The following is a 111,408-nucleotide window of genomic DNA, read 5'->3' on the forward strand; positions in this document are numbered from 1 at the left end:
TGAAAAAAAATACACCTTCATCGTTCATGTAACTGCTAACAAATCTCAAATAAAGAGAGCAGTAGAAGAAGTTTTCGGAGTAAAAGTAGAAGATGTAAAGACAATCAGAACGATGGGAAAAACTAAAAGAGTAGGCGTACATGTTGGAAAGAGACCAGATTATAAGAAAGCTATTGTTAAGTTAACAGCAGATAGTAAATCAATAGAGTTCTTTGAAGGAATGCAATAATAAAAGCCCGTATTGGTTCATAGGACCAGATAAGCTTAAAGAAGGAGGGAACACAAGTGGCAGTTAAAAAGTTTAACCCTACCACTCCATCAAGAAGACATATGACTGTTAATACTTTTGAAGAAGTAACAACAGATAAGCCAGAAAAATCTCTTCTTGTTGCCTTGAAAAAGTCAGGTGGTAGAAACACACAAGGTAAAATAACTGTAAGACACCATGGTGGTGGAGCAAAACAAAAATATAGAATAATAGATTTCAAGAGAAATAAGGATGGAATTCCAGCGAAAGTAGCTACTGTAGAATATGATCCAAATAGATCAGCATACATAGCATTAGTTGTTTATGCTGATGGAGATAAGAGATACATAATAGCACCAGTAGGACTAAAGGTTGGGGATGTTATAGTATCGGGTCCGGAAGCAGATATAAAACCAGGAAACGCACTTCCACTTAAGAATATGCCAGTAGGTACATTTGTACATAATGTTGAATTACAAGCTGGTAAAGGTGGCCAATTAGTAAGAGCTGCTGGAACATCTGCACAGTTAATGGCTAAAGAAGGCGGTTATGCAACATTAAGACTTCCAAGTGGAGAAATGAGATATGTTAGAATTGAGTGTAGAGCAACTATAGGAACTGTATCAAATCTAACACATGAAATCATCAACATAGGTAAAGCTGGAAGAAAGAGACATTTAGGATGGAGACCTACAGTTAGAGGTTCTGTAATGAACCCATGTGATCACCCACACGGTGGTGGAGAAGGTAAGTCACCAATTGGTAGACCAGGCCCAGTTACGCCATGGGGTAAACCAACTCTTGGATATAAGACTAGAAAGCATAAGAAATATTCAGATAGACTTATAATAAAGAGAAGAAAATAAGGTAGGATTGAAGAGAATTAGAAAATTCTCTTCACATCTACTAAAGTTTCGCGAAGGGAGGCAAATCTAGTGAGTAGATCAGTTAAAAAAGGACCTTTTGTACAAGAAGTTCTTTTACAAAGAATAAATGAAATGAATAAAGCAGGTGAAAAGAAAGTTATAAAGACCTGGTCAAGAAGTTCAACAATCTTCCCACAAATGATAGGTCATACAATAGCTGTTCATGATGGAAGAAAACATGTACCTGTATATGTATCAGAAGATATGGTTGGTCACAAACTTGGAGAGTTCGCTCTAACAAGAACTTACAAGGGACACGTTGACAACGAAAAATCATCAAAGGTAAGATAATAGCCTTAGAAAGGAGGATTCACAAAAATGGAAGCTAAAGCTATAGCTAAATACGTAAGAATGTCTTCAATGAAAGTTGGAGTGGTTTTAGATTTAATAAGAGGAAAAAATGTTAATGAGGCTTTTGCTATACTACAATACACTCCAAAGGATGCAGCTGAGGTTGTAAACAAAGTTTTAAAATCAGCTGTAGCAAATGCTGAAAATAACATGAATCTAGATCCTTCTAGATTGTTTGTTGCAGAAGCATATGCTTGCCCAGGACCAATATTAAAGAGATTTAGACCACATGCTCAAGGTAGGGCGTTTAGAATAAATAAAAGAACTAGCCATATAACAGTAGTTGTTAAGGAAAGAGCTTAAAAGGAGGGAAATAGAGTGGGTCAAAAAGTACATCCGCACGGCTTAAGAGTTGGCGTAATTAAAGATTGGAACGCTAAATGGTACGCTGACAAAAAGAATTTTTCAAACTACTTAGTAGAGGATAATCAAATAAGAGAGTATGTTAAAACAAAATTGTACTCTGCAGGAATATCCAAAATAGAGATTGAAAGAGCTGCTAAGAGAGTTAAATTAAACATATTTACTGCTAAACCTGGAGTTATCATTGGAAAAGGTGGATCAGGAATAGAAATTCTTAAAAAAGGTGTTGAGCAATTCGTTAAGGATAAAAACATCTTAATAAACATAGTAGAAGTTAAAAATACAGAAACAGATGCACAATTAATGGCAGAAAACATAGCTGCTCAATTAGAAAAGAGAATTTCTTTTAGAAGAGCTATGAAACAAGGAATACAAAGAGCTATGAAATCTGGGGTAAAAGGAGTTAAGACTTCTTGCTCAGGTAGATTAGGTGGAGCTGAAATAGCTAGAACAGAACATTACCATGAAGGAACAATTCCACTACAAACATTAAGAGCTGATATAGATTATGGATTTGCTGAAGCAGATACAACTTATGGAAAAATCGGAGTAAAAGTTTGGGTATATAAAGGAGAAGTTCTTCCAACAAAAAAAGTTGATAAGGAAGAAATTAATGCATAAGAAAGGAGGAATTCGAGATGTTAATGCCTAAGAGAGTAAAACATCGTAAGGTTCAAAAAGGTAGAATGCGTGGTAAAGCTACAAGAGGTAATTTCATCGCATACGGAGATTTCGCTATACAAGCAACTGAATGTGGTTGGATTACAAGCAACCAAATAGAGGCTGCCAGAATAGCTATAAATAGATATATAAGAAGAGGAGGAAAACTTTGGATAAAGATTTTCCCAGATAAGCCAATAACTAAGAAACCAGCTGAAACACGTATGGGTTCCGGAAAAGGTTCACCAGAATACTGGGTATCAGTTGTAAAACCAGGTAGAGTATTATTTGAGTTATCAGGTGTTTCAGAAGAAGTAGCAAGAGAAGCTATGAGACTTGCTTCACACAAACTTCCTGTAACTACTAAGTTCGTTACAAGAAGAGATTTTGAGGAAATGGGTGGTGAAGAATAATGAAGGCTAGAGAGTTAAAAGAATTAAGAAACAGTAATCCTCAAGATTTAGCAGTTAAATTAAATGATCTTAAAGCTGAGTTATTCAACTTAAGATTCCAATTAGCAACAGGACAATTAGAAAATCCTATGAGAATAAGAGAAGTAAAAAAATCTATAGCCCAAATAAAGACCATCATTAGAGAAGAAGAATTAAGGGCTTTTGAGCAGTAAAGCTGAAAGGAGGTTCACCCTGTGGAAAGAGGAAATAGAAAGACAAGAATCGGAAGAGTTGTTTCAGATAAAATGGATAAGACAATAGTGGTAGCTGTTGAGACTAAAGTTCGCCATCCTCTATATGGTAAAACAGTTAACAGAACTACTAAATTTAAAGCTCATGATGAAAATAATGAGGCTAAATTAAATGATAGAGTATTAATAATGGAAACTAGACCATTATCAAAGGATAAAAGATGGAGATTAGTGGAAATAGTTGAAAAGGCTAAGTAGTCTTTAAAGCTGAAAGGAGGGTATTTATATGATACAGCAACAAACCTTACTAAAAGTAGCAGATAATTCTGGTGCTAAGGAAATTATGTGCATAAGAGTATTAGGTGGTTCCAGAAGAAAGTATGGAAACATTGGAGATATAATAGTTGCTAGCGTTAAGAGTGCAACACCAGGCGGAGTTGTTAAAAAAGGGGACGTTGTTAAGGCTGTTATAGTTAGATCAGTAAAAGGTTTAGGAAGAGCAGACGGTTCTTACATCAGATTTGATGAGAATGCAGCGGTTATAATAAAAGAAGATAAAAACCCAAAAGGAACTCGTATCTTCGGACCAGTTGCAAGGGAGCTAAGAGATAAAGAATTTACTAAAATATTATCATTAGCACCTGAAGTACTATAAGATAGGGAGGTGGCTAAACAATGAAGGTTCACGTAAGAAAGAACGACACCGTAATGGTTATTTCAGGTAAAGATAAGGGCAAAACTGGCGAAGTTTTAGCTGTTATGCCAAAGAGTGGAAAAGTTCTTGTAAAAGGCGTTAATATAGTTACTAAGCATCAAAAACCAAGCAAGCAAAATATGCAAGGTGGAATAGTAAAGCAAGAAGCAGCTATATTTAGCTCAAAAGTTATGTTATACTGCTCAAAATGCAAGAATGTAACAAGAATAAGCCATAAGTTATTAGAAGACGGATCTAAAGTTAGAATATGCAAGAAGTGCGGAGAAACATTCTAACATTTGAAAGGAGGTACAAAACATTATGCCAAGACTACAAGAAAAATACGAAAAAGAAGTAGTTCCAGCTTTAATGGAAAAGTTTGCATATAAAAATATAATGGAAGTTCCAAAGCTAGAAAAGATAGTTATCAACATGGGAGTAGGAGAAGCTAAGGATAATCCAAAAGTATTAGAAGCTGCTGTAGCAGACCTTCAACTTATAACAGGACAAAAACCAATCTTAACAAGAGCTAAGAACTCAATTGCTAACTTTAAAATAAGAGAGAACATGGCAATTGGATGCAAAGTTACATTAAGAAAACATAAAATGTATGAATTTGCAGATAAATTAATGAGCATAGCTCTTCCAAGAGTTAGAGACTTCAGAGGAGTTTCAGATAAAGCTTTTGATGGTAGAGGAAACTATTCATTAGGAGTTAAAGAACAATTAATATTCCCAGAAGTAGAATATGATAAGATTGATAAAGTAAGAGGTATGGATATAATATTTGTAACTACTGCAAAGACAGACGAGGAAGCAAGAGAATTATTAAGATTCCTTGGAATGCCATTTGCTCAATAATAAGGAGGGGAAAACGTGGCACGTAAGGCTTTAATTGAAAAGTGGAACAAAACACCTAAATATTCAACAAGAGCTTATACAAGATGTAGAATATGTGGAAGACCACATGCGGTTTTAAGAAAGTTCGGAATATGTCGTATTTGCTTTAGAGAGCTTGCATATAAGGGAGAAATACCTGGATGCAAAAAAGCAAGCTGGTAATAAATTAGAAGTAGTGAAAGGAGGCACAATAAATGGTTATGACGGATCCTATCGCAGATTTGCTAACACGTATAAGAAATGCAAATTCTGTTAAACATGAAATAGTTGAAGTTCCTTCTTCAAACGTTAAGAAGGCTGTTGCAAATATATTACTTCAAGAAGGATATATAAAAGGTATAGAGGAGTACTCTGACGGAGTAGTACCAATGCTAAGAATAAGCTTAAAATATGGTGCTAATAAAGAAAGAGTAATCACTGGCTTAAAGAGAATTTCTAAACCAGGATTAAGAGTATACTGTAAGACAGATGAAATTCCAAAGGTATTAAACGGGTTAGGAGTTGCTGTTATATCAACTTCTAAAGGAATAGTAGCAGATAGAGAAGCAAGAAACTTAGGGTTAGGCGGAGAAGTTGTTTGCTACGTTTGGTAATTTTTTAATATAGAAATTTCTTCGTTAGAATTTAACATAAAATATATTTATTTATATTATGTTGGCAATTAGGAATATAGGAGGTGCGATTATGTCAAGAGTTGGTAGATTACCAGTAGCTATTCCTAATGGCGTAACTGTTACTGTAACACCAGAGAACGTTGTTACAGTAAAAGGACCAAAAGGCCAGTTAGAGAAAGCTATGCATAAAGACATTAATATAGCTGTAGTTGATAATACAGTAGTTGTAACTAGACCAAGCGATGTAAAAGAGCACAGAGCGCTACACGGATTAACAAGAGCACTAGTTAACAATATGGTTAAGGGTGTTTCAGAAGGATTCCAAAAAACATTGGAATTAATCGGTGTTGGTTATAGAGCACAATTACAAGGAAAGAAACTTGTAATGAACCTAGGATTTTCACATCCAGTTGAAATAGAGCCAGTTGAAGGTGTAACTTTTGAACTACCTGCAGCAAACAAAGTTGTTGTTAAAGGTATAGATAAAGAGTTGGTAGGAGATATGGCTGCCGATATAAGAGCATGGAGAAAACCTGAACCTTATAATGGAAAAGGAATTAAATTCGAAGGTGAAGTTATAAGACGTAAGGAAGGTAAAACTGGTAAGAAATAATAGAAAGGAGTGAACCTTATGTTCAAAAAGGAAGACAGACAGGAAAAAAGAAGAGTACGTCATCTAAGAGTACGTAAAAAAGTTTCTGGTACTGCTGAAAGACCAAGACTTTGCGTATATAGAAGTGAAAAGAATATATATGCTCAAATCATAGATGATGTAGCTGGAGTTACTATTGTTTCAGCTTCCAGTTTAGATAAGGATTTTGCTGGAAAGGCTGGTAGCAATAAAGAATCAGCTAAATTAGTTGGAGAATTAGTTGCTAAAAAGGCAATTGAAAAAGGAATAAAAAATGTTGTATTTGACAGAGGCGGATACATATATCACGGTAGAATACAAGAGCTTGCTGAAGGTGCAAGAGAAGCCGGCTTAGAATTCTAATATTAAGGAGGGAAATAAATGAGAATCGATCCTAGCACACTAGACCTTAAGGAAAAAGTTGTGTTCATAAATAGAGTTACTAAGGTTGTTAAGGGTGGTAGAAATTTCAGATTCAGCGCTCTAGTTGTAGTAGGAGATGAGAACGGACACGTAGGCGTTGGAATGGGTAAATCCGCTGAAATCCCTGATGCAATCAGAAAAGGAATAGAAGACGCTAAGAAGAACCTTGTAGAAGTTGCTATAGTTGGAACTACAGTTCCTCACGAGATTTATGGAAGATTTGGAACAGGAAAAGTTTTAATCATGCCAGCAACTGAAGGTACAGGAGTTATCGCTGGTGGTCCTGCAAGAGCAGTGCTTGAATTAGCAGGATTAAAGGACGTTAGAGCTAAGTCTCTAGGTTCAAACAACCCAAGAAATATGGTTAACGCTACTATTAACGGATTGGCCGAATTAAGAACAGCTGAGCAAATTGCTAAGCTAAGAGGCAAAACCGTTGAAGAGATTTTAGGTTAGGAGGGATTGCCTTGGCTAAACTAAAAGTTACATTGGTCAAGAGTTTAATAGGTAGAAAGAAAGATCACATAGCTACTGCAAATGCTCTTGGACTAAATAAAATAGGAAAGACTATTGAGCATGAGGATACTCCTCAAATAAAAGGTATGATAAACAAAGTAAATTATCTTCTAAAAGTTGAAGAAGTGTAAAAACGAGGAGGTGTAAGTAGCTATGAAACTTCATGAGTTAAAACCAGCAGCTGGTAGCAAAAAAGCTCCTAAAAGAGTTGGTAGAGGTACTGGTTCCGGTTTAGGTAGAAATGCTGGTAAAGGTGAAAAAGGACAGAATGCAAGAACTGGTGGTGGTGTAAGACCTGGATTTGAAGGAGGTCAAATGCCATTATACAGAAGATTACCAAAAAGAGGATTTACTAATATATTTGCTAAAGAATATATTGCTATAAATGTAGATAGATTAAATGTTTTTGAAAATGGAACAGTTGTTACACCAGAATTATTGCTAGAAATGAGAATTATAAGCAAGATAAAAGATGGAGTTAAGATTTTAGGTAATGGAGAAATAGAAAAAAGCTTAACTGTAAAAGCTACAAAATTCTCTAAAGCAGCAGCTGAAAAAATAGAAGCGGCTGGAGGAAAAGTTGAGGTGGTATAAAAATGCTATCAACCCTACGTAATGCCTGGAAGGTTCCGGAGTTAAGAAAAAGATTAATATTTACATTATTTATAGTAGCAATTTTCAGGATGGGAAACTATATTCCTGTTCCTGGAATTGATACAAGTGTACTTAAGCACATAAGTCAGTCAGACAGTTTGCTTGGATTTTATGATTTAATTTCCGGTGGAGCTTTTAGCAGCTTTAGTATATTTGCATTAGGAGTAGTTCCATACATTAACTCTTCAATCATAATGCAACTTCTTACTATAGCTATTCCTCAACTTGAACAGCTTTCTAAAGAAGGCGAAGACGGAAGAAGAAAGATACAAAATATAACAAGATATGCATCTATCGTTTTAGGAGTAATTCAAGCATATGGGGCTTATGTATTAATATACAACCAAGGAGCAATACTCAACCCATCATTAATAAATACGTTTCTTGTAATTTTAACTTTAGTTGCAGCTTCCACTTTCTTAATGTGGTTAGGTGATCAAGTAAGTGTTAAAGGAATAGGGAACGGAGTTTCATTGTATATATTTGTAAATATTATTTCAAGATTCCCTACAACTATTTATCAGATAGTTGGATTAAGAAAGACAGAAGCTGTAGGACCAGTTGAGGTTGTTATTTTTGTATTGGTGGCTCTTGCATTACTTATGGCTGTAATCATTATGTCACTTTCAGAGAAGAGAATCACTGTTCAATATGCTGGTAGAGCTGTTGGAAATAAGACCTTTAAAGGTCAGTCAACACATATTCCAATCAGTTTAAGCGGTACAGCGGTAATAGCAATAATTTTTGCTATGTCTGTTATGCAGTTTCCATATACAATAGGTCAATTTATGACAGAATCTTGGTTTAATAAGGTTATAGTAAATGGAGCGTATAGTCCATTTAAGAATAATACATGGCAATATGCAGTAGTGTATGCTGTACTTGTAATATTTTTCTCTTGGTTCTATGCTCAGGTTACCTTTAAACCAGAAGAAATGGCTGAGAATATGAATAAGTCTGCTGGATTTATACCAGGTATAAGACCAGGTCAGGCTACAGCTAAGCATATAGAGAGAATACTAGATAGAATTTCTATTATAGGAGGAACTTTTGCTGCAATTATTGCAGTATTCCCTATAATTTTACAAGGATATACACCATTTAAAGGTATCTCTTTTGGAGGTACTATGTTATTAATCTTAGTTGGTGCTTCCTTGGATACAATGAGGCAGTTGGACTCACAATTAGTAATGCGTCATTATCAAGGATTTCTTAAATAGAAAAGATTAACGGAGATGATGATGATGAGAATAATTTTATTAGGCCCTCCTGGCGCGGGTAAAGGTACTCAGGCAAAATCTATCTGCAATAGGTATTCCATACCACATATATCTACCGGTGATATTTTTAGAAAAAATATATCGGATAATACTCCTCTAGGAATAGAAGCGAAAAAACATATCGATAGAGGGCATCTAGTTCCTGATGAACTGACCATTGATATAGTTAAGGATCGTTTATTTCAAGAGGATTGTAGTAATGGATATCTGTTAGATGGTTTTCCAAGAACCGTTAAACAAGCAGAAGCATTAGAAGAATTTCTAATTTCCAGGGGAGAAAATCTAGCAACTGCACTTTTAATAAAGGTTCCAACAGAATTTATAATAGATAGAATGACTGGCAGAAGAGTTTGTCCAGCATGTGGAGCTAGTTATCATATAAAATATAATCCTCCTGTTAATGAAGGTAAATGTGATGTTTGTGGTAGTGATATAATCCAAAGAAAAGATGATACGGAAGCTACTGTAAGAGAAAGGCTTGAAGTTTATGATATGCAAACAGAGCCATTGATAGACTACTATGGAAAGAAAGATCTTTTATCCATAGTGGAGGGCACTAGAGCCATAAACGAAGTCTTCGAAAGTATCTGCAATATCCTAGGGAGCGATAAAAAATGATAATTATTAAAAATAGTCAAGAAATTGAGTATATGAGACAGGCGGGAAAGGTCGTAGGAGAAACCCTTCTAAGACTTGAAGAACTCATAAAGCCAGGTATAACTACTGCAGAGATAGACAAAGTGGCTGAAGAATTTATAACTAAGCAAGGAGCAAAGCCTTCATTTAAGGGATACGGTGGTTTCCCAGCTTCTTTATGCATATCAGTCAATGAAGAAGTTGTCCATGGAATACCAGGAAATAGAGTTCTGCAGGAAGGGGATATTGTTAGTGTTGATTGTGGTGCCATACTTAATGGTTATCAAGGTGATGCAGCAAGAACTTTTCCAGTAGGAAAAATTTCAGACGAAGCCATGAAACTAATTAATGTTACCAGAGAGAGCTTTTTTAAAGGTATTGAAAGAGCTTTAGTAGGTAATAGATTAACGGATATATCTCATGCAATACAACAATATGTTGAAGCAGAAGGATTTTCTGTAGTTAGAGATTATGTAGGTCATGGCATCGGGAAAGATCTACATGAAGATCCTGAAGTACCTAATTTCGGTAGACCTGGAAGAGGTCCTAAATTAGTCAGTGGTATGGTTCTAGCTATTGAACCTATGGTTAATATTGGAGGTTTTCATGTAAAAACTCAGTCTAATCAATGGACTGTAGTAACAATAGATGGAAGTCTATCTGCACATTATGAAAACACAGTGGCAATTTTGCCAGAAGGTCCGGAAATATTAACTTTAATAAGATAAAAGGTTAGTGCTGCTTAGTTATAAATTCACATAAGCCTGATAAAAGGCAATGTTAATTTATGACTAAGGTAATCATAGAGGTGAATATATTGCAGGACAATGACTTAGTAGGTAATGTTGTATATTCCAAGGCTGGCAGAGATGAAGGTAATTACTATATAATAGTAGGTGTTGTAGATAGTAATTATGTTTTGTTAGCGGATGGAAAATGCAAAAAGATACAAAAACCGAAAAAGAAAAAAATTAAACACTTACAATTGACTAATGAAGTCGCCTATGATATAAAAGAGTCTGTAGTTAATAAATCTTATGATTCAGACTCTAAAATAAGAAAGTTTTTAAAGCCTAAAGGCATTGTTAAGGAGGTTTGATTACCTTATGTCTAAAGATGATGTTATAGAAATGCAAGGTACAGTTTTAGAAGCTCTACCTAATGCTATGTTCCAGGTAGAACTTGAAAGTGGGCATAAAATATTAGCACATATTTCAGGTAAGTTAAGAATGAATTTTATAAGAATATTACCAGGTGATAAAGTTACAGTTGAACTTTCTCCATATGATTTAACTCGTGGAAGAATTACCTGGAGAGCAAAGTAATAAGGAGGGTTAGCTATGAAAGTAAGACCATCAGTTAAGCCTATTTGTGAAAAGTGCAAGATCATTAGAAGAAAAGGAAACGTAATGGTTATTTGCGAAAATCCAAAGCACAAACAAAAACAAGGCTAATTAACAATTAAATATTTACTATTAATATTACTAAGAATTAAACTTAGAATTAAGTTTAATAAAAATGTTAATAAATTTTAGGTGCGGCTGACAGTAGAGAAATTCTCTATTGACCTAAAATTTCCATATAAATCATAATACAAAATAATGCATTTCGAATACCAGGAGGTGTAAAGTTTAATGGCAAGAATACAAGGTATTGACCTACCAAAAGAAAAAAGAATTGAAATAGGTCTAACATATATATTTGGAATTGGATTACCAAGCTCACATAAAATATTAGCAGCTACAGGTATAAATCCAGATACAAGAGTTAAGGATTTAACTGAAGAAGAAGTTAACGCTATAAGAGATTATGTTAACAAAAACTTCAAAGTTGAAGGTGATTTAAGAAGAGATATAGCTCTAAACATAAAGAGATTAGTTGAAATCGGATGTTACAGAGGTATGAGACATAGAAGAGGACTTCCAGTAAGAGGTCAAAGAACTAAAACAAATGCTAGAACAAGAAAAGGTCCAAAGAAGACTATAGCTAACAAGAAAAAGTAGTAAGGAGGTAGTGGAATGGCAGCTCAGAAGGTTAAGAAAACCAGAAGAAGAAAAGAAAGAAAAAATATTGAGCACGGTGCTGCTCATATTCAATCAACATTCAATAACTCTATAGTTACATTAACTGATGCAGCTGGAAATGCTCTATCATGGGCAAGCGCAGGTGGATTAGGATTTAGAGGCTCAAGAAAGAGCACTCCATATGCAGCTCAAATGGCAGCAGAAACAGCAGCTAAAGCAGCTATGGAACATGGCTTAAAGAGTATTGAAGTATATGTAAAGGGACCTGGATCAGGTAGAGAAGCTGCAATAAGATCATTGCAAGCAGCAGGTTTAGAGATTACATTAATAAAGGACGTTACTCCAATACCACATAATGGATGTAGACCACCAAAAAGAAGAAGAGTTTAATACAGTAACAGGAGGTGTAATTAATGGCAAGATATACTGGAGCTACTTGCAGATTATGCAGAAGAGAAGGTATGAAACTATTCCTTAAAGGGGATAGATGCTATACAGATAAATGTGCATTTGCTAGAAGAGGCTATGCGCCAGGACAACACGGACAAAGCAAGAAGAAATTATCAAACTACGGAACTCAATTAAGAGAAAAACAAAAAGCTAAGAGAATATATGGTGTTTTAGAAAAACAATTCAGAACATACTATGAAAGAGCTGAAAGAATAAGAGGAATCTCTGGTGAGAACTTATTAAGACTTCTTGAAATGAGATTAGATAATGTAGTATTCAGACTAGGTTATGGTAACTCAAGAGCAGAAGCTAGACAATTAGTTACTCATGGACACTTCTTAGTAAATGGAAAGAAAGTAGATATTGCATCTTACAAATTATCTGTTAATGATGTAATAGCTGTAAGTGAAAAGAGCAGAGCTACTGAGAAGTTTAAAGTATTTGCAGAAAATCCAAAGACATTACCAAAATGGTTAAGTGCAAATCCAGAGAATTTTGAAGGAAAAGTAGTTGCTGACCCAGCGAGAGAAGATATAGATGTACCAGTAAATGAAACTCTTATCGTTGAGTTATACAGCAAGTAATATATAGATATTTGCTAAAGATAAGAAGAAAATTCTACTTTAGCAAATATAGAATCAGTTGCCCTCAAAATAAGGTTGCCATTAAAAAAAAAGGAGGGTTTGTGAATGTTAGAAATTGAAAAGCCAAAAATTGAGTGTATAGAAGTTAGCGAAGACGGAACTTATGGTAAGTTTGTTGTAGAGCCTTTGGAGAGAGGATATGGGATAACTCTAGGAAATGCCCTAAGAAGAATTTTATTATCTTCTTTACCAGGTGTTGCAGCTACTTCTGTTAAGATAGATGGAGTTTTACATGAATTCTCAACAGTACAAGGCTTGAAGGAAGATGTTACAGAGTTAATTCTTAACATTAAAGCGCTTGCCTTTAAGATGTCAGGAGAGGGTCCTAAGACTATATATATAGATGCAAAAGGGCCTTGCGAAGTAACTGGTGCAGATATAAGAACTGATGGAGATGTTGAGGTAGTAAACAAAGACTTACATATAGCTACTTTAGATGATGATGGTAAGCTATATATGGAGCTAACTGTAAATAGAGGAAGAGGATATGTTTCACAAACTAGAAACAAATCAGATGATCTTCCAATAGGAGCAATCCCAGTTGATTCTATATATACTCCAGTAAAAAGAGTTAATTTCGCTGTTGAAAATACAAGAGTTGGTCAAATAACTGACTATGATAAATTAACTCTAGAAATATGGACTAATGGCACTATTAAGACAGAAGAAGCTATAAGTCTTTCTGCTAAAATTCTTATAGAACATTTCAAGCTATTTATGACACTTACAGATCATGCAAATGATGTTGAAATAATGGTAGAAAAAGAAGAAGATAAAAAAGAAAAAGTCCTAGAAATGACTATCGAAGAGCTTGATTTATCAGTTAGAAGTTATAACTGCTTAAAGAGAGCTGGAATCAATACCGTTCAAGAGCTTGCACAAAGGTCTTTAGACGATATGATGAAGGTTAGAAATCTAGGAAAGAAATCCCTTGAGGAAGTTGAAAGAAAGCTTAAGGATCTAGGCTTAGGATTAAGATTAAGCGACGAGTAAGGAGGTAAAGTCATGGCAGTACAACGTAAGTTAGGTCTTCCAACAGACCAAAGAATAGCTATGCTAAGAAATCTTGTTACTAGTTTTTTAAAGCATGGTAAAATAGAAACTACAGTGACAAGAGCAAAAGAAACAAGAAGACTAGCAGAAAAAATGATTACTCTTGCAAAAAGAGGAGATTTACATGCTAGAAGACAAGTACTTTCTTTTGTAACTGAAGAAGAAGTAGTTAAAAACTTATTTGAAAATGTAGCTCCTAAATATGCTGAGAGAAACGGCGGATATACTAGAATGTATAAAGTAGGTCCAAGAAGAGGAGACGGAGCTGAAGTAGTTATACTTGAGTTAGTATAATTTTATTCACATCTAATAGGGGATTAAGTAAATACTTAGTCCCCATTTTAATATATTTACTGTATTTATTCTGTTATAAAAAAGTTTAAAGTTAGGCAAGTATAAGTTATAATATGTAAGTAGTAGAAAGTAGATATTTAAATCTAATTTCTAGTATTTATAATTTAGTTGTAGACTATCGGAGGAAGAGTAAATGAATAATGTTAACATGATACAATGTGATAATCTTACCTATAAGTATGTAAATTCTGAAGATAAGCTAGAAAAGTATGCGATAAATGGAGTAAACCTAGAAGTTAAAAAGGGAGAATTTTTAGTTATTTTAGGTCATAATGGATCAGGAAAATCTACCATGGCAAAGCATATGAACGCACTGTTATTGCCTAGCGGAGGAAAAGTATATGTGGATGGTATAGATTCCTCTGATTTATCTAAGACTTGGGAAATAAGAAGCAGAGCTGGTATGGTATTTCAGAATCCTGATAACCAGATAGTAGCTACCATTGTGGAAGAGGACGTAGCTTTTGGGCCTGAAAATTTAGGAGTTCCTCCAGAGGAAATAAGAAATAGGGTAGATGAGAGCCTGAAGAAGGTTGGAATGTATGAATATAGAAGGCATGCACCACATCTTTTGTCTGGTGGGCAAAAACAAAGGGTAGCTATTGCAGGAATACTTGCCATGAGACCTAAATGTATAATTTTAGATGAACCAACGGCAATGTTAGATCCTTCAGGAAGGAAAGAAGTAATAAGAACCATAAAGGATGTTAATAAGGAATATGGTATTACTATAATACTAATAACACACTACATGGAGGAAGCGGTAGAGGCAGACAGAATTGTAGTTATGGACGAAGGGAAAGTTAAGCTAGAAGGAACCCCTAAAGAAGTGTTTAGTAATGTTTCGCTAATGAAAAAGATAGGATTAGATGTGCCCCAAGTAACAGAATTAGCCTATGAGCTTAGAAACTGTGGAATTAATATTAAAAATGATATATTAACTATAAATGAGATGGTGGATGAATTATGTCGATTAAAATAGAAAATTTAACTCATATATATATGCCTAATACACCTTTTGAGAAAAGAGCCTTAGATGATGTTAGCATGGAATTAAATGATGGTGAATTTATAGCTTTAATTGGTCATACTGGATCAGGAAAGTCTACTTTAATTCAGCATATGAATGGATTATTAAAGCCTAATCAAGGTAAAATAATAATAGATGGAGTTAATATCGTTGAAAAAGGCGTAAAGCTAAGCCATATAAGAAAAAAAGTAGGACTTGTTTTTCAATATCCGGAATATCAGCTTTTCGAAGAAACTATAGAAAAAGATATACAATTTGGACCTAAGAACTTAGGATTAAGTGAAGGGGAAATAGATAAAAGAGTTAAGAGAGCCATGAAAATGGTTGGCTTAGACTATGAGGAATATAAGGATAAATCTCCTTTTGAACTTAGCGGTGGTCAGAAGAGAAGAGTGGCCATTGCTGGAGTTGTTGCCATGGAGCCAAAGGTATTGATACTAGATGAACCTACTGCGGGTTTAGATCCAAAGGGAAGAGATGAAATATTACATCAAATAAAGAACCTGCATAAGGAATATACTATGACCATCATATTAGTTTCACATAGCATGGAGGATGTAGCTAAGGTTGCTGATAGGGTAATCGTAATGAATAAGGGAAAAGCTATGCTAGATGGTACTCCAAATAAAGTGTTTAAAGAGATTGATCTATTAGAGCAAGTGGGTTTAGCAGCTCCGCAAGTAACTTATTTAGCTAATAAGCTATTGAATAGTGGATTTAATATATCAGAAGAAATTTTTACTGTAGACCAAGCTAAGAATGCAATTCTTAAAATGTTGAAAGAAAATTAATGTTCAGGAAGGCGGAGTTTTTAGATGATTAAAGATATTACTATTGGCCAATATGTTCCTGGAGATTCTTTTATACATAAGTTGGACCCAAGGACTAAAATATTAATATCCTTGTTATTTATAGTTCAATTATTTTTAATAAAAGGCTTTTTAGGATATATATTTGCTTTAGCCTTTATAGTATGTACAGTGGCTATAGCTAAATTATCACCTAGATATTTATATAAGGGCTTAAAGCCTGTATTTGCATTAATAACTATTACAGCTTTAATAAATCTTTTTATGATAGACGGAAAAGAGCTTATATGGGAGTGGGGATTTCTAAAGATATATAAGGAAGGACTTACCACAGCAGTTTTTATGGTATTAAGACTTATCTTTTTAATAATGGGAACATCCTTATTGACCTTAACTACCTCACCAATAGAACTAACAGATGGCATAGAGAAGCTATTAAATCCCTTTAAAAAGTTAGGATTACCAGCTCATGAATTAGCTATGATGATGACTATAGCTTTGAGATTCATACCTACTTTAATGGATGAGACAGATAAGATTATGAAGGCGCAAATGGCTAGAGGGGCAGATTTTGATAGTGGAAACCTCATTAATAAGGCAAAAAGCTTAATACCTTTACTAGTACCTCTATTTATAAGTTCCTTTAGAAGAGCTGATGAGTTAGCTATGGCTATGGAAGCTAGATGTTATAGAGGAGGAGAGGGAAGAACTAGGATGAAGCAATTAAAAATGCATTCTAGGGATAGTGTTGCTTTTATAACCTTTTTTATATTAGCAATAGCCTCTGTTATGATTAACTATATATAAAATTGGTGGTTAAATGAGGAATATTAAAATAGTCTTAGAGTATGATGGAACCAATTATTTTGGATGGCAAAGGCAAACCAATGGAATAACAATTCAAGAAACCTTAGAAAATACCATATCCAAGATAACAGAGGAGTCAATAGGTATAATAGGCTGCAGCAGGACAGATTCTGGAGTTCATGCTAAGGAGTATGTAGCTAATTTTAAAACAATGAGTGCTATTCCAGGGGATAAATTTAAATATGCCATTAACAGCAAGCTTCCTAAGGATATAGCAATACTTCATTCTGAAGAGGCAGACTTAGATTTTCATTCAAGATATAATTCTAAGGGAAAAACCTATTCCTATACCATATTAAATAGAAATATGCCAGTAGCTCTATATAGAAACTATGTTTATCATTTTAAGCATTCTTTAGATATAGAAGCTATGAAAGAAGCAGCTAGGTATTTTATAGGAGTACATGACTTTGAGGCTTTTAAAACAAAAGGGAGCTCTGTTAAGACTTCTATAAGGGATATAAAGGAGTTATGTATTTACAAAGAGCAGGATCAGATTAAACTTTATATAACAGCAGATGGTTTTTTGTATAATATGGTAAGGATAATTGTTGGAACCTTAATAGATATAGGTTTATATAAAAATAGGCCTGAATATATTAAAGAGATAATATTGTCCAAGGATAGAAATAAAGCTGGTAAAGTTGTGCCTGCTAATGGATTATGTCTAGAAAGAGTATACTACTAGTTTTTTTATGTAAATTGAAGAAATTTATTGACACACTAGGTAGATTGTATTATAATAAGTAATGTTTGTAACTATTAATTAATCGTGTATAAGATCCACTAGCCCCGGATCTTGACATAGAAGGAAAGCCTAGAAGGAAAACCGAATGTAAAGTTCAGGGAGGGAAAAAGATGAAATCATTCAATGCAAAACCACAAGAAGTTGAAAGAAAATGGTATGTTGTTGATGCTGAAGGACAAACTTTAGGAAGAATGGCAAGCCAAATCGCATCAATATTAAGAGGTAAACACAAACCAATATTTACACCAAATGTAGATACAGGAGATTTCGTAATAATAATCAATGCTGATAAGATTGTTTTAACAGGAAAGAAATTAGATCAAAAATTAATGAGACATCACTCATTATATCCAGGCGGATTAAAAGAAACTCCATACAGAACAGTATTAGAGAAGAAGCCAGAGTTTGTTGTTGAAGAAGCTGTAAGAAGAATGCTTCCAAAGGGAGTATTAGGAAGACAAATGTTAAAGAAACTTAAGGTTTACAGAGGAGCAGAGCATGATCATGCAGCTCAAAAACCAGAAGTTCTTGAACTAAAGTACTAATAGGAAGCTGGAAGGAGGAATAAAGAATGGCTAAGGTTCAATATATGGGAACTGGTAGAAGAAAGAAAGCTATAGCTAGAGTAAGACTTGTACCAGGTGAAGGTAAAATAACAATAAATAAAAGAGACATAGAAACATATTTCGGATTAGAAACATTAAGAGTTATTGTTAATCAACCACTAGTATTAACAGCAACAAAAGAAAAATTTGACGTAATTGTAAATGTACATGGTGGTGGATTTACAGGTCAAGCAGGAGCTGTAAGACACGGAATTTCTAGAGCTTTATTAAAAGCTGATGAAACTTTAAGACCAGAATTAAAGAAAGCTGGATTCTTAACAAGAGACCCAAGAATGAAGGAAAGAAAGAAATACGGTCTTAAAAAAGCAAGAAGAGCTTCACAATTCTCAAAGAGATAATTGTGTTTTTGGGAGAGAGGGAAACCTCTCTCTTTTGTTTTTCGAAAATATCTGAGAAATAGAAGAGTATACTCATAGGTAGAGGGAGTACTTAGAGAACTAAAGGCTATTTTATAAAAAATTGCAGTAATTAAAAGAATATTCAGCTAAAAACAATGAACTTAGAGCCTACCATTAGTGGAAAGCATATTATTTAAATAAATTATACCAAAAATTAGGACGTAATATTAAGATTAGGTTAAATTTATTAAGTTCATATTAACAAAAGTTAAGAAATGAGGTATTATTTTTAATGGTAATAATAAAAATATGATAATGGGGGAATTAGTTTGAACACATTTCAAATGGTAGTGGGTCTAATAGGCGGCTTAGGATTATTCCTATATGGTATGAAACTCATGGGAGATGGTCTTGAAAATGCCGCAGGAGAGAAATTAAAAGTTATATTAGAGAAGGTAACTTCTAATCCAGTGATGGGTGTGTTAGTAGGAACGGCTGTAACCGCTGTAATCCAGAGTAGTAGTGCAACTACAGTTATGGTGGTTGGGTTTGTTAATGCTGGGTTGATGAACTTAGCGCAAGCTGCGGGAGTTATTATGGGTGCTAATATAGGAACTACTATAACTGCACAAATGGTAGCTTTTAAGTTAGACCATGTGGCACCTATCTTTGTTGGAGTTGGCGCTGCTGTAGTTTTATTTTCAAAGGGAAAAAGAAGAAGAGAAATTGGAAATATTATTTTAGGCTTTGGTATATTGTTTATGGGTATGGGTATCATGGGTGATGCTATGAAACCTATAGCAAAGTCTCCACAATTTGCAGATTTTGTTGTTACTGTAGGGGATAATTGGATTATAGGCTTAATAAGTGGACTAGCTATGACTGCCGTAGTACAAAGTTCTTCAGCTACTACTGGTATATTGATAGCTTTAGCTAGTACAGGACTTATAAATATGCAAGTGGCACTTCCTATTATTTTTGGATGTAATATAGGTACTTGTGTTACAGCTTTATTAGCAAGTATTGGAACTTCTAAAACCGCTAGAAAAGCTGCACTTATACATTTAATCTTTAATATATTTGGAACTATTATATTCATTCCATTGATGAGACCACTTATAAATATTGTTGAAACTATAAGCTCGGATTCTGTTCAAAGGCAAATAGCAAATGCTCACACTATATTTAATATAACAAATACTTTAATAATGCTACCTTTAATAAAATACTTAATAGCTATAGTTAATAAGTTAATAAAGGGTGAAGATGAAGTAGAAAAAGTAGGAGCTAAGTACATAGATGATAGATTACTTGAAACTCCAGTAATAGCAGAGGGACAAGTTATAAAAGAAACTATTAGAATGGCAAACAAAGCTAAAGAAAATCTTGAGATATCTATGAAAGCCTTTAATGAAAATAATGATGATTTAGTTAAGAAGGTTTATGAAAATGAAAAGATAATAAATGCTTTAGAACAAGATATAACAGCTTATTTAGTTAAGCTTTCTAAGACTGAATTATCTGATGAACAATTAGGAGTAGTAGCGTCCACCTTCCATATTGTTAATGATATAGAGCGTATAGGTGACCATGCTGAAAATATAGCTGATTTAACTAGTGAAAAAATAGCTAAGAGTTTTGAGTATACTAACGATGCTATGGGCGAATTAAAACATATATATGATTATACCTTAAATGCACTTCAAATAGCTGTAGAAAGCTATGCTGCTCAAGATGTTAAAAAGGCAGAAAGCATTATGCCTGTGGAGCAAAGAATAGACGTGTTAGAAAAAGAGTTTAGATCAAATCATATAAAGAGACTTAACAATGGATTATGCAATGCTCATGCTGGTGCTGTATTTTTAGATATCATAAGCAACTTTGAAAGAATAGCAGACCATGCTACGAACATAGCAGAGAGCGTAATTAATAATGCAAAATAGGGAAAAAGCGACGGAAGTCGCTTTTTTTATGTAATAATTAAATATTATTAAGAAATATGAGAATACTAATAATAGTTTTTTAAATAACTATTGTTTCCTAGATTTAATAACAATGAACTGTTAAACTCTGTGGAAAACTTTTAATTAAGGAGGTGAAACTGTTAGTAAAACCTATAAAAGAAAAAATTATAAATTTTCATAGGTTCTATATAACGGTAGAATAATGAGAAAGAAGTGTAGAATAATTCTATTTACCTTACTTAGCATTTTATTTTTCAGTCCCCATATGAGCTTTGCCAAGACTATAGAGAATACTAAGGATAAGATTATATTAATAGACCCTGGACATGGAGGAATGGACGGTGGTGCTGTATCAAAGAATGGGACTTTAGAAAAGGATATAAGTTTACTTATAAGCTTAAAAGTAAAGGGTTCTCTAGAAAAAGCAGGCTATAAGGTTTTTATGACAAGGGATGAAGATAAAGGTCTTTATGAGAATAAGGGAACTGTAAGGAATAAAAAGAATCAAGATCTTACTAATAGATGTAAGATGAAGAAAGAGACAAATTGTGATATGTTTATAAGCATACATTTAAACATGTTTCCACAAAGTAAATATTCAGGGGCTCAGGTTTGGTATTCTAGAGAAGAGGAAAGTAAAACTTTAGCAAGAATTCTTCAAAAAAATATGATAGAAGATTTAGATCCGCAAAACAATAGAGTAGAAAAGCCAGCTTTAGATCAATATAAGATATTAAGGGATGGTTATGATAAGCCAGGAGTTATAATAGAATGTGGATTTTTGTCCAATGAACAGGAGGAAGCAAAGCTTAAAACTGAGGAATATCAACAAAAAATAGCGGAAACTATAACTAAGTCTGTAAAGGAATATTATGGTAGGTAATAATTTAGAAATTTATATACTATTTCCTCGGAAATAAAAGTTTATAAACTAAAAAGCAAAGTATATATCTAAGTTTTTAGACATACTTTGCTTTTACTTTTATAATCTTTCAATTTTTAGACATGCAATCTATAAAGAAACAAGAGACTAGGATTAGCACAACAATTATTATTTCAGTTTTTTAGCCCTGTAGTGGATAAAAAGTTTTTATTTATACACTACGGAACCGGGTTCTTTGAGCAATACCCACCAAGTATTTCCACGCATTAAAGACACAGGATTGCCTTCTTCATCAGTGATTTTTATAGGAGAGTTATGATTTTCCCAGTTTATATTTATGACTTTTCCACCGCAAAATAGTACACCTTTGCCATTGCCTTTAATTTCCTTTGATACATTTTCAACATCTTCTTGTATATATTGAATTATTATATTGGATATGATTACTGGTTTATCATTGGATGGATCCTTATCTTCTATTTCATTTTTAAAGTGCCTATAGGAGCCGTCTTTATATATAAAGTTTGAGGAATTATTTATAGTGTGATTTATAAATATATAATCTGCCTGATCAGTGTATTTAGATTGTATATCTACAATATCCTTAAAAGTAAATTTAGGAATGGATTTTAAGGATAATACATTCACTTGAGATACAGGATATTTTTCAATGGGCTGTTTTGTATAGAATATGGCTTTATAAATAGATCTGTCATCATTGCCTAAATACTCATATATTATATCCGCTTCACTTATGCCAGCAAGAAACTTGGCATTTTCCGTGGAACTATAAGTAACCTCTATGGGTGAGAGATTTTCAGAAAAAGTGCTTATTCTTTCACCAGTTATAGGAGACACATTAATGCTGTTTCTTGGAATGTACTCCATTCTATAATATATGGACTTTATAAAATTATAAATAATAAGAAAAATCAAAATTAGAGATAGCACAAATATAACAAAATCCCAAAGATTTAACGGTTTTCTTTTCAAAATTAACCTCCTAAGGCACTTGGTTTATTAAATTATATTATTAAGGCAGCAAAAATATGATTGTGAAGAATTTCGTAAAAATTTTGTCAAATCTCTTGAAAACGTATTGATTGGACTAGTCCATTGTGCTATTATATAATTAATGGATTAGTCCATTAATCCATTAATCTAACTTGGGAGGGTGATTAAAATAAATATAGTAATAAGCAAAAAGAGTGGAGTACCACTATATTTGCAGGTTAAGAAGCAAATAATGGATCAAGTAAGAGATGGCTCTCTCAAGGTAGGCTACAAGATGCCTACAGAAAGAGAATTATCGGAAACTTTAAAAGTGAGCAGAAATACAGTGAGTTCTGCCTACAAAGAGTTAGAAAAAGAGGGAGTAATAAGGTCCTATCAAGGTAAAGGAACCTTTGTAGCAGAAGAGGCCAAGCCTTGGAAGGCTCAAAATATTAAGGACAAAATAATGAAGTTTGTAGACTTGGGGCTAGAAGAAGCTATAGAAACAGGCATGGATGTAGAAGAGTTTCTTGAACTAGTGACAGATAGAGTAAGAGAAAAAATAGAACTAATGAACAGAGTGGTTGCAGTCTATGTAGAATGCAATGTAGAACAATCAAAGATGTTTAGTAAGCAGTTAAAGGATATAACAAACATGAATGTGATTCCTTTAACAATTGGTGATTTAAAGCATATGAATTCGGAAGTAGTAGATACCATAGAAAAGTCTCAAGTGGTAATAGCTACTTTTAACCATGTAAATGAAGTGTCCAGGCTTTTGAAGGATTTTGATAAAGAAATACTGGGTGTAGCTATAAATGCAGATTTAGAGACCATAGTAAGAATAGCAAGATATCCCGCTCATACAAAGTTTGGATTTTTGTGCATATCGGAAGAATTTATGTTTAAAATTCAAGATGCTTTAGAAAGTGCTGGACTAGGAGATATAGAAATAGAGTTTTCAAATACCCAGAATAATGAAGAAATAAAAAGAATTGTAGATAGCTCAGAAGTAATATTGGTTTCTCCAGGGAGATATAAGGAAGTAATAGACTTAAATAAGGATAACAAAGAAGTTATAAAGTTTTTGTATAGTCTAGATGAAGGCTCTGTAAAGGCTTTAAAATCTAAAATGGTGGAATTTAATTATAAGTCTCAATAAATGGATTTATACCTTATAAAACATAAGGTTTATATAAAAATAGATATTTTAAGTTATTTTAGGAGGCATATAAAATGGAAAAAAAGACTTTGGTACTTGGAGTTATAGGTTCAGACTGTCATGCGGTAGGTAACAAAATACTAGACTATGCTTTGACAGATGCAGGCTATGAGGTAATAAATATAGGAGTTTTATCACCACAAGAAGATTTTATAAATGCGGCAGTAGAAACTAATGCACATGCAATCCTAGTATCTTCATTATACGGACATGGAGAAATCGACTGCAGAGGTATGAGAGAAAAATGTGATGAGGCTGGCTTAAAAGGAGTTCTATTATATGTAGGTGGAAATATAGTTGTAGGAAAACAGAACTGGGAAGATGTATATCAAAGATTTAAGAATATGGGCTTTGACAGGGTATTTCCTCCAGGAACCACTGTAGACACTACTATAGAGTGCTTAAAAGAGGATTTAGGCTAAAAGATTTAAAAAATTAATTATTAATGGATGTGAGAAAATGAAGGCATATTTATTAATAGACTTTGGTAGTACCTATACAAAGCTAACAGCGGTAGATATTGAAAATGAAGAGATATTGGCCACTGCGAAAGACATAACTACCATACAAGATGATATAATGATAGGTTTTAACAAAGCCTATGAAAAATTAATGGACCAGTTAAAAGGAAGAGAAGTAAATTTTGTTAAGAAGCTAGCATGCTCTTCAGCGGCTGGCGGACTTAAAATGATCGCCATTGGTCTTGTACCGGAGCTTACAGCAGAGGCGGCTAAAAGAGCAGCCTTAGGAGCTGGTGCTAGGGTAATAAAAACCTACAGTTATGAGTTAACAGAGTTTGAAATTGAAGAGATTAAAAAATCTAATTTAGATATAATACTTTTAGCTGGTGGCACCGATGGAGGAAATAAGGACTGTATAATACATAATGCAAGAATGCTTGTAGAACACGGAGTAAAGCTTCCTGTAGTAGTAGCAGGTAATAAAGTAGCTAATGATGAGATAAATAGAATATTTAAAGACTCAGATATACTTTATTCTATTACAGAAAATGTAATGCCAAAGTTAAATGGGCTAAATGTAGAACCAGCAAGAGAAGAAATAAGAAAAATTTTCATGAGCAGAATAGTAGAAGCTAAAGGACTAAAAAATGCAGAAGACTTTGTAAATGGAATATTAATGCCTACTCCAGCAGCAGTGCTTAAGGCAGCTAGAGTTCTCAGTGAAGGCAGTGACAAGGAAGAGGGTATTGGCGATTTAGTAATAATAGATATAGGAGGAGCCACTACGGATGTTCACTCTATAGCTTCAGGAGAGCCCACAAAGGCAGGAGTAACCCTAAGGGGGTTAGAAGAGCCTTTCGCTAAGAGAACTGTAGAGGGAGATTTAGGTATGAGATATTCAGCCCTATCTCTATGGGAGGCCGCTGGTACTAGAACACTAAGGAAATACTTAAAAAATAAAGAAACAGATGTAGAAGCAAATTGTAGATGTAGAAGCGAAAATATAATGATGGTACCAAAGTCAGAAGAAGAAATTGAATTTGATGAAGCTATGGCCAAGGTAGCTACAGAACTATCCATGGAAAGACATTGTGGTTATGTAGAGTCAGCCTATTCGCCTTTAGGAGTAATATTTACCCAATATGGAAAAGACTTAATGGAAGTTAAATATATGATTGGTACTGGAGGAGTTCTTGTACATAGTGCTAATCCGGGAGACATATTAAAGGCAGGGTCTTTTTCAGCAGAAAATTTAACCTCTTTAAAACCTAGAAATCCAGAATTTTTATTAGATAAAACTTATATTTTATCAGCAATGGGATTGTTATGTGAAGATCTTCCAGATATAGCTGTTAGGATTATGAAAAAATATTTAATTACAATATAAATAAAAAGTTTTTAGTAATTTTAATTTTAAGAAGGGCGGTAAATTAAAGTGGATTTGAAAAATAAAAAGTGGACAGAGGAAGTATTTTTTAAAGAGAGAGAGGCCGTATTAAATCACTGGGCCACAGGTAAAGAAGTAGATTTAAAGGCTGCTATAGATTACTTAAAAAAGGTTCCAGACCATAAGAATTTTTCGAAAAAATTAAGAAAAGCAAAGGAAGAGGGAGTAACTCTAGCACAACCAAGAGCAGGGGTAGCATTGATTGATGAACATATAGAGCTACTAACTTTCCTTCAAAATGAGGGTGGAGCAGATTTATTACCATCTACAATAGATAGTTATACAAGACAAAATAGATATGATGAATGTGAAATAGGAATAAAAGAAAGTATAGCAGCAGGAAGATCACTTCTTAATGGATTTCCAGGAGTAAACCATGGAGTATCAGGCTGTAAAGCTGTACTTGAAGCAGTAGATTTACCGCTACAAGCTAGACACGGCACACCAGATGCTAGATTACTATCTGAGATAATCCACGCTGCAGGATGGACTTCAAATGAGGGTGGCGGAATATCCTACAATATTCCTTACGCTAAGAGTGTAAGCATAGAAAAGACTTTATTAGATTGGCAATATTGTGATAGATTAGTTGGCTTCTACGAAGAACAAGGAATTAACATAAACAGAGAGCCTTTTGGACCATTAACAGGTACTCTAGTGCCTCCAAGTACCTCTAATGCAGTGGCTATAGTAGAAGCACTACTTGCAGCAGAGCAAGGGGTTAAAAACATTACTGTAGGTTACGGACAATGTGGAAATTTAATTCAAGACGTAGCAGCTATAAGAGCTTTAGAAGAGCAAACTAACGAGTATTTAAAAGCTTATGGCTATAACGATGTATATGTTACTACTGTATTCCACCAATGGATGGGCGGTTTCCCAGCAGATGAAGCAAAGGCTTTTGGAGTAATATCCACAGGAGCAGCAGCTGCAGCCCTAGCTGGAGCTACAAAGGTTATAGTTAAGACTCCTCATGAAGCTATAGGAATACCAACAAAAGAAGCCAATGCCATGGGAATAAAAGCTACAAAGATGACTTTAAATCTATTAAGAGGTCAAAAGCTTCCTATGTCAAAAGAGCTAGAAACAGAAATTGCTATAATAAAAGCAGAAACAAAATGCATGGTAGATATGCTATTTGAACTTGGAAAAGGAGATTTAGCTATAGGAACTGTAAAAGGTTTTGAAGCTGGAATTATAGATATACCATTTGCTCCAAGTAGATTTAACTATGGTAAGATGATGCCTGCAAGAGATAATAACGGAGCTGTTAGATATCTTAAGTTTGGAAATATACCATTTACGAAAGAATTAAAAGATTTTAACATAAAAAAATTAGAAGATAGAGCTAAATTTGAAGGAAGAGAAATAGGCTTCCAAATGACAGTAGACGATATATTTGCTGTAGGTAAGGGAGTCCTTGTAGGAAGACCAGAGAAAAAATAATTATATAAACATAAATTTAAGAAAGAAGGTCAATATTATGAAAATCATAGACGTAGTTTGTTCATCTGGAAGAACAGGATTCTATTTTGACGATCAAAGAGCTATAAAAAACGGTGCTGCTCATGATGGTTTTACATATGTAGGAGAACCTGTAACAGAAGGCTTTAAGGCCGTTAGACAAGCAGGGGAATCCATATCCGTTATGTTTATTTTAGAAGATGGTCAAGTAGCTCATGGAGATTGCGCTGCAGTTCAATACTCTGGAGCCGGCGGAAGAGATCCCTTATTTTTAGCAGAAGATTTTATACCTGTTATTGAAAAAGAAATAGCTCCAAAGCTAATAGGAAGAGAGTTAACAAGCTTTAAGGCCTTAGCTGAAGAGTTTGACAAAATGGAGATAAACGGAAAAAGATTACATACTGCTATAAGATACGGAATCACACAAGCTATATTAGATGCAGTAGCTAAAGCTAGAAAAATAACTATGGCAGAAGTAGTTAAAGATGAATATAATACTGGAGTAGAAATAAAAAGAATTCCAATCTTCACTCAATCCGGTGATGACAGATACAATAACTCGGATAAGATGATAATAAAAGGCGCAGAGGTTATGCCTCATGCCTTAATAAACAATGTTAAGGAAAAGCTAGGAGAAAGAGGAGAAAAGCTATTAGAATACGTTAAATGGTTAAGTAACAGAGTATTACAATTAAGACGTTCAGAGAACTATAACCCAGTATTCCATATAGATGTTTATGGAACTATAGGAGTAGCCTTCAATTATGATATAAATGCTATGGCAGATTATTTAAAAGAACTAGAAGAAGCAGCAAAGCCATTCCATTTAAGAATAGAAGGACCAATGGACGTAGACCATAGAGAGAGACAAATGGAAGCTTTAAGAGATTTAACTTTAGAATTAGAAAAGAGAGATATAAACGTAGAACTTGTAGCAGATGAGTGGTGCAACACCTATGAAGACGTAGTGTTCTTTGCTGATAATAAATCAGGACATATGCTTCAAATAAAGACTCCTGACTTAGGTGGAGTAAATAATATTATAGAAGCTATACTTTACTGCAAGAAAAAAGGAGTAGGAGCATACTGCGGAGGTACTTGCAACGAAACTAACAGATCAGCAGAGGTATGTACAAATATAGCACTAGCTTGCGGAGCGGATCAATGCCTAGCTAAACCAGGTATGGGCGTGGACGAAGGATATATGATCGTTAACAATGAAATGAACAGAGTAATTGCCCTTGTTAACAGAAGAAATAAATAGGTATAATATATGAGAGGCAGTTTAATATAACTGCCTCTATTTTCAAAAATAAGAATAAAGGAGTGTTAATTATGAAAGAAATACAAGTATCTGAAATAATCAAGGCCGTAAGAGATTTATGCATAGATTCAAATTACTATTTATCAGAGGATATAAGAAGCAGACTTAAGGAAGCCTATGAAAAAGAAACTTGGGCTATAGCAAAGGATATATTAGATAAAATAATTATCAATGCTGATATTGCTAAGAATGAAAGAATGCCTATGTGCCAAGATACTGGAATGACCTGCGTATTTATAGAATTAGGTCAAGAAGTTCATGTAGTAGGTGGTTCTTTAGAAGAAGCTATAAATGAAGGTGTAAGACAGGGCTATGCAGAAGGCTATTTAAGAAAATCCGTGGTGAAGGATCCTCTAGACAGAGTAAACACAAAAGATAATACTCCAGCGGTTATATACTATGATATAGTTCCAGGAGATAAGCTAAAAATCACTGTGGCTCCTAAGGGCTTTGGTTCAGAAAACATGAGCCAGCTAAAGATGTTAAGACCAGCAGATGGAGTAGAAGGCATCAAGAATTTCGTGCTAGAAGTTGTAAAAAAAGCAGGTCCTAATCCTTGCCCTCCTATAGTTGTAGGTGTAGGTATTGGGGGAACCTTTGACAAGGCCGCTAATTTGGCTAAGAGAGCTTTAATAAGACCAACAGAGGAGAGAAATGCTAATCCTTACTATGCAGAATTAGAAAAAGAGCTATTACAAAAGATTAATGAATTAGGTATAGGACCTCAAGGATTTGGAGGAAGAAGTACTGCTTTATCTGTAAACATTGAAACCTATGCCACTCATATAGCAGGATTGCCTGTGGCTGTAAATATTAACTGTCATGCTACAAGACATGCGGAAATTGAATTATAGGAGGAAGAGATTATGGAAAAGAGAATTACTACTCCATTAACAGAAGATAAGGTAAAGAATTTAAAAGCAGGAGATAGCGTACTGATAACAGGTACTATATATACTGCAAGAGATGCAGCTCATAAAAGATTGGTGGAGCTGTTAGATAAAGGAGAAGAGCTACCTATAGATGTTAAAGATGCTATAATATATTATGTAGGACCAACTCCAGCAAAGCCTGGTATGGCTTTAGGTTCTGCTGGTCCAACTACTAGCTATAGAATGGATCCTTATTCAGCAAAATTATTAGATAGAGGCTTAAAGGGCATGATAGGCAAGGGCCTAAGAGGAGAAGAGGTAGTAGAATCCATCATTAAAAATAAAGCTGTGTATTTTGCAGCTATTGGTGGTGCTGCTGCTTTAATAGGAAAATCCATAGATCAAGCTGAATTAGTAGCTTATGAAGATTTAGGAGCAGAAGCTATAAGAAAGCTTGAGGTAGTGGATTTACCCGTAGTAGTAGTTATTGATAGTGAAGGAAATAATCTATATGAAATAGGTCAAAAGCAATATTTAGATAGTTTAAAATAACGAGGTGAGAAGTTTGAAAATAACTAAGGTAGCTAAAGCTGGAACTTTGGAATCTAATGATATTTTGATTATGGTGTATCCTAATGAAGAGGATAAAGTAAAAATAGAATTAGAGAGTATAGTTATGAAGCAGTTTGGTGATCAAATCATTGAGGTTATAGAAGATAAATTAAAAGAAATGGGAATAAAGGCTGTAACTCTAAAGGCTCAGGATAAAGGAGCTTTAGATTATACCATTGGAGCTAGAGTAGAAACTGCTATTAAGAGAGCGTTATAGTACAGAGGAGGTAACCCTTAAATGAAAGATTTAAGAAGAACTATGCTTTTTATGCCAGGAAATAATCCTGGCATGCTTCAAAATGCTGCTATTATGGGAGCAGATTCCATAATTCTTGATTTAGAGGATGCAGTAAGCTTAACGGAAAAGGATAGTGCTAGAATTTTAGTTAGAGAAGCTATAAAAAATATCGATTATTCAGAAGTAGAAGTAGTGGTTAGAATAAACCCTTTAGATACAGAGTTTGGTCCAGAGGACATAGATACCATAGCTAGAGTTAAACCGGATACCATAATGGTACCTAAGGCAGATGAATCAGAAATACGCCTTGCGGATGAAATACTATCAAAGGTGGAGAGAGAAGAAGGCTTTGAGGAAGGAAGCATAAAAATAATAGCCCTCATAGAGACTGCTTATGGCTTAGAAAATGTATATAATGTTATAAAGGCATCTTCGAGAGTATCAGGAGTGTTACTAGGAGGAGAAGACCTAACCGCAGATATGGGTATCAAAAGAACAAAGGAAGGGGAAGAGATATTCTATGCAAGGAATAGAGTAGCTACTGCTTGCAGAGCCAGCAGAATCCATGCTATTGATACCCCTTTTACAGATACCAATGACATGGAAGGATTAGAGAAGGATACCTTTAAAGCTAAAGGCTTAGGTATGACAGGTAAGTCAGCTATAAATCCAAGACAGATCGACGTGATCCATAGCGTTTTTGCTCCCACAGCAGCAGAGATAAAGCATGCTCAAAGAGTGCTTCAAGCTATGGAAGAGGCTAAAAAAGAAGGTAAGGGTGTGTTTTCCTTAGATGGAAAAATGGTGGATGCCCCCATTATAAATAGAGCCAAAACTACAGTTCAACTAGCTAAATTGCTAGGGCTAGTTTAGAATAGAGGTGAATATTATGAAAAATGCAGTAGGTAGAGAGATACCTGAGTATATAGAAGGATATGGAGAAGTGGTGCCTTTTCAAGGAGCTTTTGCTAATCCTAGAGTTAAGAAAAAAATAGGTGTGAAAGAAACCGCCGTGGACCCTTCAGAAGTAAAGGTTCTAAACTCCATTGATGAAGCTTTAGATAAAGTGAATATAAAAGATGGAATGACTCTTTCCTTTCATCACCATTTAAGAAATGGAGATTATGTGCTTAACATGGTGCTAGAGAGGGCGGCAGAGAGAGGAATTAAAGATTTGACTATAGCAGCAAGCTCCATATTCCCCACTCACGCTCCTTTAGTAGAGCATATAAAAAATGGTGTGGTAACAAAGGTAGTAGCTAGCTACATCTCTGGACCAGTGGCTAGAGCCATATCCAGTGGATTATTAAAGCACCCTGCAGTACTTCAAACTCATGGAGGAAGAGGAAGAGCTATTGAAAGTGGAGATTTACATATAGATATAGCCTTTGTGGCAGCACCTACCGCAGATACCTATGGAAACATAAACGGATTATATGGTAAATCTGCTTGTGGAGCTCTAGGCTATGCTGTGGCAGACTGCGAATATGCAGATAATGTAATAGCAATTACGGATAATTTAGTACCTTATCCAACCTGCCCTATAGAAATAAGCCAAATATATATAGATTATATAGTGAAGGTAGATTCCATTGGAAATCCTGAAGGCATTGTGTCAGGAACTACTCAAATAACTAAGGATCCAGTGGGACTTAGAATAGCTAAGATGGCTGCAGGAGTAATGAAGGCTTCTGGCTTAGTAAAAAGTGAAATGTCCTTCCAAACCGGAGCAGGTGGTATATCCCTAGCTGTAGCGCAGGAATTAAAAGAGATTATGGAGAAGGAAGATATACAAGGAAGCTTTGCTTCAGGAGGAATCACAGGATATATAGTAGATATGTTCAGAGAAGGACTCTTTAGATATCTATTTGATGTTCAATGCTTTGATTTAAAGGCTGTAGAATCCTATTCAGAAACTCATAAGCATCAAAGAATGTCAGCCTCTATGTATGGAAATCCTCATAACAAAGGTGCTGTAGTAAACAATCTAGATATAGTAATCCTAGGAGCTACAGAAATAGATACGGACTTTAATGTTAATGTAGCTACAGGATCTGATGGAATGATAATGGGAGGCTCAGGAGGGCATAGTGATACTGCTGCTGGAGCTAAGCTTACCATAATAGTTTCAAATTTGATGAAGGCTAGATTGCCAGTAATAAAGGATAAGGTTACTACCATAACCACACCAGGAGAGAGCATAGATGTTTTGGTTACTGAAAGAGGTATTGCCATAAATCCGAAAAGAACAGATTTAATAGAGAAGCTAAAAGAAACTAATTTACCTATAATGACCATAGAGGAATTAAAGGCTATCTCTGAAAAATTAACAGGAAAGCCTAGAGAAATAGAAACCACTGATGAAGTTGTAGCTGTAGTAGAATATAGAGATGGAACGGTTATTGATGTAATTAAAAAGATAAAAGGATAGGTGATTTACCAAATGTATGGATTGCAGATTGAAGAGGTTAATCTTTTTGATAAAGAAGAAGTAAAAAAGGTAGGCGAATTTTTAAAGGATTTTGAGCTAAACTATGAACAGGATATAGATTATACCTTAGTAGCAAAAAATGGAGAAGAGATTGTAGGAACCTGCTCCAAAGCAAAAAATATTTTAAAGTGCTTTGCCATAGCTCCTAAGCTAAGAGGCGAGGGATTAACTGCCACCTTGATTACCTCACTGATCAATAAGCTTTTTGAACAGGGGATATATCATAGCTTTATTTTTACTAAGCCTAGCAATAAGGATATATTTACATCCTTAAACTATAAGGTTTTATATGAGGCAGAAGAGGCTATACTCTTAGAAAGCGGCATATACGACATAAATAGTTACCTAGATAAGCTTATAAAAAAAGAGAATATTGATGTAAATACCTCTAAAGCAGCCCTAGTAATGAACTGCAATCCTTTTACAGAAGGTCATAAATATTTAATTGAGAAAGCTTCAGAAACTTCAGAGGAAGTGCTGGTTTTTATGGTAGAAGAGGATAAATCCCTATTCCCCTTTAATACCAGATATCAATTAGTTAAAGAAGGGGTAAAACACCTATCTAATGTAAAGGTAATAAGAGGGGGAGAATACATCATATCCTCTGCCACTTTCCCCTCTTACTTTTTAAGAAAAGAAGATGAAAGGCTAAGAGCCTATACTAAAATAGATGCGGGCATCTTTGGAAAATATTTTTGCTCTAAGTTAAATATTAAAAAGAGGTTAGTAGGAGAAGAACCTTATTGCAATGTCACTAATGCATATAATGAAGCGCTAAAAAAAGAATTGATAAAGTATGGTGTAGAACTTATAATTATAGAAAGAAAGATCAAGGATGAACTAGCCATTAGTGCATCCAGAGTTAGAAATCTTATAAAAGAAGGATCTTTGGATAAGATAAAGTTATTGGTTCCAAAGGTTACTTGGGATTTCCTAAACACCCCAGAAGGAAAGGAGATAGTGGAGAAGATAAAGCAAAGTAATTCTCCACATTGATAATGACATATACGCCCAAAGAAATATTAGAGGAAAGAGAAAAAAGAGTTCATTTTCAAAAGAAACTTATGGATAGGTTTGAAATGAGCTTGGTAAGCATAAGAGCTAACTATCCAGGAATTAATAAGGATAACTATATAACTAATGAAATTGTTCAAACCATGGATAAAATTGTTTCAGATATAATGTATACTTCTTTAGAGTTTAAGCTAAATAGAAGTACTGCTGAAGGACCCACAATTACTATGATGATTAACAAAGATCCTATTGAAATAAAAAAATTAATGATACAGGTGGAAGAAAAACATCCCTTAGGGAGGTTTGTAGATATAGATGTTTATAATCCTAAAGATTACAGCAGTATAGGAAGAGGAGAATTGGGATATGGGCCAAGACCCTGCTTTTTATGCGAGGAATCCGCTCAAATCTGTGCTAGAAGCAAGAAGCATTCTATACTGGAAATTATAGCTCATATTGAAAAAGCCTATAAAAATTATAAAGAGAAGAAATATTAAATATTATATGCATAGTAGATAAGAATTACGTAAACTTAATTTATACATGTTCCAAAATCACAGTTTTAAGTGGTTATGGTGCATGCATAAATTAGTAGTTGAAGTTGTTTATCTAATAATACAGGAGTGATAAGGTGGACAAAAATCTTAAAATTAAATTATACATATTTGGAGTGTTAGCTTTAGTTGGAATTTTTATAATTTCCTATACTGCTATAGAAAACAGAGAAAAAATTACTAAATTAGAAGCACAGCAAAATCAGCAGCTAAAAGAAAAGCAAAATGAGATGAAGCTGGAGCAAGATAAGGCTCAAAAGGAAGAGGAAGATAGAAAAAAGAGAGAGCAGGAACTAAAGGATAAATATGAAAGAAGCTTTGAGGCCTTTCATGGTAAAAAGTATAATTTAGCCATTCAGCTTTCAGATGAAATATTAGCAGTTGATCCTAACTATTATATGGCTCTTAACGTAAAGGGTATAGCCCTATGTTATTCAAAGAATTTCGAAGATGGTATGTCCTTTATAGATAAGGCCTTAGCTATAAAGCCCGACTATGGCTATGCTAGATTTAACAAAGCCCTAGCTTATGAGCTTTTTGGTAAATATGAAGAGTCTTTAACTTGGTATGATAAGGCTCTAGAGGTAGAGGATTATGTTTGGAGCTATTATGGAAAAGCCAGTATCTATGGCCGTAAGGGTGATATAACAAATACGGTAAAATATTTAAAGAAAGCCATAGAAATGAATCCAGAAGTAAAGAATATAGCTAAAACTGAGGAAGACTTTAATCCTGTAAGAAATTCTAAGGAGTTTAAAGCCTTGATGGAATAATAGTAAATCATGAGGAGATAAATAAATGGCAAAAAAGATTACCATGGCAGATGGTAGAACCATAGAAGTTGAATGCTTAAGCTGTGCTATTACTTCAGGTTTAATTGAACCTGCTGGTGGAACCATTATTGAAACTGAGAATTTTCATGCTCATCAGGATGTGGCCTATCCAGTGCCAGGTCTAGTCATTGTAGCTTCTAAAAGACATATACACTGCTTAGATGAATTAACCGAAAGTGAATTAATAGAATGTATAAACTTAGTTCAAGCCATTAGAAAAGCTCAAAGAGATGAGCTTGGCATTGAATATGTTTATTATTTTTATAATGAAGATACCACTCATCATTTTCATTTATGGATGGTTCCTAGATATGAATGGATGAATGAATTTGGCAGGTCCGTTGAATCTTTAAGGCCAGTACTGCTACACGCAAGAAATAAAATGAATAATAAAGAAAATTTAGATAAGGTCTTTAAGAATATAGATTTATTAAGAAATGCTTTAAAGAATTATAAAAGATAGAGTTCATGTATATTGTGAACTCTATTTTTTTATAGAATGAAAATGTAAGCATGTATACTTCTAAATAACATGCTTATCTTTCGGATACATAGCTAAAAGATTTTAAAATTACAAAAGCAATATATATTTAGCTATGTAAAATAATTGAAGTATGCTAGGGGATATTTTATAATAAAGTATAGGAATAATTGTATTAAAAAGCGAAACAAGGGAAGTCAGATGGTTTCCTTAAAAATTAATATATTTATAGCGCTATATATTAGCTGTATACCTTTGCTACGATTACATGAATAATTCTTTGAGGAGGTGAAGAATAAATGCTAATAAGAATTATATTGCGAAATAGTCTCGATCAAAGTTTATCCCATGCAGAGTAAGGTGTAGTAATACTATTTCTGTGTGGGAGTTATAGATTTACTATCTGCTGAACTCTGCAAATTGTTTATGAACTAATAAACAAGGAGTGGATATTATGAAATACTTAAATGCAGCAGAAGTATTACCCGAACATTTGCTAATGGAAATTCAAAAACATATAAAAGGTAAAGTTCTATATATACCAACTGGTGATGAGCGTATAGCATGGGGAGAAAAGAATGGTTCTAAAAGTTATTTCGAAGATAGAAATAAAGAAATCAAGCAGCAATATCAAGATGGTTATAGTCTAGAACAAATATCTCATAATTATGGATTAGCATATGATACGGTGCGTAAAATTATATATAAAAAATAAAAAGATGAGGGCTTGGATGTTTCAAGGCCCTTTTTCATTATGGGTACAGAATGATTATATATAAAATTGGAATATATACTATATTGATATAAGTATATAATGGTAGCAAAGGGGGCTATATTTATGTCAGTACAGTTTAGAAATTATACAAAACAAGCAGGCATTACAGAAGATTATCATAAGGTTAGGAATTTTTTTATAAGATTAGGATATGCAGAATTCACATATACAAGATGGGATTGGATGGCAACACATGGGTACTTAGACAAATCTGCTGTAGGTAGAATCGGTATATGGGAAGAGGATGAACAAATCGTAGGAGTAGCGACCTTTGATTGCCAATTAGGAGACGCATTTTGCTTAACTTTTCCAGAATATGCTTTCTTGAAAAAAGAGATGTTACTATATGCAAAAGATAATCTTTCTAAGGATGGAAAATTTGGTATTGTCATTGCAGATGCTGACTTAAAATTTCAAGATATTGCAGCAAACTTAGGGCTCATCGCTACTGATCAGAAAGAAAGTGATGCTATTTTTTATTTAGATAAGACATCTACAGAATACCGTTTGCCAGAGGGATTTCATATCACTACCATGGAGGAAACCTTTGATCCATACCAATATTTGCGCGTGCTATGGAAAGGATTTAACCACGAGTTGAATGGTGAAGGAGAATTTCAGTTTTCGAAAGAAAAGGAAGAGCTGTGCAAAGAAGAAATGATTCGTCCTAATGTTGACTTGAATTTAAAGGTAGCTGCCGTCGCTCCAGATGGAAATTTTGCTGCCTATTGTGGAATGTGGTATGACCCAGAAGCAGGTTATGCAGTGATAGAACCCGTAGCTACAGATCCTCAATATAGAAAAATGGGATTGGGGAAAGCTGTAGTTTTAGAAGGAATTAGACGTGTTGGAGAACTTGGAGCAAAGACGGCTTTAGTAGGCTCCTCGCAGCAGTTCTATTACAGTATTGGATTACGTCCGTTCAGTACTGCTACCATATGGAGAGAAAAATAAAAAGTAACAATAAGTATGAAAAGAGGAATTATTCTATTTAATTATATGAGAGGTAAAAAAATGCAGTCAATAGATTATATGAATATTAGTAGAGAAACCCAGAGGCTTATAATCCGCACAACGATGGAAGAGGATTTTGAGATAATCAGAGATGGTCTAAAGAGGCAGAAAGCAAAGCAAAACAAGTATGATGATGAAGAACTTGAACTCGCAGATGTTTTTACAGAAGATTTCTATAAAAGAACTGTAGATACTTTGATCCAACACGCAAAAAGCGATAAGGCTTATGAGTTTCGCGTCTTTAAAAAATCCGATGGAAGTTATATTGGCGGCGTTATAATAAAAACTATTTTGCGAAGGAACTTTCAGTGGGCGGAGGTTGGGTATTGGCTGCTCAATCAACATTGGGGTAATGGTTATGGAAGTGAGATGGCGAAGGGTGCAATTGATATAGCTTTTAATGAACTTTGCTTTCATCGTTTAGAGGCACATATCAATTTGGATAATGTTGCTTCTCAAAAGACAGCAGAGAGGGCAGGAATGAAGTTGGAGTGTATACGGAAAGGATTTATATTTGAATCTGATACATGGACAGATAACATGATTTATGTAATAAATAATGCAGATTTGTCAGCATTATAAACGGATTCAATAAGCGTATCTATTGTATATTATATTCGTCTATTAGACTTGTATAATTTCATAAGATATAATAGGCTTATTAAAGATGCTTCATACTTATAAATAAATTTAACATAAAGATTATTTATTTAGATAACAGGAGGTCGTAAAATGATTATCGCAATTAAGATAGCCTTCTAAAATAAGTCAACGAAACTTTTTAGGAGGCTAAAATTATGAAATTTAATTTAATTGATATTGAACATTGGAACAGAAAACCATATTTTGAACACTATTTGAATTCTGTTAGGTGCACTTATAGCATGACAGCAAATATAGAAATAACAAATTTATTGCATGATATTAAACTTAAAAAACTTAAACTGTATCCAACACTTATTTATATCATTGCAACTGTGGTTAATAATCATGAGGAATTCCGCACTTGTTTTTATGAAAACGGTAATTTAGGATACTGGGATAGTATGAGTCCAAGTTATACTATCTTTCATAAGGATAACGAAACATTTTCAGAAATCTGGTCAGAATATGACGAAAGTTTTTCATGTTTTTACAGTAAGTATCTTGATGATATTAAAAACTATGGAGATATTATGAGGTTTACTCCGAAATTGAATGAACCAGCCAATACATTTCCTATATCCTGCATACCTTGGGTGAGTTTTACTGGGTTTAATTTGAATGTATACAATGATGGAAGATATTTAGTTCCTATTTTTACTATTGGTAAATATTTTGAACAGAATAATAAAATATTTATTCCTATGTCCATACAGGTCCACCATGCAGTTTGTGATGGTTACCATACCAGCAGATTTATTAATGAGGTACAAGAATTAGCATTAAATTCTCAAACATGGTTAAGACATAAATAGGAATATTAGATAGTTGTGGTTAGATTGTATTATCCTTATAAATCGAAACAAGGGAAGTCAGATGGCTTCCCTTAAAAATTAACTATTAACACTAAAGAAGTTAAATAGTCATAAGTTTAGTTTACATTTTAAACCATATTAATGACTAATCCCATAACTCCAGAGGCTGCTACCACATAAAATATATTTACTTTATATTTCCACATGGCTATAAATCCCGCTATAGCAATGAGGATAGTCCAAGGGTCAATGAGAGCTTTGGGAACTAAGTTAAGTAAAGCTGCTAGTATACTGCCAATAACAGAGGCATTGACTCCTTTTAATAATCCCTTTATCCAAGGGATATTTTTTATTTTTTTGAGGTAAGGCGCGCTGCCAAGTATAAATATAAAAGATGGTAAAAATATGGCTAAGGCAGCTATGAAGGCTCCAAATATGTTTGCTATCTTATAGCCTATAAAGGCCGCAGTTATCACTACTGGCCCTGGGGTAATTTGTCCTAAGGCAATACCAGCTAAAAATTCTTCCTTTGTAAGCCAAGCAAGCTTTTCCACTACTTCTGCCTCTATAAAAGGTATAATAACTAGTCCACCACCATATATAAAGGCTCCTACCTTAAAGAAGAATAAGAAAAGAGGCAGCAGCAAAGAATTAAGTTTACTGCTGTTTTTCTGAAAGCCATAATATATGAATATGCCAGCTATGACTGATATAGTCATCACTAAGATCATATTTACTTTACCGAAATATATAGCAATAGCGCTTATTATAAAAATTATAAAAGCTGTACTGTCTTCTATAGATTTTTTACCCATTTTATAAAGGGATATACCTATTAAAGAGATAACCACAGCATTTATACCATAAAGCATACTTTTTAATTGAGGCAAGGTTCCATAAGAAAAATATAGAAAGCTAAGCAAGGTAATGATTATAAAGGAAGGAAGAACAAAGCCAATGCCAGCTAAAACACCGCCCATTAATCCTCCTCTTAAATATCCTATGTAAATACCTAACTGAGTAGAAGCAGGACCAGGGAGTATATTGCAAACGGCCAAGCCTTCTAAAAACTCCTCTTTAGAAACCCATTTTCTTTTCTCAACTAACTCCTCATCCATCATAGCTATATGAGCCATGGGCCCTCCAAAGCCCAAAAATCCGATCTTTAAAAAATAAGATAATATCTCTTTCATTATATTCACTTCCTTTCACTAAAAGATAAGGTCAAAATGTAATTAATCCTTAACCGTCCCCAAAGACAAAGCTAAAATGTGAAATTAGTTGTTAACCGTCCCCAAGGAGTAGTATAATATATTTAATATCGTAATTCGTTATCGTTATTCGTTATAGAAATTGTACATAAATAAATTTAAACTGTAAATACAAATTACATAGAATTAACATTGATTATCCTAGAGGAATTTAAAATTTAATTATTATAGGGATATTTTAGATTGAGTATATAGAGGAGGATTAACTATGTTTAATTTAGAAAATGTAAGCTATAAAAACATCCTAAAGGTGAATAAGCTAGAAATACCAAAAAATAAAACCACCTGTATAGTAGGAGAAAGCGGCAGCGGGAAAACCACATTGTTAAAATTATTGAATAGGATGATAAATCCAGAAGGGGGACGGTTAACATTTAAAGGAACAAATCTAAAGGACTTAAACCCCATAGAACTGCGAAGAGAGGTAGTTATGCTTCCTCAAACACCTATAATATATGAAGGAAGCATAAGAGATAATTTAATCAAGGGCATTATATTTAGTGAGAAGGACTTGCCTTCAGAGGAAAAGCTAAAATCTGTGATGGAATTTCTTAATATAAATAAGGATATTCATGAGGATTGCAGCAATTTGTCCGGTGGGGAAAAGCAGAGGATTGCTATTGGAAGAATTATATTGATGGAGCCAGAGGTGTTTTTACTAGATGAGCCTTCTTCAGCTTTAGATCAAGATAGTGAAACCAAGGTAATAGAATATATTAAAACCTATTGTAGAGACCATGGGAAAACCTTAATCATGGTAACTCATTCAAAGACTGTGGCTAATACTTTTGCTGATAATGTAATACATATTAAAAATGGGAGAGTAGTAGAAGAGGAGGGTAAGTAGCATGAATGGAGTTATAGATTTAGGTGTGTTTCAAATGGTGGCAGCCTATTTATTTGTAGTATTACTTTTATTCATTGTAAGAGTTAAAGGAATAAAAAGGGAAAAAGAAATAATAATATCTACCATAAGAATGACGTTACAACTGATTTTGACTGGCTATGTACTTATATATTTGTTCGACAATATAAATATGATTTATACCTTATTAGTTATAATTGTTATGGAGATATTTTCAATATATAATATATTTAAAAGAAGTAAGCTAATACTTACTAAATCACTAAAAAAGGTTATTGCATTATCCATGATCTCAGGTACCTTATTTAGTTTGATATATTTTATATTGGTAGTAGTGAATATAAGACCTTGGTATGATCCTAGGTATTTTATTCCTATTGCTGGAATGTTAATAGGTAACTCTATGACTGGCATATCTTTAGGGGCAACTAAACTAGTTGAAGGTTTTAAAGTTCAAAAGCCTATGATAGAAAATTCCTTGATGCTTGGGGCTACTCCAAAGGATGCCTGTAAGCACATAGTAGATAATGCCTTTGACTCTGCAATATTGCCTACAATAAACTCCATGGTAGGTATGGGTATAGTTTTTTTACCAGGCATGATGACAGGTCAAATACTTTCAGGTACATCACCCTTGTTAGCTATTCAGTATCAGATTGCTATAATGCTTGGAATATTAGGCAGCGTATCACTAACAGTTATTTTATTTGTACAGTTAGGATATAAATCATTTTTTAATAAGGAACAACAATTAAACATTTGAAAGTAGGAAGAACTAATGCAAGATAAAGTATTAAGAAAACTATTTTTAGGCTTTATGCAGATTCATATACTGCATCATGCAAAGAAAGAACCCTTTTTCGGCTCATGGATGATAGAAGAGTTAGGAGAGCATGGTTATAGTGTAAGCCCTGGAACTCTATATCCAATACTTCATAATTTAGAAGAGGATGGGTTATTGATAAAGGAAGATAGAGTAATAGAGGGCAAGGTTAGAAAATACTATTCTATTACAGATAATGGTATAGAGGTGCTGGAAGAAGCGAGAAAAAAGGCTTGGGAGCTATTTAAGGAGATAAAGTAATAAAGGTCAGCAGTAAAAATTGCTGGCCTTTGCTCATTTGTGATTTGATATGAGTGAATATGATTAATTTTTATGAAAACGTATTGACAATTGATTGAATTAGCTATAAAATTAAAACAAACAATCACAAATGATTGCATTCAATCATAAATGAGCAAATCAAATATAATGAGAAAGAGTGGGATTAATATGTTTGCTCAAGAGAGACAAGAAAAAATAGCGGAAATATTAAAAGAGAGAAGTAGTATAAAGGTAACAGAAATAGCTAATACTTTTAAAGTTTCAGAATCAACCATAAGACGGGACTTGCAGGAGATGGAGGAGATGAAGCTCTTGACCAGAACTCATGGGGGAGCTGTAGGAGTAAATAGAACTAGCTTTGAACCATCTTTTACTGATAAAAGAGAAGAGCATAGTAATGAAAAGGCTCATATCGCAGAAATAGCCAGCAGCATCATTGAAGATGGAGATACTATAATACTAGATTCAGGTACTACCACCTTAGAAATTGCTAGAAGGCTAAAGGCTAGAAACATAACGGTAATAACAAATTCTATAGATATAGCCTCTGAATTGTCTGAAAAGGAGTCCATAGAAACCATAGTAACAGGCGGAAGCTTAAGACTTACCACTAGGGCAATGGTGGGACACATAACTGAGGGAGTATTAAGAAATTTTAGAGTAGACAAGGCTTTTATAGGAGCCAATGGTATTTCTATAGAGGATGGAATAACTACTCCAAATCATGTAGAAGCACAAACTAAAAAGGCTATGATGAATTCTGCTAGCAAAGTCATAGTGGTAGCAGATAGTTCAAAGTTTAATAAGGTGTGTTTCTCAGTCATATGTCCTATAAGGGCGGTTACAGCCATAATAACTAGTAATGATTTAGAGGAAGATGTAATAAAATCCTACGAAGAAATCGGAGTAGATGTGATAACAAAACATAGATAAACAACTTCAACTATTAATTTATAAATGCACCATAATGGCTTAAAGATTTCCATTTTGGTACATTTATAAATTAAGTTTACGTAGTGTTTATCTATAGATAAGGTGGTGAAGGCATGGTAATAACAGTAACCTTGAATCCCGCTATGGACAAGACTTTGCTAATAGAAAATTTAACTCTAGGAACAGTTAATAGAGTAGATTCTCTTAGATATGATATAGGTGGAAAAGGCATCAATGTATCAAAGGTTCTAAAGAATTTTGGCATAGACTCTATATGCACTGGTTTTCTAGGCGGAATTTGGGAAGATATCTTTAAAAAAGAGCTAGATAAAAGAGGAATAAAGCACAATTTTATTTCTATAAAAGGGAATACTAGGACTAACACAAAAATTGTAGATATAGATAATAAGGTATACACGGATATAAATGAGCCAGGACCACACATAACCAAAGAAGAATTAAATGAGTTTATAAATATGTTTAGAGGTATGTGCCAGAAAGAGGATATAGTAATTCTCGCAGGAGGAGTAGGGCCTTCTATACCTAAGAATATATATGGTACATTAACTGCTATAGCAAAAGGTAATGGGGCTAGGGTTATACTAGATGCAGAAGGCGAGCTTCTGGAAGAGGGGATAAGGGAAAAGCCTCATGTTATAAAACCTAACGAGCATGAACTTAAAATGTTACTCAATATAGATATTAAGGATAAGAAAGATATATTAAAGGGCGCAAAATGCATAAGAGATTTAGGGATAGAAAGAGTTCTTGTATCTCTAGGAGAAAAAGGAGCTATGTACGTTACAGAAGAGGATGATTTGGAAGCTCAAGGGCTTAAAGTACCAGTAAAAGGTACTGTAGGGGCTGGAGATTCCATGGTGGCGGCTTTAGTTTACAGTATGGTTAACAAACTAAATGCAAAGGAAACTTTAGCTTTTGCACAAGCCTCTGGAGCAGCTTCAGTGATGCTAGAGGGTACAGAAGCCTGTACAATAGAACAGGTAAAATCACTGCTAAACCAAGCAGAATTAGGCATTAGGGAGGTAGTATGATGAATACTAAGGATATGTTCTCAAAAGAAAGAGTAAAATTCAATCTAACTTCTTCAAGCAAGATGGAAGTTATAGAGGAATTAATAGATATTTTAATTCAGGACGGAAAGATATTAGACAAAGAAGAGTTTAAAAGGGCAGTACTAAAAAGGGAAGAGGAGTTTTCAACAGGTATTGGAATGGGCATAGCAATACCTCATGGTAAGAGCAAGGCTGTAAAAGAAGCCTCCATAGCCTTTGGTAGAAGTACTGATGGAATAGAATATGAATCCATGGATGATAAACCAGCTCATCTGCTCTTTTTAATAGCAGTACCGGAAGAATCTAGCGATTTACATCTTAGAGCCTTAAGCGAAATATCAAGGAAGCTAATGCACGCAGACATAAGAGAGAACTTATTAAAATGCAATAACTTTGAAGAGTTTATAAAGATATTTGAATAAGCTTTATAAAGCAATAAAGTTTATAAGCTGTTTTATAATAAAGTAAGTTAACTCTAAATGAAACAGCTTAATATAAAAAATAAAGGGGAGGAAAGGATATGAAATTATTAGCTGTAACATCTTGCCCAACGGGCATTGCTCACACTTATATGGCGGCAGAAGCACTTCAAATGGCAGCTAAGGAAATGGGACATGAAATAAAGGTAGAGACTCAGGGATCTGTAGGGGCGGAAAACGTTTTAACTAGTGAAGATATAAAAGAAGCTCATGCAATAATTTTAGCGGTGGATACTAATGTGGATAAAAGCAGATTTGTAGGACTTACTGTGGTAGAAGCTTCAGTTAAAGATGCTATAAAAGACGCAAAATCCTTAATCAATAGAGCTTTGGAAGCAAAAAGTAAGTTAACTCTCACCGAAGAAGTGGCTAAATCAAAAGCAGAAGAAAAGGAAAGTAGAACAGGAGTATATAAGCACCTAATGACAGGAGTATCCTTCATGATTCCTTTTGTAGTGGCTGGTGGATTATTAATAGCCTTCTCCTTCGCTTTTGGAATTAAAGCCTTTGAACAAGAAGGAACCTTAGCAGCAGCGTTATTTAAGATGGGAGCTCAAGGGGCATTTAGCTTTATGGTTCCAATATTATCAGGATATATTGCATATTCTATAGCTGACAGACCAGGATTAGTGCCAGGTATGGTAGGCGGCTTCTTAGCAGGCAATTTAGGGGCAGGTTTCTTAGGTGGATTACTAGCAGGTTTTCTTGCGGGTTATACTGTTTATTATTTGAAGAAATATATAAAATTACCTAAATCTATGGAAGGGTTAATGCCAGTACTTGTATTGCCTGTTCTATCAACATTAATTGTAGGTCTTATAATGATTTATATTTTAGGGAGTCCAATAAAGGCAATAAACGATGGCTTAACTAGCTGGTTAAAAGGCTTAAGCGGAACTAATGCCGTCTTACTTGGAGCTATAATAGGTCTAATGATGGCTTTTGATATGGGAGGTCCAGTGAACAAAGCAGCTTATACCTTTGGAGCAGCCACCATTGCAGCAGGACAACCATCCACCATAATGGCCGCAGTTATGGCAGCAGGTATGGTACCACCTCTTGGTATCGCTCTCGCTACTGTAATAGCTAAAAACAAATTTACACCACAGGAAAGAGAAGCAGGTAAGGCAGCTTGGGCACTAGGAATTTCCTTTATAACAGAAGGAGCTATACCTTTTGCAGCTGCAGATCCATTAAGAGTTATACCATCCATAATGGTTGGTTCAGCAGTAACAGGAGCTTTGTCCATGCTATTTAAGTGTACCTTAGCAGTGCCTCATGGTGGAATATTTGTATTACCTATACCAAATGCAGTGGGAAATTTAGCAATGTATGTGGTAGCTATAATAGTAGGAACTGTAGTATCAGGATTCATGTTATCAGCTCTTAAGAAGAATGTAGAATAAAGTATAGTATTGACAAAAAACCTCTAAGGAAAATTTCCTTAGAGGTTTTTATACTTGCCAGTTAATACATTAGGCTATTAGGAATAAAGCATTTTGTAATGTCTTTGTGACTAATGAAAAAAAGTTTATTTTATGTTTATGCAAAATCTTTGTTACTATATATCTTAATAGAGGCATTAAGAGCAGCAAAGGTTATAAGTATAACTATTATTCCAAAGACTAACATAGACAGCATAGCATTATTATTTATCCATTGAAGAGTATTGAGAAAGGTATTTTGATCTATTGTTTTAGCAAGTTTAGTTATAATGTTAGGGATTAAGAATATTATAAAAAAACCTACGAGCTTAAACATATGCAAAAATTTTGTTCCATATTTATAATAAAGTGGATACTGTATTCCAAAGATTAAAAGGTTTATAAGCAATATTATGATCATAATTAAAAAGTCAAAAGCTTTTAAGGGAGAAGAAGTAAATAGATTTACTATAAAACAGCATAGGGAGAAGAACATATAATAGAAGATACTATAGCATACTATAGATAAGTATTTAGATATCACTACTATTGATTTTCCTACTGGTAAGCTGTTTATAAACATATAGGCCTTGTTTTTATCATCATAGCCGTTAGAATAGGTAAAACTGACGTAGGTCATAAAAATTGTATAAAAACCACTGAATCCTTGGCTAAAAAAGCCTACTTCTTCATTAAGATTCTGTATTACTGCTAGTAGGATAGCATAAGCTCCTCCCAAAATTAATACCTTCTTAATTAGCTTAAAGTCCTTCAAAACTAAATTAAACATAGCACCCTCCTATAAATCTCTTTGATCATATACCATAACAGAAATAATCATAGATAATAAATACACTAGTATTCCTATGGATAGCTTTATCAAAAGCATATTAAAGCTGGTATCTTTAAGTATTAAGAAAAGCTTACCTAAGGCTGCAAAATCTTTATCTTGAAATGCAGTTAGTATGAAAATCACAGGAAAAAACACCACGAAGTTTGCAATTCTTGCAGCCATATATCCGAAGCAGTAGGTCACACACATCACTATGCTGCTCATGATTAATACAGTGGTAATGGCCTCTAATAGCTTAGAAAGATTAAAAGCTCTAAAAGGAGAGTTAGGTATAGTACTTAGGAAGTAAAATAAAAGGCATAGTAGAGACATAAATAAGATGGAAATAAGTAGTGATCCCATGTATCTAGCATATACTGTAGTCTTTCTGTTAATAGGCAAGCTGTTTATAATTCTATAAGTTTTTGTTCTCTCCTCGACCTCCACTGCCATTACAAAAAAGGTAAAACCACACATTATGACTGAAACATAAGAGGCATTAATGGAGCCACCATTTAGTACAGAAATTAAAGGGAATACCAAGGCAAATATAAGCATGCTCTTAAAGTATCTCTTATTTACCAGAATATCCTTATATATTAGTTTAAACATATGTTAACCGTCCCTCCTATCTTTTCACTGAAAATACCATAATATCTTCAAGAGAGGCTCTTTCGATGACAACTTTATCTCTAAAGAGAGATTTAACTCTTTGAACATTATTGGTTAAGGCCTCAAAACCATAAGAGTTTTCTCTAACTTTTATAAATTCCTTTTTTGTGTCTCTATCTAGTAAGTCCTTAGAACCTTTTACTATGGAATACCTGTCCATAATAGAATCCTTCTCATCTGAAAATTCTATGGCACCGTTGTTTAGGAAAGTTATATAATCAGCTATTTTTTCTAAGTCTGTAGTTATGTGAGTGGAAAAGAATATGCTTATATTTTCATCTTGTATTAGAGAATATAAGATGTCTAGTATTTCGCTTCTAAACACGGGATCCAGACCTGAAGTTGGTTCGTCCATTATTATAAGCTCTGCCTTATGGCTTAGAGCTATGGCTAAGGAAAATTTCATCTTCATACCCTTAGATAGATCCTTGATTTTCTTATCCTTATTTAAACCAAATTGCTTGATATATTTTTCGAAGGTTTTTTCATTCCAGTTTTTATAGAAGGAAGCTATTATATTAGCCATGGATTTTATGTTTAGCTCTTCATAAAAGTAGTTTTCATCATAAACAAAGCCGATTTTCTCTTTAATTTGCTTCTCCTGTTTTACATTGTCCATTCCAAAGATATTTATTTCTCCAGAGTTCTTTTTAATTAAATTCATTATGAGCTTTATGGTAGTGCTTTTTCCTGCGCCATTAGGACCTATAAATCCCATAACAAAGCCCCTAGGCAAAGTAAAGCTTATATCCTTTAAGGTGAAATCTTTATATCCTTTTCTTAAATTTTTTATCTCTAATATATTTTCCATAATTAAAACCTCCCATAAATTTAACCTTGATTTTTTACATAAGTAAAAGTCACAAGTTTAATCAGCTAGCTTAATATGCTTCTATATTAATGCCTTTATCTATCATTGCTCTCTTCATAAAATATCGTTAGCATATCCTTAAGCTCTTCTAAACTTAAATCTAACAATCTGCTCTCTTCTATGGCTTCTTGAAGTTTTTCTTCTATTATTTTTATCCTTTTTTCCCTCAGCAGTTCTTTGTTTTGTCCTGAAACAAAGGAGCCTTTTCCGGGCATGGTATGTATGAAGCCTTCTCTCTCTAATTCTTCATAGGCCCTTTTAGTAGTTATAACACTGATTCTAAGTTCTTGGGCTAGATTTCTTATTGAAGGCAGAGAGGCTCCTTCTTCTAGAACCCCTGTAAGAATATGATTTTTTACCTGCTTTACTATTTGCTCATATATGGGTTCGCCGGAGGAGTTAGAAATAATTATGTTCAAGCGTTATCACCATCCTTAATGCTGTTATTACTGTATATATTGTTTATATACAGTATATTCTTTCTTTAAAACAATGTCAATATAGAATTTTCATGTAAATAGTTGTAAAATAAATAATCTATATAAATATTTTTATGATGGGGGAACTTTTTTCTATGGTAAATTATCTATCATATGTAATTAGAGATATCCCTAATATAACTTAAAAATAGTAAAATAAAAAAGAGGTGACGGAAGATTGGAGTTTAATAAAGCCATGGTTGAAAATCAAGATACTAGGTATATTACTTCTAAAGTTTCTAATAAGGATACTTTTGTAGAATTGATAAACGAAAATAAAGTTTCACTATACAGACTTTCTAAAAGCATATTAAAAAATGAGGCGGACGTAGAAGATGCTATAGGAGAGACTATCGTAAAGGCTTATAAAAATATGTATCAATTAAAAAACATAGATAGCTTTAAATCTTGGGTTATGAAAATACTTGTGAATGAATGTTATTCTATAATTCGAAATAGTAAAAGAGTTGAACTTACGGAGAATATAAAAGACTTTCAAGGAGTTTACGTGGAGAACAATGAAGATAGCCTCATGTGCCACATAAACAAATTAGAGGATAAATTTAAAGCAGTGGTATTTTTATTTTACTATGAGGATATGAGTATAAAGGATATCAGCAGGGTTTTAAATATTTCTGAAGGTACTGTAAAATCTAGGCTTAGCAGAGCCAAATCGAAGCTTAAGACTATGGTAAAAATAGATTAAGGGGGAGTTATTGTGGAGAGATTAGATGATTTTGATAGATTATTAAAGGAAAAAGCCAAAAAGGAAGTATTTCAATTGCCAGAGGAAGTGGATATGAAGATCAATAATATTATAAAAAGCTTACCCAATAAAAGTTCGCATAGAAAGGTTAGTATTAAGATTGCCTTAATAGCAGCAGCGGTGGCAACTCTATCTATAACTACGGTTTTTGCGTTAGACACAAGCTTTGGGAAAAATATAATTGGTCAAGTAATATCTTATTTTGATAATTCAAGCACAAAGTACTATGAAAACAAAGCAAGCTTTGAAAAATTTAATAGAGCTGTGGGGGTAGCAGCAGAAGATAAGGGAATCAAGCTTACCCTAGATAACTTGGCCATAGATGATAATTTTATGAATGTTTTCTTTACTGTTGAAAGTAATAAGCCTATAGATATGAAATTTACTAATGAATATTTATTTAAAGAAGTGTTATCAGTACCTTTACTGCATTTTAAGATTAATGGAAAAGAAATAAGATATAGTAATAATAATGATATGGATGCCTACTTTCAGGGAGAAAATACTCTAAAAGTAATGAGGAGAATTAATGTATCTCAAATTAAATTGCCTAAGAACTTTGATCTTGAAATGTATGCAGAAGAGATATTCAGGGTAAAAGGTAATTGGAGCATCGCTTCCACCATAGATAAGGCAGAGGTGGAAACTGAGAGCAAAACCGTTAAGCCTAATATAAAGGCTACTATTGATGTAGGAAACTTTAAACATAACATTACCATAGATAAAGTAAGTATATCTCCTTTTGGAAGCCAAATCATAATAAGTGAAAAGTCAAAGGATTCTAGGATATTTCGAAATTTTGTATTAATAGATGATAAAGGTATGGCCTTAGACCTGCTAAATACAGACTTACAAGGTTCAATTTTTGGGAAAGCAACAAATTCTTTTGAATTTATAAAAGGCAATGTAGATATGAAATACCTAAGGCTTATACCTATAAAAGCTCCAGATGATAGTAAGGAATTAGTGGATGAAAAATTCAGCATAAGCCAGCTTCCCATAACCTTTAAAAATTCTAATATAGGAAGCGTGGTAGTGGAAAAAGTAGAATTTAAGAGAGGAACCATAGAAGTCACTTACCACAACGAAGGAATTAATATAGGAGAGCCTCTCTTTAGGTTCTATGATAGTAATGGAAAACAGCTTCCTCTAGGGGAGTACGGTCTAAGCACATCCGTAGATAGAGAAAGTGGAAGATATGTTCAAAGGCTTAAATTCTCAAATAGTCAACTTGACTTTTCAAAAATTGCACAAATAGGAACTCCTGTAGGATATGATACAGAACTTATTAAAGATCAAGAGATAAAGATAAATTTAGAATAGATTGTAAAAAACATACTTAGGTTTTGCTTAAAAGCCTAAGTATGTTTTTTATTACTTCACTTTAGCCACGCCACTATTTATGGCGGCTTCCATTACTGCTTTAGCTACAGCCTTTTGTACAGAAATATCAAAGGCATTAGGGATTATGAAATCTTCATGAAGCTGTTCCTCACTCACAGAATTAGCTATAGCATATGCTGCAGCTACCTTCATTGCTTCGTTAATTTCTTTAGCTCTAGCATCTAGGGCCCCTCTAAATATTCCTGGGAAGGCTAGTACATTATTTATTTGGTTAGGGAAATCTGAACGGCCTGTACCTATGACTCTAGCTCCGGCTTCCTTGGCATCCTCAGGAAATATTTCTGGCACAGGATTTGCCATAGCAAATATCATGGAATCCTTGTTCATAGATTTAACCATATCTTTACTCATTACATTAGGAGCTGATACACCTATGAAAACATCAGAATTTTTAATAACTGTTTCTAAGGAACCTGCTTCCATGGATCTATTAGTTATTTTAGCTATATCTATTTTAGAGTGATCTAAACCCTCACGACCTTCATATATAGCTCCTTTTCTATCGCAGAGTATTATATTTTTTACTCCAGAGGAAAGCAATAATTTTGTTATAGCAACTCCAGCAGCTCCAGCACCATTGACTACAACTTTTAAATCTTCTAATTTTTTATTCACTATTTTTGATGCATTTATAAGAGCAGCTAAAGTTACTATAGCTGTACCATGCTGGTCATCATGGAATACTGGAATATCAAGGCTTTCCTTTAACCTTTTTTCAATTTCAAAACATCTTGGAGCAGATATATCCTCTAAATTGATGGCTCCTAGAGTTGGGGAGATTCTAATTATAGTTTCCACAATTTCATCTACATTTTTAGTGTTTAGCACTAAAGGAAAGGCATCCACATTTCCAAATTCCTTAAACAGTATAGATTTTCCCTCCATTACAGGTAGGGAAGCTTCAGGACCTATATCTCCAAGACCTAGAACGGCGGTACCGTCAGAAATAACAGCCACGGTATTCCATTTTCTTGTATATAGATAGGCCTTTTCCTTATCTTTATATATTTCTCTGCAAGGCTCTGCTACTCCTGGAGTATAAGCTAAGCTTAAGGCCTTTCTATCCTGAACACTTACTCTAGATTTTATTTCAAACTTACCTCTGTTCTCCTCGTGAAACTTTAGTGATTCTTCATATATATCCATAAAAAACACCTCTCTGCTTAATAGTTACGCAATATAAAAGAAATTATAGTACACTTATTTTGTAGATTATTTTAAATACCAGTAGTCTTTATTAGCTTCCATTAAATCATCTAATACTGCTTTAGCCTTAACTGGATTAACAATAGTACGGTTCAAGGTTAGAGCTTGTAGTGCTTTCTCGTAATTTGACTCCAAGCAAGCCTCAACGGTTAGCTTTTCGTAAGCGTATTGACATTCCATTAATCCCTTATAAAAGGTTCCAATCTCTCCAACCTTATAAGCTACCACTCCATACTTAGTTAATTCCCCAGCTACTTCTATCATGGCATCTTCTGGAAGGTTAGGTATTATGCCTTCATTTCTAGTCATAATAACAAATACCTTCTTTAAATCGTAGGCTATGGATTCAGCTACTTCTACCATCATATTTCCGTGAACTGCTCCAGTTAATAGAGGAATTCCTTCTAAAGAGTTTTGCTCCTTAACCTTCTTGCATAGCTCAAGAACTTCTCTTTCTCTGCCGTTTAAAGCTTCATCGGCCCTAGTGTAATTTGGATCGCTGTCCTTAACTATTTCATCCGGGAAGAAATAATATTGTAAATAAGTATTTGGAAGATACTCTGGGAAGAAGGACATAATCTTGTTTACATTTTTATAAGTCTTAAGCCAGGATGCTTCTCTTTGTTCTGCATTGTAAGGCTTAAATTCGTGTCCACTTAAGAAGCTTTTAAGCTTTGGTAATAGGTCTTCTCCAGTTGGTGTATAATATAGCTTTGTAAACCATCCGAAATGATTTAGTCCAAAGAATCTTGGTTCTATGTCATACATATCTACCTCTAATATCTTTGCAAAGGACTTAATCATGGAGTAAGGTTGATCGCATATATTTAATATTTTCTTGTCATCTGGGAAAGCTTTGTCCAAGGCAACTGCCACTATGGCTGCTGGATTAGTATAATTTAATATCCACGCTTCAGGGGCATATTCTCTAACCTTCTTAACCATGTCTATCATAGCTCCTATGGATCTCATTCCATAAGCGAAGCCTCCTGGTCCACAGGTTTCTTGACCCACTAAATCATACTTTAGTGGAATCTTCTCATCCAAGCCTCTCATTTCAAAGTTTCCAGCACGCATGTTGCAGAATACATAGTCTGTATCTATATAAGCTTCTTCATCCTTATCTGTAAATACTAGTTCTACCTCTGGGCAATATTTTTCCATGGTCAATCTTATATAATCTTGTAAAGCTTCAATACGTTTTATGTCAATATCAAAAAGTACTAGTTTTTTTAATGGAAATCTATCCTTATAGTTTATTAAGCTTCCTATTAGAGCCGGGATTCTTGTGCTGCCAGCCCCAACTATAGTTACTACCTGCTTTTTTCTTTCCATTTAAATTCATCCCTTTCTATAATGATCCGTTTTCATTTTAGCCTCTACAAAAGCTGCTAAAGCCTTTTAAGAGTACGGTTCTTATTATCAGTTTTTTTGATGAAAATTACAATAGAATTGGCTTCTTTACTACCCTAATAGGAATTCTTTATCTTGGTCACTTTTAGTGACTAAAGTAAGAGGGGGGATGTGGCAGAGGGGGGTTTCCTTTGCCACAATATAATAAGGAAGCATTACTTTCTTAAATAAAGAACTTGTAATGAGATAATAAAAAGCCTAAGTAGCTGGCAAAGGAAAATAGATAGAAGGGAAAATATAAATATTATGAGGTTTAAAATAATATTTATAGTTTTTTTCACACACCCCGAAAAGTAAGCTATAATAAAGTTAATAAACATTTTCTAGACTGAAAAACAAGGATGGTGTAAAAATGATTCGTTTTAATTCTGATTATACTGAAGGAGCGCATCCTAGAATATTAGAAAGATTAATGGAAACTAATTTGGAGCAGACTTCTGGCTATGGCATGGATCCTTATTGTGAAAAGGCAAGAGGGCTCATTAAGGAAAAATGTAAGAATGAAAATTTAGATGTACACTTTTTTGTAGGGGGCACTCAGACAAATTTAACTTTTATTTCTTCGGCTTTACGTCCCCATCAAGGAATTGTATCTGTGGATACAGGTCATATAAATACCCATGAAAGCGGGGCTATCGAGGCTACTGGGCATAAGGTTTTAGCTGTTAAGGGTGTAGATGGTAAAATAACTGCGGAGGAAGTGCAAAGGGTTTATGATGAGCATTATAACGATGAAGTAAGGGAACATACGGTACAGCCCAAGATGGTTTACATATCAAACCCTACAGAAATAGGAACTATCTACTCAAAGCAGGAATTAGCTGAAATCAGCGAAGTTTCTAGAAAGAATAATCTTATTTTATATATGGATGGAGCTCGTTTAGGTTATGGTTTATGTGCTGAAAATAATGATTTAGATCTGCCTACTATTGCTAAGCTTTGTGATGCTTTTTATATTGGAGGAACTAAGGTGGGAGCACTTTTTGGTGAAGCTTTGGTTATATCCAAGGAAGCGTTAAAAGAAGATTTTAGATACATATTAAAGCAAAAGGGTGGAATGCTTGCCAAAGGCAGATTGCTTGGATTACAATTTCTAACTTTATTTGAGAAGGATTTGTATTTTGAAATATCTGCCCATGCAAATAATATGGCTAGGTTAATAAAAGAGGCTTGCATAGAAAAAGGTTATCCATTTTTAACAGAGTCTACTACCAATCAGCAGTTTCCTATACTACCTAATAAAGTTCTAGAAAAATTAAAGGAAAACTTTGAATACTCCTTTTGGCAGAAAATTGATGAGGAGCACTGTGCAGTGCGTTTTTGCACTAGCTGGGCAACGGATATAAATGATGCTAATGCATTGGTTAAGGCGATAAAGGAATAGGATTTTTAGTTAAAACGTGAGTTTCGTAAATAGCCATGCTATTTATGAAACTCACGTTTCTTTATTGGTATTTTGTATATATTTCCACACCATCTCTAGCAATTTGTTTTTCTATGGGTTCATTAAGAGAGTCTAAAAACACAATATCACAGGAATATATTCCTATTAATTTATCGATTTCTTCTATGAGAGAAGCTCTATTTTCCCCAGAGAAATCTATGCAAAGATCGATGTCAGAATTTATTTTTTCAGTGCCTTTAGCTCTAGAACCAAATAATATGACTTTTTTTATATTAGTATTTTTATTAAAATAGTAAATTAAATTTTCATAGACATCTTTGTTTATTCCATACATAGTATCACATCACTTCGTCAGAAATTTTATTTAATAATTTTTCTATGGCTTTCACATATTCATTTACTATTTTGTCTTTTATTTTTTCGTAGTCTGCTTCATCATAAATATGTGCCGTGGAATTTCTTGATAGCAAAATATCATTCCAAATGTCTATATCTTCTATAAGTCCTTCCTTAAAGGCTTGCTTATAACAACCTCTAGGATTATTTATCTCTAGTCCATTAGATTTAAATATTTTTGATAGTAATTTCCAAGTTAAATCTTCCAGAGTTTCGTATTTTTTTATAATCGAGTCTCTATAAACTTCTTTTGTTAATTCATCAATATCTCTAAGTTTTTCTAAATTGATTATTATGTTTTTTAAATGGGATAACATTCTATAAGTATAATTATATGTTAAGGATATAGATTCATCATATTTATTTAATATTGACATGAAGTTGTATCAATCCTTTCTTTAAATCATATCTATATTATACACCAAAAGTTATTTATATAATTGTAAACCCTAAATTTTTCTATAGCTTCATTCCATCCTTAGTGGCAGCAGTATTTCAAAGGTAGTTCCCTGCCCTAGATTGCTATCCACAAAGATTTTACCTCCATGAGCTTCTACGAAGGATTTGGTTATAGTTAGTCCAAGACCAGAACCTCCTGTGCTTTTGTTTCTGGAGGTATCGCTTCTAAAGAACCTTTCAAATATGAAGGGCAGCTCTTCCTTTGTTATGCCTATGCCGCTATCTCTTATGGTTAGCATTAGGTTAGTGCCTTGCTTTATTAGGGTAAGTTCTACTGTGCCTTGAGGGTTTAAGTATTTTAAAGCATTAGAAAGTAAGTTATATATTATTTGCTTAAATTTATCTCTATCTATTAAAGTATATAGATTTTGCTCTATATTACTTTTTAGCTCATAATTTTCCTTTTGATATATGGGCTTGAAGGTATTTATAATCTTTTCTGTTTCCTGTGAGATATTAATTTTGCTTAGATTAAGATTAAGGTTTAGCTCTTCAAGCTTTGATAGGTTATAAAGATTATCTACCATGTGGGTTAGTCTTTGAATTTCTTCATAAAAAACCTGGAGTCTTTCTTTGGTTGGCTCCCATATATCATCGAGAAAGGCTTCTATGTGAGTTTTTAGTGTGGTTAAAGGGGTTCTAAGCTCATGAGCCATATCTGCAGTAAGCCTTTTTCTTAGCATTTCTTGGTTTCTTAAGGTTTCTGCTAAATAATTTACCGAGGCTGACAGGTCGTATATCTCTTTTGTTTTTGAGTTTTCTCCGCAGCGGATCTCTAAGTTTCCACTTCGCATTTTATTTGTGACCTCTGTGATTTTCATTAGAGGTTTTGATATTTGCTTTGATATTATTATGCTTATTATAAGTCCAAAGGCTAAGGCTATGATAGCAGAAAATATAAAGGATCGATTTAGTGTAGATATAAAGTTTATGGAACCGGAGCTTAAATAGGAGGTGCCAAAATAGCCTATGGTCACATAACCTATGGTGCCGCCATTAGCCTTTAAGGTATAGTCCTTTTCGGTATATTTTTTTGAATCCATCATAGTGCTTCTCTTTGGCATAGAATTCATCATCCTTCTCATATTATCTCTTCTGCCAAAATGGGAATTCCCTGAGGAATAGATTATCTTATTATTTAAGTCCCTAACCTCAATGGATAACTCTTGAAGCTCTGCATATCTGTTCAGTTCATCTATATTTATGCCTATGGTGTTATTTTTTGTATAAGAGTCTTGTAAAATGCTTATTACATTTTGAATCTTATCATTTTGTTCACCAATAAGATAATTATTAAATTCTTTATTGATGGAATAGTTAGATATTATGCTAGAAATTATAATAGAACCTAGTATCACTATGAGAAAGCTAAGAGCTAAGGTTTTATTTAAGGGTGTTTTTTTCATTTTCATGTTTTCCGCCTCCCATAGAGTTAGGAATTTTAAATTTATACCCCATACCATAAATAGTAATTATATATTCTGGATTTTTAGGGTTATCCTCTATTTTTTGACGTAGGTTTTTTATGTAAGTATCCATGGTTCTATCGAAGCCTTCGTAATCCATACCAAAGGCATATTCCACTAGTTTTTCTCTAGAAAAAACCTCTCCAGGTTTTTTGATTAAAGCAGATAAGACTTTGAATTCGTTAGTGGTTAGGTTTATTATATTATCTCTCTTTTTTACTATCATTTTCTTTATATCAATAGTTAAATCTCCTTGGTTAAAGGAGAATATGTCTGCTAAAGGGGAGAAATCTTTATAGGTTCTTCTAAGCAAGGCTCTTGTTCTGGCTACCAATTCCCTAACGCTAAAAGGCTTTACAAGGTAATCATCGGCACCTATATAAATGCCGTTTATCCTGTCTTCCTCTTCTATTTTTGCTGTAAGCATTATTATAGGCACTGAGGAAGTATTTCTTATTTTACTGCATACCTCTTCGCCAGAGATTTTAGGCAGCATAAGGTCTAATATAATAAGGTGAAGGGTTTCTTTATTGAAAATATTTAAGGCTTCTTCTCCGTTAACAGCAGTAATTACTTCAAAGCCTTCCTTTTCTAAATAGGCCTTTACTACATCTAATATGGCTTTTTCATCATCTACTACTAGGATGGTGTATTTTTCGTTTATGGTATTTATATAAGTCATAATTTATACATATCCTTTCTTCTTATAACCTAATATATAGGAGGATGTGAAAAACATAGGTGTTCTTTTTCACGGGCCGCTCGTGGAGCTCCACGCGCGGTGTAGGGAAACCTATAGAACACCTTTTTTCACAGCCTCCTATAGGTTACAAAAATCTAAATACATTTCTTTAGCTTCAAAATTCCTAGGGATTAACCTATTAAGTAGTGGAATTTTGCATCTAAGAAATGTAAGATTTTTATTGCAACATATATAGTTAAATTTGTTTCCTTGAAATTAATTTTAACAAATACAGTAGGAAGGAACAATTACTAATGAGAAAAGCTAGGGACTAAAATTATAGGGAAACAACTTCAACTATTACCTTATACATGCACCATAATAGCTAGAAGATGCCATTTTGGAACATGTATAAGGTAAGTTTTCGTATTGTTTCCCTATAATCCCTAGCTTCTTTTTGTTAAAAGCGCTCTTCTTTTTACAAACTCTTCTTCGCTTATTTCTCCACTGGCATACTTTTCATTAAGTATTTTTATAGCTGGATTAGAGTTATCTCTATAATATTTAAATATGTTATAAGCTACATATAGTATAGCTAGGAATATTAAAAATTTAATGCCAGCAGATACTAGATACATCCAGTTAAAACCTTGAGAACCTGTTTGGTATGCCATATGGCCCATTCCGCCGCCTCTAGGCATGAAATTTCCTCCGTTAAAACCTCCACGATACATTAATAATCTCTCCTTCCTGTTTTATTGTTTTATAATAATTTATTTCTATAGTTTTATTATAAGGTAAGATTGTGGGGCAATTATGGAGAATTATAGGTGCAGGCACCACTGGATTTATGAATGCAAAAACAATTATAAAAGTTATGTTTTTGTAATAAATGAAGATATTGTTATTATATATGTGGTTGAGATATACTAATAGTGAAGAGTTGGTAGGAGAGATTGAGATAAATAATAGATGGGGGGAAGAAAAATGAGTATAGAAACAATGTTTATTTGGTCAATTATTCTATTTGGTGTTATTTATTTTTCTGTAAGGTTGGCAATTAATCCATTGTTAAATAAACAAGAGGAGCTCATTAAAGATAATGAGGATTTTGGATTAGTTAAGTTAAGAGATATAGCGATATTGAGTGATGCTGAACTTGAAGAAGTAATAGGATTATATAAGAACAAAGGTGTTAAAGAAGAAGATTATACGCAGTATAAAAAATATGAAAAAGTTCTAAATGAGTTGAAGGAAATGGGATATTTTACTAAGGAACAGTATTCTGCTAAGGTAGACAAGCTTAAAAAATATTTTGAGGTTGATTAGTATTTAGTCAGCATTCATGTATTATTTGTCAATTGTAAATTTGAAGTATTTAGATAATAGTAAACTTATGCGAAGTAAGACTATTTATTTTTAGTATGAGAGGGGTATGATAATTTTGAGTAAAAATCCATATGAACAATTTCCACATATTGTAGCAGATGAAATAACGTTAAGAAAAATTGTAGCTTCTGACCTTGACAGCCTTTTTGAAATATATAGCAACGAAAAGCTTTTTCAATACTCTCCTGTAATGCTTAAAAAGAATAAAGATACTGTTGCGAATATGATAGGACACTTTGAAAGGGATTTTCATAAAAGAAAATACATATTTCTTGGAATCTGCTTAAATAGCGAACCTAACAATATTGTTGGTATAGCTGAGATATTTGACTACTCTCAGGATGTAAATATGATAACAATAGGTTACAGACTAAATGACAAATTTTGGGCTAAAGGAATCGCTACAAAAGCTGTTAAGGTAATGACAGATTACCTCTTTAATGATATTGGCATTAACCGCATACAAGCCTTTGTCATGCCAGAGAATATTAAATCGCAGAATGTATTGCAAAGAAATGGTTTTGTTAAAGAGGGAATAATTCGCCAAGGGTATGTTTGGAAAGGTAAGGGTGTTGTTGATTTGATATTATATTCTTTATTGAAATCTGACACTACAAAATAAGTTTTTTCAATATATTCTTATTACCCACTCCATTCGATAGGACTAATCTTATTTGGACAGAGAGTATAAATGCTGAGGATATTGTTAGGAGATATACTCAATGTATTATAGATTGCTCTCAACATAATATTCCTACAGTAGTAATTCATCTTACTAATGGAGACGACCCTCTCCCAGCAACTGCAGTATTGTTATAATATCAACATTATTATTTAATATAACCTAAAATTAAGAAAAGTAGAATGAAAGTGAGAGTTATCATGGAAATTGAAACGATTTTAGCTAATGAGGACACTGTAAATATAATTAGGAATATATATCCTTTGTATTTGCATGATTTATCCGAAATCAATGGCAATGTCCCTAATGAATATGGGATTTATGAGAATGAACCAATAAAAACTTTAGATAAACAATATGGTGTGCAAGATATATGGTTTCAAAAGCCAGGACTATTATTCCCTTTTATAATTTTTGTAGATAAAAAACCAGCAGGATTCGATTTAGTATCCACTGGAGGATATGCACCTAAAAGTACTGATTACTATGTGTACGAGTTTTTCTTACTTCGACCATATAGAGGAAAAAATATTGCTGAAATTGCTGCCAAACAAGTTTTTGATAAATTTCGAGGTAAATGGGAACTTTACACTAATCCTACAACTTTGAATCAAAGAGCTCAGTCATTTTGGTATAAAACTATAAATGATTATACTTCAGGGAATTTTCAAAAGTCATTGGGTACAACCTTTGATGGAGAAAAGTTAATATTTAGATTTAGTAATAAGACAGATTGATATAACGTAATCTTCTTATACTATTTATCAATTATAAATTTGCAATATTTAGATAATAGTAATAAATTACGAATTAAAACAATTCAAAAGCGAGGCTGATAGTATGCCAAATCAAATTATAACAAACACATTAAGAATATATAATCAAGGCATATATTTAAGAGATATGTTTATGGAGGATATCGATGATTATATTAATTGGAATACTAATGAAATAGAATGGCAGGATTGGGATGCACCTTGGGAAGATGAAGAAGTAAATGTTGAAGAGCTTAGAATAAGTTTACTACAAAGATTAAATAAAGAACTGCCTGAAGTACGAAAGCGATTTGAGATATGCACTATAGATGGACAACATATAGGCTGGCTTTCCTCTTATTATATTGATGAGGATAAAACAAAGCTTGCAGTAGGTATTGATATTCCTAATAATAAATTCAGAGGTAAAAAGATGGGGGAATCAGCCATTACTCTGTTCATTTCTTATTTGCTTAAGTCAGGAGTTGTGTCAGAGATATATACTCAGACTTGGTCTGGTAATCTAAGAATGGTAAGGCTTGCAGAAAAATGCGGGTTGTATGTTGAAAGCAGAGAAATTAATAATAGGGAAGTTAGAGGAAATATGTATGATGGACTAACCTTTAAACTAAATAAAGATTTATTCTGGGATAGATTTAGTCATTTAAAATAATAAATCTATGTATAAAAAGTAATTGGTATTTTGAAGTATTCTTAATAATTAAGAAAATGGAGGAATAAGTTATGCAGGAACTTACAAATATACAAAAGATAATATTTGATAATAAAGTGGAAAAAGGATTTAATACAACTAATATTGAATTAGAGTTTTGTTTAATTAATGGTGAACTTGCTGAAGCGTTTGAAGCATATAGAAAAAAATTACCCACCGTTGGTGAGGAGCTGGCAGATGTTGCTATTTATTTATATGGTGTAGCAGAAATTTTAGGTTTTGATTTGAACAAAGAAATTTTGAAAAAGGTAAACAGAAATAGAAAGCGCATATACAAGAATATTAATGGAGTAAACACTCGAATAGGTGAAGATCAATAGCTATGTACCTTTATATTGTTATTTACCAATTATAAAATTGAAATATATGTATAGTAGTGCTTAAAGTTGAAGTAGCTATGTTTTTAGAGTTGATGAAAACTCATAGCATATGACGTAATCATTGAATATACTTAAGTTTATGAAAAGGAAGAGTGTAGTTAAATGAAAATATTAATAACTGGTTCAAGGGGACAAGTAGGCTCACAGCTTATAAATATTTTAAATAAAGGAAAGTCAGAACTAGGTGAAATTCCAATTCAAATAAAAAATGCAGCGGTTATAGGAAAAGACTCGAAAGAACTAAATATAGCCAATTTTTATAATGTAAAAAAAGTACTTAAAGAAATAAAGCCAGATATTGTTATAAACGCAGCGGCTTATACTAATGTAGATGGATGTGAAACTAATAAGGAGTTAGCCTTTAACGTCAATGCATTTGGGGCTAAAAATTTAGCAATAGCTTGTGAAGATATTGGTGCAAAAATAGTTCATATATCTACAGATTATATTTTTAGTGGGGAAGGAAGCACACCATTTAAGGAGAGTGACGAGGCTTCACCACAGAGCATTTATGGTATAAGCAAAAATATGGGTGATAATTTTGTAAGAGAGTTCTCTTCAAAACATTTTATAGTAAGACCTTCATGGGTATATGGATATAACGGAAAAAACTTTGTTTATACTGTTATGAAAGTAGGAAAAGAGAGAGGTAGTTTAAAGGTTGTAAATGACCAAAGGGGTAATCCAACTAATGTAGAAGATTTATCACATCATATATTAAAACTTATTGCTACAGAGAGATATGGCGTTTATCATTGTTCAGGACATGGTGAATGTACCTGGTATGATTTTGCATGTAAAATAATTGAATTATCAAGAATTCCTTGCAAAGTAATTCCTTGTGCTACAGATGAATACCCTAGTGAAGCTAAAAGACCTACATATTCATCATTAGATAACCTAATGTTAAGAAATACAGTTGGTGATGAAATGAGGAGCTGGGAAGAAGCTTTAAGTACATTTATAGAAAATGTGGAGTAGAAGAATTGTTAAAATGAAAATTATACAATGATTGATATAACATTAATTTAAGACCTAATTCCTCTATTGGAAGAGAAAGGCTTTATTTACAGACCACGAACAGCTCGTTAAGAGCATATATTATTTGCTTGCAGAGATTTTACTAATGGCATGGATACGCATTATATTCATGTTGTTATTTATGGTAATACTGAGTGGAACAATAATATCAAATTTAGAGATATTCTTAATGAAAACGAAGATATTATGAAAGAGTATGAGGACTTAAAAATGCAGTTAGCCAACGAATATCCTAAAGACAGAGTTACATATACGAGTATGAAAGCTGGATTTATTCAAAGGATTATGAGCGGATATAAGCAAAATTATGTGAGCTTCGACTTGCAACCTTCTCATATTGAATACAATTTATTTTGTTATAAATAAAGCAAACACAATATTAACAGAATTGAAAAGAGTGCTTATTACTGAATGGGGGAGAGAAAAATGAGACCAATACGACGAAAATACCAAGATGGGGATGTTAGCAAAATCAGTGAGTTTTATGGAAAGCTAGCTAAGAATAATTGCCAGAGCAATAATTTAAAGTGTGCCTGGGAATGTTTTTCAAAGCATCCCTGTTTTCCAGAGTTTCGCCCGGAGGAGTTTGGAATTTGGGAAAATCATGGAGAAATAGTTGGAGTTGTGTGCTTAGAAAGCCCATGGGATGGAGCAGTATTTTTTGATCATTTTTCTCAGTACAAGGAGATTTGTGATGAAATGATACAGTATGCAGAAGAGCATTTTGCAGGTACAAGCAAAGATGGAGGAAAATATTTGAGAACTAATGTGCTTAGTTCAAATAAGGGATTACAAGAAGCACTAGCTTTGAGAGGATATGAAAAGTCTCCAGCAGTTTATGCTAATGCATATTCCCTTTATGATTCAATACCTAATGCACCGGTTCCAGAGGGATTCACAATAAAGTCATTAGAAGAAGTCTATGATTTTGATAAGCTTAATAGGCTTCTTTGGAAAGCATTTGAGTATGAAGGGGAGCCGCCTGCTTATGATTCCAATGTAAAGCTTTCTATCAAGCATGCATGGCTTGAATATAGACGTGATATTTGTTCAGTGGTCATAGCTCCAGATGGAAGCTATGCTTCCTTTTGTGGTATGTGGTTCGATGAGGAGAATCAGGAGGTTTACCTAGAACCTTTAGCAACCTCCAAGGAGTATCGTAATCTTGGATTGGCAAAAACCTGCGTTTATGCAGCACTCAAAAGCTGTAAAGAGCTTGGTGCAATATATGCATATGTAGATCCAGATGAAGAAGCCTATGAGTTTTATAAGAAAATTGGTTTTGTTACTGAAGTACGAGAAGGAAGTCAATGGAAGAAATACTTATAAGCTTTGAGAAAAAGTTATATTTAATTTAAAAGAGATTTATGAGGTGAATGATGAAAACTGTGGTAATAAGGGAATTGGGGAACCATGATCTAGAATCAATTTATGAATTAGATCTTACTAAAAACCAGATTAAAGACTGCTGTGGTTGTTGGAGTTGTTGGTTAAAAACTCCTGGTAGATGCATAAATAAAGATTTAGACCAATTTTATTTTAAATATTTAGAATCGGATAGGGTGATTATATTTTCTAAGGTTAAAAAAGGTTTTGTAAGTGGAAATTTAAAGAGTCTTTTTGATAGAATTATACCTTTGTTTCTACCTCAAATAGAACTAACAACAAGAGGATCAAGAGGAGAATTAAATCATATACCTAGGTATGAAAAATATCCAGATATAGAATTTTATTATGAAGGTAATTTTATAACTAAAGAAGGCAAGCAGATCTTTGAAGATTACATCTACCGTACATTTAATCAATTTGCTTCAAAAAATATTATAGTTAAAGCTTTAGAAGAATATAGAGGGTAATTTAATGGAGGGGTTTATGAGCACAATAATTCTTAATGGATCGCCTAAAGGGAAAAGTGGCAATTCTGAAATATTTATTCAGCAGTTTATAAAGGGGATGAAAACTCCCTGTGAAGTAAAATATATCTGCAAAGAAGAGCCTAGGACTCTTGCTGAATATGTTAGAGGCTTTGATACTATTATTTTCGTGCTTCCAATGTATATTCATAGCATGCCAGGTGTTACAATGCGTTTTATTGAGTGCTTAGAGCCTTCGGAGCCTTCAGAAAATAAATCCATGGGTTTTATTTTGCAAGGTGGTTTTCCAGAAGCCACTCAATATAAATATGCTGAAAAATACTTTGGTTCACTCTCAGAGGAGCTTAATAGAAATTATTTAGGAACAGTGATAAAAGGCAATTCAGCCACTGTGTATATGATGTCAAATTTCATGACAAGAAAGCTCTTTAGATCATTGAGACGATTAGGTGAAATATATGAGAAAACTCACACCTTTGATAAAGGCATTACTGAAGCACTAAAAGAACCACGTGAACTTACAGGATTTACTCTTAAAATGATGAAATTTGCTACCAAAACAGGGTTAATCAATGTCATGTGGGATAAGCCTTTAAAACAAAATGGTGTTTTTGATAAAAATCTAGATAGGCCGTTTATTTAGTAATTGATTGCAAAGATACAAGACCTAGTGTCTGATATATTTTCATGTTTATCTATATTTAGTGGGGTGAAATAATTATGAACAGAATTGAAATTTTAAGAAAGTATTTAGATGAAATCATCTTGAATATGAAAGATGTTGAAGAACGAAGATGTGCTTATGTGCATTTATATGGTGTAGCACAATTTTGCACATTAATTGCATTAAAGCGTGGAGAAAACGCTGAACTTGCAACAATGGCAGGGATGCTTCATGATATATATTCATATGCAAAAATGGACACAAAAGACCACGCACATAAAGGTGCTGCCTTGGCAAGAGAAATATTAACATTATTACAAATCACAAATGATGATGAAACTAAAATGATTTGTGATGCTATTTATAACCATAGTGAAAAAGAAGCCATACACTCTGATTTTAGTGAAGTTTTAAAAGATGCAGATGTATTTCAGCACTGTTTGTATAATCCTATGTTTGAAATCAAGGCTCATGAAAAAAATAGGTATGAAAAGCTTAAAGCTGAATTTGGTATTGCGTAGGATATAATGGTTAATTTTCAGTTTTTATATGGTTGATATATTTTGAGGAGATTGAATAATTCAGATGGCAAAATAATAAGGACATGCTTTATTTATTATCATTTAAAACGGATAAGAATGTCCTAATGCAGGTTAAAAATTTTCTGAATAATTTAGCTAACTAATTCGCATTTTTCTTATTAAGCTACGTTAGCTAAAAATTACGTTGCTTTTGTAGGAGAAAACGAATTAAAAGATTTTTTAGGGGTGGTATTATGGGAAAGGAATTTCAATTATGTGGAGCAAGTGTAATTGTGTATAAAGATAATAAAATTTTATTACAACAAAGAAAAGATAACAAATGTTGGGCATATCATGGTGGTTCGGTTGAGATGGGCGAAAAGGTTGAAGATGCTGCAAAGAGAGAATTATTAGAAGAAACAGGATTGATAGCAAATAGATTAGATTTATATGATGTGTTTTCTGGAAGTGAGCAATATCACGTGTATCCAGATGGTAATGAGGCATACATTATTGACATTGTTTACTTATGTAATGATTTTACAGGTGATATACGTGGACAAGAATCAGAGGTTTTAGAATTAAAATGGTTTGATTTTGATAAACTACCAGAAAGGTTAAGCCCACCAATAAAATCAGTATTAATAAAATTTTGTAATGAGAAATTATGAAAATACATGATTAGAAAAGGAGGATAGAGTAAGTACAATTAGTTCGGAATCTTCTTAATATCGAGAATTGTCAACAAAGATATTAGCATATTATACACAGAAAATAGCAAAAAAAGAAAAGAGGTGAGCTTTAGTGGGAGTTTGGTATTTATCATACACTCTCTCATTAAATACAATATATGTTAGTTGATGATAGTATAGCATTAAAATACTTAAGTGGTGAGAACATCGATAAGATCAGTAACCATTGGGTATTTCAAAATATTGAGAAAGGAAAGCATTTATTTGAAGTACCTGATGATGCAAAACGAGATGAAGTAAATAAAATTATGATTAGTATTAAAAAGATACTTTCGGACTTTATACCTCTAAATGAAGATATCTATTCAGCCCTGTATCCACATTGGAAGTCAATTATAGAAGATATGAATGTTCTGCTTTTAGTGGGGTGCCCCGATCCATATGATGCTATGGTAAGAGAATATGGTGGGAAAGAATATGTTATATTTGACTTGATTCGTTTCTGTGATTACAGTGAGCAGGGATTTAACATTGACATGTTAGTAAGACAATTAATTACCCATGAAACCGCACATCTATGCTTACATATGAAATATCCTATTCCAACTTCAGATGATTTTCTCGAACAATTAAAATATATTACTTTTGATGAAGGCTTTGCACATTTATTATCATTTAAGGATAATCTACAAGAGTTTGATTTTTCTACCATGATAAAGGAACACTACAATCAATCTTTTATAAAATTGCAAGAAGCGATGAAGGAAAACGATTGGCAAAAGCAAAGGATTTTACTTAATGAATGTAATAGCGGTTCTTATTGGGACAAGTTTGCATCTATAAGTGGAAAACTCTTCTTGGTAAGTAATTTGGAGAAAATTGAAGAGATTTATAATGGTGGGATTGATAATTTTATTGCATACATGGGATTATAATTCCTACTATTTAGGTGGTATATATCTTTCTTAATATTATTTATGAATTATGAATTTTCAATATTTAGATAATGGCGAGATAATACATTTTGAATAGTTGTGATTAATGTAAGGGGGAGCAAAACTATGAAGAAGATTATTATTATGCTTTTTCTATTATTAATAGTAGCCCTGGGTATTGGTGGAAGTAGCATAGAAGAAATAATGCGAATGCCCTCTGAGATGCCAAAAGATTTTAAGTTTATAATAGCTTATGGACATAATGCCAAAAACAAAATCGATACTTTTAAAAACGAGTATACTAAAGACCTTGTTACAGAGGGCTCAGCAACCTGTAAAATTACATTCACTGATGATGAAATAAAAAAGATATATAAGGAGATGCAAAGGATAAATATTGTTAACTATCCAAGGGATTTTAGACCACCCTATAAGGACAATCCTGAACCTAGAACAACAGTTCGTGCAACACCTTATTCTACATACTACTTTAAAGTACAAGTTAGCGATAAGGTGAAAGAAATAAGCTGGATCGATAGAAATATGTCACAAGCAAGTACTGCCAAACAATTGCATGGCTTAATTAGAACAATAATGGAAATTGTTGAGACAAAAGAGGAATATAAGAAGTTACCCGAGCCGAGAGGTGGGTATTTATAAGATTCAATACAATAGTTTTTTATTTGATAAACTAAATTTGAAATATATAGTATAATTTTGGTATTAATTAAATCGCACTCGTTATATTACAGGAAGAAAGTATTACTCATATTTTACCAGATATGCTATTATCATGTTTATTATGTAATAGTTTAATTAATCTTAAAATCAGGAGGGAGAATCTGATATGAAATTCGCTGATATTTGCATTATTACTAATAATGTTTTGGATGTAGCAGAGTTCTACGAAACCGTCTTTAGTACAAAAGCTGAGGGAGACAATATTCATTCTTTTATTAACGCAGCAGGATTGGGTATTGCCATCTATGACAAAAACGAAGCAGAAAAAGTTATGGGGTTTGATTTCTCAAATACTGGCACTGGCTTGATAACAATTAATTTTAATGTAGATGATATTGAGGCTGAATATGAACGGATTAAAGCACTCAACATTAACGGTACTACCGAGCCACATTTATGGCCTTGGGGAGCTAAGTCCTTTCGTTTTAAAGATATTGAAGGTAACATTATAGTTTTCCGCAGTTAGTTAAGAAATCCTAAGAGAGTGAGAATTTATGTTAATACCACACTTGCATCTTAATGGACACTGTAGAGAGGCCTTATCTTTCTATGAAAAGGCATTTTCTACAAAAATCGATTTAATTCAATATATTTCTGATACAGAACCAGAAAAGGGGGTTACTCATGCAGAAATACATATTCATGGGCAGCGAGTTATGCTTAATGATCGCGGCGGAAATAAAGACTTCTTAGTAGAATCAGCCATGCAAATGATTGTTGTTTTTGATAGTGTAAAGGAATTAAAAGATACTTATCAACTTATGAAATAGGATAGTGTGACGATTGATCCAATGCAAGAGACATTTTACAGCCCTTGCGTAGTCGGCTTTCTTGATAAATTTGGAGTTAGATGGGGTTTTATGGTATAGGTTTATTTATCCATCATAAGCTTTATTTTTGCCTGTTACTATTGCATGTTTCCTATTTAATGTAAGAATTTCAGCATATAACCAAGAGAAAGTTTTAATATATACTTTCATGATATAAAAATAAAGGTGGAGTTTTTATGAAAAATGTAAAATTGACAAATGTATGTCCAATTTTAGTTTCAGAAGATATAGTAAAGACGGTAAGCTTCTATGTTGAAAAACTTGGATTTAAGTATGCAGAACATTATGATAAAATTGATAACTTTGCAACTCTATACAGGGATTCTATTGAACTGGTAGTTGTGCAAGCAAAGTTTGGAAAAGTAGAGTCAAATGCAAAGAGATATGGTGCTGGATATGATATTTACATAGACCCAGATACTATTGAGGGTGTAGATGAGCTTTATCAGGAGTTTTTATCAAAAGGAGTTAGGGTGATAGAGGAGCCAAGAAAAACAGATTATGGTTCTTATGAATTTGTTGTTGAAGATATTGATGGAAGATTAATAGGAATAGGGCTTATTTTTAATAACAAAGTCTACTTTGAAAATTCAAATTTTATAGAAAATAAAAGGGTATAAAGTATGTCATCTTCTTAAATTGCCTAATTTAACTGGGAGTACATTATACTTTGAGTCGAAATTGCTTAGGAGTGATTAATTTGAGTTTAAATAGCTATAGAGACGAAGCGGGAGACTTTCTAAAAAAGATAGGTGCAGATAATTTAGGAATAGAGGAAAAAGTAAAATGGCTTAAAGAAGAGTTTAATATATTAAAAGCATCAATAAATGAGCCGAGTAAATTAAATCACCAAGTATATGATATGTTATTCTTACTTTTTGAGATAGCATCTGAATCTAATATGGATATTGATGAAGAATGGATCAATGGTCGGATACGTAAACAGAAAAAATATATTGAGAATCTTTAAATGATTTACAAAACACATTAGCAGTATATTCTGCTATGCAGAAGAATACATAAAATGCAATGAAAGAATAAAAGCATTTCTCTATAATATGTTCAGGGGGTGAAAAAATGGATTGGCAAAAGGGTATGAATAGTGCAATTGACTATATTGAGAGTAATTTAATGGGAACTGTTGATTTTAATGCTGCAGCGAGATTTGTTGGTTGCTCAACATGGGAATTTCAGCGTATATTTTCATTCTTAACACATGTGTCGCTAGGAGAGTATATTCGCAAAAGGAAGCTTACGCTTGCAGCGCAGGATATTCAAAGGAATGACTTAAAAATAATTGACATTGCGTTAAAATATGGTTATGAATCTCCAGCTGCTTTTTCCCGCGCTTTTAATAAGTTCTATGGAATAACACCTTCATCAGCACGTAATAGTGGTATTGACCTTAATGCTTATCCGAGAATTACCTTTGAATTTATTGAGAAAGAGAGGCTTGTAAAAATGAGCAAGTTTAGTGAAAGAGGTTATGTTGTAAGGGAGAATGGCCCCGTCTATTTTACAAAAGATATGGACAAAACTGTAAAGTGGTTTGAGGATGTCCTTGGCTGGTATGGGGATGTTGTTGCAAGGGATAGTGATGGCAATGGGGAATATGGTTGTGTTTTCGACTATCCCAGCGAAGTGGCAGTAGCTCATTTAACACCATTTAGAGGGTTTCATTTATTCACGGGAGAGCCAGTGAAAGGGGTAGGCGGATTCCTAATGATTGAAGGGCTTGATGCATTGCATAAGCTAGTAAAAGACAATGGCTGGAATCAAATTTCAGACATTGTATCACGACCATGGGGAGCTAGAGAGTGTAGCATCACAACTATTGATGGCTGTATATTGCGCTTTTTTGAGTCAATTCGTTAAGTTTCATTAATAATTAAAAGGTAAGGTTGAATTGCTTCACTGTCTTTCTAATTGACGTTACAACTGAAAAACAAATAATTTACTAAGGCACTGTATAATCCAAATCTGAATTATACGGTGTTCTTTAATTTATATGTTTTGTAACTATAGAATATATGGAAAATATGGTATAATTTTTATATTAGTTAAGTTGCTATAGTATTTATGGCGAATAAAAAATTTAATTAGTAAATGATAGAGGTGTTAAACTATGGCTTTTAATTATACATTAGGTATTCAATAATTGGATAAAGAAAAAGTAAATATGAATCATAGAGAAGCCGTAAGAGCAGTTATTTTGAAAGATAACAACATTCTTATGGTACACAATAATAAAGGTGATTATAAATTTTCAGGTGGTGGAGCAAATAAAGAAGAAAACCATGAACAGACATTAAAGCGAGAGGTTGAAGAAGAAACAGGATACATAATAAATAATGTAAAGGATATGCTGGGAGTTTTTACTGAAAGAAAGTTAGATGATTTTGAGGAAAATTCTATTTTTGAGATGCTCTCTTATTATTATATATGTGAACTATCTAATAATAAAACCATTCAAAAATTAGATGATTATGAGAATGAATTAGATTTTAAACCTGTGTGGATTGCCATAGATGAAGCAATTCGTTTAAATGAAGAAGTCATTAAAAAGGATAATGCAAATAAAAATAGCTGGATATATAGGGAGACCAAGGTTTTAAAGGCAATAAAAGAAGATTGTATTAATTTAATATAGCCCTTGTCATGATTCGTTACCATTATTATGGGAGGGGAATTGATGATAATATATTATGCTGGTTACTGGAGTAGATTAAAAAGGATATAAAATATAGTAATGATATAAATTAAAGGAGTAATAGTATGAAGGACAAGCTTTGTATTATACTAAGGAGAAGTTTATGGATTGGTACACTAATAACAATATTAAGTCCTTTTTTACCCATATATACAGTAAGAGAATTAGATCAATTTTTAAATTTAAAATTTGGATTTCCCTTTAGATTTGTGATACAACAATCTTCATTGACACCTTTTAAAGAAAATTTACCTATGAAGTTACATATTCAATCACCATATGAAAATCCAACAAAAATTATCTTTGAAAACTTTTTTCTTTCATTAATAACAACGATAGGGTTGGTATTTTTTGTTTATGTTTGCATAAGTTTACTTCAATATGAGTTTAAAAATAGTTAATACACACTATTCTTAAATTGAGTCATAATAATTTGTGATGAATTAATATCAGTTACATAAAATGGTTCATGTGTGTTTTGCCATATTTGAAAACAATATTAATAGAATAATTGGATGGTGTGGTCTGGATGGAAGAAATAATGAAAATATAATCCATATTTTTTACTTAATTGATAAAGATTTTAGAAGGTTAGGGTATGCAACAGAATGTGCAAAAAAGGTATTGGAGTATGGTTTTCTGAAGGTGGAAGTAGACAGAGTTGATGGAGGATGTGCTAAAGAGAATATTGGATCTCAAAAAATACTTGAAAAAATAGGGATGAAAAAATTGAAAATAATAAGGAAGACTCGCTTCACTATTATATAACTTCTAGAGACTACACAGATATATATTGTAGATAATTAATTCGCAATCTTCTTAAGTTGTGTGGCAGTCGTAATTTATTATTCATTAAGGGGGAGAGTTAATGAAACATATCTTGAATTTATCTCCATCAGAAGAGGATATATTGAAAATTCGTAGAAAACTACAGGATTATAATTCTCATTTTTTTGAAATAAAAGATGAGCCTAATTTTACTATTTCAGAAATAGACGAATATAATGAGTTAATAGGCGGAATTGTATGTACTATTGCTGGACAATGGTTAGAAATTGATTTTCTATGGGTTAAAGATGATCAACGTAGAAAAGGTCTAGGTAAGAAATTATTATTTGAAGCAGAAAAAATAGGCATAAAAAATAAGTGTACAAAAGCATTTTTAACTACTATGAATTTTCAAGCTAAGCCTTTTTATTTAAAGCATGGCTACGAAATAGTATATATACAAAAATGCTATCCATTAATAAATGAAAAGTATTTCATGGAAAAGACATTAAATGAAATATGAACTATGTAAAGTAAAACTGACGTTATCTGATTTCATAATGTCCTTAGATTATAAAATAGTAATTAATATTTTTCTTATTAAGCGGCATAAATTCATTTTAAGCCGCTTTTAAATTTTATGTCGCCATAATTAATTCAATGAGGTGTGAAGTGGAAATTAAATTATTTGAGAAAAAATACAGGGACGATATGATATTTATGATTTTGGAAGCAAAAAATGCATTAGGTAGAATACCACACTTAAACGAAGACTTGCTTGACATTGATGCTAATTATATTTCAACTGGGAATATGTTTTGGATAGCAATTTATAATAATGATAGGGTGATAGGTTGTATAGGAACTAAAATTGTTTTAAAAAATGATATGTGGTTAAAAAGGCTCTATGTTAAATCTACAATGAAAAGGCAAGGAATAGGTAAGGAACTTTATAAAAAGGCGGAGGAATTCGCTATATGGAAATGCATTGATACCATATATAAGAAATTTTCATCTGATTATGTTGAAGCACAAAAATTTTATCCATTAATTGCGTTTGTAGAAATCGTACCTTATGAAATGGTAAAGAGTTTAAAATGAACTTTTTCCATATTGAAGGAAAAGGAGTAGAGAGTATACAAATTGACCCTGTAAAAGTACCTATTATACTTATTTACAAAACTTAACATATGTGATATATTTATAACATAAAGTGATAATTATATCACATATGTAGGAGGGATAGTGATGATGAAAAATAAATTGGGATATTTAGGTTTCTTGGGGGTTATCGGCTTTTTAGGGCTATGGATGCGTAGTTTTTTCTTTAGTATATTTTTAATATTTTTCTTTTTCTTTACCTATGCAAAAGTAATTCCAGATGAATTATTTAAGGAAAATGTTAAAAAATCAGCACTGAATGCTTTCATAGTAAACATGATAATTAATGCTGTTATTGTGATAGTATGTTCTAGCATCACTAACTTTTATCAATTATCTACGATAAACAGTAGCATGGTGCTTTATGGCTTCGCTGCCTTTGTTTTAAACTTTGTAATTAGTATGTTAATATTTGTTTTGACCCTAATGATTTATGGTCATAAAGAAAAGGGTGTATTGGAATAGATATGGAATTAAAAACAAAAATCAAAGAATATCGTGCAAAATTTAATATAAAACAAGAAGAATTGGCAGGCTTTGTAGGAGTAAGGCGTGAAACTATTGGAAAATTAGAGAATGGTAAATATAATCCATCTTTAAAGTTAGCAATGGATATAGCAAAGGTATTTCATACAACAGTTGAGGAGTTATTTGAATTTCACGATTAACTACAAGTTATGAGCATTATTCCTAAAAGGGTATGCCTTATCTCAACTCATCTACTAGACACTGCGAAAACTAAATAATTCCTTTAAACACTGTATTATTCAGAAATGGATTTTACGGTGTTTTAAAATTTACAGGTTTTCTGTCTACCTACAAAAATATAGTGTAATTTTTATATTAATTAAGTGGCTATAGTAATTTTATGTGAGGTAAGGATTAGTTATATAATTTGTATAAAAAACGGTTTAATATAAGAGTTGCAACTGATAGTTGCCAAACTGAAAGTGCTATTTGGTAGTATGCAACCGTAAAAAATGTTAAACTTACTCCATAAAATAAGGAGGTGTTTCAATGACATTAGGTGAAAAAATTCAATCATGTAGGAAATCAAAGGGTTTATCGCAAGAGGAAATGGCTTCTGCTCTTGGGATATCCAGACAAGCCTTATCAAAATGGGAGCGCAATACTTCAATGCCTGATATTGATAAAATTGTTGAGCTAAGCAATTATTTTAGTGTTACCACGGACTATCTTTTAAAAGACGAATATATAGATGAAAATGTGGCCTTGAGTACGGAAAGAAAAAAGCAAAGTGAAAATACCCCTATTGCTATTTCTACTGCAATAATTGCAATAGGTCTTATTATATCATTAGCAATGGCTAATGATGGAACGCTATTTTTCTATTGGAAACTAAGTTCGGCTGCATTAGGTATAGGTGTCCAAATTATTGGAATATGCATTTTTGAGGTTTTGTATTTTAGTAAGCATTTTGAAATAAAAAATCAGTATTTATTTTGGAGTATCAATACTTGGCTATTATCTGTTATGCCCATAATTCTTTTATCAGGTGTATTGTCGAAGTTACTAAATAGATTTGAAGTTTTTCATTATTCCTTTAATATTATTCTATTTTATTTTGCTTTTAATGCAGCACTAACATTTATTTTTTCAATTCTTTCAAAGCGATGGGGTAATGTAAAATGAGCAAAATCCTCACTTGATTAATAAGCTTTCTTCTTATTAAGTGGCGTAAGTTTAATTTTACGTCGCTTTTCAAAATTATCCTTCTATGACTAAATGTTAGATATTTCATTTCGTATTAATACAAATTTTGATATAATATTCCTTGCTAGGAAGGCAGTTCTGTAAAAATTATGAGCTAAAGAATGAATTTTAACACACGAACAATGATCTTTGAAAATTTGACACTACGGTATTAAAAAATTGAAATTGTATCTATAAATCTAGTAAAATTTACCGGAGGTAATATTATGTTCAAGCAAAATAAAATAATTGACGATTGGAATAATTGTTCTGATGAGTGGTTTAGCAATACTAAATTTGATGAACTATTTTCAGCTCTTGACAAGGATCCTTATAAGGATTTTCCTCAGACTATGGCAGCGATGATAAAAGAATATTATCCGGACTTAAAAGGGAAGAATGTTTGTGTTCCGTCATGTGGTGACAATACTGCGGTATTTAGTTTTTGTGCTTTGGGAGCGAAAGTGACAGCTACAGATATTTCATACAAGCAAATTGAAAATGCACGGAAAATCGCAGAAAAAATGAGCTTTAACGTAAATTATCATGTCTGTGACAGTATGAAGCTTAATGAACTCTCAGATAATATATATGATTTGGTTTATACTTCCAATGGCGTTCATGTATGGATTAATGATTTGAATGCGATGTATAGCAATATTGACCGTATTTTAAAAAAGGATGGAAAATATATGCTTTTTGATACTCATCCCTTTGGCAGGCCTTTTGACAGCAAGAAAGTAGACAAGGGGATTTTTGAGATTTTCAAACCCTATGAAGAGGTGGGATCATTCGGAGAGGTTCCAAATTTCCATTGGCGAATACAAGATTATGTCAATGCTTTGATTAAGTCAGGCTTTGTTATTAGCAGAATGGAAGAATTTCATAGTGTTATTGATGATATTCCAGCATGTAACTATTTGTCTGAAGAAAGTGATATTAATCATGATAACTTCAATTGGCATAGCAATCGATATGCTGCTTTGCCGCAGTGTCTTGGGTTATGCAGTCATAAAGTTTGAAAATAAGCATCTAGCGTACTAGTAATAAATGTGAAGTAAGGAGGCTTATATGAGTAAAGCATTAAAATATGTATTGAAAAGTATATTGTTTTTTACAATTATGTTAATTATATTTTATTTATTAGACACTTTTTATAAGGATATATATATCATTACCAATTCAATTGCTAGTACTATGGGATATGTAATTGTGCTATTAACAGAAGAGCATAAAAAAGCAAAGAATAATAAAACTTAACTATGTTTTGAGTCATATTCTTCTTATAGGAGAATTTAAGCAAGTTATAGGAAGTAGTGATTTGGTGCTATTGTAAGAGATTTTTTAAAGTGAGGTTTATACAATGAGAGATATATTACAAACTAAAGTATATATATTAGGATCAGTAGCAAGTGGAAAAACTACAATGGCAAAAAGTCTATCAAACGCCTTGAGTATTCCGTGGTACGAATTGGATAATATATTTTACAAAAAGCTTCCAGGTGGCGACAAAAGAAGAGATTCGGAAGAAAGAGATTTAGAGTTTAATAAAATAATCAACTCTGAAACTTGGATTATTGAAGGTGTGTTTCGTGAATGTTTTAATGAAGGCTTAGATAAAGCAGATACTATTATTTTACTTGATGTTCCACCATTAAAGAGAAAATATCGTATTACAAAGCGTTGGATCTTTCAAAACTTAAAGTTAGAGAAATGTAACTATGCACCAACTATAAAAATGCTTTTTCGTATGTATAAATGGAGTAAAGGCTTTGAAAAATCAAGAGATAACATTTTAGAAATTCTTAAACCCTATAATTATAAGGTCGTAATACTAAAGGATAATGATGAACAATATTTTTATTAAGCGGCGTAAATTCAACATTACGTCGCTTTTTGATAGCTATTCTTTAATGAACAAGTATTACACCATTTATTTCATATTAGTGAAATATTTAGTATAATATTCCTTAAGGGGATAAGGCAACTCTGTAGAAAATGTGCAGGAATACAATCTGAAATGAGGGATAAAGTTATGGGAGATGAAATATTTAATGTATTTCCAGAGATAAAGACAGAAAGATTAAATCTGAGAGAGATAAAACAGGAAGATGCAGAAAGTATATATAAAATTTTAAGTAATCCTGAAGTTATAAAATATGATACATTTGATTTATTTACAAATATAAAGCAAGCAGAAGATATAATTAAATGGTTTAATGATGAATTCAAACAAAAACGAGCCATATTCTGGGGGATTTCTTTGAAAAATGAATCTGAAATTATTGGCTTTTGTAAGTGTGAAATTGAAATTCCAAAAGTAAGAGCAGATTTAGGATATGATTTAAGACATGAATATTGGAATATGGGAATTATGACCGAAACATTGAGTGCAGTAATTGAGTTTACATTTCAAACTCTTGATATTAATAGAATTGAAGCTACAGTGTCTACGGAAAATAATTCATCAATTAGAGTACTTGAAAAGTCAGGTTTTGTTAAAGAGGGTGTTTTAAGAGAACGTTGTTATATGGGAGATAGTTGCCATGATATGATGATGCTTTCTATATTAAAGAAAGAGTACTGCATTAATGCAAAATAGATTGTTCTCTCAAAAAAACTGTTTTCATATGTTTGAAAATAATCTTTAGATAATTTAGTACGTAGTTTTTTTATATCATGTATCAATCAAAATTTTAAAAATATTTAAATGATAATATTTTATAGAAATAGAGTGATTTATGTTAAGGGGAGATAGGTAAATGAACATAGAACTTAAAAGAGTAAATGTTGAGAATAAAGAAATCCTTAAAAATTTACTCGAGAAATACGATTATGAGTTTTCACAATGGGATAATAAAGATGTAAATAAACTTGGTTTATATGGATATAATTATCTCGATTATTATTGGACAGAAGAAAAAAGATGGGCTTTTTTCATTGTTGTGGATGGGAACTTGGCGGGATTTGCAATGATAAATGATTATCCTGAAGCAAATGAAAAAACGGATTATTCTTTGGCAGAATTCTTTGTAATGTATAAATATCGCCACCTTGGTGTAGGAAAATCTGTTGCCATGAAAGTGTTTGATATGTTTCATGGAAAATGGCAACTAAAAAGACATCCTAAGAACATAACCTCTGTAGAGTTCTGGAATAAGGTTATTTCAGAATATACAGGAGGGCATTATAGACTTGTTGAATCATACCCCAATGCATCATATGATGATGGAACTTTAGGAGATATATTTTTCTTTGAAAATTAGCAATCCTGCAGAACATCCAGTATCCCTTGGAGGAGTTGCTTCGGGAAAAATACCTTTTGTTACTGTCATCATTAATGATGAAGAGATGCTACAAAAGGCAAAAGAGGTGGAAATAACTTTTGAAGATGGAGCTATCATAAAAGAAAGGATTTCTGGTAAAGGAACAATAGTTTTATATGAAAATAAGCTTAATAATGAGCCAATGTCATATAGAAAATTAATTATATATGGTAAAGATATGACAAAACTATATGAAAAATAGTTGCAAAATAAATATTAGGAGGAAGAAAAAAGATGCATTCATTTAATATAACAATGCCTGATTATAATGAAAATAGTAGAGTTTTTGTTGAACTGCCCTTTAATGTGTGGGAGTTATTCAATAAAAAGGGAGCCATAAGAGTTAAAGGAACTATAAATGGAATACCATACGAATGTGCGCTTATACCTAGAGGAAAGGGTATTTACTTACTTCCATTAGCTAAAAAAATAATTCAAAAATCAAAAGCAGCTATTGGGGATGCTTTGAATGTAACTATGGAGCCGGCTCATAACAATGAAAATCAGCATAAAGAACAAAAGGCTGATGAGGTAAAGGAATACAGAAGGATTGAATCAATAGATTATATACGACAGCCTAATAGTAAAGCTTGTGGACAGGCCTGCGTTGCTATGCTTGCCGGTGTATCTGTGGAGGGAGTAGCAAAAGCTATGCATACTAATGGGTCAACCAGCATTGGGCAGATAATTGAAGCCCTAGACCATTATGGTATAAAACATTCTGATAGCAATAAGAGAATTTCTAAGAAAAATCCTGATTTCTCAGAGGTGTGTATTTTAACAGTTCATATGCCGCAGTATAGTCATTGGGTTTTATATTTCAAAGGAAAGTTTTATGATCCAGAGTTTGGCGTACTTCAACAATGTCATCCAGATGGAAAAATAACTTCATATTTAGAGATATATTCGGAGTAAAAAGTCTAATGGAGCATGTGGTTAGGCAAGAATATATATGAAATCCACCATAAAAATAGGGGGAGAAAGCATGATAGACATAGGACTGAAATGGGATGATTTAGAAAGATTTATAAGAGAACAAATATTTACTTTAGGTCCCATTCCCTTTTAAGGAGGTTAATATGAAATGAAGGTATTAGTATTAGGTGGCACTCGCTTTTTTGGAGTACATTTGGTTAATTCTTTATTAAACAAAGGACACAATGTAACAATTGCCACAAGAGGAAAGGCAAAGGATGTGTTTGGGGATAAGGTGGAAAGAATCCTCATTGAGAGAACTGATCCTAATAGTTTAGCGGAAGCTCTTAAAAACCAATATTTTGATGTGGTATGTGATAATCTTGCATATTGCTCTAATGATATAAAATTTTTATTGGACTCATTAAAATGTGGAAGGTACGTAATGACTTCTTCTGCCTCTGTTTATATGAACCAGCATCTAGACACTGCAGAAAGCGAGTTTGATCCACTTTTACATCCTCTTAAATGGTGCTCTAGGCAAGACTACCCCTATGATGAAATAAAACGCCAAGCAGAATGCGCATTGTTTGGAGCATACTGTCAATTTCCAGCAGTAGCTGTTCGCTTCCCTTATGTTATTGGAGAAGATGATTATACTCAAAGACTATATTTTTATGTAGAACAAATTATTAAAGGTAATCCTATAAACATAGATAATCTAAAGGAACAAATAGGATTCATAAATTCTAGAGAAGCAGGGGATTTTCTAGCCTGGATAGCAGAACAAAAATTTATTGGAGCTATTAATGGTAGCAATATTGGTACAATTTCTTTACAGGAAATAATTAATTATGTGGAAGAAAAAACTGGAAAGAAAGCAATATATTCAGCAGAAGGCTTAGATGGGGCATATAATGGACAAAAATCCTTTAACCTTGATGCAGCACGTGCAAATAGCTTAGGATACAATTTCACCGAATTAAAATCATGGATATATGAATTGCTAGATAAGTACATTAATAAAGCCATCATGTCGCTTTAAGGGGCTGAAAAGGAGCTAGCAGTGGGAAAGGTTATTGTTTTTAGAGGCAAAGCAGGAGTAGGAAAAACTACTATTTCAAATGAGATAAGTAGAATATTAAATATACCAGTGATTAGAAAAGACGATATTTATGATTCAATTGCTAATTATGTGGACAGTCATGAACTTAGAAACAAAGCTTGTTACAATACCCTTTATAAGCTTCTTGAAACTAATATATCAAATGGCGTGGACGTAATAGTTGATGCTGGATTTCATTATTTAGACCAAGTATTGCAATTCAAGTCTTGGGCTTTAAGTAAAAATGCCATATTTGTTCCTTTTCTGTGTATATGCTGCAATGAAGAGCTATGGGCTGAAAGGTTTAATATGAGGAGCCTTAATCCTACCCCAATAACTTAATAACGAATTTTAGGGATTTGAAATTGCATTATAAAGATTTAAGAACTGAAGCTTTAAAAAATGAAAAGATATTAGATAGCATAGAAAGTATGGATAACCTTGTGGAAGATGCACTTTCAGAGATAAAAAGGTATTAAAAATAACTTTTGATTGCCTTAAATTAAATTAGGACAATAAGTAGAGCAGGCATATTGATAAGAGTAGAGCTTTTATCAAATAGATTGGAAACCTATGAATAAGAGGGGGTGGATATATGGGAATTATACTTGGCATAATAGGACTATTTGTTATTTATGCAGTAATACAAACTGCAATAGATAATTCCATAAATACAAAGCTGTTGAAAGAAAATCATAAAGTATTAGTAGAGATAAGGGACCTTTTGAAAATGCAGAATAAAGATGTATAAAATCTAAAAATATCCACCAATTAAGGAGGAATTATCGATAATGAAGAAGAGAAAATTGTTAATTGCAGTATTTATATTGAGTATTCTTTCGCTATTAATTTCTATTAAATTATTTTGGAACACTGCTATTTTTGTAGATGAATATAACTTGAGCCCTGCTATTGTTAATGGCGGTGATTTTTGGCTTTCAATGGATTGGGTAAGATTGTTTTTGTTACTTATATTATGCATTTTGTCTGGTATAGGCATTTTTAGAAGCGATAAGGAATAAGTATAATTTTTATATATTTAGTTAAGATGCTTTCGTAAAATATTATGATGTAAAGAGTAACAACAAGTAGTGAAGGAGGAATAGCATGGAAGAGTTGCTTCTATTAAAAATTAAAAAACATATGATTGATGATTGTGTGAATTTATTCATTGAAACATTCACTAAAGAACCATGGAATGACGTTTACAAATCACGAGAACAAGTGGTTAGTTTTTTCAATAACCATTTTAACAATAATTACTTTGTAGGATATGTAGCTACGTTAGATGATAAAGTTGTAGCCTTAAGTATTGGAATGAAAAAACCATGGATAGAAGGTTTTGAATATTATATTGATGAATTTTGCATTAGTTACGAAATGCAGGGGAGAGGCATTGGGAGCTGGTTTATAAAAGCGATAGAAGAAGATATTAGAGAGCAAGGAATGAATGGAATGATATTAAACACAGAAAAAGATTTTCCATCTAAGAAATTCTATGAAAAAAACGGATTTAAAATACTTGGTGATTTAATAGTTCTTGCTAAATAGAGTATAAATAGTGATATAAGAAAATGTTGTTTGGGAATCTTCTTATTTAGCGACGTAGAATTAAATTTGCGTCGCTTTTGTAGGATTCTATGAAATAAGGGGGTGTAATATTATGGATTTTCCAACACATATTGTTACTGTAGGTGGGATAATAGAAAATAATGAAGGTAAAATACTCATGGTGAAACATCCAGTAAGAGGATGGGAAGTTCCTGGGGGACAAGTTGAAGTAGGAGAAACTATTACTGATGCATTTAAGAGGGAGATAAAAGAGGAAACGGGAATAGATATAGAAGTTGGCAATTTAACAGTAGTTAGTTCCAATATAGGAATTGGAATTCAATATGATGGAGTAAGTCCCATTCCTACCATTGTAACTTTTGGATTTACTGGTAAAGCGATTTCTGGTGAATTAACAACTAGTGAAGAAAGCCTTGAAGTTGCTTGGGTTAATAGAAATGAAGTATTAGATTTAATCGATGAAGATTTTACAAGAGATAGGACGAGCTACATGCTGAATTATGATGGTAGAGTTACATACTTTGTATTTTCTCGAAACCCATATGCTATTCATGGAGTGCAGTATCTTCAATGATTAATTAAGATTTTTTCTTATTTGGTTATCAATTATAAATGCTTAATAACATTAAAATAAGACTGAATAAAATTTTTCGTATAATTAGAGGGTGAGTCTATGATTGAAATTAGAGAATTAACGGAAATGGATATGGAGCAAGCAATACAATTAAAGATTTTATGTTGGACTGAAGAATTAGCTAGTAAGGCTGAAAATAATCTTTCACCTTCCAAAGAATTAGAGTTCTGGGTAGATTGGATGAATACAGCCAAAGAAAATAATGATATTCGTATGTTGATTGGAGCCTTTGAAAAGGAGAAGATGTTAGGCGTTGCTTTTAGTAGCTTTGCTGAAGCCTCTGACATACCAGAAAAAGGCATAGAGTTGAACGGACTTTGGGTATATCCCGATCAGCGAAACAGAGGAATTTCTCTTATGATGATTGACTATATATTAGATTTTTATCTAGGTGAGGGTATGAAAAAGATTGTTGTTTATAACCACCACTATTCACCATCAAATGGGTTTTATCGAAAATTTGGTGCAAAGGTTGCAAGACAGGAATATCAGATGGAAGGCAGACTTTTGGTAGATGTATTTCTAATGGACATGCTATCAATGAAAAAGAATATGGAGAAGGTGCTAAAGAAATATGTATAGGATAGGGCAAAAAATAAGACCATATGGAATTTATAAAGCTCTTATAACTCAGGGACATTTCCTATATCATATTTTCTTTGGTGCAGACGGAGTATTATTTGGCACCAATTTATCACTAAGATAAAGAGTTAGAAATATATTAAAAGCTAGAGAATTCAAAGAATACACTATAAAAAAGTCAATAATAGCTGGAAATGAATTTGCAGAAGAATTTCTTAAAACTGATCAATGGTTAGATAACTGGGAAAAGGAAGAATTACATTGGAATAATTATACGAGGTGTAAAAAATGAAAAATAGAGTATACTTCGAAAAATTTCTTTCTGAGGATGACTTTGAATATTTTTCAAGTTTAGTTTTAAATGAAAAAGTAATGGTGATGAATTATGGCAGAGTTTTTCTATTAGAGGAAGCAAAATATATCTACGAATGGCTGCTGAAAAAAAGTAAAAAGCATGAAAATTTTGGAGGTTATAAGGTTTTTCAAAGGGATAGTAATACCTTTATAGGCTATAGCGCACTCTTACCAAAGGATGATTTAACTGAAGTGAAGATTGAATATATGTTGCTCCCTGAGTATTGGTGAAAGGGTTATGGAACCGAAATTGCAATGGAATTATTAAAGAAGGCTGAAGAAGCAAAGAGTATACAGAAAGTTATAGCAAACATAGACCCTAATAATATAGGCTCGAAAAAAATATTATTAAATAGTGGTTTTGTTTCATGCAAATTATATAAAAATCCTGATGATGGTTCTCCTGTAGAGATGTTTAGTAGAACCATAATACACTCTATATAATGAATTTTTTCAAGTGAATCATAGGTTTATAGGCACTTATGTCGTTATATTCTATAAGCGATGTTAGCTAAAAATTACGTCGCTTTTGAAATACAGTGCGACATATGAAGGATGCAAAACAGCTCAATAAATAGTAATTTGTATAAGAACTTATCTACCGTAGTTTCATTATTTGTTGAAATATCTACCCGTCTTAATTAAGCATAAGATGAGTAGATATTTTATATTGGAACTCTTATTTATCTAGTATAATAGTATCAATATTTTGAAAATCTAATGTTACTACAGCAGTATGAAATTCAATTTCAAAAAGTACTAAGTATTGTCCCAACTGTTCCACGTTATACTTATATTCAGGAATTTTTCTTATAAACTCATCAGCAACATCAAAAAGGGTGCGGGAGCTTTTTTTAACAACTCCATTTGCCTTAACATGTTCATTACCATGATGTGGAATTGTAGTAAAAGCAATATTAGGATTAGTTTCAAACTCTTTTACCTTATTATTATCCCCAAAAGTAGTAAAGAACAAAATGTTTGTATTGCTGTCAAAATAAAAATTTACTATCCTGACATTTGGACAGTTATCTAGACTTGTTGCTAACGCAACTTCATTCTGTGTATCCATTATTCGTATAAAATCATTTTTAGTTATCATGACTATTTCTCCTTTTTTTTATAATCATAGTATACTTTAAAAAGATGTCAAATACTGATACTATTTATTTAAAATTATATTTTATTAGTAAAGGAATTGGTTATGAATCAATCAGTATGCCAATATACTCTCAATCAGGTAGAGATGGATATTATTTCATTTTTCAAAATCGATTGCTTTCACCCATAGTATTTACTGTCGATGAAGTATTTGCCATATATCTTATTTTTACGACTTAATTAAATAAACTCTAAAGGCAAAATTGAGACCAGGAATAGGTCTTTTATTTTTGCCTTTTTTAATCTACATGAAAGGAAGTGCAACATGGCAGATGAAAAGGAAACATTGCAAGAAGTTAAAGAAAAGCTAGTAAGAATCGAGGTTTTGCTAGAAAGTCTTAAGGATGTCAATGAATTAAAATTAGTAACAGTAGAAGAAAAAATAAAGGTAGTTAACAACAGGGTAAAGGACTTAGAGGACAATAGTAAATGGCTATGGAGAGCTGTAGTTGGAGCCATTATAAGCGCAATTACGGCTCTTTTATTTAAAAGATAATTAAGGAGTGGTATGTTATAAGCAGAGTATTAACTAAAATAACTAGTGCTAGGTGGCTTATAGCTGTAATTATGACTATTGTATTTGCTATCTTAGCAATTACAAATACATTAAACACAGAGTTTATAACGATTTATACAATGGTTATAGCTTTTTATTTCTCCAAGGATAGAAAGGAGGGTCAGCAATGAAAATTGGAATAGATATGGGGCACGCTGTTTCGGCCTCTGACTACGGAGCCGTAGGGATTTAAAAGAATCTGTTTGTACTAGAGAAATAGGAAAGCATCTAAAAGACTTCTTATGCTCTCTAGGTCATATCGTAGTAGATTGTACTATAGATTATGCTAATAGCATTAATGAAAGCCTTACTAGACGTGTTAATATCGCTAATAGCTATAATCTGGATTTATTTATATCTATACACTTAAATTCTGGCGGAGGACATGGAGCAGAAACCTATATTATAGCCAAGAGAGGACAAGCGGAAAAATTCGCTACTAAGGTACAAAATAAGCTTATAGAATTAGGCTATAAAGATAGATAAATAAAGACAGCTAATTTCTATGTTCTTAAGAATACTGCAGCGCCAGCTATATTAGCTGAATGTAGCTTTATAGATAGTGAGGAAGATTGTAATAGATATAATGCTTATGATATAGCAAAGGCTATAGCTGAGGAAATAACAGGGCAATAGGTAGAAAAAAAGGAGAAAAGATATTGGGTAGTGACTACGTATATACCAACTAAAAATTATAGCTTAAAAATGAAAGAATTTACTAATAAATATTTTAAAGATATTGAATTTTATCCTAACTCAGAGACCAAGGGGTTATGGCTTGAAACTCAATATCTGCCATATAATAAGTGCTTAGAGTTAAAAGACAAGCTAGGAAGCTTATTTTGGGATATTAAAGAAGATTAATTAAAATCAGCTCTTAGGGTAAAACCTAGGAGCTGATTTTTTTATTTGCTTAAAGTTAAGTATAAAATATAGGTTTAAAGTTTATTTAAAATTCTTCTTTGAAAAATCACGGAGGCGTTCAATTGTTTTTGAAAATAAAAAGCATGGTAGTACTAAAAAAGGTATTAAAAATACCAAGACAGGCCTAAGTATAATTTTGTTATACACATATGCGTATATCGTAATAGTTAAAGAAAGACTTAACCAAGCAAAAACCCAATAATACTTTTTTATTAATCCATTTTCTAACTGTTTTAAAGACTATTTACTTTATTTAATTGATATATATATTATTATATTAAATTTGTAGGAAATAATACAATTATAATTATTTTTAGGATGATTTTTACTATGAGTGTTGAATATATTTTATAGGAACAATAAGTAGAATATGCCGTATTAATATAAACATAAATATCTTAAAATAGAATTGATGTATGGAGGGAATTGTTTTATGAAAAGAACAATAATTGGTTCAGTTCTTATGATTACAGGAGTAATAATCAGCTTAAGTTTAATTATTACTGCTACCCTTTACATACCCAAGATTACACAATGGCGTGGTTCAAAACTTTGGTTTGCAATTTTCGGCGCTAAAGATTTAGGTGATACAGTACAAAGTCTATCTGTAGGGATACCATTTATAATAGGGTTAGCGCTTTTCTTAATAGGATTAAGCATTTTAGCAATAGAGTATTTTAGTGTAAAGAAATAAAAAATAAGTCGTCTTTTTCTTAAAGGTAGCTTAGGGATAAATCCTTAGGCTACCTTCTTCTTTATTTTTTGGAAGGATTTTCATCATGAGTGTTGAATAGATTTTATAGAATCAATAGTGTAATAATGAGAAGCAGAAAATTTATATTTTCTTAAGGGGGTTATAATATGCAATGCAAGATGTGTGAACAACAAAAGAATATTACAAATGATCCATATTTTATTATGGAACTTGAAACTGGATATGTTATCTTAGGATGGTATCAGAGGTTCAAGGGATATACTGTTTTTAACTGCAAAAAACATGGCCCAGAATTACATAATTTAGAACATGATTTTAAAATTAAACACCTTGAAGAAATGTCGATAGTTGCAGAAGCTGTTTCTAATGTGTTTAAGCCAGATAAAATGAATTATGAGCTGCTTGGAAATGGATGCCCTCATATTCATTGGCATTTATACCCGAGGGTGAAGGGAGATACTCCTATCGTAAGCTCGGTTTATCAACTGCCGAATAGCGTATTGTTTGATGAATCCACAAGACCAAGCGATGAAGTAAGAAAAGATCATATAAATAAAATTAAGAATGAAATTGAAAGATTACTCGCATTATAAGCATAATCTACAATTGAGTAATTTCACATCCTTTTTATATTCTGAACGAATTATATTTATGGGGAGATTGTATGAATAAACTTATAAAGGCTATTTTAACTTTCATTATTTCGCTTTTTGTTACCTATCTAATAGTTGGCTACATAGCAAATAATGTTTTTGCTCACATACGTTGGGATGAAAGTGCAACATCATTGGATAAATTTAGAGAATATTATATAAGGACTTTTTCTGTTAATATTATACCTACTTTGATATTAGCAATAATTCCTACAGCGCTTATAATGCGTAGTAATGGAAAGAGTGCTTAATAGTTCTACAGAAAATCTAGCAAATAAAGGGAGTGTCGCAAAAGTGAATTATTACGAATTAGAAGACCTTTATATTTGAGGAGGCTACAATGAGAACAGAACAAGAAATGTTTAATTTAATATTGAACGTAGCAAAAAATGATAAAAGAATTCGTGCAGTTTATATGAATGGCTCAAGAACAAATCCGAATGCTACAAAAGATATTTTTCAGGATTATGATATTGTATACGTTGTTGAAGAAACAAAATCATTTCGTGAACAAAAAGATTGGATTAACCAATTTGGTGAACGATTATATATGCAATATCCTGAAGAGAATTCTTATTATAAACATGATGTTAATAATTGTTATGGATGGCTTATTCAATTTACTGACGGAAATCGTCTTGACTTAAACGTATGCACATTATCATATGTGCTAAAAGAAATTGAAGATGACAGACTTTGCAGAGTATTACTTGATAAAGAAAAATGTTTACCCAACATGCCTGAAGCAACAGATAAGGATTATAGGGTGAAGAAGCCAACAGAACATAATTTTTTTGATACATGTAATGATTTTTGGTGGTGTCTCAATAATGTAGCAAAGGGATTATGGCGTGAAGAAATACCATATGTAATGGATATGATAAATTATGTTGTCCGCCCACAGTTAATTCGTTTAATGGAGTGGAAAATAGGATTTGACACAGGTTTTGCTGTTAGTGTTGGAAAATCAGGGAAATATATGTATAGGTGGTTAGAAAGCCATATGTGGAATACATTCTTGAAGACATACCCTTCTGGACAAGTAAAATGTATTTGGGAATCAGTTTTTATTATGTGTGATTTATTTAATGATATAGCCAAAGATATAGCATGTAAAATGAATATTAAATATAACGAAATTGAAGCAAATAATAGTTTAAAGTTTTTAAAAGATGTGCATTTATTACCAAAAGATGCGAAAAAAATATATTAAGAATATTGAAAGTAATTAGTTCGCAATATTCATGTTAAGCGGCGTAAGTTTAATTTTATGCCGCTTTTGATAACTATTCTTTAACCGACAAGCATTACGCCATTTATTTCATGCTAGTGAAATATTTGGTATAATGTTCCTTGAGGGGGTAAGGCAACTCTGTAAAATAAGATTAATGAATATTAATTTATACTTGGAGGAAATTGAAGTGATTGATTGTACAGAACAAGATATACAAGAATTTTTGAATATTTTATATAAATGTTGGTCAATTAATTCAAGTTCAAAGTGGACTTTAGATAATCCGGCAAATGGGCAATGTGGAGTGACTTCATTGGTTGTTAATGATTTTTTTGGCGGTGATATATTAAAAACAAAAGCACCAGAAGGTTGGCATTATTATAATAGAATAGGTAATAAATCTTTTGATTTTACACAATCGCAATTTTTACAGAAACCAATTTATTTAGATATATCATCAAATAGGGAAGAAGCATTTTCTGATACAAATATAGAGCAATATAATTATTTAAAGAATAGAATTAATCAATATATAAAGGAACATTGCAAATAAGATTAAAATGTTCCGTAAGCTGAGAATTACACCGACTTTAAAAATTATTACTAATTGAAAGAATGGAGATAGAATTCATATGAAAAGTCTTTTAACAACCAAAGCTTTAGGTGTTATTGGTGCAATTTTATGGGCGGCAGCAATTATTTTAAGAGAGACAACACTAAATAGTATTGGAATATTGAATTTCATATTAGGTATCACCCCCAATATTGGAGCAGCATGGCTTTTTGCTTTTTTAATAGAAAATACTTATTCTTCACTATTAAAAAGAAGATTTACAATTAAAGCTGCCGCTGCAACATCTATAGCTATTTGGATTTTAAGTTTAGCTTCAGAGATAATTCACGATTTATTTTTAGATAGCCCCTTTGATATAAATGATATAATAGCAACAAGCTTTACTTTAATAATTTTCTTCATAAATTTTTATTTAAGAAATAAAGGTTTGAGTAGTGAAGCATAAAACAATAAATAGTACTATTTTTATTAAGCGGCGTAAATTCTAATTTTATAGCTGTTTTGTTAAGTAGTTTGAAAAGCTATTTATGATTAGTTAGAAATATTCAAAGGCTCGTTATTGAGAAATTTCTCATTTGCGGGAATTGTATGGGTGTATAAAATATAACTAGTAGCATAATTAAAACAAATAAAATTATAGTGTTTAACCTAGAGAATAAATTGCTAGGAGGGGAAATATGGATAAGTTAAAAGAAATATTAAGTGGACAATCTAAGGATTTAAAGGTTTTAGATGTTGGTACTGGTTTAGGCTTTTTTATTGAAGTGTTGCAAGAAAGCTTACCTGGATATAGTAGTATAATTGGAATAGATACAAAGAAAGAGGCGTTAAACAAGGCTATAGAAAAATATAAAGATGAAAGAATTAAATTTATGTGTATGGATGGGGAGAATATAGAATTTGAAAGTAATAGTATAGATGTAATTTCTATTTCCAATACTCTTCATCATTTGCCTAATAAAGAAAAAGTGTTAAGTGAAATGAAAAGGGTATTGAAGCCAAAGGGCCTTATCATAATCAATGAAATGATTTCTAATAATCAATCTGAGAAGCAACTTTCTCATGTGGAAGTTCACCATCTCCAAGGAGAGATAGATACTTTACTTGGAATATGTCATAATAAAACCTTTACTGAAGAGGAATTAGTTAAAATAGTAGAAGATTTAAATCTAGAAAAAGTGGACATGTTTCAGTATAATACCCATGAAGAACAAGAAAAAAATAAAAATTTAGAACAAGAAAAAGAAATTTTAGACCAATGTTTTCAAGCATTGGAATCAAAGATAAAAGAACTAAGTAATTTACAACAACATAAAAAATATTTAGAAATTTTAGAAAAGTTAAGAAATAAACTATACCGCATAGGATTTTTTACTGCAACAGAATTGATGATTGTATGTAGAAAAATTTAAGATTTATATTGAGATAGGAGCTTATTCATCTAGAAGAAATGCAATTGAACCTTATTCTTATATTGTTGAACGTAGTCATAATCAACCAGGTAAAAGTTCATGGAGGTAAAAATTACTGTTATTTTTAACGAAAAGCCTTAAAAATAGGATCAAGAGGAGACAGATTTTTAAGAAGAGATTTAGAAAATATTTTTTAGATTTCGTTGCCATGTACCAAAGAGGAGTTTATGCTCAAAATGGAAGAAAATTTTGTAGTACGCATTGTGTAGATCATATTATATATCTAGTTTTTCAAGGGAGCATCAGTAGTTGCTCTCTTTTTTACAGCATTTAGCACTTATAATACTATAATCTTATAGATAGATGATTAATATTTAGGTAGAGCGTTTAAAAAAGTATTTGCATTGGTGTAACCTTTTCTAGCTTTTTACGTGTAAGCTTATGACAACATTTGAATGGGGGGTGATTTATATTTGTAGCGATAACGAATTAATGGAGCGAGTAAAAAATGGTGATAAACAAGCTTTTGAAGAACTTGTTTTACTGCATAGAAGAACTGCTATAGGCTTTGCATGCAGGTTTATAAAGGATAGCTATTTAGCAGAAGACATTGTACAAGAAAGCTTTGCTGCCATCTACATAAATCGCTATAATTATAAGCCCAAAAGCTCTTTCAAGGCATTTTTATTTGCTGTTATAAGAAACAAATGTATAGACTACTTAAGGAAAAACAAAGGGATTGTGGCAGTTAATTATGGCGAGGAAGAGTTAATATCGGAAGAGCTTTCTCTTGATGAACTAGTGGAGCATGAGCAAAAACTAATATATGCTAAAAAACTTTTAGATAATTTAAGTAATGAATATCGCAGTGCATTTTGGCTTTATGAATATGAGGGCTTTAGTTATAAGGAAATAGCAGAAATTATGGGAAAGTCATTACCACAAATAAAAATCATGCTCTATAGAGCCAGATGTAAAATACAGAAATATGTTAAGGAGGATATGCAATATGAAAAGTGATGAAGAGTTTTTAAATGGCATGTGGCAAAAGGTTAGTGCTTTAGAACATGAAGAATTAGAAAAAGCACGAATAAAGAGTTTAAATCGAAGGCTTACTAAAAAGGCTATTAATATTGCTGCTATAAGCATCTTAGTCTTTATTACTCTTATAACTCTTTGCCAATATATGAATGAAGCTATATATCCCATAACTATTGGTATTTTATTTATTTCTTTTATATATGAAAGCATATCAAATAAGATTTTGGAGGATAAGACCTATGCAAATTAAAATATCAAATTTAAGTAAACAATTTGGTAATAAAACTGCTCTTGATGATGTAAACCTTGAAATAAATAGTGGCATGTTTGGATTACTTGGTAGAAACGGTGCAGGTAAAACAACGCTGATGCGTATTCTTACAACGCTACTTACAAAGACAAGCGGTGATATTACAATCTGTGATATACCAATAGAAAAATCTAGGGACATTAGAAAAATAGTAGGATATTTGCCTCAGGACTTTTCAATGTATCCTAATATGACTGTTTATGAAGCTATGGATTATTTAGGTGTGCTCTCAGAAATTCCTTCTAGGAAAAGAAAGGGCATAGTGTTAGAGCTTTTAGATAAAGTAAATTTGTATGACTGTCAAAAGGTGCGCATTAAAGCATTGTCGGGTGGTATGAAACGAAGGCTTGGTATTGCCCAAGCAATCATGCATGATCCTAAAGTGATAATAGTTGATGAGCCCACAGCAGGACTAGATCCAGAGGAACGTATGAGATTTAAAAATCTGCTTAGTGATATATCAAAAGATAAAATTGTAATTCTATCAACCCACATTATTGAAGATATAGAGGAAACCTGTGAGAATGTTGCTATCCTAAACAATGGAAAGGTTATTTATAATGGTAAAACCGAAAAGCTCTCAACTCTAGACAGCAAGAATACTACTATCCTTGGAGGATATATGAAAGTGATGGGGGGAGAGGTGTGATGGAGTTATTCCTACTTGAATGCAAAAAGATAATTAAGAGCTATATATACCATGTATTCATAGGGATTGTATTACTATTTTATATTTCGCAAATGGGTATCACTGATATAGAAGCATTAAGATCATATTCTTTAGCACCTAAAAACATAGATACTGAGCAGTATTATGCTGAAAATCATAGATACCCCTATGGTGACAAAAGTACAGAGGTATCCATGGACACGATTCCTAAAATAGTTCCTAACTTATATAGTGAATATAGAGCAAACCGATATACAACATATCCAATTGGATTTGCTAAAACAGTTAGGCTAAGCGAGAATAACGTAAAAAAAATTGAAAAAGGTTTAACAGAAATTACAGGACAGAGTGTTGCGAAGCTTAATGAAATATATAATGCAAACTATATGAATCCTAACTTTCCAGTTAGCAGCTCACTTACAATTGAGAGATTTAATGAAATTATGGCTGAGGTTGATAAGCTATTAGGGGGAGGCTCTGCTTATAGCCCCAAAAATATTAAAAATCTTGCTAGTGTACCAGTAACCTATGAGGAAGCAGTGCAAAACCATGAGTATTTATTAAAAGAAGATAAACTTACTAATGGGTATGCTAGATTATTTTGTGATTATATAGGCATAGCCATGAGTATATTCCCCATCTTTGTTATAGTATTCATATCACTGAAAGATAAGCGCAGCAAAATGAATGAACTGATATACTCTAGGAATACCTCTTCATTAAAGCTAGTTTTAATGAGATACTTTGCTCTTGTTTTCATGATGATAATACCTATATTTATAATTAGTCTTGAGCCTTTATTTGCATTTACCAGGTTTTCTATGGCTGAAAAGGTGGCCATTGATGCTTTCGCTTTCGTAAAATATATTTTATGGTGGCTGTTACCAACGCTGATGCTTGTTACTGCTATTGGGATAATATTGACCACTCTCACAGATACCCCAGTTGCCATAGCTGTGCAGCTTCTGATTTGGTTTATAAGCTTAGCTAGTATAGGATTCACTGGAGACTATCCACTTTTGGGGCTACTCATTAGGCATAATGATAGTGGAATGGGACTTATAATTAAAGAAAATGCAAGGGCAATAACCATGAATAGAATTGCAATTTCAGTTATAGCCTTATTTTTGATCCTTATAACCTCATATATTTATAAACAGAAGAGGAGGGGTAAAGTTGACTTTAACAGAGAAATTAGAAAATTGTTTAAGCTTAATAAAAATAAATATTAAGATTAGCATTTTATGGAATTTGATATTTTCTATAGGATTTTTATGTCTACTTCCCTTTATACAAGGAGTAGCAAATCTAGATAGAGTTTCGGCTGCCATTTGTCTTGAAAACTTTGTTGCAATTATTGGAGTTATACTTCTTGTTCCTGTTTTTTCACCTGAGGAGTCAAAAGAAATTGATGAAATCATATCATCAAAGTTTATGCCAAATTTCAAGCCTTACATAGCTCGAATAGCTTTATCCGCTGCTTCCATTTTAATTTTAATTGCTAGCTTTTGTTTGATGCTAAAGTATAATTCCTGTGAGTTTTATGTGGCGGCTTATATTTTTGGAACCTTTGCATCAGCCTTGTTTTTAGGAAGCATAGGTATGCTCATTTCCTCCCTATCAGCTAGTACCATAGTAGGATATATGGCCAGCATTGGCTATCTCATAATAAATATGATGACAGGAAGTAAGTACGTCGGTAAATTCTATATAATGTCAATGAAAAACAATAGCTTTGATGAAAAGTACTATATATTAATAGGCAGTATCGTCTTAATCATGTTATCAATTTTTATTAAAGGTATAAAAAGAAAGATTTAGAGAAGAGGGACGGTTAACAACTTTGAGAAGTTTATTTTGAAAAATATAGAATAGCACAGGTGGAGAAATATTATTGTAGAGATGTATAAGTTTTTAAATTTAGGGATGTAGCTTAATAGCTTGAAGGATAAAGTCATAAAATTTGATATAAATTGAATTTACCTAGTACTTCACTATGGAAGGCATTACGTAAAAATACCTTATACCTATTCAGAAATATGATAAGCTTCACTGAATTCTGAAAGGTATAAGGACATGATCCAATTTTTTATCCTATGGAATTTTTTACTTTCATAAAAGCGTAGTCTATAGCTGAATCAATATTGTTAGTATTTTTGCCAGCTCCTTGAGCAGAGAAATTGCTTCCTCCACCTTTGCCATCTATTAAAGTAATGGCATCTTTTAGAAGATTATCCATGTTGATTATGGTTAGATCCTTGGAGCACATGAATATAAGATGAGTCATTTCTTCAATTTTTATAGCAAACAAAACTATGACCTTTGGGAAAGCTGTTAGCTTGGAAGCTAGTGTAGCAGCATATTTAAGATTCATATTAGTATGGATAGCCTTTACTACGTTGATATTGCTTATTTTTTCGCAGTTATCTAATAGAGCTTTAATTTCGTAATCTGCTAGTTTAGATTTTAAATCTCTATTTTCGCTAGTAGCTTTATTGAAATCTTGTTTGAGTTGTTCTATTTGAGCTAAAACATCCTCATCATCGCATTTTAAAGCATTGCATAGGGTCGAAAGAGATTTATCCCTAGAAAATAGATGATTTAGAGCTCTTTTTCCGCATAGAAATTCAACTCTGGTGAAGGTTTTATATTTTTCATGTTTTGTGATTTTAATTGACTGCACTTCTATGGTGTATTTAGGATGTAGCCCATAACAAGGTGTTACATCTATATCCCCAATTTTAACTAGTTGTATTTGTTCGCCTATTTTAGTAGTAATTTTTTTAGGGTATAGCTTTTTTAGCTCTGGTTTAGAAGGATATAAAATCTCCACAGGAACATTATCAAATATGATATGATTGCATAGGTTCTCTATCTCTTCAATTTGGCTTATATCAATAGGTTTATCTATATCTATAGTGCAATATTCCTTGCCTAAATTAAATTTAATGGTATTTATATTATATAGTTTGATAAGGCAGGAGGATAGAATGTGCTGTCCAAGGTGCTGCTGCATATTATCAAATCTTTTTTCCCAATCAATAGAACATTTAACCTTATGAATTTTTATAGGCTTTTTTTCAACCACATGATAGATAGTCCCATTGTATTCATATACGGAAGCCACAGGAATTGCCTCGATATATCCGATATCGCTAGGATGCTCTTCGCTTCCAGGATAGAAATAGGTTTTATCTAATTCAATATGAAATTCATTATTTTTTTCAAGGATATTTACTATTTCAGAAGTAAATGTTTTTTCATAGACATTGTCATAATAGAGTTTTTCCATGAGCATATCTCCTTTGATTTTATGAGTAATCATCTATAAATTCAAAATCTATGGCTTCATCATTGAGCCAGCTTCTGATTATTAGATTAAGTTTGTCACTTTCTTTCCAGGGGAAATTGTGCTTAGCATTTTTTATTAATATTCCTTTGGAATTAGGTATTGCATGAACTAAATCTTTAACGGATTCTTTCATCGCTTTAGGTTCTTTATTACCTGCAACTATTAATGTAGGAACCTTAACTTCTGATAAATTATCAGGAAGTTTTAAGTGTTTATAAAGCTCGCTATAAATTCTGTTAAGACTGTCTGCCGTAAGATGCTGATTTTCTGTAATAAAATTTTGCCTATAAAAATCATTTGGAAATTCAAATTGATCTGCTTGTAATTGCAATATCTTTTTGCTTTTTAGCATCGTTATGGTGAGATTATAGCAGAAAGAATTACAGGTAACATTGAGCAAAAGCATAGGGCGAAAAAGGGCACTGGCGATAATAGCGTGATCAACAACCTGAGGATTTTTGCTCAGTAATTCTACTATTATTTTGCCACCTAAGGAATGTCCTATAACATGGGCCTTTTTGCCATTTGCTTTAGAAATTATAAGTTCAGCAATTCGGTTGGCGCAATCCGCTATGGATATAGGTTTTTCTTCAATGCTTTTGCCATGCTCTGGCAAATGAGGGATTATGCAGTGATAATCCTTAAATGCTTCTAATTGCTTTTCCCACATCCAGCCACTAATGCCTCCACCATGAATAAATACTATGGTAGGAGCAGTATTATTACCTCTCTCTTCAAAATACATAGCCATAATTTCATCTTCCTTTATATATTATTTTAAAATTAAAAAGTTATTCAGAAAATCAACTAATCTCAATGCCTAAGAGTTTAAGAATTGTTTCTTTGATTTTTAAGCAAGTTTCTTTAAGCTCCTCTTTATTTTTTATAAAGGCTTGAGCTTGAATTTCTCTGATTAATGCACCTATTACATAAACAAGGTTTTCAACTCCTATATTTATAGCGGGTTTAAATAGGCCTTTTTCTATGCCTTGATTAAGAATAAAGGTAAATTCATTCATCATGTTTTGAAATAATGGGGACATTTTTTTCTGATATTGGACCTTGGCTTCCTCGTACTTATCGGTTTTTAACAATATATCAAGGGTATACTGCGAAATCAAAAGAAGGGTAGAGGGTTCATTTAATGCAATATGAATTGTATTATCAATATATAGTATTAATGCTGATACTGGATTTTCTGTTGCAACGCTATGAATGCTATTTTTGCTTTCTTCCATTTGGCATATGAGAAACGTAAAGGCTTCGTCAATTAAATCTTCTTTGCTTTTAAAATATTCATAAATGGTTGATTTCCCAATATCAGCTATTTCAGCAATTTGTCTGGTAGTTGCTTTGCCAATACCATAATTACTATAGGCCTTAAGAGCTGCTAGCAATATTTTTTTTCGCTTATCTTCTCTATCATTATTATTTGACTGAGGTGATTTATTCAAATTAATGCCTCCTTCAGTGTGTCTGTAATATTTATATAAAGGTATTATATATGTTGCATTAAAAATCTTACACTTCCTATATGGAAAATTATACCGATTAATAAGTTAGACCCTAGGAATTTTGAAGCTAAAGAAATGTACTTATATTTTTGCAATCTATATACATTAAAATTTTTATATTATGTATTTATAAAAAGCTTTTCTATATTGGGCAGATCTTAGAGTTTTATTCTGATGAATGTATTAGAGGTATTATTATAAAATCATTTTATTTGATTAGGCTGTTGTATAGTTAGATTTAGTCCGACTGTTCGGTCGGATGAGTTGATTTTATTATAATACTATTAGGTTGAATTGTCAATTATGGGGAAATAATAAGGGAGATAACTATACAGACTCCTAAACGCTATATTCAAAGTGCCTTGAGGAGTACACAAGTTAATAATAGGCATGTTTTCTATTATAGGGAAAGAAGTTCAGCTATTAACTTATACATGCACCATAATGGCTTAAAGATGCCATCTTGGAACATTTATAAGTTAAAGTTTCTCCTTTGTTTTCTTATAGTAAATGAAAGCATCAATAGTATCCTTTAGGTGAGTATGCGGTGAAAAAGTAAGTACTTGTATATAGTATAGGTTGTGATAAAATTGCATCATGGATAGTTGATTTAGATTATAGGGAGGGAAAATAATGAGTTCTTTACTAAAACCTTTAGACCAAGGTAAATTAACCTTAAACAACAGATTGGTTATGCCACCCATGGCTACTTCAAAGTGTGAGGTGGATGGAAAGATAAGTAAAGATATTTTAGATTATTATGATGAAAAGTCTCGTGGTGGATATATATCCTTGATAATTGTTGAACACAGCTTTATTACGCAGAAAGGGAAAGCCAGTGAAGGGCAAATGTCCATAGCAGAGGATAGCCTAGTAGAAAGTTTAAAAGAATTAGCTAATATCATTCATAAGAATGGTTCTAAAGCAGTAATGCAAATTAATCATGCTGGAAGTGCAGCAAGCAAAGATGTCACTGGCTTTGAACCAGTAGGACCTTCCGCTGTAGCCAATCCACGTAAAGGCAATGTTCCAAAGGAGCTTACTAAGGAAGAAATCAAAGAGATAATTGAGGAATTCAAGGCAGCAGCGCTAAGAGTAAAAGAAGCAGGCTTCGATGGAGTAGAGATACATTCGGCTCATGGATACCTTTTAAATCAATTTTTCTCTCCTCTTACTAACCATAGAACTGATGAATACGGTGGAGATGTATTAGGCAGAATTAGAATTCACCTAGAAGTTATTAAGGCAGTAAGAGAAGCTGTTGGAGATGATTTCCCAGTGCTTCTACGCCTAGGAGCCGCGGATTACATGGAAGGTGGGAGCACCATTGAGCATAGCAAAATAGCAGCCAAAGAATTTGAAAAGGCAGGAGTGGATATGCTTGATATTTCTGGAGGCTTTTGTGGATATATTATTCCAGGAGTTAATGGTCAAGGATATTTTGCACCTCTTACTGAAGCATTAAAGGAAGTTGTTTCTATTCCAGTTATATTAACTGGAGGAATTACAGAAGCTCAAGCAGCAGAAAAATTGCTTTCTGAGGGAAAAGCTGATCTCATAGGAGTAGGAAGAGCTATATACAAAGATTCTAATTGGGCCAAAAATGCTATAGAAAGTTTGTAGGGACGGTTAACAACTATTTGATGTAATTGAGATTTTAAAATATGGGGGCTGTCGCATTAGCGGTTAAAAACCGCTAATGCTCAGCTCCTATTGCTTTGATAACCACTGGCTATGCCAGTGGATAAAATGGCTTTAGCTCTGAACAAAAAAACTCCTATGATAAAATGAAAGCGACTGAAAATCGCAAAACAAAATATCATAGGAGGTGTGTCGTATGGGTAACGACATAGAAAGCTTAACACATACAAAATGGAGGTGTCAATATCATATAGTATTTGCACCAAAGTATAGAAGACAGATAATATATGGGAAATATAAAGGAGAAATCGGCAAGATACTACGAGAGATATGTATAAGAAATGGAGTAGAGATAATAGAAGCAAATGCATGTCCAGATCATGTACATATGCTGGTAAGTATTCCACCAAAAATGAGTGTATCAAAATTCATGGGAATATTAAAAGGGAAAAGTAGCTTGATGATTTTTGATAGATTTGCAAATTTAAAATATAAATATGGTAACAGACATTTTTGGTGCAGAGGATATTATGTAGATACAGTTGGAAGAAATAAAACTGCAGTTGCAAAATATATACAAAATCAACTTCAAGAAGATCAAATAGCAGAACAGATAAGTATGAAAGAATATATTGACCCGTTCACGGGCGAGCCAGCAAAAGGTAGCAAATAAAAAAGCCACCCAACGAGGGTGGCCGCTGTAAAAGTTTTGCGATTGGCGGTTTTTTCAGAGCGCGAGTAGCGCCGCCAGTACCATGCCCTTATAGGGCTTAATCAAGCCACCAGCTCAGCTGGTGGTACATGACTTTGTACTGTTTTATAGCAATTTTAAAGAGATTTGCAAATAAATTCATCTCTATACCTTAAAAATGGCGCACTTTAATAAGCCCTTTCGCTTAAGACTTTTTTCAGAATACTTGTTTTTTAAAAGTCTAAAATTAGGCAGTGCTTTTTAACAAAAAAAGGTGTGTTCCAGTTCTGTTTGACTGAATTTTGTTATGTAGTTTGTTTATGTTATGTGCCATAGCCAAAAGGATACTTTCGGACAAAACATTCTGCTTTCCTTTGCACAGAAATCTTCGAAATCCCATATCTTGCTTAATCTCTCCAAAAGAACCTTCAGCTTGTATGCTTCGATTCATTCTGAGTTCACAACCTTCTTTGCTTACAATTCTTTCGAGATCCTTTTTCCTCAGCATGTTAAATAACTTTGATGTTTCAAGATTTTTTAATCTTTCTTCTAATGGAGTTTTGCAGTTGTTTCCTTTTATACATCTACTTTTGTGTGAACAGTTACTGCAATCCTCGCAGATATATATGGTTTTCTCACTTTGATATCCAGTTTTACTTTTTCTTTTTATCGTTTTGCTAACTGTTAACTTTTTATTATTTTCACAAGTATAGTAATCACCAGCTTCATTGTATTCCATGTTTTCTATTCGACTGATGTCATTCTTGTATTTTCTTGTTTTAGATATTTCATAGTTTGATGGTTTGATAAATGCCAGTTGTCCATTTTCTTCAAGATACACATAATTCTCTTCGCTTTCATATCCAGCATCTGCAACCACTTTTTTATATCTAAATGTTAGGAACGCCTCCATACTTTTGAGAAATGGAATTATGGTGTTGGTATCTGTGGGCTGGTCGCCCACGGTAAGCCACACTATATATTCAGAGTCCACACCATGCTGCACATTATAGCCTGCTTTTAGTTGACCATTTCCCATAGCATCTTCCTTCATTCTCATAAAGGTTGCATCATTATCTGTTTTTGAATAGCTGTTACGATCACCACAAATATATATTTTCTGGGTGTATTCTTTTAATTTATCAAGGTATTCCTCAAGTTTTTCAATGGATCGCTGCAATGAAGTTTTTCTTTTTCCACATCCATGTACAAACTCTATCTTTTCTTTATGTTTCAGAGTATAAAGTTTTTTTCGCAGCTTTTTTACGTGTTTCATTTTTACTTTATTCTGATAAACAAGCTTGATGCCGTATAATTCCTCGCATTCAGCCACTAAATCTGCTAATTTAATTAGTAGCTTTTCTAAGTTTTTTGTAACAGCTTTTTTCCAAACAAAAGTATATTTGTTTGCACAAGCCTCAATTTTTGTGCCATCAATGAAAACAGCATCTCCAGATATCTCTCCTATGTTAAGAAGAAACTTTGTCATTTCAGCTAGAATTCTTTCAGCACAGGGTGCAAAGTGCAAGCTTCTAAATCTTGCAAAAGTTGAATGATCAGGTTTTGGTGAATTTTCAAGAAGGTACATGAAGTTAATATCACGATGACATGCTGTTTCCATGGCACGAGATGAATAACTATGATTCATGTAAGAATAGAGTACAATCTTCAGCATCTGACGTGGTGTTGCTTGATTTTCCCTAACTCGGGAATAAGTCGAATATAAATCTTCTAAATCCATCTCCTCTACAAATTGACTTAGCAAACGCACTGAATCATTTTCTGGGATCATACAATCGATATTTATTGGAAGTTTTAATTGAAAATATCTTTGATTAAGTGTATAATTTTTTTGTAAAATGTTATGTTTTAGCATACTAATATTTTACCATAAATCCCTTACTTCTCGAAGTTCGGGATTTATTTTTTTGCACAAAAAAGGAGCTACGCACTAATCACTTAGTGCGACAGCCCCCTTTAAAATGCTTGACAGATATATTGCTTTAGTGTACTATGTAATTAGTACACTAAAGCAATATATCAATTTAACCTAAAAAGGAGGTAAAAGCTTGAATATTGAATTTAATGATAAAACTCCAATATACATTCAGATAATGGATTTAATAAAGTCAGATATAGTAAGCGGCAAAATAAAAATAGGAGATAAGCTTCCTTCCGTAAGAGAGCTGGCAACTATGTTAAAGGTTAATCCAAATACTCTCCAAAGGACTTATCAGGAGCTTGAAAGGGAAGGTATAGTTTATACTCAGAGGGGTATGGGAACATTTGTAAAGGAGGAAAAGGGTATTATGGCAAACTTAAAAAAAGAAATGGCAAAGCAAATAATAGAAGAGTTTATGTATAAAATGAAAAATCTTGGATTTAACTCTAAGGAAATAGCAAATGTAATTTCAGAAGAAGCTTTAAAGGAGGAAAGTATAAATGGATAGCATATTAAAAACCTCAAACTTGACTAAAACTTACTTTACAAAAACAGCATTAAAGAATGCTAGTATACAAATTGAAAAAGGAAAAATACTAGGTCTTCTTGGGCCAAACGGAAGCGGGAAAACTACTTTAATAAAGATAGCTGCAGGGATATTAAGGCAAAGCTCAGGAGAAATATTGATAGATGGTCATGAGCCAGGAGTAAGCACAAAGGCTATTGTTTCATATCTACCAGATAAAGAGTATATACCAAAATGGATGAAAATAAGGGATGCTATAAATTATTTTGAAGATTTTTATAAGGATTTTCAAAGAGATAAAGCTATGGAGCTTTTAGATTTCATGAAGCTTGATGAAATGAGTAAAGTGACAAGTCTTTCAAAGGGGATGCTGGAAAAACTTTATCTAACCCTTACACTTTCAAGAAAAGCTAAACTTTATATACTTGATGAACCGCTGGCAGGGGTTGATCCTACAGCTAGAGAAAAGATACTAGATGCCATAATAAATAATTTTAATGAAGATAGCGCCATGCTTATAACTACTCATCTTGTAAATGATATTGAAAGAATATTTGATGATGTAGCTTTTATATCTAATGGAGAAGTAGTTCTTCAAGGCAATGCAGAAGAATTAAGAGCTCAAAGAGGAAAATCCATTGATGAATTGTTTAGGGAGGTGTTTCAATAATGTTTAAGCTTGTTAAATACGAATTAAAAGGCAATTATAAGTTTGTACTTGGAAATATATTAATGGTTATTCTATTAAATCTTCTTCTTATGACTAGAAAAGGTATTTGGGGTACTGAGATAATCATAGTTTTGTCGGCCATTATATTCATAACATCTGCGGTGATAATATTTCTAGAAGGAATTAAATTAATGAGTAGATATATGAAGAGCGATGAAGGCTATTTACTCTTAACCCTTCCACAAAAGGGACATTCTATTTTAACTTCAAGGTTAATAACAGCTTTAATAGAAATAGCTTTTGTATCCTCAATAGGTTTTGCATTTTTATGGATGAATATATCTAGTATAGATTTTATTAGAGAAAATTTCATGAGAGGTATGGATGCTAAAGTAATTTTAAATGGACTTGTAGGCAGTGCTGCCAATATTATTTTAATGCTTACCTTAATATATTTTTCAGTAGTTATAAGTAAGGTTGCCTTTAAAAATAAAAAGATAGGTGGAGTTGGGGCTTTTCTAATATTTTTAGTAACATCATTTTTAATAAATTATATAGCTTATGGTGTATCTAATCTCTTTAATGTTAGTATAAATTACGGAGAATTATATGCAAATATGAAGATTAGCACTAGTTTAATTGGAGAACAAGGAGGTCTAGTGGTAACAACGGCTCAAATAAATATCCCATCTTTGATATATAATCTAATAATATTTGCAGGGTTATTCGTTGGAACTTCATATATGCTAGAGAGAAAGGTTGATTTATAGAGGGGGACGGTTAACAACCAAGAAAAGTTTTCTTGGTTGTTAACCGTCCCCAAGTCCCATTCTCCCATCTCTCAACAGCCAGTTGGCATCTCTGCTATTTGATATCCAAAGCTTATTACCTTTTACAAATTCTAGGCTCTCTCCTACATTTATGATTTTTCCATTGACCTGAACTTCAAGGGTAGCTCCATAAAGTGGTTCTCCTGCGCCATATCTACTCACAGTAACCTTTGCTTTTAAAATCCTATAGTTTTGTTCCATTTCTAATTTTTTTAGTCTGTCTACATATATTCTTTGCCCCTCTTCAGAAGTGTAATTTTTACTTTTTTCTTTAGGATTAGTGTCCCATAGAAAAACATGATTATAAGCTTTTTCATAATCCTTAGCTATTAAAGCTTTATAGTAATTTTCAGCATTTTTAGCTCTAATAATTACGTTAAGCTCCATCAATGCTCTTACTATAAATAGCAAGAAAACTGGTATTAATAGTATAAGTATAGCTTTAGTATTAGTAGTTTCCTTTTTCATATTAGTCTCACCTTCACTCCTTTTTAAGTTTGGGGTGGTTAACTATAAACATATTATATAGATATTCAACACATTTCTTCACTAGATATAAAATCAAACATAATTAAATAAATATATTTAGGTATATAATACCATATAACAAATGTTATTCGAATTATAACTATACTTTCATTAAAAAGTTAATTACTTAAAAGGTCTTTTTTGAGACTTTTTTTGAGACATAGATGCCCACTAACTTTTATTAATAACTTAGCAACAATTATTTGGTAAAATGAAAAGAGGGGGGGGAAGGTTAATGAACAAAAGGATTTTAATAATAGAGGACGAGCCAGATATAGCTAGAATATTGAAATATGCTTTTGCTAAAGAGAATTTTTTAGTAAGGTGCGAAGAGTGTGGTATGAGTGGAATTGAAGCTGTAAAGAATTTTATGCCAGATGTAGTATTATTAGATGTAATGTTACCGGACATCAGTGGATTTGAAGTTTGTAAGAATCTAATGAAATATAAGATTCCTATACTCATGCTAACGGCGAGAAATGATATTGTAGATAAGATTTTAGGGTTAGAACTAGGTGCTGATGACTATATAACTAAGCCCTTTGATATAAGAGAAGTTATAACTAGAGTAAATGTAGCTCTCAGAAGAATAGAGAGGATAATAAATAAGGAAGAAGAAAGTGAAAAAATTATAATAGGAGACATAATTATCATTAAGAAAAGCAGGGAAGTGTATAAAAATAACGAGCTTATAAAACTCAAGCCTAAGGAATATGATTTGCTATTATATATGTCAGAAAATAAGAATAGGGTGCTATCTAGGGATCAGATATTAATCAAGGTGTGGAATTATGATTTTGAAGGAGACTGGAGAACTATTGATGTGCATATAAGAAGACTCAGGCAGAAGCTTCATTGCGAAGAGCTTATAGAAACAGTATTTGGAATAGGTTATATATTAAAAGGATAATATGAAAATAAAATATAAGTTTGCCATAGGTTTTTTTAGTATATTTATACTTTCAGTCATTGCCTTCAATATCATTATAGATAGAGTATTCCAAAGTCATATAAATGGCATTATTAAAGAAGATATGACACAGATTTATAAGAATTCCTATAAACATATACAATATTATTTTAATCTTAGAGGATTAAAACCAGAAGAAAATATATTGATTAACAAAAGTCCTGAAATAGCTTTAAATATAAGTGAGCAGAACAATTGCTTCGTAGCCCTATATAATGTTGATGGAATATATAAATATAGCTATCCTAATGAAATAAGTGAATTTTTAAAGAATAAAGATAAAGAGTCTACGCTTATAAATAATGCTAAAGAAAATAAATCTTCAATAAATATTTATATAGAAGAGGGTAAGGTAGTATCTAGCTGTTCCTATGCTATTTATATAGAGGACAACCTGATAGGTATCATTAAATTTGCTAAGGACTACACAGATATCTATAGCAAGATTAAAGGGTTTGTTGATATTCTTTCTATGATATCTTTTATATCCTTTTTACTGATATTAATCCTTTCCTATGCCATTTCTAATAATTTAGTGTTGCCACTACCTAGGCTTAAGGAAGCCTTTAGGCAAGTAGCCATGGGTAACTATGATGTGAAAGTAGATATAAGAGGTTCAGATGAGCTAAGTGATCTTAGCAAAAGCTTCATAGCCATGAAAAATAGAATTAAAGAACAAATGGACATTATTAATGAAGAAAAGGAAAAAGTGCTGATGCTAGAAAAGACTAGGACAGAGTTTTTTAACAATGTTACTCACGAGTTAAAAACACCACTCACTACAATATCAGGCTATGCGCAGATTATCGGAGAAGAAGACTTTAATGACAAAATTTTTCAAACTATGGCTTTAGACAGAATAAAGGCAGAAAGTCAAAGAATGCACGATATGGTGGTTTCACTTATAGAGATATCTAAATATAATACTGAGGTTGAAGATAGAGATTTTAGTGAAATAAATATAAAAGAATTGCTTGATAATATACTAAAGGATTTGTCCATAAGGGCCAGTAAATATAATTTAACAATTCAATGCAAAATACAACCTGTTCAGTTTAAAGCTAGGGGGGGACGGTTAACAACTATTTTCACAAATATTATAGATAATGCTATAAAATATTCTTCAGCTAGTAGTGAAATCAGAATAAAAGCTTATGAGAAAAATAATATATTTATATTTGAAGTAGAAAATTACTGTGAATATATATCTGAGGATAAGTTATCAAAGTTTTTTGAGCCTTTTTATAGAGCGGATCTAGTAAAATCAAGAGAACTAGGCAGCAACGGGCTAGGTTTATTTATATGTAAATCCATTATTGAGGAGCTTAAAGGAGCTATTGATATAAAATATAAGGATAATAAATTTAAGGTTATAATTAAATTATCCACAGATAATTAATAAATTTGATAACTTTAGCAACAAATTGTTAATAACTTTTCATAAGTTGTTAAATCTTATCCTTCAAAATAATAATTGAAGGGAGGTAGTAAAAATGAAAAATAAGAAATTAGTTATGGTCATGTGGGTGTCAGTAAGCTTTATTCTAATTTTTATTGCTATGGCTTACATGAATAACAAGAAGGGCAATAAATTTATCAATGAGGTTATATCAGGGGATGTTAGAAAAGATTCTATGCAGGAGAAAAAACTGATAGTAAAGGAAGTTAGAGATGTTAACTTACCTTTAGAGTGGGGAGAAATATTGAGTTTCTATAACATTAATGATGATCATATTTCATTATACGTAGTAGACAGAAAGCCCTACGGTGAAAGTCTATATAAGGCAGATGTATATGATGTAGTAATGAAAGGAAATAAAATTTCAAGAACCCCGATATTAAATTCTGTAGAAATAATATATGCAGATATAAGCGGCAGGTTAATATATAAAAAAGGCTCTAATTTATATCTATATGAGAATAAACAAGAAAAACCCATTAAAATGTTAAAGGAATTAAGTGAAATTTTAGATGAAGGCCATTTAGGTATAGTATATTTCAATGATAGACTTTATTGGGGAGATGCCAAATTTATGAGAGTTGACAAGGTTTATAGTTATGATATCAATGAGGATAAGCTAAATCGCATGGATATAAATGAAGATAAGATAATTGTGCAGGCGCATCCTATAGAAGAAGGGGTGGGCATATACGAGGGAAATGCAACTCTTGGTCAACAATTCCGTAGTAAAGTAGGTATAATTGATATGACAAAGGGCACTGCAGAAGAAATAATTGATGTAGGAGGCTACTTTAAGCTTGATGTGATAAATAAAGATAAAGTTATGATAGATAAAGTAGTTGAGAAAGGCACAGAAGTCGTTATTTTAGATTTAAAGAGTAAATTGCAAAAAGAACTTATGAAGTTTGAAGAAAGAATAGACTACTATCTATGCCCTACTAAGGATAAAATTGCTTACTTTATAAAGGATAAAAATTCGGAAGATATAAATTTATTTATTGCAAAAATAAAAGATGACACTATTGTAGAAAAGCATAATATAGGCACTTTTAAAGCTATAAGCTATCCAAGTATTATGTGGAGTGAGGATGGTAACAGCTTTATGGTAACTTTGAGAAATGAACAAAATAAGGAGATAGAAAATAAGGTGTTCCAAGTGGGGACGGTTAACAATTAAGAATACTATTTATGATGTATTCTATAGAGAAAGTTTTCAAGTATTAGCTTATAGATATGCCATTTTGGAAAGGATATAGGTTAAAGTTAGGTGGCATTCACCATAGTTCTAATAGATTTTTAAACAATTTGTAAAATTAATTGATAATTTAGCATTAAGAGAATAAACCTCAGTCTAATGGATAGAATTTAGAAAAATATATTAGACTGAGGTGATTTTATGCCAAGATTAGCGCGACAAAAAATATCGCATGGTATATTTCATATAATGGGTAGAAGTATAAGTGAAATCGACCTTTTCAAAGAGCATGAAGATAAATTAAAATATTTTTCGTTGATTAAAAAATATCAGGGGATATACATATTTAAGATTTACGCATATTGCCTTATGAAGAATCATTTTCATATCATGATTGATGCTAATGGGGCAGATATATCCAAAATAATGCATAGCATAAACTTTTCCTATGCTCAGTATTTTAATAGGAAATATAATAGACATGGGCACCTCTTTCAAGATAGATTCAAAAGTAAGCTGGTCACAAATCAAAAATATCTTTTGGCCTTATCCGCATATATACATAATAATCCAGCAGAAATTGTGGGATATGAGAATTGCCCTGAAAAATATGAGTATTCAAGCCTTGCTGTATACCTTGGCTTGCATAAAGATCCCCATGAGCTAATAGAAGATGAATTTGTAATGAGTCTCCTTGGGAGAAATAAGAAGGAGGCTAGGATAAGATATCTGAAGCTCGTATATAAATCTGATGACAATAATTTAAAAGAAGAAATTGAATTTCAAAATGAAAGAACGGAATATAGAAGTGGAAGAACTATAATTAAAAGAGATTTTAAAGCTGAGGATATAGTAAAATTTGTAGTATCAAAGATGAAGGTAGATGAATTAAGTCTTTCCATAAAGCATTTAAGACCTACAATTGAAGCAAAAGCTTTGATCGTGGTTTTAATGAGAGGCTTATGTAATTTGAAATGTAGCGATATATGCAGATATATAGGGGACATAACTAATTCAAGGATATCAAAACTTAGTTCTATAGGGGTAAATATGGTAAATGGTAATGGGAAATATGAAAAAATAGTCGAAGAGTTTATGATGAAATTTGCATCTTGACTATACTGCTTGAAAAATAAAATTATTTTTTAGGTATATTAAGCTATTGCAAAAATGGACAAACTTATAACAAATTAACGCAATTAAGGCACCTTAATTAAATAACTAAACATATTTTGAGTACTGATGCTCCAAGAATTAGGCTATAGCCTAATTATAAGTAAAGCTATTTTTTTATCACTCAAAATTTTAATAGCTATTTTAATTCAGATGCCTAATTTTGATTTTAGAAACTTAGGTTAATTAAGGATAATGCGGTGAATCAGGAATAAAAGTTGTTAACCGTCCCCTAATAAATATAGCTTAAGTATTTACTTGATGCCCAGCCTTCTATACCATTGATCCTTATTTTAAACCAATTTCCATCTGAAGAGTAATCGGTGATTTCAGCATATTGATTTTGAGATAACACTCCGATTATAGATGAAGTGATAGAGGGGGCAGTCCTTATATTTAAAGTATAAGCATTTTTTATTGTAACATATTTTCCGCTAGGAATTGCAGATACTTGAGTGCCATATACCCAAAGAAGTTGTCCATTATAATTTATTTGATACCATCCATTTGAATAATTCACTAAATAAACTATAATATCACTTTTTGTAGTATACACTATATTTCCATCCATGGAACCACTAGATCTCAGGTTTGTATTAGACGCTATTTTAGCGAAAATACCTGCTTCTACGGGTTTTGGTACTACAGGATCATCTACTAGATTCACATATCTCCCTGGAATATAACCCTTATTAATCTCTTCCATGCTTATAAAGTATTTTTTAGTACCTTGTATACCTCCATATACGTCATCAGGAGTTGATTCGTAGGTATAGGCACCATAAATGCCATTGTAGGTTCCCCACTTGTCAAAAATAACCACATGATCTCCTGGTTTATTTAGAATATCCATATGCTTAAGATCACTTATATTTATTCTTATAAAATATTGGTTAAATAAGGTTGAAGTTGATAATTTGTAATCTCTTATATTAAAGGCGGCTTGTACAAATCCTGAACAGTCTACGCCAGCAGTACCAGGTATATATCCGTACCCGGCTTCTGTATTAACATTGCCTATATAAGCACCTTTGCTAACTGCATCTATAAAGTTATTCCAGGGAGTGTCGGAGGATCTAAAATCAATTCCATCCAAGTCACCCCAATTGTAAGGAATTCCAACCATTTCTCCAGTGCTTAAGTTATTCAATTGCTTTGGTTGAGTAATAAGCTGAGCATAGCTAGGATTGATATTTGAATTATTGTAAGAGGAGTATGTCCACTTTAAATTTATCATATTTAAAGCTCTTTGCTCTGCTTCACTTCGGCTTATAGTAGATTGTGTTGCAGCATTAGTAGTATGACTTAAAGAAATTATAATAGCAAAAGAAAGTAATATTCCTAAGATAATAGATGTAAATCTTTTCATTAAATTGCAACTCCTTTTCTTAATTTCTTATTACGCAGCTATAATTATATAGGGGGAACTAGAGGGTAGCAATGCGAAATTGGTGGAAATGCAGTATATCTTTGAGAAGCAAACTTTACACTTACATTTTTAAATTAAGAATTTAAAAAATGGATTTTTAAGGTGATTGTTAATAAATTTTATAGTATAATAATTTAAAAAATTTAAATTTATAAAATCAAAGGAGAATATCATGGGAAATTTAAAAGATACACCGAACATTGGTAAAACCCTAGAGCAAATTTTGAGTAATATAGGCATAGATTCAAGAGAAAAGCTTATGGAAATAGGTAGTAAGGAAGCCTTTGCAAGAATAAAAAGCGTAGACAGTTCAGCTTGCTATAATATGCTTTGTGCTTTAGAAGGAGCTGTACAGGGAATAAGGTGGCATGGTTTAG

At 32.5% G+C, this 111,408-nt stretch carries 150 protein-coding genes and 2 pseudogenes (2 of these 152 running past the window's edge); 132 read left to right on the forward strand and 20 right to left on the reverse strand.

Features of this window, described 5'->3' with window-relative positions; translation table 11 throughout:
* The 37 genes from rplW to cwlD form a co-directional block, all read left to right on the forward strand.
* A protein-coding gene (gene rplW, locus BN2665_RS17885; protein ID WP_055668490.1) for a 50S ribosomal protein L23 crosses the window boundary here: on the forward strand, positions 1-229 show its 3' portion. The gene continues 68 nt to the left of window position 1, outside the view; 229 of the gene's 297 nt are visible here — the last part of the coding sequence; its start codon lies off the left edge, out of view; its stop codon occupies positions 227-229.
* 56 nt (positions 230-285) lie between these two features.
* The gene (gene rplB / locus BN2665_RS17890; protein WP_055668491.1) at positions 286-1,113 is read left to right on the forward strand and encodes a 50S ribosomal protein L2; all 828 of its coding nucleotides are present in this window, start codon (positions 286-288) and stop codon (positions 1,111-1,113) included.
* A 69-nt stretch (positions 1,114-1,182) separates the two neighbouring features.
* A complete protein-coding gene (rpsS, locus tag BN2665_RS17895) occupies positions 1,183-1,464 on the forward strand; it encodes a 30S ribosomal protein S19 (protein ID WP_055668492.1) in 282 nt (93 codons plus the stop codon).
* Between the two features lie 27 nt (positions 1,465-1,491).
* Complete coding sequence (gene rplV, locus BN2665_RS17900) at positions 1,492-1,827, forward strand: 50S ribosomal protein L22 (RefSeq protein ID WP_055668493.1); 336 nt, start codon at positions 1,492-1,494, stop codon at positions 1,825-1,827.
* 15 nt (positions 1,828-1,842) lie between these two features.
* Positions 1,843-2,508 carry a 30S ribosomal protein S3 gene (gene rpsC, locus BN2665_RS17905; protein ID WP_055668494.1) on the forward strand — a complete coding sequence of 222 codons (666 nt, stop codon included), beginning with the start codon at positions 1,843-1,845 and terminating at the stop codon, positions 2,506-2,508.
* Positions 2,509-2,525: 17 nt separating this feature from the next.
* A complete protein-coding gene (gene rplP / locus BN2665_RS17910) occupies positions 2,526-2,960 on the forward strand; it encodes a 50S ribosomal protein L16 (protein ID WP_055668495.1) in 435 nt (144 codons plus the stop codon).
* The gene (rpmC, locus tag BN2665_RS17915; RefSeq protein ID WP_055668496.1) at positions 2,960-3,172 is read left to right on the forward strand and encodes a 50S ribosomal protein L29; all 213 of its coding nucleotides are present in this window, start codon (positions 2,960-2,962) and stop codon (positions 3,170-3,172) included. The genes rplP and rpmC overlap by 1 nt, the downstream gene beginning before the upstream one ends.
* A 21-nt stretch (positions 3,173-3,193) precedes the next feature.
* Positions 3,194-3,448 (forward strand): 30S ribosomal protein S17, encoded by a 255-nt coding sequence (rpsQ, locus tag BN2665_RS17920; RefSeq protein WP_055668497.1) that lies wholly within the window; start codon positions 3,194-3,196, stop codon positions 3,446-3,448.
* Between the two features lie 28 nt (positions 3,449-3,476).
* Positions 3,477-3,845 (forward strand): 50S ribosomal protein L14, encoded by a 369-nt coding sequence (rplN, locus tag BN2665_RS17925; RefSeq protein WP_055668498.1) that lies wholly within the window; start codon positions 3,477-3,479, stop codon positions 3,843-3,845.
* Between the two features lie 20 nt (positions 3,846-3,865).
* Complete coding sequence (gene rplX, locus BN2665_RS17930; RefSeq protein ID WP_055668499.1) at positions 3,866-4,180, forward strand: 50S ribosomal protein L24; 315 nt, start codon at positions 3,866-3,868, stop codon at positions 4,178-4,180.
* Between the two features lie 25 nt (positions 4,181-4,205).
* Positions 4,206-4,745: a 50S ribosomal protein L5 gene (gene rplE / locus BN2665_RS17935; RefSeq protein ID WP_055668500.1), complete on the forward strand. Its 540-nt coding sequence runs from the start codon at positions 4,206-4,208 to the stop codon at positions 4,743-4,745.
* Positions 4,746-4,760: 15 nt separating this feature from the next.
* Positions 4,761-4,946, forward strand: a complete 186-nt coding sequence (locus BN2665_RS17940; RefSeq protein ID WP_055668501.1) for a type Z 30S ribosomal protein S14 — start codon at positions 4,761-4,763, stop codon at positions 4,944-4,946.
* A gap of 32 nt (positions 4,947-4,978) precedes the next feature.
* Positions 4,979-5,377, forward strand: coding sequence for a 30S ribosomal protein S8 (gene rpsH, locus BN2665_RS17945; RefSeq protein ID WP_055668502.1), 399 nt, complete (start codon positions 4,979-4,981; stop codon positions 5,375-5,377).
* A gap of 91 nt (positions 5,378-5,468) precedes the next feature.
* The gene (gene rplF, locus BN2665_RS17950) at positions 5,469-6,011 is read left to right on the forward strand and encodes a 50S ribosomal protein L6 (RefSeq protein ID WP_055668503.1); all 543 of its coding nucleotides are present in this window, start codon (positions 5,469-5,471) and stop codon (positions 6,009-6,011) included.
* Between the two features lie 18 nt (positions 6,012-6,029).
* On the forward strand, positions 6,030-6,392 hold the full coding sequence (gene rplR, locus BN2665_RS17955) for a 50S ribosomal protein L18 (RefSeq protein ID WP_055668504.1): 363 nt from the start codon (positions 6,030-6,032) through the stop codon (positions 6,390-6,392).
* An 18-nt stretch (positions 6,393-6,410) separates the two neighbouring features.
* The gene (gene rpsE / locus BN2665_RS17960) at positions 6,411-6,908 is read left to right on the forward strand and encodes a 30S ribosomal protein S5 (RefSeq protein WP_055668505.1); all 498 of its coding nucleotides are present in this window, start codon (positions 6,411-6,413) and stop codon (positions 6,906-6,908) included.
* Between the two features lie 11 nt (positions 6,909-6,919).
* Positions 6,920-7,099 carry a 50S ribosomal protein L30 gene (rpmD, locus tag BN2665_RS17965; RefSeq protein ID WP_055668506.1) on the forward strand — a complete coding sequence of 60 codons (180 nt, stop codon included), beginning with the start codon at positions 6,920-6,922 and terminating at the stop codon, positions 7,097-7,099.
* A 22-nt stretch (positions 7,100-7,121) separates the two neighbouring features.
* Positions 7,122-7,562, forward strand: coding sequence for a 50S ribosomal protein L15 (gene rplO, locus BN2665_RS17970; protein ID WP_055668507.1), 441 nt, complete (start codon positions 7,122-7,124; stop codon positions 7,560-7,562).
* Positions 7,563-7,564: 2 nt separating this feature from the next.
* Positions 7,565-8,842: a preprotein translocase subunit SecY gene (gene secY, locus BN2665_RS17975; protein ID WP_055668508.1), complete on the forward strand. Its 1,278-nt coding sequence runs from the start codon at positions 7,565-7,567 to the stop codon at positions 8,840-8,842.
* A gap of 24 nt (positions 8,843-8,866) precedes the next feature.
* On the forward strand, positions 8,867-9,520 hold the full coding sequence (locus BN2665_RS17980; protein ID WP_055668509.1) for an adenylate kinase: 654 nt from the start codon (positions 8,867-8,869) through the stop codon (positions 9,518-9,520).
* Positions 9,517-10,266 (forward strand): type I methionyl aminopeptidase, encoded by a 750-nt coding sequence (gene map / locus BN2665_RS17985; protein ID WP_055668510.1) that lies wholly within the window; start codon positions 9,517-9,519, stop codon positions 10,264-10,266. Before BN2665_RS17980 ends, map begins: the two co-directional genes overlap by 4 nt.
* Positions 10,267-10,325: 59 nt before the next feature.
* Positions 10,326-10,637 (forward strand): KOW domain-containing RNA-binding protein, encoded by a 312-nt coding sequence (locus BN2665_RS17990; protein ID WP_242865981.1) that lies wholly within the window; start codon positions 10,326-10,328, stop codon positions 10,635-10,637.
* A gap of 7 nt (positions 10,638-10,644) precedes the next feature.
* Positions 10,645-10,863, forward strand: a complete 219-nt coding sequence (infA, locus tag BN2665_RS17995; protein WP_055668511.1) for a translation initiation factor IF-1 — start codon at positions 10,645-10,647, stop codon at positions 10,861-10,863.
* Between the two features lie 15 nt (positions 10,864-10,878).
* Positions 10,879-10,992: a 50S ribosomal protein L36 gene (gene rpmJ, locus BN2665_RS18000; RefSeq protein ID WP_055668512.1), complete on the forward strand. Its 114-nt coding sequence runs from the start codon at positions 10,879-10,881 to the stop codon at positions 10,990-10,992.
* A gap of 180 nt (positions 10,993-11,172) precedes the next feature.
* Positions 11,173-11,541, forward strand: coding sequence for a 30S ribosomal protein S13 (gene rpsM, locus BN2665_RS18005; protein WP_055668513.1), 369 nt, complete (start codon positions 11,173-11,175; stop codon positions 11,539-11,541).
* A gap of 15 nt (positions 11,542-11,556) precedes the next feature.
* Entirely contained in the window at positions 11,557-11,952 is a 396-nt protein-coding gene (gene rpsK / locus BN2665_RS18010) for a 30S ribosomal protein S11 (RefSeq protein ID WP_055668514.1), read from the forward strand.
* A gap of 23 nt (positions 11,953-11,975) precedes the next feature.
* The gene (rpsD, locus tag BN2665_RS18015) at positions 11,976-12,596 is read left to right on the forward strand and encodes a 30S ribosomal protein S4 (RefSeq protein ID WP_055668515.1); all 621 of its coding nucleotides are present in this window, start codon (positions 11,976-11,978) and stop codon (positions 12,594-12,596) included.
* Positions 12,597-12,701: 105 nt separating this feature from the next.
* On the forward strand, positions 12,702-13,649 hold the full coding sequence (locus BN2665_RS18020; protein ID WP_055668516.1) for a DNA-directed RNA polymerase subunit alpha: 948 nt from the start codon (positions 12,702-12,704) through the stop codon (positions 13,647-13,649).
* 12 nt (positions 13,650-13,661) lie between these two features.
* Positions 13,662-14,003 (forward strand): 50S ribosomal protein L17, encoded by a 342-nt coding sequence (gene rplQ, locus BN2665_RS18025; RefSeq protein WP_055668517.1) that lies wholly within the window; start codon positions 13,662-13,664, stop codon positions 14,001-14,003.
* A gap of 193 nt (positions 14,004-14,196) precedes the next feature.
* Positions 14,197-15,045 (forward strand): energy-coupling factor transporter ATPase, encoded by an 849-nt coding sequence (locus BN2665_RS18030; protein WP_055668518.1) that lies wholly within the window; start codon positions 14,197-14,199, stop codon positions 15,043-15,045.
* The gene (locus BN2665_RS18035; protein ID WP_055668519.1) at positions 15,030-15,884 is read left to right on the forward strand and encodes an energy-coupling factor transporter ATPase; all 855 of its coding nucleotides are present in this window, start codon (positions 15,030-15,032) and stop codon (positions 15,882-15,884) included. Before BN2665_RS18030 ends, BN2665_RS18035 begins: the two co-directional genes overlap by 16 nt.
* A 24-nt stretch (positions 15,885-15,908) precedes the next feature.
* On the forward strand, positions 15,909-16,709 hold the full coding sequence (locus BN2665_RS18040) for an energy-coupling factor transporter transmembrane component T family protein (RefSeq protein WP_055668520.1): 801 nt from the start codon (positions 15,909-15,911) through the stop codon (positions 16,707-16,709).
* A 13-nt stretch (positions 16,710-16,722) separates the two neighbouring features.
* Entirely contained in the window at positions 16,723-17,457 is a 735-nt protein-coding gene (gene truA, locus BN2665_RS18045; RefSeq protein WP_055668521.1) for a tRNA pseudouridine(38-40) synthase TruA, read from the forward strand.
* A gap of 170 nt (positions 17,458-17,627) precedes the next feature.
* The gene (rplM, locus tag BN2665_RS18050) at positions 17,628-18,062 is read left to right on the forward strand and encodes a 50S ribosomal protein L13 (RefSeq protein ID WP_055668522.1); all 435 of its coding nucleotides are present in this window, start codon (positions 17,628-17,630) and stop codon (positions 18,060-18,062) included.
* 26 nt (positions 18,063-18,088) lie between these two features.
* Positions 18,089-18,481, forward strand: coding sequence for a 30S ribosomal protein S9 (rpsI, locus tag BN2665_RS18055; RefSeq protein WP_055668523.1), 393 nt, complete (start codon positions 18,089-18,091; stop codon positions 18,479-18,481).
* Between the two features lie 329 nt (positions 18,482-18,810).
* Positions 18,811-20,424 carry a Na/Pi cotransporter family protein gene (locus BN2665_RS18060; protein ID WP_055668524.1) on the forward strand — a complete coding sequence of 538 codons (1,614 nt, stop codon included), beginning with the start codon at positions 18,811-18,813 and terminating at the stop codon, positions 20,422-20,424.
* A gap of 223 nt (positions 20,425-20,647) precedes the next feature.
* Positions 20,648-21,328 carry an N-acetylmuramoyl-L-alanine amidase CwlD gene (gene cwlD, locus BN2665_RS18065; RefSeq protein ID WP_055668525.1) on the forward strand — a complete coding sequence of 227 codons (681 nt, stop codon included), beginning with the start codon at positions 20,648-20,650 and terminating at the stop codon, positions 21,326-21,328.
* Between the two features lie 207 nt (positions 21,329-21,535).
* Here the strand turns inward: cwlD and BN2665_RS18070 are convergent, their stop codons facing one another.
* A complete protein-coding gene (locus BN2665_RS18070; protein WP_055668526.1) occupies positions 21,536-22,321 on the reverse strand; it encodes a DUF3048 C-terminal domain-containing protein in 786 nt (261 codons plus the stop codon).
* 181 nt (positions 22,322-22,502) lie between these two features.
* Here BN2665_RS18070 and BN2665_RS18075 point away from each other — a divergent pair, with 181 nt between their 5' ends.
* The 18 genes from BN2665_RS18075 to catA all read left to right on the forward strand — a co-directional run bounded on the left by BN2665_RS18075 (position 22,503) and on the right by catA (position 38,580).
* Entirely contained in the window at positions 22,503-23,483 is a 981-nt protein-coding gene (locus tag BN2665_RS18075; RefSeq protein WP_055668527.1) for a GntR family transcriptional regulator, read from the forward strand.
* Positions 23,484-23,557: 74 nt separating this feature from the next.
* Positions 23,558-23,965, forward strand: coding sequence for a methylaspartate mutase subunit S (gene glmS / locus BN2665_RS18080; RefSeq protein WP_055668528.1), 408 nt, complete (start codon positions 23,558-23,560; stop codon positions 23,963-23,965).
* Between the two features lie 37 nt (positions 23,966-24,002).
* Positions 24,003-25,391, forward strand: a complete 1,389-nt coding sequence (gene glmL / locus BN2665_RS18085) for a methylaspartate mutase accessory protein GlmL (RefSeq protein ID WP_055668529.1) — start codon at positions 24,003-24,005, stop codon at positions 25,389-25,391.
* A 48-nt stretch (positions 25,392-25,439) separates the two neighbouring features.
* Entirely contained in the window at positions 25,440-26,897 is a 1,458-nt protein-coding gene (locus BN2665_RS18090; RefSeq protein ID WP_055668530.1) for a methylaspartate mutase subunit E, read from the forward strand.
* 37 nt (positions 26,898-26,934) lie between these two features.
* Positions 26,935-28,179 carry a methylaspartate ammonia-lyase gene (locus tag BN2665_RS18095; protein WP_055668531.1) on the forward strand — a complete coding sequence of 415 codons (1,245 nt, stop codon included), beginning with the start codon at positions 26,935-26,937 and terminating at the stop codon, positions 28,177-28,179.
* A gap of 71 nt (positions 28,180-28,250) precedes the next feature.
* Positions 28,251-29,093, forward strand: coding sequence for a fumarate hydratase (locus tag BN2665_RS18100; RefSeq protein ID WP_055668532.1), 843 nt, complete (start codon positions 28,251-28,253; stop codon positions 29,091-29,093).
* A 12-nt stretch (positions 29,094-29,105) separates the two neighbouring features.
* Entirely contained in the window at positions 29,106-29,663 is a 558-nt protein-coding gene (locus tag BN2665_RS18105) for a Fe-S-containing hydro-lyase (RefSeq protein ID WP_055668533.1), read from the forward strand.
* A 13-nt stretch (positions 29,664-29,676) separates the two neighbouring features.
* Positions 29,677-29,940: a citrate lyase acyl carrier protein gene (gene citD / locus BN2665_RS18110; protein WP_055668534.1), complete on the forward strand. Its 264-nt coding sequence runs from the start codon at positions 29,677-29,679 to the stop codon at positions 29,938-29,940.
* 21 nt (positions 29,941-29,961) lie between these two features.
* The gene (locus BN2665_RS18115; protein ID WP_055668535.1) at positions 29,962-30,834 is read left to right on the forward strand and encodes an HpcH/HpaI aldolase/citrate lyase family protein; all 873 of its coding nucleotides are present in this window, start codon (positions 29,962-29,964) and stop codon (positions 30,832-30,834) included.
* Positions 30,835-30,850: 16 nt separating this feature from the next.
* Complete coding sequence (gene citF / locus BN2665_RS18120) at positions 30,851-32,392, forward strand: citrate lyase subunit alpha (protein WP_055668536.1); 1,542 nt, start codon at positions 30,851-30,853, stop codon at positions 32,390-32,392.
* Positions 32,393-32,404: 12 nt separating this feature from the next.
* Complete coding sequence (gene citC, locus BN2665_RS18125) at positions 32,405-33,448, forward strand: [citrate (pro-3S)-lyase] ligase (RefSeq protein ID WP_055668537.1); 1,044 nt, start codon at positions 32,405-32,407, stop codon at positions 33,446-33,448.
* A gap of 2 nt (positions 33,449-33,450) precedes the next feature.
* Positions 33,451-33,963: a citrate lyase holo-[acyl-carrier protein] synthase gene (citX, locus tag BN2665_RS18130; protein ID WP_055668538.1), complete on the forward strand. Its 513-nt coding sequence runs from the start codon at positions 33,451-33,453 to the stop codon at positions 33,961-33,963.
* A gap of 134 nt (positions 33,964-34,097) precedes the next feature.
* Positions 34,098-34,793, forward strand: a complete 696-nt coding sequence (locus BN2665_RS18135; protein ID WP_055668539.1) for a tetratricopeptide repeat protein — start codon at positions 34,098-34,100, stop codon at positions 34,791-34,793.
* Positions 34,794-34,818: 25 nt separating this feature from the next.
* Positions 34,819-35,316, forward strand: a complete 498-nt coding sequence (locus BN2665_RS18140) for an HIT family protein (protein ID WP_055668540.1) — start codon at positions 34,819-34,821, stop codon at positions 35,314-35,316.
* 472 nt (positions 35,317-35,788) lie between these two features.
* Positions 35,789-36,049, forward strand: coding sequence for a CD3324 family protein (locus BN2665_RS18145; RefSeq protein ID WP_055668541.1), 261 nt, complete (start codon positions 35,789-35,791; stop codon positions 36,047-36,049).
* Positions 36,050-36,172: 123 nt separating this feature from the next.
* Positions 36,173-37,063: a GNAT family N-acetyltransferase gene (locus BN2665_RS18150; protein ID WP_055668542.1), complete on the forward strand. Its 891-nt coding sequence runs from the start codon at positions 36,173-36,175 to the stop codon at positions 37,061-37,063.
* A gap of 60 nt (positions 37,064-37,123) precedes the next feature.
* The gene (locus tag BN2665_RS18155) at positions 37,124-37,705 is read left to right on the forward strand and encodes a GNAT family N-acetyltransferase (RefSeq protein WP_055668543.1); all 582 of its coding nucleotides are present in this window, start codon (positions 37,124-37,126) and stop codon (positions 37,703-37,705) included.
* 215 nt (positions 37,706-37,920) lie between these two features.
* Positions 37,921-38,580, forward strand: a complete 660-nt coding sequence (gene catA, locus BN2665_RS18160; protein ID WP_055668544.1) for a type A chloramphenicol O-acetyltransferase — start codon at positions 37,921-37,923, stop codon at positions 38,578-38,580.
* Positions 38,581-38,708: 128 nt separating this feature from the next.
* Here the strand turns inward: catA and chrA are convergent, their stop codons facing one another.
* Positions 38,709-39,773, reverse strand: coding sequence for a chromate efflux transporter (gene chrA, locus BN2665_RS18165; RefSeq protein ID WP_055668545.1), 1,065 nt, complete (start codon positions 39,771-39,773; stop codon positions 38,709-38,711).
* Between the two features lie 286 nt (positions 39,774-40,059).
* On the opposite strand from chrA, the gene BN2665_RS18170 reads away from it, so the two are divergent.
* The 7 genes from BN2665_RS18170 (at position 40,060) to BN2665_RS18200 (ending at position 45,712) form a co-directional block, all read left to right on the forward strand.
* A complete protein-coding gene (locus tag BN2665_RS18170; protein WP_055668546.1) occupies positions 40,060-40,698 on the forward strand; it encodes an ABC transporter ATP-binding protein in 639 nt (212 codons plus the stop codon).
* Position 40,699: 1 nt separating this feature from the next.
* Positions 40,700-41,479 carry an ABC transporter permease gene (locus tag BN2665_RS18175; protein WP_055668547.1) on the forward strand — a complete coding sequence of 260 codons (780 nt, stop codon included), beginning with the start codon at positions 40,700-40,702 and terminating at the stop codon, positions 41,477-41,479.
* 15 nt (positions 41,480-41,494) lie between these two features.
* Complete coding sequence (locus BN2665_RS18180) at positions 41,495-41,800, forward strand: PadR family transcriptional regulator (RefSeq protein ID WP_055668548.1); 306 nt, start codon at positions 41,495-41,497, stop codon at positions 41,798-41,800.
* A gap of 189 nt (positions 41,801-41,989) precedes the next feature.
* Entirely contained in the window at positions 41,990-42,754 is a 765-nt protein-coding gene (locus tag BN2665_RS18185; RefSeq protein WP_055668549.1) for a DeoR/GlpR family DNA-binding transcription regulator, read from the forward strand.
* A gap of 113 nt (positions 42,755-42,867) precedes the next feature.
* Positions 42,868-43,806: a 1-phosphofructokinase gene (gene pfkB / locus BN2665_RS18190; RefSeq protein ID WP_055668550.1), complete on the forward strand. Its 939-nt coding sequence runs from the start codon at positions 42,868-42,870 to the stop codon at positions 43,804-43,806.
* Complete coding sequence (locus BN2665_RS18195; RefSeq protein WP_055668551.1) at positions 43,806-44,249, forward strand: PTS sugar transporter subunit IIA; 444 nt, start codon at positions 43,806-43,808, stop codon at positions 44,247-44,249. Before pfkB ends, BN2665_RS18195 begins: the two co-directional genes overlap by 1 nt.
* A gap of 98 nt (positions 44,250-44,347) precedes the next feature.
* Positions 44,348-45,712: a PTS fructose transporter subunit IIC gene (locus BN2665_RS18200; RefSeq protein WP_055668552.1), complete on the forward strand. Its 1,365-nt coding sequence runs from the start codon at positions 44,348-44,350 to the stop codon at positions 45,710-45,712.
* Between the two features lie 136 nt (positions 45,713-45,848).
* On the opposite strand, the gene BN2665_RS18205 is transcribed toward BN2665_RS18200, so the two are convergent.
* From BN2665_RS18205 to BN2665_RS18220, 4 genes are all read right to left on the reverse strand, one after another.
* Complete coding sequence (locus tag BN2665_RS18205; protein WP_055668553.1) at positions 45,849-46,520, reverse strand: ABC-2 transporter permease; 672 nt, start codon at positions 46,518-46,520, stop codon at positions 45,849-45,851.
* A gap of 9 nt (positions 46,521-46,529) precedes the next feature.
* Positions 46,530-47,174, reverse strand: a complete 645-nt coding sequence (locus tag BN2665_RS18210) for an ABC-2 transporter permease (RefSeq protein ID WP_055668554.1) — start codon at positions 47,172-47,174, stop codon at positions 46,530-46,532.
* Positions 47,175-47,190: 16 nt separating this feature from the next.
* Positions 47,191-48,045, reverse strand: coding sequence for an ABC transporter ATP-binding protein (locus BN2665_RS18215; protein ID WP_055668555.1), 855 nt, complete (start codon positions 48,043-48,045; stop codon positions 47,191-47,193).
* Between the two features lie 95 nt (positions 48,046-48,140).
* Positions 48,141-48,524, reverse strand: a complete 384-nt coding sequence (locus BN2665_RS18220; RefSeq protein ID WP_055668556.1) for a GntR family transcriptional regulator — start codon at positions 48,522-48,524, stop codon at positions 48,141-48,143.
* 238 nt (positions 48,525-48,762) lie between these two features.
* Between BN2665_RS18220 and BN2665_RS18225 the strand changes: the two genes are divergently transcribed.
* Both BN2665_RS18225 and BN2665_RS18230 read left to right on the forward strand, forming a co-directional pair.
* Positions 48,763-49,290: an RNA polymerase sigma factor gene (locus BN2665_RS18225; RefSeq protein ID WP_082435953.1), complete on the forward strand. Its 528-nt coding sequence runs from the start codon at positions 48,763-48,765 to the stop codon at positions 49,288-49,290.
* Between the two features lie 12 nt (positions 49,291-49,302).
* Positions 49,303-50,673, forward strand: a complete 1,371-nt coding sequence (locus BN2665_RS18230) for a DUF4179 domain-containing protein (RefSeq protein WP_055668557.1) — start codon at positions 49,303-49,305, stop codon at positions 50,671-50,673.
* A 51-nt stretch (positions 50,674-50,724) separates the two neighbouring features.
* On the opposite strand, the gene BN2665_RS18235 is transcribed toward BN2665_RS18230, so the two are convergent.
* Together BN2665_RS18235 and BN2665_RS18240 are read right to left on the reverse strand one after the other, a co-directional pair.
* Positions 50,725-51,900: an NAD(P)-dependent malic enzyme gene (locus tag BN2665_RS18235; protein ID WP_055668558.1), complete on the reverse strand. Its 1,176-nt coding sequence runs from the start codon at positions 51,898-51,900 to the stop codon at positions 50,725-50,727.
* Positions 51,901-51,966: 66 nt separating this feature from the next.
* The gene (locus tag BN2665_RS18240; protein WP_055668559.1) at positions 51,967-53,295 is read right to left on the reverse strand and encodes a family 4 glycosyl hydrolase; all 1,329 of its coding nucleotides are present in this window, start codon (positions 53,293-53,295) and stop codon (positions 51,967-51,969) included.
* Between the two features lie 430 nt (positions 53,296-53,725).
* Between BN2665_RS18240 and BN2665_RS18245 the strand changes: the two genes are divergently transcribed.
* Positions 53,726-54,757, forward strand: coding sequence for a threonine aldolase family protein (locus BN2665_RS18245; protein ID WP_055668560.1), 1,032 nt, complete (start codon positions 53,726-53,728; stop codon positions 54,755-54,757).
* A gap of 61 nt (positions 54,758-54,818) precedes the next feature.
* Here the strand turns inward: BN2665_RS18245 and BN2665_RS18250 are convergent, their stop codons facing one another.
* The 5 genes from BN2665_RS18250 to BN2665_RS18270 all read right to left on the reverse strand — a co-directional run bounded on the left by BN2665_RS18250 (position 54,819) and on the right by BN2665_RS18270 (position 58,515).
* A complete protein-coding gene (locus BN2665_RS18250; RefSeq protein WP_055668561.1) occupies positions 54,819-55,112 on the reverse strand; it encodes a nucleotidyltransferase family protein in 294 nt (97 codons plus the stop codon).
* A gap of 4 nt (positions 55,113-55,116) precedes the next feature.
* Complete coding sequence (locus BN2665_RS18255; protein ID WP_055668562.1) at positions 55,117-55,551, reverse strand: HI0074 family nucleotidyltransferase substrate-binding subunit; 435 nt, start codon at positions 55,549-55,551, stop codon at positions 55,117-55,119.
* 90 nt (positions 55,552-55,641) lie between these two features.
* Positions 55,642-57,045, reverse strand: coding sequence for a HAMP domain-containing sensor histidine kinase (locus BN2665_RS18260; RefSeq protein ID WP_195892723.1), 1,404 nt, complete (start codon positions 57,043-57,045; stop codon positions 55,642-55,644).
* Positions 57,017-57,781, reverse strand: coding sequence for a response regulator transcription factor (locus BN2665_RS18265; RefSeq protein WP_423229868.1), 765 nt, complete (start codon positions 57,779-57,781; stop codon positions 57,017-57,019). Before BN2665_RS18265 ends, BN2665_RS18260 begins: the two co-directional genes overlap by 29 nt.
* 446 nt (positions 57,782-58,227) lie before the next feature.
* Positions 58,228-58,515, reverse strand: coding sequence for an SHOCT domain-containing protein (locus BN2665_RS18270; protein WP_074042360.1), 288 nt, complete (start codon positions 58,513-58,515; stop codon positions 58,228-58,230).
* A 253-nt stretch (positions 58,516-58,768) separates the two neighbouring features.
* Between BN2665_RS18270 and BN2665_RS18275 the strand changes: the two genes are divergently transcribed.
* The 42 genes and pseudogenes from BN2665_RS18275 to BN2665_RS27820 all read left to right on the forward strand — a co-directional run bounded on the left by BN2665_RS18275 (position 58,769) and on the right by BN2665_RS27820 (position 84,302).
* Positions 58,769-59,110, forward strand: coding sequence for a hypothetical protein (locus BN2665_RS18275; RefSeq protein ID WP_055668563.1), 342 nt, complete (start codon positions 58,769-58,771; stop codon positions 59,108-59,110).
* Between the two features lie 106 nt (positions 59,111-59,216).
* On the forward strand, positions 59,217-59,792 hold the full coding sequence (locus BN2665_RS18280) for a GNAT family N-acetyltransferase (RefSeq protein WP_242865983.1): 576 nt from the start codon (positions 59,217-59,219) through the stop codon (positions 59,790-59,792).
* A gap of 260 nt (positions 59,793-60,052) precedes the next feature.
* Positions 60,053-60,589: a GNAT family N-acetyltransferase gene (locus BN2665_RS18285; protein WP_055668565.1), complete on the forward strand. Its 537-nt coding sequence runs from the start codon at positions 60,053-60,055 to the stop codon at positions 60,587-60,589.
* A gap of 103 nt (positions 60,590-60,692) precedes the next feature.
* Positions 60,693-61,280: a GNAT family N-acetyltransferase gene (locus BN2665_RS18290; RefSeq protein WP_055668566.1), complete on the forward strand. Its 588-nt coding sequence runs from the start codon at positions 60,693-60,695 to the stop codon at positions 61,278-61,280.
* Between the two features lie 71 nt (positions 61,281-61,351).
* A complete protein-coding gene (locus BN2665_RS18295) occupies positions 61,352-61,660 on the forward strand; it encodes a MazG-like family protein (protein WP_055668567.1) in 309 nt (102 codons plus the stop codon).
* A gap of 162 nt (positions 61,661-61,822) precedes the next feature.
* Positions 61,823-62,701 carry a dTDP-4-dehydrorhamnose reductase gene (gene rfbD / locus BN2665_RS18300; protein WP_055668568.1) on the forward strand — a complete coding sequence of 293 codons (879 nt, stop codon included), beginning with the start codon at positions 61,823-61,825 and terminating at the stop codon, positions 62,699-62,701.
* A gap of 117 nt (positions 62,702-62,818) precedes the next feature.
* Complete coding sequence (locus BN2665_RS18305; protein ID WP_341452800.1) at positions 62,819-63,127, forward strand: GrpB family protein; 309 nt, start codon at positions 62,819-62,821, stop codon at positions 63,125-63,127.
* Positions 63,128-63,187: 60 nt separating this feature from the next.
* Positions 63,188-64,090, forward strand: coding sequence for a GNAT family N-acetyltransferase (locus tag BN2665_RS18310; RefSeq protein WP_055668570.1), 903 nt, complete (start codon positions 63,188-63,190; stop codon positions 64,088-64,090).
* A 50-nt stretch (positions 64,091-64,140) separates the two neighbouring features.
* Positions 64,141-64,617, forward strand: a complete 477-nt coding sequence (locus BN2665_RS18315; RefSeq protein ID WP_055668571.1) for a hypothetical protein — start codon at positions 64,141-64,143, stop codon at positions 64,615-64,617.
* Positions 64,618-64,633: 16 nt separating this feature from the next.
* The gene (locus BN2665_RS18320) at positions 64,634-65,278 is read left to right on the forward strand and encodes an NAD(P)H-dependent oxidoreductase (protein ID WP_055668572.1); all 645 of its coding nucleotides are present in this window, start codon (positions 64,634-64,636) and stop codon (positions 65,276-65,278) included.
* A 77-nt stretch (positions 65,279-65,355) separates the two neighbouring features.
* Positions 65,356-65,820, forward strand: coding sequence for an HD domain-containing protein (locus BN2665_RS18325; protein WP_055668573.1), 465 nt, complete (start codon positions 65,356-65,358; stop codon positions 65,818-65,820).
* Between the two features lie 254 nt (positions 65,821-66,074).
* Entirely contained in the window at positions 66,075-66,491 is a 417-nt protein-coding gene (locus BN2665_RS18330; RefSeq protein ID WP_055668574.1) for an NUDIX hydrolase, read from the forward strand.
* Positions 66,492-66,670: 179 nt separating this feature from the next.
* Positions 66,671-67,447 (forward strand): hypothetical protein, encoded by a 777-nt coding sequence (locus BN2665_RS18335; RefSeq protein WP_055668575.1) that lies wholly within the window; start codon positions 66,671-66,673, stop codon positions 67,445-67,447.
* A gap of 126 nt (positions 67,448-67,573) precedes the next feature.
* Positions 67,574-68,107: a hypothetical protein gene (locus BN2665_RS18340; protein WP_055668576.1), complete on the forward strand. Its 534-nt coding sequence runs from the start codon at positions 67,574-67,576 to the stop codon at positions 68,105-68,107.
* A 187-nt stretch (positions 68,108-68,294) separates the two neighbouring features.
* Positions 68,295-68,654, forward strand: a complete 360-nt coding sequence (locus tag BN2665_RS18345; RefSeq protein ID WP_055668577.1) for a VOC family protein — start codon at positions 68,295-68,297, stop codon at positions 68,652-68,654.
* 28 nt (positions 68,655-68,682) lie between these two features.
* Complete coding sequence (locus BN2665_RS18350; protein ID WP_055668578.1) at positions 68,683-68,958, forward strand: VOC family protein; 276 nt, start codon at positions 68,683-68,685, stop codon at positions 68,956-68,958.
* A 236-nt stretch (positions 68,959-69,194) separates the two neighbouring features.
* The gene (locus BN2665_RS18355) at positions 69,195-69,638 is read left to right on the forward strand and encodes a VOC family protein (RefSeq protein ID WP_055668579.1); all 444 of its coding nucleotides are present in this window, start codon (positions 69,195-69,197) and stop codon (positions 69,636-69,638) included.
* Positions 69,639-69,718: 80 nt separating this feature from the next.
* Positions 69,719-69,988 (forward strand): hypothetical protein, encoded by a 270-nt coding sequence (locus BN2665_RS18360; protein WP_055668580.1) that lies wholly within the window; start codon positions 69,719-69,721, stop codon positions 69,986-69,988.
* Positions 69,989-70,095: 107 nt separating this feature from the next.
* Entirely contained in the window at positions 70,096-70,893 is a 798-nt protein-coding gene (locus BN2665_RS18365; RefSeq protein ID WP_055668581.1) for a helix-turn-helix domain-containing protein, read from the forward strand.
* A gap of 283 nt (positions 70,894-71,176) precedes the next feature.
* A complete protein-coding gene (locus BN2665_RS18370) occupies positions 71,177-71,668 on the forward strand; it encodes an NUDIX domain-containing protein (protein ID WP_242865984.1) in 492 nt (163 codons plus the stop codon).
* A gap of 125 nt (positions 71,669-71,793) precedes the next feature.
* A complete protein-coding gene (locus BN2665_RS18375) occupies positions 71,794-72,129 on the forward strand; it encodes a hypothetical protein (protein WP_055668582.1) in 336 nt (111 codons plus the stop codon).
* 70 nt (positions 72,130-72,199) lie between these two features.
* Entirely contained in the window at positions 72,200-72,496 is a 297-nt protein-coding gene (locus tag BN2665_RS18380; protein WP_195892724.1) for a GNAT family N-acetyltransferase, read from the forward strand.
* Positions 72,497-72,596: 100 nt separating this feature from the next.
* The gene (locus tag BN2665_RS18385; protein WP_055668584.1) at positions 72,597-73,019 is read left to right on the forward strand and encodes a GNAT family N-acetyltransferase; all 423 of its coding nucleotides are present in this window, start codon (positions 72,597-72,599) and stop codon (positions 73,017-73,019) included.
* A 149-nt stretch (positions 73,020-73,168) separates the two neighbouring features.
* Complete coding sequence (locus tag BN2665_RS18390) at positions 73,169-73,597, forward strand: GNAT family N-acetyltransferase (protein ID WP_055668585.1); 429 nt, start codon at positions 73,169-73,171, stop codon at positions 73,595-73,597.
* Between the two features lie 147 nt (positions 73,598-73,744).
* Positions 73,745-74,122, forward strand: coding sequence for a DUF3796 domain-containing protein (locus tag BN2665_RS18395; RefSeq protein ID WP_055668586.1), 378 nt, complete (start codon positions 73,745-73,747; stop codon positions 74,120-74,122).
* Positions 74,123-74,124: 2 nt separating this feature from the next.
* Entirely contained in the window at positions 74,125-74,325 is a 201-nt protein-coding gene (locus tag BN2665_RS18400) for a helix-turn-helix transcriptional regulator (protein WP_055668587.1), read from the forward strand.
* A 349-nt stretch (positions 74,326-74,674) separates the two neighbouring features.
* Positions 74,675-75,310, forward strand: a complete 636-nt coding sequence (locus tag BN2665_RS18405; protein WP_055668588.1) for a helix-turn-helix domain-containing protein — start codon at positions 74,675-74,677, stop codon at positions 75,308-75,310.
* 287 nt (positions 75,311-75,597) lie between these two features.
* On the forward strand, positions 75,598-76,392 hold the full coding sequence (locus BN2665_RS18410) for a class I SAM-dependent methyltransferase (protein ID WP_055668589.1): 795 nt from the start codon (positions 75,598-75,600) through the stop codon (positions 76,390-76,392).
* Positions 76,393-76,441: 49 nt separating this feature from the next.
* On the forward strand, positions 76,442-76,630 hold the full coding sequence (locus BN2665_RS18415; RefSeq protein WP_055668590.1) for a hypothetical protein: 189 nt from the start codon (positions 76,442-76,444) through the stop codon (positions 76,628-76,630).
* A 103-nt stretch (positions 76,631-76,733) separates the two neighbouring features.
* The gene (locus BN2665_RS18420) at positions 76,734-77,237 is read left to right on the forward strand and encodes a P-loop NTPase family protein (protein WP_055668591.1); all 504 of its coding nucleotides are present in this window, start codon (positions 76,734-76,736) and stop codon (positions 77,235-77,237) included.
* Between the two features lie 168 nt (positions 77,238-77,405).
* A complete protein-coding gene (locus tag BN2665_RS18425) occupies positions 77,406-77,972 on the forward strand; it encodes a GNAT family N-acetyltransferase (protein ID WP_055668592.1) in 567 nt (188 codons plus the stop codon).
* A 160-nt stretch (positions 77,973-78,132) separates the two neighbouring features.
* On the forward strand, positions 78,133-78,636 hold the full coding sequence (locus tag BN2665_RS18430) for a GNAT family N-acetyltransferase (RefSeq protein WP_055668593.1): 504 nt from the start codon (positions 78,133-78,135) through the stop codon (positions 78,634-78,636).
* A complete protein-coding gene (locus BN2665_RS18435) occupies positions 78,626-78,898 on the forward strand; it encodes a hypothetical protein (RefSeq protein WP_055668594.1) in 273 nt (90 codons plus the stop codon). The genes BN2665_RS18430 and BN2665_RS18435 overlap by 11 nt, the downstream gene beginning before the upstream one ends.
* A gap of 32 nt (positions 78,899-78,930) precedes the next feature.
* The gene (locus BN2665_RS26380; protein ID WP_074042362.1) at positions 78,931-79,611 is read left to right on the forward strand and encodes a DUF1905 domain-containing protein; all 681 of its coding nucleotides are present in this window, start codon (positions 78,931-78,933) and stop codon (positions 79,609-79,611) included.
* 169 nt (positions 79,612-79,780) lie between these two features.
* On the forward strand, positions 79,781-80,656 hold the full coding sequence (locus BN2665_RS18445; RefSeq protein ID WP_055668595.1) for an NAD-dependent epimerase/dehydratase family protein: 876 nt from the start codon (positions 79,781-79,783) through the stop codon (positions 80,654-80,656).
* Between the two features lie 21 nt (positions 80,657-80,677).
* Entirely contained in the window at positions 80,678-81,058 is a 381-nt protein-coding gene (locus BN2665_RS18450) for a P-loop nucleotide/nucleoside kinase family protein (protein WP_055668596.1), read from the forward strand.
* Between the two features lie 253 nt (positions 81,059-81,311).
* Entirely contained in the window at positions 81,312-81,467 is a 156-nt protein-coding gene (locus tag BN2665_RS27400; RefSeq protein ID WP_195892725.1) for a hypothetical protein, read from the forward strand.
* Positions 81,468-81,507: 40 nt separating this feature from the next.
* Positions 81,508-81,738: a hypothetical protein gene (locus BN2665_RS18455; RefSeq protein WP_055668597.1), complete on the forward strand. Its 231-nt coding sequence runs from the start codon at positions 81,508-81,510 to the stop codon at positions 81,736-81,738.
* An 85-nt stretch (positions 81,739-81,823) separates the two neighbouring features.
* Positions 81,824-82,267, forward strand: a complete 444-nt coding sequence (locus tag BN2665_RS18460) for a GNAT family N-acetyltransferase (protein WP_055668598.1) — start codon at positions 81,824-81,826, stop codon at positions 82,265-82,267.
* A 112-nt stretch (positions 82,268-82,379) separates the two neighbouring features.
* Positions 82,380-82,862: an NUDIX hydrolase gene (locus tag BN2665_RS18465; protein ID WP_055668599.1), complete on the forward strand. Its 483-nt coding sequence runs from the start codon at positions 82,380-82,382 to the stop codon at positions 82,860-82,862.
* Positions 82,863-82,961: 99 nt separating this feature from the next.
* A complete protein-coding gene (locus tag BN2665_RS18470; RefSeq protein ID WP_055668600.1) occupies positions 82,962-83,504 on the forward strand; it encodes a GNAT family N-acetyltransferase in 543 nt (180 codons plus the stop codon).
* A 288-nt stretch (positions 83,505-83,792) separates the two neighbouring features.
* Positions 83,793-84,302: pseudogene (locus BN2665_RS27820) on the forward strand (GNAT family N-acetyltransferase).
* A 235-nt stretch (positions 84,303-84,537) separates the two neighbouring features.
* Here BN2665_RS27820 and BN2665_RS18485 read toward each other — a convergent pair.
* Positions 84,538-84,960 carry a pyridoxamine 5'-phosphate oxidase family protein gene (locus BN2665_RS18485; protein ID WP_055668603.1) on the reverse strand — a complete coding sequence of 141 codons (423 nt, stop codon included), beginning with the start codon at positions 84,958-84,960 and terminating at the stop codon, positions 84,538-84,540.
* 324 nt (positions 84,961-85,284) lie between these two features.
* Between BN2665_RS18485 and BN2665_RS18490 the strand changes: the two genes are divergently transcribed.
* From BN2665_RS18490 to BN2665_RS18555, 15 genes and pseudogenes are all read left to right on the forward strand, one after another.
* Positions 85,285-85,515: a hemolysin XhlA family protein gene (locus BN2665_RS18490; protein WP_055668604.1), complete on the forward strand. Its 231-nt coding sequence runs from the start codon at positions 85,285-85,287 to the stop codon at positions 85,513-85,515.
* A 255-nt stretch (positions 85,516-85,770) separates the two neighbouring features.
* Positions 85,771-86,211, forward strand: a pseudogene (locus tag BN2665_RS27910) (N-acetylmuramoyl-L-alanine amidase); the annotation flags it as partial.
* A gap of 30 nt (positions 86,212-86,241) precedes the next feature.
* A complete protein-coding gene (locus BN2665_RS18495; RefSeq protein WP_055668605.1) occupies positions 86,242-86,439 on the forward strand; it encodes a hypothetical protein in 198 nt (65 codons plus the stop codon).
* A 493-nt stretch (positions 86,440-86,932) separates the two neighbouring features.
* Positions 86,933-87,193, forward strand: coding sequence for a hypothetical protein (locus BN2665_RS18500; RefSeq protein WP_055668606.1), 261 nt, complete (start codon positions 86,933-86,935; stop codon positions 87,191-87,193).
* 167 nt (positions 87,194-87,360) lie between these two features.
* A complete protein-coding gene (locus BN2665_RS18505; RefSeq protein WP_055668607.1) occupies positions 87,361-87,807 on the forward strand; it encodes an HIT family protein in 447 nt (148 codons plus the stop codon).
* A 71-nt stretch (positions 87,808-87,878) separates the two neighbouring features.
* Entirely contained in the window at positions 87,879-88,118 is a 240-nt protein-coding gene (locus BN2665_RS18510) for a hypothetical protein (RefSeq protein ID WP_055668608.1), read from the forward strand.
* An 89-nt stretch (positions 88,119-88,207) separates the two neighbouring features.
* Positions 88,208-89,080 carry an aminoglycoside 6-adenylyltransferase gene (locus tag BN2665_RS18515; RefSeq protein ID WP_055668609.1) on the forward strand — a complete coding sequence of 291 codons (873 nt, stop codon included), beginning with the start codon at positions 88,208-88,210 and terminating at the stop codon, positions 89,078-89,080.
* A gap of 208 nt (positions 89,081-89,288) precedes the next feature.
* Entirely contained in the window at positions 89,289-89,654 is a 366-nt protein-coding gene (locus tag BN2665_RS18520) for a YunG family protein (protein ID WP_207643700.1), read from the forward strand.
* A gap of 79 nt (positions 89,655-89,733) precedes the next feature.
* Positions 89,734-90,120: a hypothetical protein gene (locus BN2665_RS18525; protein ID WP_055668611.1), complete on the forward strand. Its 387-nt coding sequence runs from the start codon at positions 89,734-89,736 to the stop codon at positions 90,118-90,120.
* A gap of 232 nt (positions 90,121-90,352) precedes the next feature.
* Complete coding sequence (locus BN2665_RS18530; protein WP_055668612.1) at positions 90,353-91,087, forward strand: class I SAM-dependent methyltransferase; 735 nt, start codon at positions 90,353-90,355, stop codon at positions 91,085-91,087.
* A 462-nt stretch (positions 91,088-91,549) separates the two neighbouring features.
* The gene (locus BN2665_RS18535; RefSeq protein ID WP_195892726.1) at positions 91,550-92,107 is read left to right on the forward strand and encodes an RNA polymerase sigma factor; all 558 of its coding nucleotides are present in this window, start codon (positions 91,550-91,552) and stop codon (positions 92,105-92,107) included.
* On the forward strand, positions 92,097-92,378 hold the full coding sequence (locus tag BN2665_RS18540) for a hypothetical protein (RefSeq protein ID WP_055668614.1): 282 nt from the start codon (positions 92,097-92,099) through the stop codon (positions 92,376-92,378). Before BN2665_RS18535 ends, BN2665_RS18540 begins: the two co-directional genes overlap by 11 nt.
* Entirely contained in the window at positions 92,368-93,087 is a 720-nt protein-coding gene (locus tag BN2665_RS18545) for an ABC transporter ATP-binding protein (protein ID WP_074042363.1), read from the forward strand. Before BN2665_RS18540 ends, BN2665_RS18545 begins: the two co-directional genes overlap by 11 nt.
* Positions 93,087-94,340 (forward strand): ABC transporter permease, encoded by a 1,254-nt coding sequence (locus BN2665_RS18550; RefSeq protein ID WP_055668615.1) that lies wholly within the window; start codon positions 93,087-93,089, stop codon positions 94,338-94,340. The genes BN2665_RS18545 and BN2665_RS18550 overlap by 1 nt, the downstream gene beginning before the upstream one ends.
* Positions 94,285-94,929 (forward strand): ABC transporter permease, encoded by a 645-nt coding sequence (locus BN2665_RS18555; RefSeq protein WP_242865985.1) that lies wholly within the window; start codon positions 94,285-94,287, stop codon positions 94,927-94,929. The genes BN2665_RS18550 and BN2665_RS18555 overlap by 56 nt, the downstream gene beginning before the upstream one ends.
* Positions 94,930-95,197: 268 nt before the next feature.
* Here the strand turns inward: BN2665_RS18555 and BN2665_RS18560 are convergent, their stop codons facing one another.
* Genes BN2665_RS18560 through BN2665_RS18570 form a run of 3 tightly spaced genes read right to left on the reverse strand, consistent with a single transcriptional unit; the run spans position 95,198 to position 97,914 of the window.
* Entirely contained in the window at positions 95,198-96,400 is a 1,203-nt protein-coding gene (locus BN2665_RS18560) for an alanyl-tRNA editing protein (RefSeq protein WP_055668616.1), read from the reverse strand.
* Between the two features lie 19 nt (positions 96,401-96,419).
* On the reverse strand, positions 96,420-97,211 hold the full coding sequence (locus tag BN2665_RS18565) for an alpha/beta fold hydrolase (protein ID WP_055668617.1): 792 nt from the start codon (positions 97,209-97,211) through the stop codon (positions 96,420-96,422).
* Positions 97,212-97,263: 52 nt separating this feature from the next.
* Positions 97,264-97,914 carry a TetR/AcrR family transcriptional regulator gene (locus BN2665_RS18570; protein ID WP_055668618.1) on the reverse strand — a complete coding sequence of 217 codons (651 nt, stop codon included), beginning with the start codon at positions 97,912-97,914 and terminating at the stop codon, positions 97,264-97,266.
* A 693-nt stretch (positions 97,915-98,607) separates the two neighbouring features.
* On the opposite strand from BN2665_RS18570, the gene BN2665_RS18575 reads away from it, so the two are divergent.
* Complete coding sequence (locus tag BN2665_RS18575) at positions 98,608-99,597, forward strand: NADH:flavin oxidoreductase (protein WP_055668619.1); 990 nt, start codon at positions 98,608-98,610, stop codon at positions 99,595-99,597.
* Positions 99,598-99,811: 214 nt separating this feature from the next.
* Complete coding sequence (gene tnpA, locus BN2665_RS18580; protein ID WP_055667388.1) at positions 99,812-100,288, forward strand: IS200/IS605 family transposase; 477 nt, start codon at positions 99,812-99,814, stop codon at positions 100,286-100,288.
* A gap of 265 nt (positions 100,289-100,553) precedes the next feature.
* Here the strand turns inward: tnpA and BN2665_RS18585 are convergent, their stop codons facing one another.
* Complete coding sequence (locus BN2665_RS18585) at positions 100,554-102,182, reverse strand: IS1182 family transposase (RefSeq protein ID WP_055666411.1); 1,629 nt, start codon at positions 102,180-102,182, stop codon at positions 100,554-100,556.
* Between the two features lie 193 nt (positions 102,183-102,375).
* Between BN2665_RS18585 and BN2665_RS18590 the strand changes: the two genes are divergently transcribed.
* From BN2665_RS18590 to BN2665_RS18600, 3 genes are read left to right on the forward strand one after another with little or no spacing between them, the layout of a single operon-like run.
* A complete protein-coding gene (locus BN2665_RS18590; RefSeq protein WP_055668620.1) occupies positions 102,376-102,756 on the forward strand; it encodes a GntR family transcriptional regulator in 381 nt (126 codons plus the stop codon).
* The gene (locus BN2665_RS18595; protein WP_055668621.1) at positions 102,749-103,444 is read left to right on the forward strand and encodes an ABC transporter ATP-binding protein; all 696 of its coding nucleotides are present in this window, start codon (positions 102,749-102,751) and stop codon (positions 103,442-103,444) included. The genes BN2665_RS18590 and BN2665_RS18595 overlap by 8 nt, the downstream gene beginning before the upstream one ends.
* Positions 103,444-104,214: a hypothetical protein gene (locus BN2665_RS18600; protein WP_055668622.1), complete on the forward strand. Its 771-nt coding sequence runs from the start codon at positions 103,444-103,446 to the stop codon at positions 104,212-104,214. The genes BN2665_RS18595 and BN2665_RS18600 overlap by 1 nt, the downstream gene beginning before the upstream one ends.
* A gap of 39 nt (positions 104,215-104,253) precedes the next feature.
* On the opposite strand, the gene BN2665_RS18605 is transcribed toward BN2665_RS18600, so the two are convergent.
* Positions 104,254-104,742, reverse strand: coding sequence for a hypothetical protein (locus tag BN2665_RS18605; protein WP_055668623.1), 489 nt, complete (start codon positions 104,740-104,742; stop codon positions 104,254-104,256).
* 295 nt (positions 104,743-105,037) lie between these two features.
* Here BN2665_RS18605 and BN2665_RS18610 point away from each other — a divergent pair, with 295 nt between their 5' ends.
* The 4 genes from BN2665_RS18610 to BN2665_RS18625 all read left to right on the forward strand — a co-directional run bounded on the left by BN2665_RS18610 (position 105,038) and on the right by BN2665_RS18625 (position 109,545).
* Positions 105,038-105,712, forward strand: coding sequence for a response regulator transcription factor (locus BN2665_RS18610; protein ID WP_055668624.1), 675 nt, complete (start codon positions 105,038-105,040; stop codon positions 105,710-105,712).
* A gap of 1 nt (position 105,713) precedes the next feature.
* Positions 105,714-107,171 (forward strand): sensor histidine kinase, encoded by a 1,458-nt coding sequence (locus BN2665_RS18615; RefSeq protein ID WP_055668625.1) that lies wholly within the window; start codon positions 105,714-105,716, stop codon positions 107,169-107,171.
* A 94-nt stretch (positions 107,172-107,265) separates the two neighbouring features.
* Positions 107,266-108,411, forward strand: a complete 1,146-nt coding sequence (locus BN2665_RS18620) for a hypothetical protein (RefSeq protein ID WP_055668626.1) — start codon at positions 107,266-107,268, stop codon at positions 108,409-108,411.
* 219 nt (positions 108,412-108,630) lie between these two features.
* Positions 108,631-109,545: a transposase gene (locus BN2665_RS18625; RefSeq protein WP_055668627.1), complete on the forward strand. Its 915-nt coding sequence runs from the start codon at positions 108,631-108,633 to the stop codon at positions 109,543-109,545.
* 289 nt (positions 109,546-109,834) lie between these two features.
* Here BN2665_RS18625 and BN2665_RS18630 read toward each other — a convergent pair whose 3' ends face one another.
* Entirely contained in the window at positions 109,835-110,971 is a 1,137-nt protein-coding gene (locus BN2665_RS18630) for an SH3 domain-containing protein (RefSeq protein WP_055668628.1), read from the reverse strand.
* Positions 110,972-111,203: 232 nt separating this feature from the next.
* Here BN2665_RS18630 and BN2665_RS18635 point away from each other — a divergent pair, with 232 nt between their 5' ends.
* A protein-coding gene (locus tag BN2665_RS18635) for a TfoX/Sxy family protein (protein ID WP_055668629.1) crosses the window boundary here: on the forward strand, positions 111,204-111,408 show its 5' portion. The gene runs 50 nt beyond the window's last position; only the first 205 of its 255 coding nucleotides appear in the window; it begins with the start codon at positions 111,204-111,206; its stop codon lies off the right edge, out of view.

It is taken from the genome of Desnuesiella massiliensis (assembly GCF_001403615.1).
GTDB classification, from domain to species: Bacteria; Bacillota; Clostridia; order Clostridiales; family Clostridiaceae; genus Desnuesiella; species Desnuesiella massiliensis.

Excerpts from the sequence above, each read along its gene's own strand:
- rplV (WP_055668493.1), top strand. The coding sequence starts at position 1,492 with ATGGAAGCTAAAGCTATAGCTAAATACGTAAGAATGTCTTCAATGAAA.
- rplP (WP_055668495.1), top strand. The coding sequence starts at position 2,526 with ATGTTAATGCCTAAGAGAGTAAAACATCGTAAGGTTCAAAAAGGTAGA.
- rpmC (WP_055668496.1), top strand. The coding sequence starts at position 2,960 with ATGAAGGCTAGAGAGTTAAAAGAATTAAGAAACAGTAATCCTCAAGAT.
- rplN (WP_055668498.1), top strand. The coding sequence starts at position 3,477 with ATGATACAGCAACAAACCTTACTAAAAGTAGCAGATAATTCTGGTGCT.
- rplX (WP_055668499.1), top strand. The coding sequence starts at position 3,866 with ATGAAGGTTCACGTAAGAAAGAACGACACCGTAATGGTTATTTCAGGT.
- rplE (WP_055668500.1), top strand. The coding sequence starts at position 4,206 with ATGCCAAGACTACAAGAAAAATACGAAAAAGAAGTAGTTCCAGCTTTA.
- rpsH (WP_055668502.1), top strand. The coding sequence starts at position 4,979 with ATGGTTATGACGGATCCTATCGCAGATTTGCTAACACGTATAAGAAAT.
- rplF (WP_055668503.1), top strand. The coding sequence starts at position 5,469 with ATGTCAAGAGTTGGTAGATTACCAGTAGCTATTCCTAATGGCGTAACT.
- rplR (WP_055668504.1), top strand. The coding sequence starts at position 6,030 with ATGTTCAAAAAGGAAGACAGACAGGAAAAAAGAAGAGTACGTCATCTA.
- rpsE (WP_055668505.1), top strand. The coding sequence starts at position 6,411 with ATGAGAATCGATCCTAGCACACTAGACCTTAAGGAAAAAGTTGTGTTC.
- rplO (WP_055668507.1), top strand. The coding sequence starts at position 7,122 with ATGAAACTTCATGAGTTAAAACCAGCAGCTGGTAGCAAAAAAGCTCCT.
- secY (WP_055668508.1), top strand. The coding sequence starts at position 7,565 with ATGCTATCAACCCTACGTAATGCCTGGAAGGTTCCGGAGTTAAGAAAA.
- BN2665_RS17980 (WP_055668509.1), top strand. The coding sequence starts at position 8,867 with ATGAGAATAATTTTATTAGGCCCTCCTGGCGCGGGTAAAGGTACTCAG.
- map (WP_055668510.1), top strand. The coding sequence starts at position 9,517 with ATGATAATTATTAAAAATAGTCAAGAAATTGAGTATATGAGACAGGCG.
- BN2665_RS17990 (WP_242865981.1), top strand. The coding sequence starts at position 10,326 with ATGACTAAGGTAATCATAGAGGTGAATATATTGCAGGACAATGACTTA.
- infA (WP_055668511.1), top strand. The coding sequence starts at position 10,645 with ATGTCTAAAGATGATGTTATAGAAATGCAAGGTACAGTTTTAGAAGCT.
- rpmJ (WP_055668512.1), top strand. The coding sequence starts at position 10,879 with ATGAAAGTAAGACCATCAGTTAAGCCTATTTGTGAAAAGTGCAAGATC.
- rpsM (WP_055668513.1), top strand. The coding sequence starts at position 11,173 with ATGGCAAGAATACAAGGTATTGACCTACCAAAAGAAAAAAGAATTGAA.
- rpsK (WP_055668514.1), top strand. The coding sequence starts at position 11,557 with ATGGCAGCTCAGAAGGTTAAGAAAACCAGAAGAAGAAAAGAAAGAAAA.
- rpsD (WP_055668515.1), top strand. The coding sequence starts at position 11,976 with ATGGCAAGATATACTGGAGCTACTTGCAGATTATGCAGAAGAGAAGGT.
- BN2665_RS18020 (WP_055668516.1), top strand. The coding sequence starts at position 12,702 with ATGTTAGAAATTGAAAAGCCAAAAATTGAGTGTATAGAAGTTAGCGAA.
- rplQ (WP_055668517.1), top strand. The coding sequence starts at position 13,662 with ATGGCAGTACAACGTAAGTTAGGTCTTCCAACAGACCAAAGAATAGCT.
- BN2665_RS18030 (WP_055668518.1), top strand. The coding sequence starts at position 14,197 with ATGAATAATGTTAACATGATACAATGTGATAATCTTACCTATAAGTAT.
- BN2665_RS18035 (WP_055668519.1), top strand. The coding sequence starts at position 15,030 with ATGTCGATTAAAATAGAAAATTTAACTCATATATATATGCCTAATACA.
- BN2665_RS18040 (WP_055668520.1), top strand. The coding sequence starts at position 15,909 with ATGATTAAAGATATTACTATTGGCCAATATGTTCCTGGAGATTCTTTT.
- truA (WP_055668521.1), top strand. The coding sequence starts at position 16,723 with ATGAGGAATATTAAAATAGTCTTAGAGTATGATGGAACCAATTATTTT.
- rplM (WP_055668522.1), top strand. The coding sequence starts at position 17,628 with ATGAAATCATTCAATGCAAAACCACAAGAAGTTGAAAGAAAATGGTAT.
- rpsI (WP_055668523.1), top strand. The coding sequence starts at position 18,089 with ATGGCTAAGGTTCAATATATGGGAACTGGTAGAAGAAAGAAAGCTATA.
- cwlD (WP_055668525.1), top strand. The coding sequence starts at position 20,648 with ATGAGAAAGAAGTGTAGAATAATTCTATTTACCTTACTTAGCATTTTA.
- glmS (WP_055668528.1), top strand. The coding sequence starts at position 23,558 with ATGGAAAAAAAGACTTTGGTACTTGGAGTTATAGGTTCAGACTGTCAT.
- glmL (WP_055668529.1), top strand. The coding sequence starts at position 24,003 with ATGAAGGCATATTTATTAATAGACTTTGGTAGTACCTATACAAAGCTA.
- BN2665_RS18095 (WP_055668531.1), top strand. The coding sequence starts at position 26,935 with ATGAAAATCATAGACGTAGTTTGTTCATCTGGAAGAACAGGATTCTAT.
- BN2665_RS18100 (WP_055668532.1), top strand. The coding sequence starts at position 28,251 with ATGAAAGAAATACAAGTATCTGAAATAATCAAGGCCGTAAGAGATTTA.
- BN2665_RS18105 (WP_055668533.1), top strand. The coding sequence starts at position 29,106 with ATGGAAAAGAGAATTACTACTCCATTAACAGAAGATAAGGTAAAGAAT.
- BN2665_RS18115 (WP_055668535.1), top strand. The coding sequence starts at position 29,962 with ATGAAAGATTTAAGAAGAACTATGCTTTTTATGCCAGGAAATAATCCT.
- citF (WP_055668536.1), top strand. The coding sequence starts at position 30,851 with ATGAAAAATGCAGTAGGTAGAGAGATACCTGAGTATATAGAAGGATAT.
- citC (WP_055668537.1), top strand. The coding sequence starts at position 32,405 with ATGTATGGATTGCAGATTGAAGAGGTTAATCTTTTTGATAAAGAAGAA.
- citX (WP_055668538.1), top strand. The coding sequence starts at position 33,451 with ATGACATATACGCCCAAAGAAATATTAGAGGAAAGAGAAAAAAGAGTT.
- BN2665_RS18140 (WP_055668540.1), top strand. The coding sequence starts at position 34,819 with ATGGCAAAAAAGATTACCATGGCAGATGGTAGAACCATAGAAGTTGAA.
- BN2665_RS18145 (WP_055668541.1), top strand. The coding sequence starts at position 35,789 with ATGAAATACTTAAATGCAGCAGAAGTATTACCCGAACATTTGCTAATG.
- BN2665_RS18150 (WP_055668542.1), top strand. The coding sequence starts at position 36,173 with ATGTCAGTACAGTTTAGAAATTATACAAAACAAGCAGGCATTACAGAA.
- BN2665_RS18155 (WP_055668543.1), top strand. The coding sequence starts at position 37,124 with ATGCAGTCAATAGATTATATGAATATTAGTAGAGAAACCCAGAGGCTT.
- catA (WP_055668544.1), top strand. The coding sequence starts at position 37,921 with ATGAAATTTAATTTAATTGATATTGAACATTGGAACAGAAAACCATAT.
- chrA (WP_055668545.1), bottom strand. The coding sequence starts at position 39,773 with ATGAAAGAGATATTATCTTATTTTTTAAAGATCGGATTTTTGGGCTTT.
- BN2665_RS18170 (WP_055668546.1), top strand. The coding sequence starts at position 40,060 with ATGTTTAATTTAGAAAATGTAAGCTATAAAAACATCCTAAAGGTGAAT.
- BN2665_RS18175 (WP_055668547.1), top strand. The coding sequence starts at position 40,700 with ATGAATGGAGTTATAGATTTAGGTGTGTTTCAAATGGTGGCAGCCTAT.
- BN2665_RS18180 (WP_055668548.1), top strand. The coding sequence starts at position 41,495 with ATGCAAGATAAAGTATTAAGAAAACTATTTTTAGGCTTTATGCAGATT.
- BN2665_RS18185 (WP_055668549.1), top strand. The coding sequence starts at position 41,990 with ATGTTTGCTCAAGAGAGACAAGAAAAAATAGCGGAAATATTAAAAGAG.
- pfkB (WP_055668550.1), top strand. The coding sequence starts at position 42,868 with ATGGTAATAACAGTAACCTTGAATCCCGCTATGGACAAGACTTTGCTA.
- BN2665_RS18195 (WP_055668551.1), top strand. The coding sequence starts at position 43,806 with ATGAATACTAAGGATATGTTCTCAAAAGAAAGAGTAAAATTCAATCTA.
- BN2665_RS18200 (WP_055668552.1), top strand. The coding sequence starts at position 44,348 with ATGAAATTATTAGCTGTAACATCTTGCCCAACGGGCATTGCTCACACT.
- BN2665_RS18205 (WP_055668553.1), bottom strand. The coding sequence starts at position 46,520 with ATGTTTAATTTAGTTTTGAAGGACTTTAAGCTAATTAAGAAGGTATTA.
- BN2665_RS18210 (WP_055668554.1), bottom strand. The coding sequence starts at position 47,174 with ATGTTTAAACTAATATATAAGGATATTCTGGTAAATAAGAGATACTTT.
- BN2665_RS18215 (WP_055668555.1), bottom strand. The coding sequence starts at position 48,045 with ATGGAAAATATATTAGAGATAAAAAATTTAAGAAAAGGATATAAAGAT.
- BN2665_RS18235 (WP_055668558.1), bottom strand. The coding sequence starts at position 51,900 with ATGGATATATATGAAGAATCACTAAAGTTTCACGAGGAGAACAGAGGT.
- BN2665_RS18240 (WP_055668559.1), bottom strand. The coding sequence starts at position 53,295 with ATGGAAAGAAAAAAGCAGGTAGTAACTATAGTTGGGGCTGGCAGCACA.
- BN2665_RS18245 (WP_055668560.1), top strand. The coding sequence starts at position 53,726 with ATGATTCGTTTTAATTCTGATTATACTGAAGGAGCGCATCCTAGAATA.
- BN2665_RS18250 (WP_055668561.1), bottom strand. The coding sequence starts at position 55,112 with ATGTATGGAATAAACAAAGATGTCTATGAAAATTTAATTTACTATTTT.
- BN2665_RS18255 (WP_055668562.1), bottom strand. The coding sequence starts at position 55,551 with ATGTCAATATTAAATAAATATGATGAATCTATATCCTTAACATATAAT.
- BN2665_RS18260 (WP_195892723.1), bottom strand. The coding sequence starts at position 57,045 with ATGAAAATGAAAAAAACACCCTTAAATAAAACCTTAGCTCTTAGCTTT.
- BN2665_RS18265 (WP_423229868.1), bottom strand. The coding sequence starts at position 57,781 with ATGACTTATATAAATACCATAAACGAAAAATACACCATCCTAGTAGTA.
- BN2665_RS18270 (WP_074042360.1), bottom strand. The coding sequence starts at position 58,515 with ATGTATCGTGGAGGTTTTAACGGAGGAAATTTCATGCCTAGAGGCGGC.
- BN2665_RS18275 (WP_055668563.1), top strand. The coding sequence starts at position 58,769 with ATGAGTATAGAAACAATGTTTATTTGGTCAATTATTCTATTTGGTGTT.
- BN2665_RS18280 (WP_242865983.1), top strand. The coding sequence starts at position 59,217 with ATGATAATTTTGAGTAAAAATCCATATGAACAATTTCCACATATTGTA.
- BN2665_RS18285 (WP_055668565.1), top strand. The coding sequence starts at position 60,053 with ATGGAAATTGAAACGATTTTAGCTAATGAGGACACTGTAAATATAATT.
- BN2665_RS18290 (WP_055668566.1), top strand. The coding sequence starts at position 60,693 with ATGCCAAATCAAATTATAACAAACACATTAAGAATATATAATCAAGGC.
- BN2665_RS18295 (WP_055668567.1), top strand. The coding sequence starts at position 61,352 with ATGCAGGAACTTACAAATATACAAAAGATAATATTTGATAATAAAGTG.
- rfbD (WP_055668568.1), top strand. The coding sequence starts at position 61,823 with ATGAAAATATTAATAACTGGTTCAAGGGGACAAGTAGGCTCACAGCTT.
- BN2665_RS18310 (WP_055668570.1), top strand. The coding sequence starts at position 63,188 with ATGAGACCAATACGACGAAAATACCAAGATGGGGATGTTAGCAAAATC.
- BN2665_RS18315 (WP_055668571.1), top strand. The coding sequence starts at position 64,141 with ATGAAAACTGTGGTAATAAGGGAATTGGGGAACCATGATCTAGAATCA.
- BN2665_RS18320 (WP_055668572.1), top strand. The coding sequence starts at position 64,634 with ATGAGCACAATAATTCTTAATGGATCGCCTAAAGGGAAAAGTGGCAAT.
- BN2665_RS18325 (WP_055668573.1), top strand. The coding sequence starts at position 65,356 with ATGAACAGAATTGAAATTTTAAGAAAGTATTTAGATGAAATCATCTTG.
- BN2665_RS18330 (WP_055668574.1), top strand. The coding sequence starts at position 66,075 with ATGGGAAAGGAATTTCAATTATGTGGAGCAAGTGTAATTGTGTATAAA.
- BN2665_RS18335 (WP_055668575.1), top strand. The coding sequence starts at position 66,671 with ATGTTAGTTGATGATAGTATAGCATTAAAATACTTAAGTGGTGAGAAC.
- BN2665_RS18340 (WP_055668576.1), top strand. The coding sequence starts at position 67,574 with ATGAAGAAGATTATTATTATGCTTTTTCTATTATTAATAGTAGCCCTG.
- BN2665_RS18345 (WP_055668577.1), top strand. The coding sequence starts at position 68,295 with ATGAAATTCGCTGATATTTGCATTATTACTAATAATGTTTTGGATGTA.
- BN2665_RS18350 (WP_055668578.1), top strand. The coding sequence starts at position 68,683 with ATGTTAATACCACACTTGCATCTTAATGGACACTGTAGAGAGGCCTTA.
- BN2665_RS18355 (WP_055668579.1), top strand. The coding sequence starts at position 69,195 with ATGAAAAATGTAAAATTGACAAATGTATGTCCAATTTTAGTTTCAGAA.
- BN2665_RS18365 (WP_055668581.1), top strand. The coding sequence starts at position 70,096 with ATGGATTGGCAAAAGGGTATGAATAGTGCAATTGACTATATTGAGAGT.
- BN2665_RS18375 (WP_055668582.1), top strand. The coding sequence starts at position 71,794 with ATGAAGGACAAGCTTTGTATTATACTAAGGAGAAGTTTATGGATTGGT.
- BN2665_RS18385 (WP_055668584.1), top strand. The coding sequence starts at position 72,597 with ATGAAACATATCTTGAATTTATCTCCATCAGAAGAGGATATATTGAAA.
- BN2665_RS18395 (WP_055668586.1), top strand. The coding sequence starts at position 73,745 with ATGATGAAAAATAAATTGGGATATTTAGGTTTCTTGGGGGTTATCGGC.
- BN2665_RS18400 (WP_055668587.1), top strand. The coding sequence starts at position 74,125 with ATGGAATTAAAAACAAAAATCAAAGAATATCGTGCAAAATTTAATATA.
- BN2665_RS18405 (WP_055668588.1), top strand. The coding sequence starts at position 74,675 with ATGACATTAGGTGAAAAAATTCAATCATGTAGGAAATCAAAGGGTTTA.
- BN2665_RS18410 (WP_055668589.1), top strand. The coding sequence starts at position 75,598 with ATGTTCAAGCAAAATAAAATAATTGACGATTGGAATAATTGTTCTGAT.
- BN2665_RS18415 (WP_055668590.1), top strand. The coding sequence starts at position 76,442 with ATGAGTAAAGCATTAAAATATGTATTGAAAAGTATATTGTTTTTTACA.
- BN2665_RS18420 (WP_055668591.1), top strand. The coding sequence starts at position 76,734 with ATGAGAGATATATTACAAACTAAAGTATATATATTAGGATCAGTAGCA.
- BN2665_RS18425 (WP_055668592.1), top strand. The coding sequence starts at position 77,406 with ATGGGAGATGAAATATTTAATGTATTTCCAGAGATAAAGACAGAAAGA.
- BN2665_RS18430 (WP_055668593.1), top strand. The coding sequence starts at position 78,133 with ATGAACATAGAACTTAAAAGAGTAAATGTTGAGAATAAAGAAATCCTT.
- BN2665_RS26380 (WP_074042362.1), top strand. The coding sequence starts at position 78,931 with ATGCATTCATTTAATATAACAATGCCTGATTATAATGAAAATAGTAGA.
- BN2665_RS18445 (WP_055668595.1), top strand. The coding sequence starts at position 79,781 with ATGAAGGTATTAGTATTAGGTGGCACTCGCTTTTTTGGAGTACATTTG.
- BN2665_RS27400 (WP_195892725.1), top strand. The coding sequence starts at position 81,312 with ATGGGAATTATACTTGGCATAATAGGACTATTTGTTATTTATGCAGTA.
- BN2665_RS18455 (WP_055668597.1), top strand. The coding sequence starts at position 81,508 with ATGAAGAAGAGAAAATTGTTAATTGCAGTATTTATATTGAGTATTCTT.
- BN2665_RS18460 (WP_055668598.1), top strand. The coding sequence starts at position 81,824 with ATGGAAGAGTTGCTTCTATTAAAAATTAAAAAACATATGATTGATGAT.
- BN2665_RS18465 (WP_055668599.1), top strand. The coding sequence starts at position 82,380 with ATGGATTTTCCAACACATATTGTTACTGTAGGTGGGATAATAGAAAAT.
- BN2665_RS18470 (WP_055668600.1), top strand. The coding sequence starts at position 82,962 with ATGATTGAAATTAGAGAATTAACGGAAATGGATATGGAGCAAGCAATA.
- BN2665_RS18485 (WP_055668603.1), bottom strand. The coding sequence starts at position 84,960 with ATGATAACTAAAAATGATTTTATACGAATAATGGATACACAGAATGAA.
- BN2665_RS18490 (WP_055668604.1), top strand. The coding sequence starts at position 85,285 with ATGGCAGATGAAAAGGAAACATTGCAAGAAGTTAAAGAAAAGCTAGTA.
- BN2665_RS18500 (WP_055668606.1), top strand. The coding sequence starts at position 86,933 with ATGAAAAGAACAATAATTGGTTCAGTTCTTATGATTACAGGAGTAATA.
- BN2665_RS18505 (WP_055668607.1), top strand. The coding sequence starts at position 87,361 with ATGCAATGCAAGATGTGTGAACAACAAAAGAATATTACAAATGATCCA.
- BN2665_RS18510 (WP_055668608.1), top strand. The coding sequence starts at position 87,879 with ATGAATAAACTTATAAAGGCTATTTTAACTTTCATTATTTCGCTTTTT.
- BN2665_RS18515 (WP_055668609.1), top strand. The coding sequence starts at position 88,208 with ATGAGAACAGAACAAGAAATGTTTAATTTAATATTGAACGTAGCAAAA.
- BN2665_RS18525 (WP_055668611.1), top strand. The coding sequence starts at position 89,734 with ATGAAAAGTCTTTTAACAACCAAAGCTTTAGGTGTTATTGGTGCAATT.
- BN2665_RS18530 (WP_055668612.1), top strand. The coding sequence starts at position 90,353 with ATGGATAAGTTAAAAGAAATATTAAGTGGACAATCTAAGGATTTAAAG.
- BN2665_RS18540 (WP_055668614.1), top strand. The coding sequence starts at position 92,097 with ATGAAAAGTGATGAAGAGTTTTTAAATGGCATGTGGCAAAAGGTTAGT.
- BN2665_RS18545 (WP_074042363.1), top strand. The coding sequence starts at position 92,368 with ATGCAAATTAAAATATCAAATTTAAGTAAACAATTTGGTAATAAAACT.
- BN2665_RS18550 (WP_055668615.1), top strand. The coding sequence starts at position 93,087 with ATGGAGTTATTCCTACTTGAATGCAAAAAGATAATTAAGAGCTATATA.
- BN2665_RS18560 (WP_055668616.1), bottom strand. The coding sequence starts at position 96,400 with ATGGAAAAACTCTATTATGACAATGTCTATGAAAAAACATTTACTTCT.
- BN2665_RS18565 (WP_055668617.1), bottom strand. The coding sequence starts at position 97,211 with ATGGCTATGTATTTTGAAGAGAGAGGTAATAATACTGCTCCTACCATA.
- BN2665_RS18575 (WP_055668619.1), top strand. The coding sequence starts at position 98,608 with ATGAGTTCTTTACTAAAACCTTTAGACCAAGGTAAATTAACCTTAAAC.
- tnpA (WP_055667388.1), top strand. The coding sequence starts at position 99,812 with ATGGGTAACGACATAGAAAGCTTAACACATACAAAATGGAGGTGTCAA.
- BN2665_RS18585 (WP_055666411.1), bottom strand. The coding sequence starts at position 102,182 with ATGCTAAAACATAACATTTTACAAAAAAATTATACACTTAATCAAAGA.
- BN2665_RS18595 (WP_055668621.1), top strand. The coding sequence starts at position 102,749 with ATGGATAGCATATTAAAAACCTCAAACTTGACTAAAACTTACTTTACA.
- BN2665_RS18600 (WP_055668622.1), top strand. The coding sequence starts at position 103,444 with ATGTTTAAGCTTGTTAAATACGAATTAAAAGGCAATTATAAGTTTGTA.
- BN2665_RS18605 (WP_055668623.1), bottom strand. The coding sequence starts at position 104,742 with ATGAAAAAGGAAACTACTAATACTAAAGCTATACTTATACTATTAATA.
- BN2665_RS18610 (WP_055668624.1), top strand. The coding sequence starts at position 105,038 with ATGAACAAAAGGATTTTAATAATAGAGGACGAGCCAGATATAGCTAGA.
- BN2665_RS18615 (WP_055668625.1), top strand. The coding sequence starts at position 105,714 with ATGAAAATAAAATATAAGTTTGCCATAGGTTTTTTTAGTATATTTATA.
- BN2665_RS18620 (WP_055668626.1), top strand. The coding sequence starts at position 107,266 with ATGAAAAATAAGAAATTAGTTATGGTCATGTGGGTGTCAGTAAGCTTT.
- BN2665_RS18625 (WP_055668627.1), top strand. The coding sequence starts at position 108,631 with ATGCCAAGATTAGCGCGACAAAAAATATCGCATGGTATATTTCATATA.
- BN2665_RS18630 (WP_055668628.1), bottom strand. The coding sequence starts at position 110,971 with ATGAAAAGATTTACATCTATTATCTTAGGAATATTACTTTCTTTTGCT.